This is a genomic window from Micromonospora carbonacea (assembly GCF_014205165.1).
GTDB classification, from domain to species: domain Bacteria; phylum Actinomycetota; class Actinomycetes; order Mycobacteriales; family Micromonosporaceae; genus Micromonospora; species Micromonospora carbonacea.
The window spans coordinates 1,433,683-1,547,629 of record NZ_JACHMZ010000001.1 but is presented as its reverse complement, the minus strand read 5'-3'; the positions used below and the strand labels follow the sequence as shown (position 1 = coordinate 1,547,629).

At 74.5% G+C, this 113,947-nt stretch carries 103 protein-coding genes (1 of these 103 cut by a window edge); 49 read left to right on the top strand and 54 right to left on the bottom strand.

The genetic code is table 11. The features are described 5' to 3' along the window. The first annotated feature begins 86 nt into the window (after positions 1-86). Complete coding sequence (locus HDA31_RS31990) at positions 87-497, top strand: helix-turn-helix domain-containing protein (protein ID WP_178065871.1); 411 nt, start codon at positions 87-89, stop codon at positions 495-497. Positions 498-644: 147 nt separating this feature from the next. On the opposite strand, the gene HDA31_RS07020 is transcribed toward HDA31_RS31990, so the two are convergent. Continuing rightward, entirely contained in the window at positions 645-2,198 is a 1,554-nt protein-coding gene (locus HDA31_RS07020; protein ID WP_178065872.1) for a non-reducing end alpha-L-arabinofuranosidase family hydrolase, read from the bottom strand. A gap of 394 nt (positions 2,199-2,592) precedes the next feature. On the opposite strand from HDA31_RS07020, the gene HDA31_RS07015 reads away from it, so the two are divergent. Continuing rightward, positions 2,593-3,675 (top strand): polyprenyl synthetase family protein, encoded by a 1,083-nt coding sequence (locus HDA31_RS07015; protein ID WP_074474856.1) that lies wholly within the window; start codon positions 2,593-2,595, stop codon positions 3,673-3,675. A gap of 160 nt (positions 3,676-3,835) precedes the next feature. On the opposite strand, the gene HDA31_RS07010 is transcribed toward HDA31_RS07015, so the two are convergent. Further along, positions 3,836-4,228, bottom strand: a complete 393-nt coding sequence (locus HDA31_RS07010; RefSeq protein ID WP_074474970.1) for an Rv2175c family DNA-binding protein — start codon at positions 4,226-4,228, stop codon at positions 3,836-3,838. Positions 4,229-4,405: 177 nt separating this feature from the next. Between HDA31_RS07010 and pknB the strand changes: the two genes are divergently transcribed. Continuing rightward, positions 4,406-6,391: a Stk1 family PASTA domain-containing Ser/Thr kinase gene (pknB, locus tag HDA31_RS07005; RefSeq protein WP_178065873.1), complete on the top strand. Its 1,986-nt coding sequence runs from the start codon at positions 4,406-4,408 to the stop codon at positions 6,389-6,391. After that, positions 6,388-7,257 carry a deoxyribonuclease IV gene (locus HDA31_RS07000; RefSeq protein WP_178065874.1) on the top strand — a complete coding sequence of 290 codons (870 nt, stop codon included), beginning with the start codon at positions 6,388-6,390 and terminating at the stop codon, positions 7,255-7,257. Before pknB ends, HDA31_RS07000 begins: the two co-directional genes overlap by 4 nt. Before the next feature lie 30 nt (positions 7,258-7,287). On the opposite strand, the gene HDA31_RS06995 is transcribed toward HDA31_RS07000, so the two are convergent. From HDA31_RS06995 to HDA31_RS06980, 4 genes are all read right to left on the bottom strand, one after another. Next, on the bottom strand, positions 7,288-8,322 hold the full coding sequence (locus tag HDA31_RS06995; protein ID WP_178065875.1) for a threonine aldolase family protein: 1,035 nt from the start codon (positions 8,320-8,322) through the stop codon (positions 7,288-7,290). Between the two features lie 108 nt (positions 8,323-8,430). Then, a complete protein-coding gene (locus tag HDA31_RS06990; protein ID WP_074474852.1) occupies positions 8,431-9,837 on the bottom strand; it encodes a class II 3-deoxy-7-phosphoheptulonate synthase in 1,407 nt (468 codons plus the stop codon). Positions 9,838-9,928: 91 nt separating this feature from the next. Next, the gene (locus HDA31_RS06985) at positions 9,929-10,414 is read right to left on the bottom strand and encodes a hypothetical protein (RefSeq protein WP_178065876.1); all 486 of its coding nucleotides are present in this window, start codon (positions 10,412-10,414) and stop codon (positions 9,929-9,931) included. Between the two features lie 297 nt (positions 10,415-10,711). Further along, on the bottom strand, positions 10,712-12,334 hold the full coding sequence (locus HDA31_RS06980; protein ID WP_178065877.1) for a glycosyl hydrolase family 18 protein: 1,623 nt from the start codon (positions 12,332-12,334) through the stop codon (positions 10,712-10,714). Between the two features lie 160 nt (positions 12,335-12,494). Between HDA31_RS06980 and HDA31_RS06975 the strand changes: the two genes are divergently transcribed. Further along, positions 12,495-12,983, top strand: coding sequence for a glutathione peroxidase (locus HDA31_RS06975; RefSeq protein WP_074474849.1), 489 nt, complete (start codon positions 12,495-12,497; stop codon positions 12,981-12,983). 66 nt (positions 12,984-13,049) lie between these two features. Here HDA31_RS06975 and HDA31_RS06970 read toward each other — a convergent pair whose 3' ends face one another. Continuing rightward, the gene (locus tag HDA31_RS06970) at positions 13,050-13,853 is read right to left on the bottom strand and encodes an SGNH/GDSL hydrolase family protein (protein WP_178065878.1); all 804 of its coding nucleotides are present in this window, start codon (positions 13,851-13,853) and stop codon (positions 13,050-13,052) included. A gap of 224 nt (positions 13,854-14,077) precedes the next feature. On the opposite strand from HDA31_RS06970, the gene HDA31_RS06965 reads away from it, so the two are divergent. Together HDA31_RS06965 and HDA31_RS06960 are read left to right on the top strand one after the other, a co-directional pair. Further along, positions 14,078-14,911 (top strand): exonuclease domain-containing protein, encoded by an 834-nt coding sequence (locus tag HDA31_RS06965; RefSeq protein ID WP_074474847.1) that lies wholly within the window; start codon positions 14,078-14,080, stop codon positions 14,909-14,911. 112 nt (positions 14,912-15,023) lie between these two features. Then, on the top strand, positions 15,024-15,971 hold the full coding sequence (locus HDA31_RS06960; protein WP_074474846.1) for a threonine ammonia-lyase: 948 nt from the start codon (positions 15,024-15,026) through the stop codon (positions 15,969-15,971). Between the two features lie 89 nt (positions 15,972-16,060). Here the strand turns inward: HDA31_RS06960 and HDA31_RS06955 are convergent, their stop codons facing one another. The 6 genes from HDA31_RS06955 to HDA31_RS06930 form a co-directional block, all read right to left on the bottom strand. Then, the gene (locus tag HDA31_RS06955; protein ID WP_074474845.1) at positions 16,061-16,411 is read right to left on the bottom strand and encodes a DUF2203 domain-containing protein; all 351 of its coding nucleotides are present in this window, start codon (positions 16,409-16,411) and stop codon (positions 16,061-16,063) included. Between the two features lie 213 nt (positions 16,412-16,624). After that, positions 16,625-17,563, bottom strand: coding sequence for an aminoglycoside phosphotransferase family protein (locus HDA31_RS06950; RefSeq protein WP_178065879.1), 939 nt, complete (start codon positions 17,561-17,563; stop codon positions 16,625-16,627). Between the two features lie 11 nt (positions 17,564-17,574). Continuing rightward, positions 17,575-18,393 (bottom strand): pyrroline-5-carboxylate reductase, encoded by an 819-nt coding sequence (gene proC, locus HDA31_RS06945; RefSeq protein WP_178065880.1) that lies wholly within the window; start codon positions 18,391-18,393, stop codon positions 17,575-17,577. A gap of 91 nt (positions 18,394-18,484) precedes the next feature. After that, positions 18,485-19,513, bottom strand: a complete 1,029-nt coding sequence (locus HDA31_RS06940) for a 6-phosphofructokinase (RefSeq protein ID WP_074474839.1) — start codon at positions 19,511-19,513, stop codon at positions 18,485-18,487. Positions 19,514-19,703: 190 nt separating this feature from the next. Continuing rightward, positions 19,704-20,207 carry a pyridoxamine 5'-phosphate oxidase family protein gene (locus tag HDA31_RS06935; RefSeq protein WP_178065881.1) on the bottom strand — a complete coding sequence of 168 codons (504 nt, stop codon included), beginning with the start codon at positions 20,205-20,207 and terminating at the stop codon, positions 19,704-19,706. Positions 20,208-20,269: 62 nt separating this feature from the next. After that, positions 20,270-20,767: a polyadenylate-specific 3'-exoribonuclease AS gene (locus tag HDA31_RS06930; protein WP_074474837.1), complete on the bottom strand. Its 498-nt coding sequence runs from the start codon at positions 20,765-20,767 to the stop codon at positions 20,270-20,272. Positions 20,768-21,013: 246 nt separating this feature from the next. Here HDA31_RS06930 and HDA31_RS06925 point away from each other — a divergent pair, with 246 nt between their 5' ends. Next, positions 21,014-21,706, top strand: a complete 693-nt coding sequence (locus tag HDA31_RS06925; RefSeq protein WP_184871940.1) for a Crp/Fnr family transcriptional regulator — start codon at positions 21,014-21,016, stop codon at positions 21,704-21,706. Between the two features lie 42 nt (positions 21,707-21,748). On the opposite strand, the gene HDA31_RS06920 is transcribed toward HDA31_RS06925, so the two are convergent. Next, positions 21,749-21,994: a hypothetical protein gene (locus tag HDA31_RS06920; protein ID WP_074474836.1), complete on the bottom strand. Its 246-nt coding sequence runs from the start codon at positions 21,992-21,994 to the stop codon at positions 21,749-21,751. Between the two features lie 87 nt (positions 21,995-22,081). Between HDA31_RS06920 and HDA31_RS06915 the strand changes: the two genes are divergently transcribed. The 3 genes from HDA31_RS06915 (at position 22,082) to HDA31_RS06905 (ending at position 28,728) form a co-directional block, all read left to right on the top strand. Continuing rightward, complete coding sequence (locus HDA31_RS06915) at positions 22,082-25,597, top strand: ATP-binding protein (RefSeq protein WP_311774382.1); 3,516 nt, start codon at positions 22,082-22,084, stop codon at positions 25,595-25,597. A 679-nt stretch (positions 25,598-26,276) separates the two neighbouring features. Then, positions 26,277-27,104, top strand: a complete 828-nt coding sequence (locus tag HDA31_RS06910; protein ID WP_074474834.1) for a hypothetical protein — start codon at positions 26,277-26,279, stop codon at positions 27,102-27,104. 205 nt (positions 27,105-27,309) lie between these two features. Continuing rightward, positions 27,310-28,728, top strand: a complete 1,419-nt coding sequence (locus HDA31_RS06905) for an alpha,alpha-trehalose-phosphate synthase (UDP-forming) (protein WP_074474968.1) — start codon at positions 27,310-27,312, stop codon at positions 28,726-28,728. A 69-nt stretch (positions 28,729-28,797) separates the two neighbouring features. On the opposite strand, the gene HDA31_RS06900 is transcribed toward HDA31_RS06905, so the two are convergent. The 6 genes from HDA31_RS06900 to HDA31_RS06875 all read right to left on the bottom strand — a co-directional run bounded on the left by HDA31_RS06900 (position 28,798) and on the right by HDA31_RS06875 (position 34,077). Continuing rightward, positions 28,798-29,592 carry an alpha/beta hydrolase gene (locus HDA31_RS06900; protein WP_178067688.1) on the bottom strand — a complete coding sequence of 265 codons (795 nt, stop codon included), beginning with the start codon at positions 29,590-29,592 and terminating at the stop codon, positions 28,798-28,800. 23 nt (positions 29,593-29,615) lie between these two features. After that, positions 29,616-31,019: a flavin-containing monooxygenase gene (locus tag HDA31_RS06895; RefSeq protein ID WP_178065882.1), complete on the bottom strand. Its 1,404-nt coding sequence runs from the start codon at positions 31,017-31,019 to the stop codon at positions 29,616-29,618. Positions 31,020-31,121: 102 nt separating this feature from the next. Beyond that, a complete protein-coding gene (locus HDA31_RS06890) occupies positions 31,122-31,847 on the bottom strand; it encodes an endonuclease/exonuclease/phosphatase family protein (protein WP_178065883.1) in 726 nt (241 codons plus the stop codon). A 9-nt stretch (positions 31,848-31,856) separates the two neighbouring features. Next, positions 31,857-32,813 (bottom strand): ROK family glucokinase, encoded by a 957-nt coding sequence (locus HDA31_RS06885; protein ID WP_176734855.1) that lies wholly within the window; start codon positions 32,811-32,813, stop codon positions 31,857-31,859. Between the two features lie 69 nt (positions 32,814-32,882). Beyond that, complete coding sequence (locus HDA31_RS06880; protein ID WP_178065884.1) at positions 32,883-33,578, bottom strand: hypothetical protein; 696 nt, start codon at positions 33,576-33,578, stop codon at positions 32,883-32,885. A gap of 43 nt (positions 33,579-33,621) precedes the next feature. Beyond that, a complete protein-coding gene (locus HDA31_RS06875; protein WP_074474830.1) occupies positions 33,622-34,077 on the bottom strand; it encodes an SRPBCC family protein in 456 nt (151 codons plus the stop codon). Positions 34,078-34,198: 121 nt separating this feature from the next. On the opposite strand from HDA31_RS06875, the gene HDA31_RS06870 reads away from it, so the two are divergent. The 5 genes from HDA31_RS06870 (at position 34,199) to HDA31_RS06850 (ending at position 41,209) form a co-directional block, all read left to right on the top strand. Continuing rightward, entirely contained in the window at positions 34,199-36,007 is a 1,809-nt protein-coding gene (locus HDA31_RS06870) for an AMP-dependent synthetase/ligase (protein WP_178065885.1), read from the top strand. Positions 36,008-36,081: 74 nt separating this feature from the next. Next, a complete protein-coding gene (locus HDA31_RS06865; protein ID WP_178067690.1) occupies positions 36,082-37,719 on the top strand; it encodes a sensor histidine kinase in 1,638 nt (545 codons plus the stop codon). A gap of 7 nt (positions 37,720-37,726) precedes the next feature. Next, positions 37,727-38,395, top strand: a complete 669-nt coding sequence (locus HDA31_RS06860) for a response regulator transcription factor (protein WP_007072219.1) — start codon at positions 37,727-37,729, stop codon at positions 38,393-38,395. 194 nt (positions 38,396-38,589) lie between these two features. Further along, positions 38,590-39,402, top strand: coding sequence for an SAM-dependent methyltransferase (locus HDA31_RS06855; RefSeq protein WP_178065886.1), 813 nt, complete (start codon positions 38,590-38,592; stop codon positions 39,400-39,402). A gap of 130 nt (positions 39,403-39,532) precedes the next feature. Then, positions 39,533-41,209: a putative bifunctional diguanylate cyclase/phosphodiesterase gene (locus HDA31_RS06850; protein WP_178067692.1), complete on the top strand. Its 1,677-nt coding sequence runs from the start codon at positions 39,533-39,535 to the stop codon at positions 41,207-41,209. A 10-nt stretch (positions 41,210-41,219) separates the two neighbouring features. Here the strand turns inward: HDA31_RS06850 and HDA31_RS06845 are convergent, their stop codons facing one another. The 4 genes from HDA31_RS06845 to HDA31_RS06830 all read right to left on the bottom strand — a co-directional run bounded on the left by HDA31_RS06845 (position 41,220) and on the right by HDA31_RS06830 (position 45,778). Further along, positions 41,220-42,344 (bottom strand): glycosyltransferase family 4 protein, encoded by a 1,125-nt coding sequence (locus HDA31_RS06845; protein WP_178065887.1) that lies wholly within the window; start codon positions 42,342-42,344, stop codon positions 41,220-41,222. Next, positions 42,341-43,600 carry a M48 family metallopeptidase gene (locus tag HDA31_RS06840; RefSeq protein ID WP_074474827.1) on the bottom strand — a complete coding sequence of 420 codons (1,260 nt, stop codon included), beginning with the start codon at positions 43,598-43,600 and terminating at the stop codon, positions 42,341-42,343. The genes HDA31_RS06845 and HDA31_RS06840 overlap by 4 nt, the downstream gene beginning before the upstream one ends. Before the next feature lie 186 nt (positions 43,601-43,786). Further along, positions 43,787-44,020 (bottom strand): hypothetical protein, encoded by a 234-nt coding sequence (locus HDA31_RS06835; RefSeq protein WP_074474826.1) that lies wholly within the window; start codon positions 44,018-44,020, stop codon positions 43,787-43,789. Positions 44,021-44,221: 201 nt separating this feature from the next. Next, the gene (locus HDA31_RS06830; RefSeq protein ID WP_178065888.1) at positions 44,222-45,778 is read right to left on the bottom strand and encodes an NYN domain-containing protein; all 1,557 of its coding nucleotides are present in this window, start codon (positions 45,776-45,778) and stop codon (positions 44,222-44,224) included. Between the two features lie 128 nt (positions 45,779-45,906). Between HDA31_RS06830 and HDA31_RS06825 the strand changes: the two genes are divergently transcribed. The 5 genes from HDA31_RS06825 (at position 45,907) to HDA31_RS06805 (ending at position 51,483) form a co-directional block, all read left to right on the top strand. Further along, positions 45,907-47,664 carry a DEDD exonuclease domain-containing protein gene (locus HDA31_RS06825; protein WP_178065889.1) on the top strand — a complete coding sequence of 586 codons (1,758 nt, stop codon included), beginning with the start codon at positions 45,907-45,909 and terminating at the stop codon, positions 47,662-47,664. Positions 47,665-47,791: 127 nt separating this feature from the next. After that, the gene (locus tag HDA31_RS06820; protein ID WP_178067694.1) at positions 47,792-49,579 is read left to right on the top strand and encodes a RelA/SpoT family protein; all 1,788 of its coding nucleotides are present in this window, start codon (positions 47,792-47,794) and stop codon (positions 49,577-49,579) included. Between the two features lie 53 nt (positions 49,580-49,632). After that, positions 49,633-50,166, top strand: a complete 534-nt coding sequence (locus HDA31_RS06815) for an NUDIX hydrolase (protein ID WP_178065890.1) — start codon at positions 49,633-49,635, stop codon at positions 50,164-50,166. Next, positions 50,163-51,059: a nucleotidyltransferase family protein gene (locus HDA31_RS06810; RefSeq protein WP_178065891.1), complete on the top strand. Its 897-nt coding sequence runs from the start codon at positions 50,163-50,165 to the stop codon at positions 51,057-51,059. Before HDA31_RS06815 ends, HDA31_RS06810 begins: the two co-directional genes overlap by 4 nt. A gap of 136 nt (positions 51,060-51,195) precedes the next feature. After that, entirely contained in the window at positions 51,196-51,483 is a 288-nt protein-coding gene (locus tag HDA31_RS06805; RefSeq protein WP_043967181.1) for an Lrp/AsnC family transcriptional regulator, read from the top strand. Positions 51,484-51,553: 70 nt separating this feature from the next. On the opposite strand, the gene HDA31_RS06800 is transcribed toward HDA31_RS06805, so the two are convergent. The 5 genes from HDA31_RS06800 to ctaE all read right to left on the bottom strand — a co-directional run bounded on the left by HDA31_RS06800 (position 51,554) and on the right by ctaE (position 56,701). After that, on the bottom strand, positions 51,554-52,228 hold the full coding sequence (locus HDA31_RS06800; RefSeq protein WP_178065892.1) for a DUF4142 domain-containing protein: 675 nt from the start codon (positions 52,226-52,228) through the stop codon (positions 51,554-51,556). Positions 52,229-52,414: 186 nt separating this feature from the next. After that, a complete protein-coding gene (gene qcrB / locus HDA31_RS06795; RefSeq protein WP_074474820.1) occupies positions 52,415-54,040 on the bottom strand; it encodes a cytochrome bc1 complex cytochrome b subunit in 1,626 nt (541 codons plus the stop codon). After that, positions 54,037-55,125, bottom strand: a complete 1,089-nt coding sequence (gene qcrA / locus HDA31_RS06790; RefSeq protein WP_043967176.1) for a cytochrome bc1 complex Rieske iron-sulfur subunit — start codon at positions 55,123-55,125, stop codon at positions 54,037-54,039. Before qcrA ends, qcrB begins: the two co-directional genes overlap by 4 nt. Before the next feature lie 67 nt (positions 55,126-55,192). Then, positions 55,193-56,029 (bottom strand): cytochrome bc1 complex diheme cytochrome c subunit, encoded by an 837-nt coding sequence (qcrC, locus tag HDA31_RS06785; RefSeq protein ID WP_074474819.1) that lies wholly within the window; start codon positions 56,027-56,029, stop codon positions 55,193-55,195. Positions 56,030-56,101: 72 nt separating this feature from the next. Continuing rightward, positions 56,102-56,701 (bottom strand): aa3-type cytochrome oxidase subunit III, encoded by a 600-nt coding sequence (gene ctaE / locus HDA31_RS06780; RefSeq protein WP_043967173.1) that lies wholly within the window; start codon positions 56,699-56,701, stop codon positions 56,102-56,104. A 108-nt stretch (positions 56,702-56,809) separates the two neighbouring features. Here ctaE and HDA31_RS06775 point away from each other — a divergent pair, with 108 nt between their 5' ends. The 4 genes from HDA31_RS06775 to HDA31_RS06760 all read left to right on the top strand — a co-directional run bounded on the left by HDA31_RS06775 (position 56,810) and on the right by HDA31_RS06760 (position 59,772). Continuing rightward, positions 56,810-57,778 carry a cytochrome c oxidase assembly protein gene (locus tag HDA31_RS06775; protein WP_376701364.1) on the top strand — a complete coding sequence of 323 codons (969 nt, stop codon included), beginning with the start codon at positions 56,810-56,812 and terminating at the stop codon, positions 57,776-57,778. 104 nt (positions 57,779-57,882) lie between these two features. Further along, positions 57,883-58,278 (top strand): hypothetical protein, encoded by a 396-nt coding sequence (locus HDA31_RS06770; RefSeq protein ID WP_043967169.1) that lies wholly within the window; start codon positions 57,883-57,885, stop codon positions 58,276-58,278. A 122-nt stretch (positions 58,279-58,400) separates the two neighbouring features. Continuing rightward, on the top strand, positions 58,401-59,447 hold the full coding sequence (gene trpD / locus HDA31_RS06765) for an anthranilate phosphoribosyltransferase (protein WP_074474817.1): 1,047 nt from the start codon (positions 58,401-58,403) through the stop codon (positions 59,445-59,447). A gap of 124 nt (positions 59,448-59,571) precedes the next feature. Continuing rightward, positions 59,572-59,772 (top strand): hypothetical protein, encoded by a 201-nt coding sequence (locus tag HDA31_RS06760; RefSeq protein WP_178065893.1) that lies wholly within the window; start codon positions 59,572-59,574, stop codon positions 59,770-59,772. 143 nt (positions 59,773-59,915) lie between these two features. Here HDA31_RS06760 and HDA31_RS06755 read toward each other — a convergent pair whose 3' ends face one another. Both HDA31_RS06755 and ctaC read right to left on the bottom strand, forming a co-directional pair. After that, the gene (locus tag HDA31_RS06755) at positions 59,916-60,344 is read right to left on the bottom strand and encodes a cytochrome c oxidase subunit 4 (protein ID WP_074474815.1); all 429 of its coding nucleotides are present in this window, start codon (positions 60,342-60,344) and stop codon (positions 59,916-59,918) included. A gap of 10 nt (positions 60,345-60,354) precedes the next feature. Further along, positions 60,355-61,326: an aa3-type cytochrome oxidase subunit II gene (gene ctaC / locus HDA31_RS06750; RefSeq protein WP_178065894.1), complete on the bottom strand. Its 972-nt coding sequence runs from the start codon at positions 61,324-61,326 to the stop codon at positions 60,355-60,357. Positions 61,327-61,495: 169 nt separating this feature from the next. Between ctaC and HDA31_RS06745 the strand changes: the two genes are divergently transcribed. Continuing rightward, on the top strand, positions 61,496-62,647 hold the full coding sequence (locus HDA31_RS06745) for a cysteine desulfurase family protein (protein WP_178065895.1): 1,152 nt from the start codon (positions 61,496-61,498) through the stop codon (positions 62,645-62,647). Continuing rightward, a complete protein-coding gene (locus HDA31_RS06740) occupies positions 62,644-62,889 on the top strand; it encodes a sulfurtransferase TusA family protein (RefSeq protein ID WP_178065896.1) in 246 nt (81 codons plus the stop codon). Before HDA31_RS06745 ends, HDA31_RS06740 begins: the two co-directional genes overlap by 4 nt. A 115-nt stretch (positions 62,890-63,004) precedes the next feature. Here the strand turns inward: HDA31_RS06740 and HDA31_RS06735 are convergent, their stop codons facing one another. Both HDA31_RS06735 and HDA31_RS06730 read right to left on the bottom strand, forming a co-directional pair. Further along, on the bottom strand, positions 63,005-63,226 hold the full coding sequence (locus HDA31_RS06735) for a DUF397 domain-containing protein (RefSeq protein ID WP_178065897.1): 222 nt from the start codon (positions 63,224-63,226) through the stop codon (positions 63,005-63,007). Positions 63,227-63,241: 15 nt separating this feature from the next. Beyond that, positions 63,242-64,090, bottom strand: a complete 849-nt coding sequence (locus HDA31_RS06730; RefSeq protein ID WP_178065898.1) for a helix-turn-helix domain-containing protein — start codon at positions 64,088-64,090, stop codon at positions 63,242-63,244. Positions 64,091-64,195: 105 nt separating this feature from the next. Here HDA31_RS06730 and HDA31_RS06725 point away from each other — a divergent pair, with 105 nt between their 5' ends. Continuing rightward, positions 64,196-64,540 (top strand): hypothetical protein, encoded by a 345-nt coding sequence (locus HDA31_RS06725; RefSeq protein ID WP_178065899.1) that lies wholly within the window; start codon positions 64,196-64,198, stop codon positions 64,538-64,540. A gap of 9 nt (positions 64,541-64,549) precedes the next feature. Here the strand turns inward: HDA31_RS06725 and HDA31_RS06720 are convergent, their stop codons facing one another. The 3 genes from HDA31_RS06720 to HDA31_RS06710 all read right to left on the bottom strand — a co-directional run bounded on the left by HDA31_RS06720 (position 64,550) and on the right by HDA31_RS06710 (position 67,483). Further along, a complete protein-coding gene (locus tag HDA31_RS06720; RefSeq protein WP_074474961.1) occupies positions 64,550-65,527 on the bottom strand; it encodes a carbohydrate kinase family protein in 978 nt (325 codons plus the stop codon). Positions 65,528-65,816: 289 nt separating this feature from the next. After that, entirely contained in the window at positions 65,817-66,185 is a 369-nt protein-coding gene (erpA, locus tag HDA31_RS06715) for an iron-sulfur cluster insertion protein ErpA (RefSeq protein ID WP_013735179.1), read from the bottom strand. 137 nt (positions 66,186-66,322) lie between these two features. Beyond that, positions 66,323-67,483 (bottom strand): glycerate kinase family protein, encoded by a 1,161-nt coding sequence (locus HDA31_RS06710; protein WP_178065900.1) that lies wholly within the window; start codon positions 67,481-67,483, stop codon positions 66,323-66,325. 72 nt (positions 67,484-67,555) lie between these two features. Here HDA31_RS06710 and nadA point away from each other — a divergent pair, with 72 nt between their 5' ends. The 3 genes from nadA (at position 67,556) to HDA31_RS06695 (ending at position 71,008) form a co-directional block, all read left to right on the top strand. Next, complete coding sequence (gene nadA, locus HDA31_RS06705) at positions 67,556-68,755, top strand: quinolinate synthase NadA (RefSeq protein ID WP_178065901.1); 1,200 nt, start codon at positions 67,556-67,558, stop codon at positions 68,753-68,755. Between the two features lie 212 nt (positions 68,756-68,967). Next, positions 68,968-70,323, top strand: a complete 1,356-nt coding sequence (gene murA, locus HDA31_RS06700) for a UDP-N-acetylglucosamine 1-carboxyvinyltransferase (RefSeq protein ID WP_074474807.1) — start codon at positions 68,968-68,970, stop codon at positions 70,321-70,323. 88 nt (positions 70,324-70,411) lie between these two features. Then, the gene (locus tag HDA31_RS06695) at positions 70,412-71,008 is read left to right on the top strand and encodes a DUF3043 domain-containing protein (RefSeq protein WP_178065902.1); all 597 of its coding nucleotides are present in this window, start codon (positions 70,412-70,414) and stop codon (positions 71,006-71,008) included. A gap of 13 nt (positions 71,009-71,021) precedes the next feature. On the opposite strand, the gene HDA31_RS06690 is transcribed toward HDA31_RS06695, so the two are convergent. From HDA31_RS06690 to HDA31_RS06680, 3 genes are read right to left on the bottom strand one after another with little or no spacing between them, the layout of a single operon-like run. Then, positions 71,022-72,023 (bottom strand): ABC transporter ATP-binding protein, encoded by a 1,002-nt coding sequence (locus HDA31_RS06690; protein ID WP_178065903.1) that lies wholly within the window; start codon positions 72,021-72,023, stop codon positions 71,022-71,024. After that, positions 72,020-72,826, bottom strand: coding sequence for an ABC transporter permease (locus HDA31_RS06685; protein ID WP_178065904.1), 807 nt, complete (start codon positions 72,824-72,826; stop codon positions 72,020-72,022). The genes HDA31_RS06690 and HDA31_RS06685 overlap by 4 nt, the downstream gene beginning before the upstream one ends. Beyond that, the gene (locus tag HDA31_RS06680) at positions 72,819-73,670 is read right to left on the bottom strand and encodes an ABC transporter permease (protein ID WP_178065905.1); all 852 of its coding nucleotides are present in this window, start codon (positions 73,668-73,670) and stop codon (positions 72,819-72,821) included. Before HDA31_RS06680 ends, HDA31_RS06685 begins: the two co-directional genes overlap by 8 nt. Positions 73,671-73,830: 160 nt before the next feature. Here HDA31_RS06680 and HDA31_RS32885 point away from each other — a divergent pair, with 160 nt between their 5' ends. Both HDA31_RS32885 and HDA31_RS06670 read left to right on the top strand, forming a co-directional pair. Further along, positions 73,831-78,999: a WG repeat-containing protein gene (locus HDA31_RS32885; protein ID WP_281370199.1), complete on the top strand. Its 5,169-nt coding sequence runs from the start codon at positions 73,831-73,833 to the stop codon at positions 78,997-78,999. 61 nt (positions 79,000-79,060) lie between these two features. Next, complete coding sequence (locus HDA31_RS06670; RefSeq protein ID WP_074474802.1) at positions 79,061-80,059, top strand: aldo/keto reductase family protein; 999 nt, start codon at positions 79,061-79,063, stop codon at positions 80,057-80,059. A gap of 66 nt (positions 80,060-80,125) precedes the next feature. Here the strand turns inward: HDA31_RS06670 and HDA31_RS06665 are convergent, their stop codons facing one another. After that, the gene (locus HDA31_RS06665) at positions 80,126-80,926 is read right to left on the bottom strand and encodes a site-2 protease family protein (RefSeq protein ID WP_074474801.1); all 801 of its coding nucleotides are present in this window, start codon (positions 80,924-80,926) and stop codon (positions 80,126-80,128) included. Beyond that, positions 80,926-81,126 carry a hypothetical protein gene (locus HDA31_RS06660; protein ID WP_074474959.1) on the bottom strand — a complete coding sequence of 67 codons (201 nt, stop codon included), beginning with the start codon at positions 81,124-81,126 and terminating at the stop codon, positions 80,926-80,928. Before HDA31_RS06660 ends, HDA31_RS06665 begins: the two co-directional genes overlap by 1 nt. A 230-nt stretch (positions 81,127-81,356) precedes the next feature. Between HDA31_RS06660 and HDA31_RS06655 the strand changes: the two genes are divergently transcribed. From HDA31_RS06655 to HDA31_RS06645, 3 genes are all read left to right on the top strand, one after another. Next, positions 81,357-83,447, top strand: a complete 2,091-nt coding sequence (locus HDA31_RS06655) for a bifunctional adenosylcobinamide kinase/adenosylcobinamide-phosphate guanylyltransferase (RefSeq protein WP_178065906.1) — start codon at positions 81,357-81,359, stop codon at positions 83,445-83,447. Further along, positions 83,437-84,228 (top strand): adenosylcobinamide-GDP ribazoletransferase, encoded by a 792-nt coding sequence (locus tag HDA31_RS06650; RefSeq protein WP_178065907.1) that lies wholly within the window; start codon positions 83,437-83,439, stop codon positions 84,226-84,228. The genes HDA31_RS06655 and HDA31_RS06650 overlap by 11 nt, the downstream gene beginning before the upstream one ends. A 65-nt stretch (positions 84,229-84,293) precedes the next feature. Continuing rightward, a complete protein-coding gene (locus HDA31_RS06645) occupies positions 84,294-85,580 on the top strand; it encodes a DUF2314 domain-containing protein (protein ID WP_178065908.1) in 1,287 nt (428 codons plus the stop codon). A 36-nt stretch (positions 85,581-85,616) separates the two neighbouring features. On the opposite strand, the gene gcvT is transcribed toward HDA31_RS06645, so the two are convergent. After that, a complete protein-coding gene (gene gcvT, locus HDA31_RS06640) occupies positions 85,617-86,747 on the bottom strand; it encodes a glycine cleavage system aminomethyltransferase GcvT (protein WP_178065909.1) in 1,131 nt (376 codons plus the stop codon). 164 nt (positions 86,748-86,911) lie between these two features. On the opposite strand from gcvT, the gene HDA31_RS06635 reads away from it, so the two are divergent. Next, positions 86,912-88,483: a leucyl aminopeptidase gene (locus HDA31_RS06635; RefSeq protein ID WP_178065910.1), complete on the top strand. Its 1,572-nt coding sequence runs from the start codon at positions 86,912-86,914 to the stop codon at positions 88,481-88,483. Positions 88,484-88,578: 95 nt separating this feature from the next. Here HDA31_RS06635 and HDA31_RS06630 read toward each other — a convergent pair whose 3' ends face one another. Then, positions 88,579-88,908 carry a hypothetical protein gene (locus HDA31_RS06630; RefSeq protein WP_178065911.1) on the bottom strand — a complete coding sequence of 110 codons (330 nt, stop codon included), beginning with the start codon at positions 88,906-88,908 and terminating at the stop codon, positions 88,579-88,581. Positions 88,909-89,086: 178 nt separating this feature from the next. Between HDA31_RS06630 and lpdA the strand changes: the two genes are divergently transcribed. The 4 genes from lpdA (at position 89,087) to HDA31_RS06610 (ending at position 94,895) form a co-directional block, all read left to right on the top strand. Next, entirely contained in the window at positions 89,087-90,478 is a 1,392-nt protein-coding gene (gene lpdA / locus HDA31_RS06625; protein ID WP_178065912.1) for a dihydrolipoyl dehydrogenase, read from the top strand. 72 nt (positions 90,479-90,550) lie between these two features. Next, entirely contained in the window at positions 90,551-92,368 is a 1,818-nt protein-coding gene (gene sucB, locus HDA31_RS06620; protein ID WP_178065913.1) for a 2-oxoglutarate dehydrogenase, E2 component, dihydrolipoamide succinyltransferase, read from the top strand. Positions 92,369-92,505: 137 nt separating this feature from the next. Beyond that, positions 92,506-93,831 (top strand): low temperature requirement protein A, encoded by a 1,326-nt coding sequence (locus HDA31_RS06615; protein ID WP_178065914.1) that lies wholly within the window; start codon positions 92,506-92,508, stop codon positions 93,829-93,831. A gap of 146 nt (positions 93,832-93,977) precedes the next feature. Beyond that, positions 93,978-94,895, top strand: coding sequence for an LLM class flavin-dependent oxidoreductase (locus tag HDA31_RS06610; protein ID WP_178065915.1), 918 nt, complete (start codon positions 93,978-93,980; stop codon positions 94,893-94,895). 42 nt (positions 94,896-94,937) lie between these two features. On the opposite strand, the gene HDA31_RS06605 is transcribed toward HDA31_RS06610, so the two are convergent. From HDA31_RS06605 to HDA31_RS06590, 5 genes are all read right to left on the bottom strand, one after another. Then, positions 94,938-95,300, bottom strand: a complete 363-nt coding sequence (locus HDA31_RS06605) for a VapC50 family PIN domain-containing toxin (protein ID WP_246384046.1) — start codon at positions 95,298-95,300, stop codon at positions 94,938-94,940. Beyond that, the gene (locus tag HDA31_RS31985; protein ID WP_246384049.1) at positions 95,281-95,487 is read right to left on the bottom strand and encodes a PIN domain-containing protein; all 207 of its coding nucleotides are present in this window, start codon (positions 95,485-95,487) and stop codon (positions 95,281-95,283) included. The genes HDA31_RS06605 and HDA31_RS31985 overlap by 20 nt, the downstream gene beginning before the upstream one ends. Before the next feature lie 11 nt (positions 95,488-95,498). Then, positions 95,499-95,969 carry a helix-turn-helix domain-containing protein gene (locus HDA31_RS06600; RefSeq protein WP_178065916.1) on the bottom strand — a complete coding sequence of 157 codons (471 nt, stop codon included), beginning with the start codon at positions 95,967-95,969 and terminating at the stop codon, positions 95,499-95,501. 116 nt (positions 95,970-96,085) lie between these two features. Further along, positions 96,086-96,607: a DinB family protein gene (locus HDA31_RS06595; protein ID WP_178065917.1), complete on the bottom strand. Its 522-nt coding sequence runs from the start codon at positions 96,605-96,607 to the stop codon at positions 96,086-96,088. Between the two features lie 65 nt (positions 96,608-96,672). After that, positions 96,673-97,032, bottom strand: a complete 360-nt coding sequence (locus HDA31_RS06590) for a MerR family transcriptional regulator (RefSeq protein WP_178065918.1) — start codon at positions 97,030-97,032, stop codon at positions 96,673-96,675. 53 nt (positions 97,033-97,085) lie between these two features. Between HDA31_RS06590 and HDA31_RS06585 the strand changes: the two genes are divergently transcribed. Together HDA31_RS06585 and HDA31_RS06580 are read left to right on the top strand one after the other, a co-directional pair. Beyond that, on the top strand, positions 97,086-98,099 hold the full coding sequence (locus HDA31_RS06585; RefSeq protein WP_178065919.1) for an aldo/keto reductase: 1,014 nt from the start codon (positions 97,086-97,088) through the stop codon (positions 98,097-98,099). 74 nt (positions 98,100-98,173) lie between these two features. After that, the gene (locus tag HDA31_RS06580; protein WP_178065920.1) at positions 98,174-99,073 is read left to right on the top strand and encodes a TIGR01777 family oxidoreductase; all 900 of its coding nucleotides are present in this window, start codon (positions 98,174-98,176) and stop codon (positions 99,071-99,073) included. A 60-nt stretch (positions 99,074-99,133) separates the two neighbouring features. Here the strand turns inward: HDA31_RS06580 and HDA31_RS06575 are convergent, their stop codons facing one another. Continuing rightward, a complete protein-coding gene (locus HDA31_RS06575) occupies positions 99,134-100,375 on the bottom strand; it encodes an extracellular catalytic domain type 1 short-chain-length polyhydroxyalkanoate depolymerase (protein WP_178065921.1) in 1,242 nt (413 codons plus the stop codon). Between the two features lie 198 nt (positions 100,376-100,573). On the opposite strand from HDA31_RS06575, the gene HDA31_RS06570 reads away from it, so the two are divergent. Both HDA31_RS06570 and lipB read left to right on the top strand, forming a co-directional pair. Next, positions 100,574-102,403, top strand: coding sequence for a DUF6311 domain-containing protein (locus HDA31_RS06570; RefSeq protein WP_178065922.1), 1,830 nt, complete (start codon positions 100,574-100,576; stop codon positions 102,401-102,403). 29 nt (positions 102,404-102,432) lie between these two features. After that, on the top strand, positions 102,433-103,074 hold the full coding sequence (lipB, locus tag HDA31_RS06565) for a lipoyl(octanoyl) transferase LipB (protein WP_178065923.1): 642 nt from the start codon (positions 102,433-102,435) through the stop codon (positions 103,072-103,074). A gap of 64 nt (positions 103,075-103,138) precedes the next feature. Here lipB and aspS read toward each other — a convergent pair whose 3' ends face one another. Beyond that, on the bottom strand, positions 103,139-104,425 hold the full coding sequence (gene aspS, locus HDA31_RS06560) for an aspartate--tRNA(Asn) ligase (RefSeq protein WP_178065924.1): 1,287 nt from the start codon (positions 104,423-104,425) through the stop codon (positions 103,139-103,141). A 435-nt stretch (positions 104,426-104,860) separates the two neighbouring features. Here aspS and lipA point away from each other — a divergent pair, with 435 nt between their 5' ends. The 3 genes from lipA (at position 104,861) to HDA31_RS06545 (ending at position 108,257) form a co-directional block, all read left to right on the top strand. Then, positions 104,861-105,928, top strand: a complete 1,068-nt coding sequence (gene lipA, locus HDA31_RS06555; protein WP_178065925.1) for a lipoyl synthase — start codon at positions 104,861-104,863, stop codon at positions 105,926-105,928. 97 nt (positions 105,929-106,025) lie between these two features. Beyond that, the gene (locus HDA31_RS06550) at positions 106,026-107,516 is read left to right on the top strand and encodes an NAD(P)/FAD-dependent oxidoreductase (RefSeq protein WP_178065926.1); all 1,491 of its coding nucleotides are present in this window, start codon (positions 106,026-106,028) and stop codon (positions 107,514-107,516) included. Positions 107,517-107,567: 51 nt separating this feature from the next. Then, positions 107,568-108,257, top strand: a complete 690-nt coding sequence (locus HDA31_RS06545) for a DUF4191 domain-containing protein (RefSeq protein WP_178065927.1) — start codon at positions 107,568-107,570, stop codon at positions 108,255-108,257. Positions 108,258-108,261: 4 nt separating this feature from the next. Here the strand turns inward: HDA31_RS06545 and HDA31_RS06540 are convergent, their stop codons facing one another. Beyond that, the gene (locus HDA31_RS06540; protein WP_074474779.1) at positions 108,262-108,654 is read right to left on the bottom strand and encodes an RDD family protein; all 393 of its coding nucleotides are present in this window, start codon (positions 108,652-108,654) and stop codon (positions 108,262-108,264) included. A 258-nt stretch (positions 108,655-108,912) separates the two neighbouring features. Here HDA31_RS06540 and glnA point away from each other — a divergent pair, with 258 nt between their 5' ends. Further along, a complete protein-coding gene (gene glnA, locus HDA31_RS06535; protein WP_074474778.1) occupies positions 108,913-110,337 on the top strand; it encodes a type I glutamate--ammonia ligase in 1,425 nt (474 codons plus the stop codon). Positions 110,338-110,647: 310 nt separating this feature from the next. On the opposite strand, the gene mptB (HDA31_RS06530) is transcribed toward glnA, so the two are convergent. The 3 genes in view from mptB (HDA31_RS06530) to HDA31_RS06520 are tightly spaced (at most 9 nt apart) and all read right to left on the bottom strand, a layout consistent with a single transcriptional unit that may run on beyond the window. Next, the gene (gene mptB, locus HDA31_RS06530) at positions 110,648-112,279 is read right to left on the bottom strand and encodes a polyprenol phosphomannose-dependent alpha 1,6 mannosyltransferase MptB (RefSeq protein WP_178065928.1); all 1,632 of its coding nucleotides are present in this window, start codon (positions 112,277-112,279) and stop codon (positions 110,648-110,650) included. A 9-nt stretch (positions 112,280-112,288) separates the two neighbouring features. Further along, the gene (mptB, locus tag HDA31_RS06525) at positions 112,289-113,740 is read right to left on the bottom strand and encodes a polyprenol phosphomannose-dependent alpha 1,6 mannosyltransferase MptB (protein ID WP_221486570.1); all 1,452 of its coding nucleotides are present in this window, start codon (positions 113,738-113,740) and stop codon (positions 112,289-112,291) included. Further along, positions 113,734-113,947, bottom strand: the 3' portion of a protein-coding gene (locus HDA31_RS06520; protein ID WP_246384051.1) for a hypothetical protein. The gene runs 1,388 nt beyond the window's last position; the window shows 214 of its 1,602 coding nt (coding positions 1,389-1,602); its start codon lies beyond the right edge, outside the window — the gene reads right to left on this strand; its stop codon occupies positions 113,734-113,736. The genes mptB (HDA31_RS06525) and HDA31_RS06520 overlap by 7 nt, the downstream gene beginning before the upstream one ends.

Sequence of the window (113,947 nt, the reverse complement as noted above, 5' to 3'; positions counted from 1 at the left end):
CGGGGGTCAGCACCGACCGGCGGCGCGCCGGTCCCGCCTGGTGCGCGGGTCGACGCCGCCCTCGCGCCGACCCTGCCGGAGGACCCATGACGCCCACGCTGCCCGGCCCGGAGTCGCTCGGGCCGCTGCTCGCCCGGCTCCGGCGGGCCCGGGGCCGCAGCCAACAGGCCCTCGCCGCCGAGCTGTGCGCCGCCTCGGGCGTGCCCACGCTGAGCCGGCACGAGGTGTCCCGCTGGGAGCGGCAGCTCCGGGTGCCGGGAGGCTTCTGGCTGGGCTGGCTGGCCGTGGTCCTGGCCACGCCGGTGGAGCTGCTGGCCGACGCCGCCGGGCACGCCCGGCACGCGCGCCGGGCGCTGCCGGCCGCCCTGGGACGCCCACCGGCCGGCGGCATGACGCCCCGCGCCGGCCTGCGGCCGAGGGGCCCGGAGCGGCTCCGCCCGCCCCGGCACGCCACCCGCCCCGCCCGGCGGCGCAGCCGGCCCGACCGGCCCGCCTGACGCCCTGCCGCCTCTGACTCGCCACTGACGCCACTGACGCCGAACGGCCGAGCGGCGGGCCCGGCCTACGCCGGGCCCGCCGCTCGGCCGAAAGGCGGGCCCGGTGGAAACCGTGCCCGCCTTTCGTTGTCTCACCTGGTCATGGGATCAGCGGCGGAGGGTCAGCAGGCCCGGCCGGTACGGCAGGAGGCCGTAGTCGACGCCGTCGGAGCTGGGGGAACGACCCTGGTAGAGCAGCTGCAAGTTGCACGGGTCGATCGTGTTCGTCTGATCCGCGCTGGTGCGCAGCAGTTCGCCGTGGCTGATGTCGTTGGTCCAGGTGGCGCCGCTGTTGGCCTTGCCCGCGAACGGGTTGTTGTAGGTCGTCGCGTTCGGCGTCCAGGTGCCGCTCAGGCTGGTCGCCGTGAACGAGCGGAAGTAGCGCTCCCAGGAGCTGGTCCTGGCCTCGATGATCATCAGGTACTGGTTGCGGCCCTGCACCTTGTAGACCTGCGGTGCCTCGAAGATGTTCTCCGAGGTGTCGCTCATGATGGTCGTGTAGCTGGAGCCGAAGCTGCCCGGGAAGTTCCCGATCGGCATGATCTGGCGGTAGATCTTGCCGTTGTCGCCGGCGAAGAACAGGTACATGTTCTGGTCGTCGCCGATGATCGTCTGGTCGATCACGCCGGTGCCGGAGCCGGTGATCGTCGCGGTCGACAGGGGCTGCGGGGCCGACCAGCCGTTGGCGTTGGCCGGGTCGGTCGACGTGCGGTACGAGAACGACGTCGGACCCCACTGGTGGGCGAGGACCCAGATGTTCTTCGGCGCGAAGTAGAACAGCGACGGCGCCACGGTGCTCTGGCTCATGGTGTTCTGGGGGGCCGAGCCGAGCTGGTTGAGGTTGTCGACCAGGCCGAAGTTCATCGAACCCCAGCCGCCGGTGGCGCTACTGCTGTGGGTGGTGGCGTACACCAACTGCTTGCCCTGGTAGGGGGCGATGGTGAAGTCCTTCAGTGACGCCCAGCCGGCCTTCGGCTGCGCCAGCGGGCCGGTCGACGACCACCGGTACGTCGACGGCAGGTCGCACGTGCCGCCCGGCGGGGGCGTCGTCGGCGGCGGGGTGGTGGGGTTCGTCCCACCGTCGACGCGGACGAGCTGCCACTGCTGGTTGCTGCCGTTCCAGTCGTCGTACTGCACGATGTTGCCGCCGTCGGCGGTCGACGCGCCCTGCACCTCGACGACCTTGTTGCTGTTCCGGTTGATGAACCGGACGTAGCCCCCGTCGGAGTCGGCCAGCCGGAACTGCTGGTTGGTGCCGTTCAGGTCGCTCCACTGCACGATGCTGCCGCCGTTGGCGGTGGAGAAGTTGTAGACGTCCAGCACCTTGCCGGACAGCCGCGACTTGAGCCGGTAGTAGCCGCCGCCGGAGTCCACGAACTGCCACTGCTGCTGGTTGCCGTTGTTACGCGTCCACTGGGTGATCCGCGCCCCGTCGCTCGTGGCGAGGTTGTAGACGTCAAGGGCCTTGCCGCTGTTGCGGTTGACCAACACGTACCACGCGTTCGTGTCGACCGTCGCCGCGGCGGCGGGCGACGACACCGCAGCCGCGGCGGCCACGCCGAGCACCACCGTCGACACGCCGGCGGCGACGACCCGAGACAGCCACCCGCGTCGCCGCTGCGGCGGCGGTGCGATCGATGGCGATCCACCAATGGCAGACATGATCCTCCTTCAAATGACCAGAGATGGGCAGCGCGGGGACGGCCGCGCGCGTCGATGATGTGAGCGCTAACATCACGTACGCAGGCCTGGCGCACGCCAATCCAAGACCAACGAAGCGGGCTTGCCCGGCAGCCGTGGGCGTCGTCGTCCTTGACCATCGACTGTGAGCGATAACACGCCGTTCGTCAAGTCGTAATGTTCGATACCCGAGCGAGCGTCACGCACCGTCGGCGGCGCGCCCACCCGGCGGGATCGGCTCCGGGTCGCCGACCCCGGATCGTCGGCCCCGGGGCGTCCCGTCACCCGGACGCCCCGGCTCCCCGGCACGAGCGGCCGGTGACACGCCACGCACCGCCGATGCGGCAGCCGCCGGGCGACCCGATAGCGTCGGGGCGTGAACCACGCTGCTCCCGTTTCCCCCGTCGACCGGGCCGGCCTGCGCCAGCGGATCGACACGGCCCTCGCCGGCTTCCTCGCCGGCCAGCGCACCTGGCTGACGGCCGTCGACGAGGCCCTGGTGCCGGTGGCCGAGGCGATCGAGGCGTTCGTGCTGGGCGGCGGCAAGCGGCTGCGCCCCGCGTTCGCGTACTGGGGGTTCCGGGGCGCGGGCGGCGGCGACGCCGACCAGGTGGTCACCGCCCTGGCCGCGCTGGAGTTCGTGCAGGCCAGCGCACTGATCCACGACGACCTGATGGACCGCTCGGACACCCGGCGCGGCGAGCCGGCGGTGCACCGGCGGTTCGCCGCCCGGCACCGGGGGGCCGGCTGGGGCGGCGACGCCGACGGCTTCGGCGACGCGGCGGCGATCCTCCTCGGCGACCTGTGCCTCGTCTGGTCCGACGAGCTGCTGCACTCCGCCGGGCTGGACCCGCGCGTCGTCGCCCGGGCCCGGCCCGTCTTCGACGAGATGCGCACCGAGGTCACCGTCGGGCAGTACCTCGACGTGCTGACGCAGGTCACCGGCGACACGTCGGTGGAGCGCGCGGGCAAGGTCGCCCGGTACAAGTCGGCCAAGTACACCGTCGAGCGTCCGCTGCTGCTGGGCGCGGCGCTGGCCGACGCGCCCGCCCACGTGCGGGCGGCCTACTCGGCGTACGGGCTGCCGCTGGGCGAGGCGTTCCAGCTCCGCGACGACGTGCTCGGGGTGTTCGGCGATCCGGCGCAGACCGGCAAGCCGGCCGGCGACGACCTGCGCGAGGGCAAGCGGACGTACCTCGTGGCGGCAGCCGTGGCGGCGAGCGACGACGCGGGCCGCGCCCTGCTGCTCGGCCGGCTCGGCGATCCGGAGCTGGACGCCGACGGGGTGACCCGGCTGCGCGAGCTGATCACCTCGACCGGCGCGCTGGCCCGCACCGAGGAGCGGATCGCGGCGCTGACGGAGACGGCGCTCGCCGCACTGTCGGCCGTCGACCTGGAGACGGAGGCCCGGCAGGCGCTGGTGGACCTGGCCATCGCCGCCACCCGCCGCACCGACTGACCCGCCCCGCCGGCCGACCCGCCCGGTCCGGTCCGTCAGCCGACCGACCCGGCCGGACGCCACCGGCCGACCGCCCTGGTCCGCCCCGCCGGCCGACCAAGCCGGCCCGCCGCGCGGACCGGCCGGTGTCCGGCCGGGCGGAGGTCGACCGGGAGGGCCGTCAGAAGCCGAGGGCCTGGGCGCGGCGCTTGACCTCGCGGGCGTGGTCGCCGCCGAGGGTGGCCGCCGGGGTGCCGCCGGAGAGCGTGTCGTCGGGCTCGTAGAGCCAGCGCAGCGCCGCCTCGTCGTCGTAGCCGGCGTCGGCGAGCAGGGTGAGCACGCCGGGCAGGTGCTTGAGCACGGTGCGGTTGGCCACCAGGTCGGCGGGCACCCGGCGCACGCCGTCGCGGCGCACGGCGAGCAGCTCGCGGTCCCGGATCATCTGGTGCACCTTGCTGATCGACAGGTCGAGGCGCTCGGCGACGTCCGGCAGGGCCAGCCAGTCGGCCGGGTCGGTCGGGCCGGCGAGGCCGGCGTCGGAGGCGGCCTGGCCGGAGGGTGCGGAGTCGGTCACCCGATCACCCTGCCACGCCCCCGCCCGGGAGGCGCGCGGCACCCCCCTCGGCCCGCTGGCGAGCAGGTCGGCGGGGGCACCGGGGCCGGTCCACGCGCGCGGCGTGGTGGCACCCCGGCCATCCGGCTGTAGCATCCGGTGCAACCTCCACCCTCCGGAGACATAGACTGCCTGCCGATGGACACACAGGTCGCCGACACGTTGCTGGGCTCGCTGCTCGACGGGCGCTACCGCATTCGCGGTCGCGTGGCCCGTGGCGGCATGGCGACCGTGTACACCGCCACCGACGAGCGCCTGGAGCGCACCGTCGCCGTCAAGATCATCCACCCGACCCAGGCCCCCGACGCGCGGGCCCGGATGGCCGGGTTCCTGGCGCGCTTCACCGACGAGGCGAAGACCATCGCCCGGCTGACCCACCCGAACGTGGTCGCGGTCTACGACCAGGGCACCCACGCCGGCCTGCCGTATTTGGTCATGGAGTACGTGCGGGGCCGGACCCTGCGCGACGTGCTCGCCGAGCGCCGCCGGCTCAACCCCGACGAGGCGCTGGCGATCATGGAGCAGATGCTCGCCGCGATCGCCGCCGCGCACCGCGCCGGCCTGGTCCACCGCGACGTCAAGCCGGAGAACGTGCTGGTCGCCGAGGCGCCTACCGGCGGCGTGGCGAACCTCGTCGACAGCGTCGTCAAGGTCGCCGACTTCGGGCTGGCCCGGGCCGTGGAGGCCAGCTCCGAGGAGGAGCCGGGCAACCAGCTCATGGCCACCGTGGCGTACGTCGCCCCGGAGCTGGTCACCGACGGCCGCTCCGACACCCGCACCGACGTCTACTCGGCCGGCATCGTGCTGTTCGAGATGCTCACCGGCCGGGTCCCCTACGACGGCGACCGCCCGGTGGACGTCGCCTGGCAGCACGTCGACCGGGACGTGCCCGCCCCGTCCACGCTGGTGCCCGGCCTGCCCCGGGCGCTCGACGACCTGGTCGCCCGGGCCACCCGCCGCGACCCGGGCGCGCGCCCCACCGACGCCGGCGCCCTGCTGGCCGAGGTCCAGGTGGCCCGCGACGACCTGGGCGACGCCAACACGCACACCGCCGTGCTGCGCCCGGTGGCCGACGAGACCAGCGCCATGGCGCAGCCGACCATGGCGGTCGCGGCGGTCCGACCGGCGCAACGGCCCGCCTGGGCCCGGCTGCCCGAGCCCGAACCGCAGCGCCCGCACCGGCGGCGGGCCACCCCCGAGCCCGAGGGGCCGATGGCGGGGCTCGCCGCGCTGCGTACCCGGATCATGGGCGACCCGCGCGGCCGCAAGGGCGTCCTCGCGGCCCTGGTGGTCCTCGGCCTGGTCGTCGCGGTCACCGGCTGGTGGTTCGGGATGGGCCGCTACACGGTGGCCCCGGAGCTGGTCGGCCTCACCAAGGCCGAGGCGGAGGGGCAGGCCGGCCGGGGCGGGTTCGTGCTGCGCTACGCCGAGCCCCGCTACGACGAGCAGGTCCCCCGCGACGCCGTGCTGACGCAGGAGCCGGCCTCGGCGGCCCGGATCGTCAAGGGCGGCACGATCACCCTCACCCTGTCCCGGGGCCCGGAGCGGCTGCCGGTGCCCGACGTGGTCGGCAAGGACTTCGATCTGGCCAAGGACGACCTGACCAACGCCGAACTGGTGGTGGTCAAGGGCGGCTCCCGCTACGACGACACCCTGCCCGAGGGCGTCGTGGTGGCCACCGACCCGAAGGTCGGCACCGAGGTCAAGCCCGGCGCGAAGGTCACCGTCACCCTCAGCAAGGGCAAGGCGCCGGTCTCGGTGCCCAACCTGGTCGGCAAGAACCTCGCCGAGGCCCGCACCGCCCTGGCCCAGCTCGGCCTGGTGCCGGTGGAGACCTACAAGAAGTCGGACAAGCCGCGCGACGAGATCCTCGGGCAGAGCCCCGCCAGTGGCACCGGCGTGGAGAAGGGCGCCCAGGTCAAGCTCGACATCAGCGAGGGCCCGCCGCAGGTCGTCGTGCCCCGGGTGGTCGACCTGCCCTGCCAGCAGGCCAAGCAGCAACTGGAGGGCCAGGGCCACCCGGTGACCGTGCAGTTCAACCCCAACGGCACCGTCCGGTACCAGAACCCGGGAGAGAACTCGCAGGTGCCGCCCGGCACCCCCGTCACGATCGGGTGCCTGTGAGCACGCCCGCGCCCCGCCGCCCGGTCGGCTCGCACACCCCCACCTCGGGCGGGCTGGCCAAGGCCGCCCTGCCGTACGTCGACGCCGCCGGCTCCGAGGTCGTCCAGGTCTACGTGTCCAACTCCCGGGGCTGGGCGCTGCCGGCGGGCGACCCGACCCAGGACGCGCTGTTCCGCGACGGCTGCGCCGCACGCGGGGTGCCCGTGTTCATCCACGCGTCCCTGCTGGTGAACCTGGGCTCGCCCACCCCGGCCACGGTCGAGCGCTCCGCGCAGACCCTGGCCCACGCGCTGCGCCGGGGGCGGGCGATCGGCGCTCAGGGGGTGGTCTTCCACGCCGGCAGCGCCGTCGACGCCGGCCACGCCGACGCGGCCATGCGCCAGGTGCGCGAGGCGCTGCTGCCGCTGCTCGACGAGACCACGGCCGCGGGCGGACCGCTGCTGCTGGTGGAGCCCAGCGCGGGCGGCGGCCGGTCCCTGGCCTCCCGGGTGGAGCACCTCGGCCCCTACCTCGACGCGGTCGACCGGCACCCCGGCCTGGGCGTCTGCTTCGACACCTGCCACGCCTGGGCCGCCGGGCACGACCTGGCCGCCGAGGGCGGGATGACGGCCTGCCTCGACACGCTGGTGGCCACGGTCGGGCCCGACCGGCTGCGGCTGGTGCACGCCAACGACTCGAAGGACCTGTGCGGCTCGACCCGGGACCGGCACGAGAACATCGGCAAGGGCAGCATCGGCGAGCCGGCGTTCGCCGAGCTGATGGCCCACCCCGCCACGGCGGGCCTCCCGATCGTGGTGGAGACCCCGACGGAGAAGCACGAGGGCCACGCCACCGACATCGCCACCCTGAACCGCCTACACCCCTGACCCCCGCTCCCGCCCCGGAGGCGGGCCGGGTCAGCGGCGGAGGATCGAGGTCAGGACGGTGGCGGCGCGGTCGATCGCGGCGTCGTCGGAGTCGAGGTGGGTGACCAGGCGGGCTAGGCGCGGGCCGAGCACCGAGATCAGCACCCCCTCGGCACGGGCCGCCGCGGCCAGGCCCCGCGCGTCCAGCTCGGTCTTCGTCAGGTCGAGCGGGACCAGGTTCGTGCGCACCGGCGAGGCGAGCACCCCGAACGGGGCGAGCGCCTCCGCCAGGCGGGCCGCCTTCGCGTGGTCGTCGGCGAGCCGGTCGACGTGGTGCGCGAGAGCGTACCGGCCGGCGGCGGCGAGCACCCCGGCCTGGCGCATCCCGCCGCCCATCCGCTTGCGGATCGTCCGCGCCCGCCCGATCCGCTCCGCGCTGCCCACCACCAGCGAGCCGACCGGCGCGCCGAGGCCCTTCGACAGGCAGACGGACAGGGTGTCGAACAGCGCGCCGTACTCCGCCAGGGGCACCCGGTCGGCCACGTGCGCGTGCCAGATCCGGGCCCCGTCGCAGTGCAGGGCGAGCCCGTCGGCGTCGGCGACCCGGCGCAGCTCGCGCAGCGTGGCCAGGGGGATCACCCCGCCGCCGCCCCGGTTGTGGGTCTGCTCGACGGCGATCGCCCGCGTCGGGACCGCGAAGTAGCCGTCCTGCCGGACCATCCCGGCGACCACGCCGGGGTCGAGGTCCGCGCCGGCCGCCGGCCACGTCCGCGACGAGATCCCGCCGTACGCCGCCGCCGCGCCGATCTCGTACGTCACCACGTGCGCGTCGGCGTCGCAGAGCAGCTCGTCGCCGGGCGGCACCACCAGTTGCAGGGCGATCTGGTTGGCCATCGACCCGGTCGGGGCGAACAGCGCCGCCTCGTGCCCGAACAGCGCGGCGACCTCGGCTTCGAGGGCGTTGACCGTGGGATCCTCGCCGTAGACGTCGTCGCCGACCTCGGCGGCGGCCATCGCCTCCCGCATCCCGGCGGTGGGCCGGGTCACGGTGTCCGACCGCAGGTCGACGACCTGCTGATCAGCCACGGTTCCGCCTTCGGCCGCCGACTGCGGGGCTCGCAAGCTCACTCCTCGCGTCAGCCACCGTGCCCCCTACGGCCGCCGACTGCGGGGCTCGCAAGCTCACTCCTCGCGTCAGCCACGGAGCATCTCCGCCACGAGGAACGCCAGCTCCAGCGACTGCTGGGTGTTCAGCCGGGGGTCGCAGGCCGTTTCGTAGCGGTCGGGCAGGTCCAGGTCCTCGATGCCCTGCGCGCCGCCGAGGCACTCGGTGACGTCCTCGCCGGTCAGCTCGACGTGCAGGCCGCCCGGGTGGGTCTCCAGCCCCCGGTGCACCTCGAAGTAGCCGAGCACCTCGTCGACGATGCGGTCGAAGTGCCGCGTCTTGTAGCCGTTGGAGGACTCGTGGGTGTTGCCGTGCATCGGGTCGCACTGCCAGACCACCTTGGCGCCGGCGGCGGTGACCTTCGCCACGATCGGCGGCAGGGTGTCCCGGACCTTGTGGTTGCCCATCCGGCTGATCAGCGTGAGCCGGCCGGGGACGTTCTCCGGGTTGAGCTTCTCGCAGAGCTCGATCGCCTCGTCGGGGGTGGTGGTCGGGCCGAGCTTCACGCCGATCGGGTTGGCGATGCGGGAGATGAAGTCGATGTGCGCCCCGTCGATCTGCCGGGTGCGCTCGCCGATCCACAGGAAGTGCCCGGACAGCCCGTACGCCCGGGTGCCGGAGACCCGGGTGAGCGCCCGGTCGTACTCCAGGGCCAGGGCCTCGTGGGAGCAGTAGAGGGTGACCGTGCGCAGCGCGTCGTCCTCGGTCATCCCGCAGGCCCGGATGAACGCGATGGCCCGGTCGATCTCCCGGGCGATCGCCTCGTAGCGCTCGCCGGCCGGAGAGTTCTTGACGAAGCCCTTGTTCCAGTCGTGCACCGCGTGCAGGTCGGCCAGCCCGCCCGCCAGGTACGCCCGGAGCATGTTCATGGCGGCGGCCGAGTTCGCGTACGCCCGGATCATGCGCTGCGGGTCGGCGACCCGGGCCTCCGGCGTGGCCTCCAGCGAGTTGATCAGGTCACCGCGGTAGGCCGGCAGCCCGCGGGCGTCGGTCGGCAGCGACCGGGGCTTGGTGTACTGCCCCGCGACCCGGGCGACCTTGACCACCGGCAGGGACGCGCCGTAGGTGAGCACGATCGCCATCTGGAGCAGCGTGCGGGCGTTGGCGAGCAGGTGGCTCTCGGTGTTGTCGGCGAAGGTCTCGGCGCAGTCGCCGCCCTGGAGCAGGAACGCCTTGCCCTCGCAGACCAGGGCGAGCTTGCGCCGCAACTGGTCGACCTCGTACGGCGCGACGACCGACGGCACGGTGTCGAGGACCTTGCAGACCTCGGCGACCTGGGCCTGGTCGGGCCACGGCGGGACCTGCGCGCGGGGCAGCTCCCGCCAGCGGTCGAGACCGAGGGCGGCGTCCTCGGCGGAGTCGACGGTTGGGCGGCTGGTCTGCAGGCCGGGGCTGCCCACGGCGGGATGGCTCAGCTGATGCCACTCATGGCGCATGACGGAAAGCGTACGGCGACCGCCCGGGCCCCCGACGGGCGAGGGGGACGGTTTCCGGCAGTTGGAAGATCACCGCCGACCCGGGGCGTGGTCAGGGGGTGACCGACGGCTCCGGGGTGTTCCCGCCCGGCGCCTCGCTCGCCACGCACCAGTCGGCGCCGCTGCGGGTGACGGTGAATAGCAGCGGCCGGGTGGCCTCGCGGGAGCCTGCGGTCACGGTGATCTCCGTGCTGACCTCCTGCCCGCTCGCGCCCGGACGGACGTCGGTGATCGTCGCCCCGGTCACGGTGAAGTGGTCGGCGAAGTCGCCGTTCGGGCCGGTCGCGGCGGCGTCGAAGGCCTCCTGGGAGGGGGCGCACAGCTGGCCGCGCCCGGCGGCCACGTCCTTGGCGATCATCGCGTCGAGGTACGCCTGGACCCGCTCCCGGGACTTCGCGGCGGCCTCCTCGGCGGGCGCCCGGCCGGGCTGCTGGGTCGCTCCCCCGCTCTCGCCGCAGCCGAGCAGGGCGAACGGGAGGGCCGCGAGTGTCGCGACCAGCGCCGCCCTGCCGGCCACCCTGGTGTTCGTCACGCCCATCCGTCCCTCCCCCTCGGCCCCTGCACCGGGGACGCCGCCGATGGGCGAGTCTGACACATCACCCCCGCGCCACGCCCACGCCGGGCCGCGCCCCCGCGCGCCGGGCCGCGCCGCCCGGCCGCGCCGCCGGGCCGCGCCGCCGGGCCGCGCCCCCCGCGCCCAGCCGTGCCCACCGCGCGCCGGGGCCCGCACGCGCCGGGGCCCGGAAACCGCCGCGCGTGCGGTTCCCGGGCCTCGGGGGTGTTTGCAGGGGACCCTTGCTATACAGAAGGCGTTAACAGGGGGCCCTTCCTTTCATCAGCCGAGGCCGCCGCGGATCGCGCCGATCAGCTCGCCGTTGGTGGTGTCGCCGGACAGCTCCCAGAAGAACGCGCCGCCGAGGCCCTGGTTCTTCGCGTACGTCATCTTTCCGCCGATGGTCGACGGGGTGTCGTAGCTCCACCAGTTGCTGCCGCACTTGGCGTACGCGGTGCCGCCGACGGTGCCCGTGGCCGGGCAGGTGTTCTTGAGCACCTTGTAGTCCTCGATGCCGGCCTCGTAGGTGCCCGGCGCCGCCCCGGTGGCGGAGCCGCCCGGCGCGGACTGGGTGACCCCGGTCCAGCCCCGGCCGTAGAAGCCGATGCCGAGCAGCAGCTTGTCGGCCGGGATCCCCTTGCCCTTGAGCTTCTGGATCGCGGCGTCGGAGTTGAAGCCCGCCTGCGGGATGCCGGTGTAGGAGTAGAGCGGGGAGTGCGGGGCGGTGGGGCCCTGCGCGTTGAAGGCGCCGAAGTAGTCGTACGTCATCGGCATGAGCCAGTTGAGGTTGCCGATCGCCCCGGCGTAGTCGGTGGCGTCGATCTTGCCGCCGTTGCTGCCATCGGCGGTGATGGCGGCGGTGACCAGGGCCGAGGAGCCGAACTTCGAGCGCAGCGCGGAGATCACGTTCTTGAACGCGTTCGGGCCGCTGGAGTCGCAGGTGAGGCCGCAGGCGTTCGGGTACTCCCAGTCGACGTCGATGCCGTCGAAGACGTCGGCCCAGCGCGGGTCCTCGACCAGGTTGTAGCAGCTCTCGGCGAAGGCGGCCGGGTTCTGCGCGGCCTGGGTGAAGCCGCCCGACCAGGTCCAGCCGCCGAAGGACCAGATGACCTTGAGGTGCGGGTACATCTTCTTCAGCTTGCGGAGCTGGTTGAAGCTGCCGCGCAGCGGCTGGTCCCAGGTGTCGGCGACGCCGTCGACGCTGTCGGCCGCCGTGTACGCCTTCTCGTAGTCCGCGTAGCTGTCGCCGATGGCGCAGCGCCCGCCGGTGGTGTTGCCGAAGGCGTACAGGATGTGGGTGAGCTTCGCGGCGGAGCCGCTGGTGTGGATGTTCTTGACGTGGTAGTTGCGGCCGTAGACGCCCCACTCGGCGAAGTAGCCGACGACCTTCTTGCCGCCGCCGGTGGGCGGGGTGGTGGTCGGCGGCGGCGTGGTGGGCGGCGCGGTCGTCGGGGGTGCGGTGGTGGGCGGGGCGGTCGTCGGCGGGGCGGTGGTGGGGGTGGTCCCCCCGCCGCACGGCGCGCCGTTGATGGTGCAGTTCAGCGGCGCCTTGTAGGCCCCGGTGCCGTTGTAGCCCCAGCTGAAGGTCGCCCCGGGGGCGAGCGGGCCGGCCCAGCTCTTCTTCACCGCGACCCAGTGGTTGCCGCTGCTCGTGACGTCGGCGTCCCAGGCGCTGCTGATGGTGGTCCCGGCGGGCAGGTCGAACTCGATGCGCCAGGTGCTGACGCTGGCGGCGGAACCGTTGGTGACGGTGACCCGGGTCTCGTGTCCGGTTCCCCAGTCCTGCGCCTTGGCGAACGTGGCGGTCACACTGCCGGCGCCGAACGCCGAGGTCACCGGGACCACCGCGGCGGTCACCGCGACCACGGCACCGGCCCAGAGGGCCCGGCGGAGCGATCTCTTCATGTGGCGGCTCCCCAAACAGTTAGGAAACTTTCCAAAAGGATGGTGAGACGCTACTCACGCCGTCATCAGTTCGTCAAGATGCACATGCGTCGATAGTCGGGGGAATCCGGCCGACGGCCGCCGCGACGCCGGCCGGGGATCACCTGGGTAGCCTCGCCCCATGACCGTCTTCGACACCGAGATCGACGCCCTCACCGGCGGCCCGGCCGACCTCGCCCGCTACCGGGGCAGGGCGCTGCTGGTGGTGAACGTGGCCTCCCGCTGCGGCCTCACCCCGCAGTACGCCGGCCTCCAGGCCCTGCACGCCGAGTACGCCGACCGGGGCCTGGTGGTGCTCGGCGTGCCGTGCAACCAGTTCGCCGGCCAGGAGCCCGGCACGTCCGCCGAGATCGGCGAGTTCTGCCAGGTCAACTACGGGGTCACCTTCCCGCTCACGGCGAAGGTCGACGTCAACGGCCCCGACCGGCACCCGCTCTACGCGGCGCTGGTGACCGCGGCGGACGGCGACGGGCACACCGGCGACGTGCGGTGGAACTTCGAGAAGTTCCTGGTGGCCCCGGACGGCACGGTGGCGGCCCGGTTCGCCCCGACCGTCACGCCGGACTCCCCCGAGCTGCGCGCGGCGGTCGAGAAGGTCCTGCCGGCCTGACCCGCGGACGCGGACGGGCCCGGGACGGCGGAGAGCCGTCCCGGGCCCGCGGGAACACCGGTCGGGTCAGCCGGCGGCGGAGCGGAACACCGGGTAGTAGCCGCCGGACTGGCCGGCCGCCGTCGGGTGGTACGAGATGCCGATGCTGGCGAAGTTGAGCGCGTGCAGCCACTTCTCGCCGTAGCTGCACAGCTGGTGGCCGACGAAGATGGAGCGGACGTCGGCGAACGTGAAGCCGGCCGAGGCCGCGGCGCTGCGGGTGATGTCGTCGACCAGGTTGATGCCCTCGTTGATCTTCGCCCGCGAGTTCGCGCTCAGGCCGACGCAGACGGTGCCGAGCTGGTAGAAGACCGGGTAACCGACCACCACCACCCGCGCCGACGGGGCCTTGGACCGGATTCCGCTGTAGACCTTCGCGAGCTTGCCGGACAGCTCGGCGCGCGCCTTGTCCTCGGCGGCCTGCACGGCGGCGACGCACTGGCTCTCGCCGTAGAGCACGCAGGTGGTCATGATGTTGGCGAAGCCGACGTCGTTGCCGCCGATGGTGACGCTGACCAGCGTGGTGGTCGACGACAGCACGGAGAGCTGGTTGTTGATCACGTCCGTGGTGGTCGCCCCGGAGCAGGCCACCGACTTGTACGACGCGGGCTTGACGTTGGCGTTGTAGAGCGCCGGGTACGCGTTGGTGCTGCGCTGGCAGCTTCCGCTCTCCGAGGTGTAGCTGCCGGCGCCGACGCCGGAGGCGTACGAGTCGCCGAGGGCGACGTAGCGGTCGCTGGGCGCGGCCTGGGCGGGGACGGCCAGCGTGAGCGTGGCGCCGATGGACGCCGCGAGGCTCACGGCGAGGGTAACGAGACGGGATCTCCGCACGTCGCACTCCTGGGGGTGGGAAGTGGTGGTGCGAGATTGATATCACTGGATGCGGGTCAAATGGAAGATCACCGATCCCCTAACAGGGGTGCCCGGTAGGGGTCACGCGACCGTCCACAAGAGGCGGAAATCCGCCCGTTCGTCGGCGTGTGCGGCAGGATGCCCGCCGGGCGCGTACCCGAAGATCGTCTCCTGTTCGTCGACACCCCACAGGAGACAGCTCAGTGATCAACAAGTACGCCGGGCGCTGCGCCACCTGCCACGCCCCCGTGGAGGCCGGCGCCGGCCGGCGCGCCAGCGCCAACGGGGTCTGGAACACGTACCACGACGGGTGCGTGCCGGCCCGGGTCGCGCCGCCCGTCGGACCCCACAGCGGCTGGCACGACCTGCCGGTCGTCGGCTTCGACCTGGAGGGCACGCTGCCCGATCCGACGCAGACCCGGATCGTCTCCGCGGCCCTGGTGCACAGCGACGGCACGACGCAGGAGTGGCTCGTCGACCCGGGCGTGCCGATCCCCGCCGACGCGACGGCCCGGCACCGCATCACCGACGAGAAGGTGCGCGCCGACGGCCGCCCGGCCCGCGAGGCGCTCGCGGAGCTGGGCACGGCGGTGGCCAAGCTGATCGCCGACGCCACGCCGCTGGTGGCCTTCTGCGCCCCGTACGACGTGACGGCCCTGCACACCGAGCTGGCCCGGCACGGCCTGCCGGCCATCGACTGGGACCGGGCCGTCGTCATCGACCCGTCCGTGCTGCACCAGCAGGTCGAACCCCGGTGGTACGGCCGCCGGCAGCTCGGCGACCTGTGCCGGTACTACGAGGTCACGCTCGACAACGCCCACGACGCCGCCAGCGACGCGCGGGCCGCCGCCGACCTGGCCCGCTCGATCGCCGCCCGGCACGAGCCCATCGCCCGGATGCGGCCGGACGCGCTGCACCGGGCGCAGGTCGGCTGGCACGCCGAGCAGGCCCGGGGACTCCAGCTCTCCTTCGACCGGCGGGGCATCGACAGGACGGTCAGCACCGAGTGGCCCCTGGAGACGGCCCCGCGCGGCTGACCCCGACCGGGTGCGGCGGCTGACCCGGCGAGGGGCGCGGGGCGGCCCGGCCGGGCTCCGTGGTGGGTGCGAGGGCGCGAGGCGGTGTGAGGTGGCGGCTAGGCTGCGCCGTGTGCAGTTGGTGAGCGCGGACGACATCACGGCGGCGCAGCGGCGGATCGGCGGGCGGGTCGTCCGCACCCCGCTGCTGGCCTGCACGCACATCGGCGACGAGTACGGCCTCGACCTCTGGGTCAAGGCGGAGAACCTGCAACACACCGGCAGCTTCAAGACGCGCGGGGTGCTCAACGCGCTGCTCGCGCTCACCGAACGCGCCGGTCGACCGGCCGGCCTGGCCGCCTTCTCCGCCGGTAACCACGCGATGGCCGTGGCGTACGCCGGCCAGGCGTACGCCCTGCCCACCGTGGTGTGCATGCCGCCGCACGCGGTGCCGACCAAGATCGAGGCGGTCCGCCGGTACGGCGGGGAGGTCGTGCTCACCGACGACCTGCTCGGCACCTGCGAGGCCATCGCGGCGGAACGCGGATACCACCTGCTGCCGCCGTTCGACGACCCGGACGTCATCGCCGGCCAGGCCACCATCGGCCGGGAGATCCTGGCCGACGGCCCGCCGCCGGGGCTGGTCCTGGTGCCGGTGGGCGGCGGCGGGCTGATCAGCGGGGTGGCCGCGGCGGTACGGGCGGCGGCGCCGGCGGCACGGATCGTCGGGGTGGAGCCGGCCACCGCCAACGCCGTCGGGCACGCCCTGCGCACCGGGGGCGCGGCCCCGGCGACGCCGCCCCGGTCGATGGCCGACGGGCTGGCCGCCCCCTTCGCCGGCCGGCACACCCTGGCCCACATCCAGGCCCTGGTGGACGACGTGGTGGAGGTCGCCGAGGACGCGATCTGGGGCGCGTGGTGGGAGCTGCTGGACGCCACGAAGCTCCTGGTCGAGCCGTCCGCCGCCGTCACCTACGCGGCGCTGCGCACCGGCCTGGTCAGCGCCGCGTCGTGCACCCGGGTGGTGCTGGTGCTCAGCGGCGGCAACGTCTCACCGGCGGCCCTGGCCACGCTGCGCTGAGCCACCCCGCCGCCCCTGGCCCGCGCCGCCGCAGGGGTGTGAGAAGGGTGCCCTTCTCGACCGTATGCGTTAACAGGGGGCCCTTCCTTTCACACCCGGCGGCGGCCGGCGAAGCCGCACTCGACGCGGTGGTACCAGCGCACGTCGGAGTCGCCCTCCAGCCAGCACCACAGCACCGGGCGGCCGGCCCGCTCGCCGGGGAAGTCCAGCAGCACCGGGGCGATGCTCTTGACCTGGATGTCGTGCTCATGCAACTCGTCCACGACCCCGTGCAGCCGGGCCTCCAGGCCCTTGACCTCGGCGAGGCCGCCGAGCGGACTCAGCCCGCCGTCGGCGAGGTCGGCGCGCAGCTCGGCGAGGTCGGCACGGAGCCGGATCAACTCGTCGATGCGCGGTTGCAGGGTGGCCACGAGGTGACGCGCCTGAGCGAGGGTGAACACCGCGCCAGTATGGGGCACGGGTCACGTCTCGCGCAGGGGTGTCGATGGTGGGGGGCGGTACAGCTCCTGCTCGGCGCAGCGCAGCAGCGTGTCGGCGAAGACACTGGGCACGAGGACGCAGGCGTGGATACTTGTAGATCTTGGTAGATTTCGGCCCCTCTGGGGGCCGTTCCGTACCAAGATCGCTGAGTTGCCCTTCGTCGGCGCAGGGTTTTATCGGCTTGTCCCGTCGGTGTACTCGGCGAGGATCTCGTCGAGGATCCTCCGCGAGGTCGCCGCCGCCTCGCCGTCGTCGAGCTCGTTCGCATATCCGACCAGCGTCTTCCATAGCGCCCAGCCACGCCCGCGCGCCCAGGCCGCATCGTCGACGGCCAGCCGCTCCCGGAAGGCCCGCCGGCCCTCGGCGGTCAGCAGCGTCCAGGCGACGGCCAGGTCGCAGGACGGGTCGCCGACGCCGCAGGTGCCGAAGTCGATGACCGCCGCGAGGTGCCCGTCGTCGAGCAGGAGGTTTCCCTGCGCGAGGTCGCCGTGGAACCAGCGCTCCGCACCGTCCCAGCACGCGTCCAGCGCGCATCGCCAGATCTCGCCGGCCAGGCCGACGTCGATCCGGCCGTCGAGAGCCGTGAGCGCCTGGTCGGCCTTCCCGGCGTAGGTGCGCAGGGTGCCGCCCCGATACCAGTTGTGCCGGCCCGGGCGGGGGCCGTCAGCGGTGTCGACGCCCTGTAGGGCCACGACGAACCCGGCCAGGTCGAGCGCGAACCGGACCGGGTCGCCGATGCGGTCCGCCCGCGCGGTCTCGCCGTCGAGCCAGCGGTAGACCGACCACGCGTACGGGTAGCCCTCGCCGGGCCCGCCCTGCGCCAGCGGCGTCGGGACGGGCAGCGGGAGGCGCGGGGCGAGCACGGGGAGCCACCGGTGTTCCTTGGCGACCGCCTCGGCGTACTCGGGCGCGCTCGGCAGGCGTACCGACATCGTGGTGCCGAGGTGGAAGGTCCAGTTGTCCCAGCCGCCGTGGGCGACCGGCTCGACCGGCAGGTCGGCCCAGTGCGGGAACTGGGCGGCGACGAGGCGGCGCACCTGGCCCACGTCGACGGCGATGCGCTCGGGGAGCGGGCCGAGCTCCGGAACGTCGTCAGCCCCTGCGCCCGACATCGCCTGCGACCTCACTCGGACTGGGCGGCGAGTTCCCGGGCGCGGTCGCGGGCCGCTTCGAGGGCCGCGAGCATCGCCGCGCGTACGCCGTGGTTCTCCAGCTCGCGGATCGCGGAGATGGTGGTGCCGGCGGGCGAGGTGACCGCCTCGCGCAGCTTGACCGGGTGCTCGCCGGAGTCGCGCAGCATGACCGCCGAGCCGATCGCGGTCTGCACGATCAGCTCGTGGGCGACCTGGCGGGGCAGGCCGAGCAGGATGCCGGCGTCGACCATCGCCTCGACGAGGAGGTAGAAGTAGGCCGGCCCGGAGCCGGACAGTGCGGTGACGGCGTCCTGCTGCGACTCGGGGACCCGGACGGTCGCGCCCAGCGGGGTGAACATCTCCTCGGCCAGGGCGAGGTGCTCGCCGGTGGCGTGGGCGCCTGCCGAGATGGCGCTCATCGCCTGGTCGACCAGGGCCGGGGTGTTGGTCATGACCCGCACCACGGGGGTGCCCTCGGGCAGCCGCCGGTTGAAGAAGCTGGTCGGCAGGCCGGCGCAGAGCGAGATGACCAGCTTGTCGGCGGGCACCTTCGGCCCGATCTCGTCGAGCAGGGCGGCGGCGTCCTGCGGCTTGACGGAGATGGCCAGCACGTCGGCCTCGGCGACGGCGGTCAGGTTGTCGACCACCTGCACGCCGTAGCGGGTGGCCAGCTCCTCGGCGCGGATCGGCCGCCGGGCCGTGGCCAGCAGCCGGCCCACCGGCCAGCCGGAGCGCAGCAGCCCGGAGAGCATCAGCTCGCCGATCTTGCCCGCGCCGATCACCGCTACGGTGTGGTCGCCCACCGCCATGGTCGTACCCCTTTCGTGGCCCGCCGTGCGGCGGGGCCGACCGGCGCGCGCGGCGGTTCCCCGGGGAACCGCCGCGCGCGCCGGTTTGGCGTCAGCTGCCGAAGAAGACCTCGGCCTCTTCGTAGCGCTCCAGCGGCACGGTCTTCAGCTCGGCCGTGGCGTCGGCCAGCGGCACCCGGACGATGTCCGTGCTCTGCATGGCGACCATCTTGCCCCAGTCGCCCTCGTGGGCGGCGTCGATCGCCTGGAGGCCGAGCCGGGTGGCGAGCACCCGGTCGAAGGCGGTCGGGGTGCCGCCGCGCTGGATGTGGCCCAGCACGACGGTGCGGGCCTCCTTGCCGGTCTTGGCCTCGAGCTGCTCGGCGAGCCACTGGCCGATGCCGCCGAGGCGGACGTGGCCGAACGCGTCGAGCTCCTGGTTGTGCAGGATCATCTGGCCGTCGAGCGGCTGGGCGCCCTCGGCGACGACGACGATCGGGGCGTACTGGTGCTGGAAGCGCTTCTCGACGTACCCGGCGACCTGCTCGACGTCGAACTTGCGCTCGGGCAGCAGGATGACGTTGGCGCCGCCGGCCAGGCCGGCGTGCAGGGCGATCCAGCCGGCGTGCCGGCCCATGACCTCGACGACGAGGGTGCGGTGGTGGCTCTCGGCGGTGGTGTGCAGCCGGTCGATCGCCTCCATGGCGATGTTGACGGCGGTGTCGAAGCCGAAGGTGTAGTCGGTCGCGCCGAGGTCGTTGTCGATCGTCTTGGGCACGCCGACGACGTTGACGCCCAGCTCGTGCAGCTTGGTGGCGACGCCCAGGGTGTCCTCGCCGCCGATCGCGATCAGCGCGTCCACGCCCTGCGCGGCGAGGTTCTCCTTGATCCGCTCCACGCCGTTCTCGATCTTGAACGGGTTGGTGCGGGACGAGCCGAGGATGGTGCCGCCGCGCGGCAGGATGCCCCGCACCTCGGCGATGCCGAGGGGCTTGGACAGGCCCTCCAGCGGGCCCTTCCAGCCGTCCCGGAAGCCCACGAACTCGTGACCGTAGGTGGCGACGCCCTTGCGGACCACCGCCCGAATGACCGCGTTGAGACCCGGGCAGTCGCCGCCGCCGGTGAGCACGCCGATACGCATGATCTGCTCATCCTCCTGGAGCATCAGGTGAAGCCCGATTTGCCCCAGGATATGTGTCGGATCAGACCTCGGCACCGTTGCCGGCCCGGGGCGGGCCGTCCCTGCGAACTGTAGCCGCCGCGGCAATCCGCCGGCAGCGCGCCCTGGGCAGGCAGCCGCCGCCGAGGCTCAGCGCGGACGCCGCCGAGGCTCAGAACGCCACCTCGCGGTTCTCCCCCGCCCTCGGCGGGTTCCCCGTCACCGCCGCCCGGGCGAGGCCGAGCAGGTTGACGACGGCGCCACCCGGGGAGTCCCAGTACTCGGCCGAGCCGGCGTGCACCTTGATCAGGGTCAGCCCCGGGGTGTCCAGGCCGGCGGGGAACCAGGTCTTGAGCAGGGGGTGCCACAGCCGCTCGGCGTGCCTGCGGTCGTACCCCTCCTGGGCGGTGCCGGCGATCGACACCCAGGCGTGGTTGCGCTGGTCGGCGAAGGCGACGTTGACCTCCGGGTTGACCCGGAGCTGGCGCACCTTGGCCGAGTCGGCGTACGCGAAGAACCACAGGTCGCCGTCGAACTCCGCCTCCTGGAGCCCCATGGGCCGGCTGACCAACCGGCCGTCCAGTCCGGTGGTGGTCAGCATGCAGATCCGCGCGGCGCGGACCAGCTCGGTCACCCGGCTGCGGGCGTCGACGGCGCTGGACGGCTCACTGCTCATGGCGGCACTCCCTCGATCGGCTCCTCGCCGACCCGTGCCCCGGAGCACACCCGCCAAACCTGTCAGCGGGCCGTCATCGCGCGCCAGCGGGCGAGGTTGTGCCGGGCGTCGACCAGCGCGTCGTGCCGGGCCGCGTCGGCGTTCGGCAGCGGCGGCCGGCCCCGGTCGTCCCAGAGCTGGCGCAGCTCCTTGGTGAACCGGGGGATCTCCCGGGGCAGCCCCGGCATCGAGCCCCAGAGCTGGGCCAGCACCACGTGGTCGTACGCGGCGTACCAGGCCCACAGCTCCAGTTGCTCGCCCGGCCGGCCCCGGACCGGCTCCATGAGGAAGTCGTAGAGGTCGTCGCGGATCCGCTCCCGCGACCGCCAGGCCCGGTCGGCCGGGGAGGGGAGCCGGTCCAGGACGTTGCGGCGCACCCAGGGCACGGCGCGGGAGTCGTCGAACTCCGTGGAGACGGCGTAGAACTCGCGCCCGTTCTCGTCGACGACGCCGATCGACACGAGGTCGACGGTGCGCCCGTCCTCGATGAACTCGCAGTCGTAGAAGTAGCGGTATACCATCGCCCGCCATCCTCGCCCACCGACGCCACCGTCCGCCAGCCGGGGGCGCGTATGCCGCGACCTGCCCTGCGCCGCAGCTCGGGACTGTTACGGAAGTGTCGCCGGGGGTGTACAGCGGGCGACCGGGCCGTCATGATCTGATGAGTGCCGCTACCGGACACCGAACCGGTTCGCGACCTCGCGGCGGGGGCTGACGGGTTTCACCCGGCCGCGAGTTGAGGTCCTTTACCGGGGAGGGGTTGGGCCGTGGAGATGCGCCTGCCGGAGCCGGGTGACGCGCTCACGGGTGTCGAGATGTTCGCCGGCCTGGAGCCGGAGGTGCGGCAGCGGGTGATCGCGGCGGCGGTGCCGCGCACGTACCGCAAGGGCCAGTTGCTCTTCGTCGAGAACGACCCCGGCGAGTCCCTGATCGTGCTGCGCCGGGGCGCGGTCGCCGTGTTCCGCACCGCGCCGACCGGCGAACGGGCCGTGCTGTCGGTGATCCGACCGCCGGACGTGCTGGGCGAGGTCTCGCTGCTCGACGCCTCCACCCGCTCGGCGTCGGCCGAGGCGATCGAGGACTGCGCCGCCCTCGCGCTGTCCCGGCCCGCGTTCATGGAGCTGGTGCACTCCAACCCGCGCATCCTCGACGCGGTGATGCGCTCGCTCGGCGGGCTGATCCGCCGGCTGACCGAGCAGAACGCCGACCACGTCTTCCTCGACCTGCCCGGCTGGGTGGCCAAGACGCTGGTGCGGCTGGCCGGCGAGAGCCAGGCCCCGATGATCACCATCGAGCTCAACCAGAGCCAGCTCGCCGAGATGGCCGGCGGCTCACGGCAGAGCGTCAACCAGGCGATCGGGTCCTTCGCCAGCCGGGGCTGGCTGCGCACGGAGGGCCGCCGGATCGTGGTCACCGACGTGGCGGCGCTGCGCCGCCGCGCCGGCATGAGCGACCGCTGACGCCGACCGCCCCTGGCGGGCACGGCCGGCGTCAGCGTCCGGTCACTTGCCCGGCTCGTCCGCGGGCGGCGCGCTCGGGCCGGGGCCGATCTTCGACGGGTCGGTCGGCTTGGTCGTCGTGGTCTTCGTGCTGCCCTGGTCGGGGGCGGTGCCCTGACCGTCCGGCGTGTCTACCATGCCCTGCTCCTCCAATGCGGCGAGAGTGACGGCGTCGACGTCGACCGTGTCGCCCGGGGCCCACAGGGTGCCTCGCGGGTCCGTCCACGCGGCTGACAGTCGTACGTGCACGGCACTCTCCTGGCGTTCATGTCCTGAGCGGAAGGTTAGTCTGACCCGGTCGGGCGTACGATCCGCCTGCATATCGGGTAGCCGACTCTGCCGCCTGGCGCGATACTGGGCCCACCTCGCGCTCTGGAGCCGACCATCGACCTCAAGTGTGGACACTGCTCACGCGAAGCCGGTCCGGACGACCGCTTCTGCGGTGGGTGCGGGCAGGCCCTGACCCGTGGCTGCGCCGCCTGCGGGCACGCCAACAACGTCGAGGCCAACTTCTGCACCAGCTGCGGGCAGCCGCTGCGGGACCGGCCGATGGTGGTGCAGGAGGACCGCCGGCAGGTCAGCGTCCTGTTCATCGACATCGTCGACTTCACGACGTACGCGGAGCGGGCCGACCCGGAGCAGGCCCGCAACCTCCAGCAGGCTTACTTCGCCACCGTACGGCGGCTGGTGCACCAGTACGGCGGGGTGGTCGAGAAGTTCATCGGCGACGCGGTGATGGCGCTGTTCGGGGCGCCCGTGGCCACCGACAACGACGCCCTGCGCTGCGTCCGGGCGGGGCTGGAGCTGCAACGCAACCTGGCCCGCCAGCCGGCCGGGCCGCACCCGCCGCTCGGCTTCCGGGTCGGCATCGCCACCGGCGAGGCGCTGGTCGACCTGTCCGCCGCCCGCGACGGCGGGCAGGGCTTCGTCACCGGGGACGTGGTCAACACCGCCTCCCGGTTGCAGTCGCTCGCGCCGTCGGGCGGCGTGGTCGTCGACGAGAGCACCTGGGCGGCGACCCGGCACGACATGGAGTACGCCGACCGGCCGCCGGTGACGCTGCGGGGCCGCTCCGCGGTCAGCCGGATCTGGCTGGCGGTGCGGGCGCTGCCCCAGCGGGACCTGACCACCGCCGAGCTGACCCCGATGGTCAACCGGGAACACGAGCGCGGCCTGCTGGTCAACGCCCTGCACCGCACGGTGACCGAGCGCACCTCGCAGCTCGTCACGGTGTTCGGCTCGGCGGGGGTGGGCAAGAGCCGGCTGCTGCGGGAGCTGGCCCGGCACGCCGCCAGCCTGCCCGGCCCGCCGATCACCTGGCTGGTCGGGCAGTGCCCGCCGTTCGGCGAGAACGTCACGTACGCCGCGCTCGCCGACATCGTGAAGGGCTGGGTCGGCGTGGCGAACGTCGACGACCCGGCGGCGCTCGGCGACCGGCTGCGGCAGCGGTTGGCCAGGCTGGGCGACCCGCACGCGGTGCGGCTGGCCGATCCGCTCGGCCCGCTCATCGGCCTGCCCGGCGAGCGGCTCACCCCGGGCGAGACCGAGACGTCCTGGCGGCGGTTCCTGCTCGCCCTGGCCGAGGCAGGCCCGACGGTGCTGGTGTTCGAGGACATGCACTGGGCCGACCAGGCGATGCTCGCCTTCGTCGAGCAGCTCGGCGCGGCGGCCCGGGGCGTGCCGCTGCTGGTGCTGGCGACGGCGCGGCCGGAGCTGCGGGAGCGGCACCCGGCCTGGACGGGCACGATCAGCGGGGCGATGTCGATCTCGGTGCCGCCGATGCACGACTCCGACATCGACACCCTCTACGCGCTGCTGCTCGGGCAGTCCGCGCTGCTGCCCGCGTCCCGGGGGCCGCTGATCGAGTTCGCCGACGGCAACCCGCTCTACGCCCAGGAGTACGCGCGGATGCTGCTCGACGGCGGGCTCGTCGACCCCGCCGGGCGGGCCGACCCGGCCCGTACGCCGGAGATGCCGCGCACGGTGCAGGCGGTCATCGCCAACCGGCTCGACCTGCTCGACCCGGCCGACCGGGCGGTGCTCCAGGCCGCCGCCGTCGTCGGCGTGCAGTTCTGGCCGGGGCCGGTGGCCACCGCGCTGGGTCGCCCGGTGCGGTGGGTGGAACGGGCGCTGGGCCGGTTGCAGCGCCGGGACCTGGTCTACGAGCAGCCCAGCTCGACGATGCCCGGCCAGCCCGAGTACCGCTTCCGGCACGTCCTGGTGCGCGACGTGTGCTATCAGCGGCTGCCCCGCACCGAGCGGGTGGCGCGCCACCAGAGCACCGCCGACTGGCTGGAGCAGGTCACCGACGGCCGGCAGCAGGACCTGGTCGAGGTGCTGGCCAACCACCGCTGGGCGGCGCACGAGATCGCCCGCACCGTCGGCCTGGACACCGTGCCCTACGCCCCGGCGGCGCGGGCCGCGCTGCACCGGGCGGCCCGCCGGGCGTACGAGTTGCACGCGCTGGACACCGCCGCGACGCTGATGGGGCGGGCGCTGGTCCTGCCCGGCGGGCCCGAGCCCATGCTGGAGCTGTTCGACGCCGAGCTGGCGCTGTTCCGCGACGGGGACGCGTTCCTCGTCGACGGCGGCGCGCAGCGGCTGGCCCGACTGGCCGGCGAGCTGGCCGGGGCCGGCGAGCCGACGGGGGCGGCGCGGGCCTGGACGCTGCTGGCCACCGCCGCGTGGCGGCGGGCGGACCGGGCCGAGACGCTGCGCTGCCTGGACCGGGCCATCGGCATCTACACCGACCTGCCCGACAGCGAGGAGAAGGCGAGCGCCCTGCTGGAGCTGGCCCGGGTGCACATGCTCAACGCGGAGACCGAGCCGGCGTGCGCGGCGGCCCGGACCGCGGCGAGCCTCGCCGAGCGGCTCCAGCTGCGGGAGGTCAGCGCGAGCGCCCGGATCACGCTCGCGGTGGCCCGCTACCTGTCGGGGGTGCCGGAGGCGTACGCGGAGCTGGTCGAGATCACCGAGCACTGCCGGGTGGAGCGGCTGGCCAGCCGCCGGCGGGCGGTGCACAACCTGGCCTGGGCGTTGCAGGAGGAGGGCGACCTGGCCGGCTCGGCGCGGCTGGTGGACGAGCAGCGCTCGCTGGACCTCGGCGGCGAGCACAGCCTCACCGCGAGCTTCGAGGACCAGTGGGCCCGGTCGTACTACGCCGGGGACTGGGGTGCGGCGGCGGACCTGGCGGCCGAGTCGACGCGCCGGCCGACCGGCGAGTGGGACATGCACATCGTCGCGGTGTCCGGCTGGATGCGGACGCTGCGCGGCGACCCGGAGGCCCCGGCCGACGGCGGCGACCCGGACCAGGTGGAGCGGGCGGTGGCCGCCGGGCGGCGGTCCGGCTTCCACCGGGTGCTGCGGTCCACGTTGGCCCACGCCGCGCTGTGCCGTGCCGTGCAGGGGCGCGGGGCCGAGGCGCTGCGGCTGCTCGCCGAGCTGGACGAGGACTGGCGGCGGACCCGGGAGATCCCGTTCGCCGAGTGGGTGCCGGCGATCGGCCACGTCGCCGTGGTGCTCGGCGGGGACGCGGCCCGCCGGGTGCGCCGGCTGCTGACCTCCGCGCCCCGGATGACGCCCTGGGCCCGGGCCGCCGGGCAGGCGGCGGAGGCCGCGCTGGCCGGGTCGGCCGGCGACGCCCGGGCCGCCGCCGAGCTGTTCCGCTCGGCCGCCGAGCAGTACCGGCGGATGGGCGACCTGACCGACCACGTGCTCGCCGCCGCGCTGTCGGTGCCCACCCTGCGCGAGGTGGACCCGGCGGGCGCGGCGCAGGTGCTGGCCGAGGTGCGCGGGTTCGCCGCCCGCAACCACGCCCCGGGCCTGCTCCGCCTCGCCGGAACCACCGACTAGCCCGCCACCGCCCGGCCACTGCGGACGGACCGGCCCGCCCTCGGGACCCCTGCGCCCCGGCGCGGACGGCGAGGCCGGAAGGCCGCAAAGCCACGAAGCCGCGAGGCGGCAAAGCCGGAAGGCCGCGAGGCCGCGAGGAACGACGCAGCGCTACGGCGCCTACGCAGCTGAGTCACCTACGACATCACCCATTCCACCCCCACCCCGGCTCGCCCCCTCCCCGCCGCGGTGATCGAGAGACGCGGTGATCACGGGAATCTGAGTCAGCTCAGAGATCGACTTTGACGCTTCTCTCTTGATCACCGCGGCGGGCGGTGACCGGGCGGGGGTGGGGTGGGGGAAGGTGGGGTGGTGGAGGCAGGGTGGAGTGGTGATGTCGTAGGTGACTCAGCTGCGTAGGCGCCGGCACAGGGGGTGGGCAGCCGGGTAACGGGGTGGGCAGCGGGGTGCCGGGGCGGGCGGGGGTGTCGGTGCGGGAGCCGGGCCACGAGCTTCTGTTGGCAAGCGATTAGCGAAAACCGACATTGAGGCCCCGCCCCGACCTGCGGGAGGGTCCTTACTTCGTACGGCGCGCCACAACGCACTCCCGGAAGGGGGCCCTGACGTGTCACGATTCAGGGCACGGCGTGCGGGGCGCCGGGGGCGACCGCACCGGGAGGTGCGCGAGGGAGGATGTCCGGTGTCAGCGGGTAGGGCCCGCCGGGGACGGCGGGACAACGGGCTCGACGCGAGCGAGTACGCGGTCGCCGGCGACGTGGATCCGCGCGTGGGTGAGCACCTGCTCGACGTCCTGGCCGCGGGCGGCATCGCCGCGTACCTGCAACCGTCGGCCGACCTGAACCCGGTCACCCGCACCACCACCGTCCCGGCCCGCCCCGTGGACCGGCTCTACGTCGACCGCTCCCACCTGACGACCGCACGCGACTACCTCACCCAGCTCGCCGAGGAGGCCCCCGCCGGCCCGTCCCGCGACGAGCCCGACGTCGACGCCGAGTGGGCCCGCATCGTCGCCGGCTTCCACACCGCCCCAGCCGCCGGCGCGCATCCCTGGCCAGCCGCCGAGGACATCGACGACGAGCCCGACGAGCAGCCGGCCGGCACGACCGGCCGGGTCGGCGCCGACGAGGGTGGCACCGCCACCGACGTACGCCGGCTGCCGTGGGCCGCCGACGTCTCGGGCGTCTCCGTCGGCGGGAGCCGGCAGGACGAGCCGTCCCTGCTGGACGGGCTGGACACGTTCGGCGCCGGCCTGCCCGACGACGCCGACGAGCGCTACACCCCGCCGCCGCCACCGCCGCTGCCCCGCGTCTCCAAGTACGCGGTGGCCGGCGTGCTGGCCATCGTCGCCGGGTTCGTGCTCTTCCTGGAGCCGACGCTGCTGCCGGTGGACTCGTCCGTGGTGACCCTGCTCGGCTTCACCGGCATCCTCGCCGGCTTCGTGACGCTGATCTGGCGGCTGCGGCCCGGCGACTCCGACGACGACCCCGACGACGGCGCCCGGGTCTGACCCGCCCCATACTCCGGGTAGCGGTCCGTCCCCACAGGCGGACGGCGGATGCCCGAATTGCGGGACGCGCACCGCCCTCGGCGGGAGGCGTAACAGTGGTGTAACTTACTGTCAGTAGGAATACCGCTGTACGTCACTTCCCGCACTGGCTGCCCGGTTGTTCCTTGCTCGCGGTGGTCGGTCTCTGCTGATCGGAATGCCCGAGATGCGACAGAGTTCCCTCGTGGTGGTGGCCAACCGCCTGCCCATCGACGACAGTGTGGCGCCCGACGGCGCCTGTGAATGGCGACGCAGTCCCGGCGGGCTGGTGAGCGCCCTGCATCCCCTGCTCCGGCACACGCCGGCCACCTGGGTCGGCTGGGCCGGCGGCACCGGGCCGGCGCCGAGCCTGCCCGACATCGGCAGCGTGCGGATGCGCACCGTGCCGCTGAGCAGCGAGGACTTCCGCGACCACTACGAGGGCTTCGCCAACTCGACCCTGTGGCCGCTCTATCACGACGCGGTGGAGCAGCCGGAATACCACCGCCGCTGGTGGGAGGCGTACCAGCGGGTCAACCAGCGGTTCGCCGAGGCGACCGCCGAGGCGGCCGAGCAGGGCGCGGTGGTCTGGATCCAGGACTACCACCTGCAACTGGTGCCCGGCCTGCTGCGGGAGCTGCGTCCCGACCTGCGGATCGGCTTCTTCCTGCACGTGCCGTTCCCCCCGCCGGAGCTGTTCATGCAGCTCCCCCGCCGGGCCGAGCTGCTGCGCGGCATGCTCGGCGCCGACCTGATCGGCTTCCAGCGCGCCCAGGCCGCGCACAACTTCGCCCAGCTCGTCGCCAAGGTGCTGGAGCTGCCGGCGACGGACCGGCGCGTCGGTGTCGACGACCGGGTGGTCCGCATCGGGGCGTTCCCGGTCTCGATCGACACCGCCGAGATGGCCGCCCTCGCGGGCCGCCCCGACGTGGCGGCCCGGGCCCAGCGGCTGCGCCACGACCTCGGCGACCCCGGCCACGTCATCCTCAGCGTCGACCGGATGGACTACACCAAGGGCATCGAGCAGCGCCTCAAGGCCTACAGCGAGCTGCTGGCCAGCGGGCACGTCAAGGTGCGCGACACGGTGCTGGTGCAGGTGGCGGTGCCCAGCCGGGAACGGGTCACGCAGTACCAGATCCTGCGCGACCGGGTCGAGCGCGAGGTGGGGCGGATCAACGGCGAGTTCGGCCGGGTCGGCGAGCCCGCCATCCACTACCTCACCCAGCCGTTCGACCGGGCCGAGCTGGCGGCGCTCTACCGGGTCGCCGACGTGATGGCGGTGACCCCGCTGCGCGACGGGATGAACCTGGTCGCCAAGGAGTACGTGGCGGCCCGGGTCGACGACACGGGTGCGCTGCTGCTCAGCGAGTTCGCCGGGGCGGCGGCCGAGCTGCCGCAGGCGTACCTGGTCAACCCGCACGACCTGGAGGGGCTCAAGCAGGGGCTGCTCTCGGCGCTCGAGGCCGACCCGGCCGACGTCACGCCGCGGATGCGGGCGATGCGCGAACACCTGCACCGCAACGACATCCGGGCGTGGGCCCGCTCCTACCTCAGCGCCCTCGACGACGGCGGGTCGCTGCTGACCCACCTCGCCCCCACCGGCTGACCGGGCGTTCCGCCCCGCCCGGCCGCCGCTGCTGGCGCGCCCCGGTCGACGGGTCGCGCCGGCAGCGGGTCAGGCCGGCGGGTGTTCCTTCTCCAGCCAGTCCAGGATCGCGTCGATCGGCTCCCGCCAGCGGACGTCGAGCATCAGGTCGTGCCCCATGCCGGGGAAGAGCAGCGGCGCGCCGCCGTGCAGCCGGGCGGCCCGGGTCAGCGCGGCCGGCGGGACCACCCGGTCGTCGGGGCTGCCCAGGACCAGCACGGGCGGGTCGCCCACGGCCGGCTCCGGGTCGCGGTGGGTGAGCAGCTGCCACTGGGCGCGCCGGCCGGCGCGCCCGAGGCGGGCGGCGTACCGGCGGGCGTCGGCGTCGGGCAGCTCGCGGCTGAACAGCTGCCGTCGGCTCAGCCGCAGGCCCGCGCCGACGAACGCGGGCAGGGTGCCGCCGGGGTTGCGGCGCAGCGCCGTGCCGAGCGTCGCCCAGTCGCCGAGCACCGGGGCCACCAGCACCGCCGCCCGCGCCGGATAGCGGGCCAGGGCGTGCCGCACCACCAGGGCCCCGGCGCCGTGCCCCACCAGCACCGCCTGGCGCGGCAGGCCCGCCGCCACCTGCGTCACGTCGTGGGTGTACGCCCGCAGCGTCGCCTCCGGCGCCGGCTCGCTGCCGCCGTGCCCGCGCAGGCTCAGCGCGTACGCCGGGAAGCCGCGACCGGCGACGTGGCCCAGCCAGTGCTCGGCGAACGCCCACGCGCCGTGGCCGAAGCCGGGCACGAACAGCAGCGGCGGGCGGCCCTGCTCGACCTCGGGGAGCGCGCTGAGCACCTCGCGGCGGGCCGGGCGGACGGGCCGGGCCCACTCCCGGCCGCGCATGATCCGGACCCGCTGCTGCTGGCTCACTTCTCCTCCAGCTCGTGCATGGCGCGCTGGATGGCGCGCAGGTAGTCGGCGTGGCCCACCTCGAACCAGTGCCGGCTGCTGTCCTTGACCTTCCCCGAGTAGCGCTCGCCGGCCCCGGCGGTGACCCGCTGCGCGAACGCGGCGGCCCGCTCCGGCCGGCGCACGCGCAGGGCGAGCAGCCGGGCGAACAGGACGGTCTGCCAGTGCGACAGGGTGAAGACGCCCGAGTCGGGCTGGACCAGGCCGGCGACGGCGAGGGTCGGGTGGCCGGGGACGAGCGCGTTGAGCCACAGCCGGGGCCGCCCCGACCCGTCGGCGCCGAGCACCCGGGGGTCGAGGAACTCGAAGCGCGGCAGGTAGCCGGTGGCGAAGACGACCAGCTCCGGGTCGATCTCGCGGCCGTCGGTGAGCTCGACGGCCTTGGCGTGGAACCGGGCCACGTCCGGCACGGGGGTGATCTGGCCGTGGCCGACGTGGTAGACGAGCTGGCTGTTGGCGATGGGGTGGGTCTCGTAGACCCGGTGGTCGGGCTTGGGCAGGCCGAACCGGGTCAGGTCGCCGACGGTGAGCCGCAGCGTCCAGTGGTAGAGCCACTGCCGCACGCGCAGCGGCACCCGCAGGGCGAGCAGGGTGTCGTTGACCTGGTCGGCGGGACGGCCGAGGACGTACTTGGGGGCGTACCAGTAGCCGCGGCGGGTGGAGTGCCAGCAGTGGGACGCCTGCTGGGCCGCCTCGACGGCGATGTCGCAGCCGGTGTTGCCGGCACCGACGACCAGCACCCGCTTGCCGCGCAGCTGCGCCGGGTCCTTGTACGACGAGGCGTGCATGATCTCGCCCCGGAACTCCTCCAGCCCCTCGTAGCGGGGCAGCTTCGGCGACCAGTTGTGACCGTTGGCGACGACCACGGCGGCGTACCGGGAGGTGCGCTCGGGGCCGTAGCCGCCGGTGCTGCGGGTGGTGACGTCCCAGCGGTCGCCGTCGACCGGCTCGACCCGGATGACCTCGGTGCCGAACCAGATGTGCTGGCGCAGGTCGAAGTGGTCGGCGTAGCGCTCGAAGTAGGTGAGCACCTGGCTGTGGTGCGGGTAGTCCGGCCAGTCGTCCGGCATCGGGAAGTCGGGGAACTGGGTGAACGGCCGCGACGAGATCAGGTGGGTGCTGGCGTAGACGGGGCTGCGGTCGTGCCGCCAGTTCCACGCGCCGCCGACGCCGGTCTCCCGCTCGTAGCAGTCGACGCCGAAGCCGTGCTCGCGCAGGTTCTTCACGGCGGTGAGGCCGCTGGCCCCGGCCCCGATGACGCAGACCGTCTCGCCTCGGTCGGAGACCGGTCGGGCGTCCCGGGGCGGGGCGAGCGTCGTCGCGTCCGGCTCGGGACGGCCGGGGTCGGTGGAGGGGGACACCGGATTCTCCTTTGTGCGGCACGAGTGCCGGGTCGCTGCGAAATCCTTCCGGTAACCCGACCGGTTTGTCCAGTCCTTGTGGACGGTGGGTCGCGCGCCGCGTCAGCCGGCGGCGGGCAGCAGCAGGTCGACCACGACGGGGAAGTGGTCGCTGGCCCGGCGGGCCTGCGGCGTGTCGACCACGTCGTAGTCGACGACGGTGATCCGGGGGTCGACGAAGACGGCGTCGATGCGGCGGCGCGGGTCGGCGCACGAGTAGGTGAGCCGGTCGGCGCGGTCGGCCGCGACCGCCGCGTCGGTCAGCCCCGCGCCGACGGTCGCCCAGGCCGGGCCGTCCGGGCCCTCGTTGAGGTCGGCGGCGGCGACCACGGGCAGGTCGGCGGCGGCCAGCTCCCGCTTGAACGCCGCCGCCTGCGCGGGGCGCTCGGCCGGGTCGGTGGACAGGTGCGAGCCGGCCAGCAGGAACCGGGTGCCGCCGACGCGGCATTCGGCGTACGCCGCCCCGCGCATGTGCCGGCCCGGGGTCAGCGGGTAGCGCTGGCAGCGGGTGTCGGCCACCCGCACCCGCAGGCTGGTCAGCAGCAGGTTGCCCAGCGACGGCAGGCCGCCGGCGGCGACGACCAGCCCGAACGACTCGGCCAGCGACGCGCACTTCTGCCGCCACCGGAACCGCCGGGGCGCCTCCTGCACGATCACCACGTCGGGGGCGGCCGCGCGGACCACCGCCGCCAGCGCGGCCTGGTCGTCGCGCTGGCTGTGCACGTTGTACGACACGACGCGCAGCGGCACGCCGCCCGGGGTGTCGGCCACCCGGCCCGTCTCGGTCATCCCGGCCCCCTACAGCCGGCGGGCCAGGTCGGCGGCGCCGATCACGCCGGCGGTGTTGCCCAGCTCGGCGGGGAGCACCTCGGCGACGGGGAGCCGGCTGCGCTGGGCCAACGCGTCGGTGAAGGAGCGCCGGGTCGGGCCGAGCAGCAGGTCGCCCGCCTCGACGACGCCGCCGCCGACGACGAGGACCTGCGGGTCGAGGATCTGCGCCATGTCGGCGAGGCTGGTGCCGAGCCAGCGCCCGACCTGCGCGAACGCCTCGGCGGAGACGGGGTCGCCGCCCTGGGCGGCGGCGGTCACCATCGGGCCGGTGACCGCCTCGGCCTCGCCGCCGGCCAGCTCCAGCAGGGCGACGGCCCGGTGCGGCTCCTGGCGGGCGGCCGCGCGGGCGAAGCGCACCAGGGCGCTGCCGCTGGCGTACTGCTCGATGCAGCCGAGCCGGCCGCAGCCGCACTGGTGTCCGTCGGGGACGGTGAGCATGTGGCCCAGCTCGGCGGCGATGCCGTGGGCGCCGCGCACCAGCTCGCCGCCGAGCACGATGCCGCCGCCGACGCCGGTGCCGATGGTGAACATGACCATGGAGTCGTCGGCGTGCCGGGCCGCGCCGTAGCGGAACTCGGCCCAGGCGGCGACGTTCCCGTCGTTCTCGACGATCACCGGCAGGCCGGTGGCCCGGCTGACGTACTCGCGCAGGGGCTCGTCGCGCCAGGCCAGGTTGGGCGCGAAGAGGACGGTGGAGCGGGTGGCGTCGATCCAGCCGGCCGCGCCGATGCCGACGGCGTCGATCTGCCGGCCGGCGGAGAGTTCGCTGACCACCTCGATGATGACGTCGCGGGTCTTGCCCACGTTGTCGGCGGGGGTGTCCCGTCGGGCCTGCACGAGTACGTTGCCGGTGTCGTCGACGACACCGCCGGCCACCTTCGTGCCACCGACGTCGACTCCGATGGTCAGCGTCACCGCTGCCACTCCCCTCTGCTGTGCTGCCCGGCACCGGCACGGCGGTCCGCCGTGCCGGTGGGACGGGATGTCCGGTGGTCAGGCCCCGTCGCCTGGTGCGTCCCCTCCCGCGCCACCGGGGGCCCGCGACGCGGGCACCACGGGTCGGCCGGCCGGCGGCCGGGGAGCCCCCGGCACGTCCGGCCCGGCGTCGTCGGCGGGCGGCACGGCGGCGGCCGGAACGCCCGGACCCTCCCCTCGGGTCGCGGCGGACCACACGTCCTCATCCGGCGCCGGGTGAGAATCATGCCCGGTGCGGGTGGCCTCGCGCCACACATGATCGCCCGATGCCTGGTCAGCCGCCGGTCGGGGCGACGGCGCGGCGGTGTCGGCGGCCGGTGTGCCACCGGCGGCCGGCTCGTCGGCCGACGCGAACGCGCGCAGCAGGCTGGCCACCCCGGCGGCCAGATCGCCGGCCCCCGTGGCGAGCCGCTCGGCGAATTCCGGACTCGGGTCGCGCAACGCCGCGATACCGCGGCAGAGCGGACAGATGCAGCATTCGGCCGCACCGGTGGCGAAACCGCCGTGCCCGCCGCCGGCCGGCCGGGCCGCCGTGGAGCCGCCCCCGCTGTGACCGAGGACACTGGACACGATCCCACCGAGCGGACCCCACGGCCCCGCCCCGGAGCCGCCGCCCGATCCGGCGCCCGCGGCGGCCAGCCTCGCCGCCGCGAGGACCGTGGCGACCAGCCGCTCCGCCTCTTCCCGGGCCGAGCCCGGATCCGTACCCCCCATGGTCGGCTCCTCTACCGTGCCGGGCGCGCCGCAGCCGGTCGCGTCACCGCGCCGCACCGGTGTCTTCTACCCGGCGCTTGAGCTGCTTCAACGCCGCATCCATGATCATTTTCTCGGCCTTGCGGCGAAACATGCCGAGCATGCCCACGGAAAGCTCCACCTCCAGGGTGTAGGTCACCGTGGTCGTGCCGTCGGGGTTGCCGACGAGGTCGTACGACCCGCGCTGGGAGCGCTGCATCTTCGAGGGCGCCACCAGGTGCCACTCGATCCGGGAGATGTCCTCGGCGTACTCGTAGGCCAGCACGTACTCGTCGGCCAGCACCCCGGCGTCGAGGGTGAAGCGGACCTGGCTGGCGTAGCCGTCCTCGTATTCCTCCACGACCTCGGTCCGGCGCACCGCGTCGGTCCATTCGGGGTAACGCGCGAAGTCGCAGATGACCGCCGCCACCCGCTCCGGTGACGCGCCCACGACGATCGACTGGGTGGAGGAGTCCGCCATGGGGGGAGGCTACCCGGCAACCTGCCTGGCGCACCCACCTGGTCGGGCGGGTAGGTTTCGACAGAGCCGACCCCTCCGGGGCCCCGGCCCGCCCGGCCAGTGCGAGCACGAGGGAGTGCAGGTGCGCGAGTTCTCCGTCCCGCCGATCGTCACCGTCGGCGACTCGGCCAGCCTCACCGACCCGGTCTGGGACAATGCCGAGACCGCCCCGGACGCCGTCCAGTTCGCCCGCCCCGCCGTCGCGCCCGCCACCGGCTGGGTCGAGGTGACCTGCCGGCAGTTCCGCGACGAGGTGGTCGCGGTGGCCCGGGGCCTGGTCGCCGCCGGCATCTCCCCCGGCGACCGGGTCGGCCTGATGAGCCGCACCCGCTACGAGTGGACCCTGTTCGACTACGCCATCTGGGCGGCCGGCGCGGTCACCGTGCCGATCTACGAGACGTCCAGCGCCGAGCAGGCCGCCTGGATCCTGGCCGACTCCGGCGCGGTCGCCGCCGTGGTCGAGACGACCGCCCACGCCACCCTCGTCGAGGGCGTCCGCGACCGGCTCACCGAGCTGGCCCACCTGTGGCAGATCGAGCTGGGCGCGGTCGACGAGCTGGTCGCCGCCGGGGCCGCGGTCGACCCGGTCGAGGTCGACCGGCGGCGCACGGCGGTCAAGGCCGACGACGTCGCCACCATCATCTACACCAGCGGCACCACCGGCCGCCCCAAGGGCTGCGTGCTGACCCACCGCAACATGTACGCCGACATCGCCAACGCCGTGCCGGTGCTGCCCAACCTCTTCCTGCGTCCGGGCGCGTCGACCCTGCTGTTCCTCCCCCTCGCGCACGCCTTCGCCCGGCTCATCCAGATCGGCGTGGTGCAGGCGCGGGCCACCATGGCGCACTGCGCCGACACCAGGAACCTGGTCGCCGAGCTCCAGGAGTTCCGGCCGACCTTCGTGCTGTCGGTGCCCCGGGTCTTCGAGAAGGTCTACAACGGGGCCCGGCAGAAGGCCGAGGCCGACGGCAAGGGCAAGATCTTCGACCGGGCCGAGCAGGTCGCGGTGGCCTTCAGCGAGGCGCTGGAGTCGCCGAACGGGCCGGGTGTGGCGCTGCGCGTCCAGCACGCGGTCTTCGACAAGCTGGTCTACCGCAAGCTGCGGGCGGCCCTCGGCGGCCGGTGCCGCGACGCGATCTCCGGCGGCGCGCCGCTCGGGGCCCGGCTCGGGCACTTCTTCCGGGGCATCGGGGTGACCATCTGCGAGGGGTACGGGCTGACCGAGACCTCCCCCGCCGCCGCCGCGAACCTGCCCGGCGCGACGCGGATCGGCACCGTCGGCCGGCCGCTGCCCGGCGTGACCATCCGGATCGCCGACGACGGCGAGATCCTGATCTCCGGCGACCTGATCTTCCAGGGCTACTGGCGCAACGAGGAGGCCACCGCCGAGGCGCTCAGCGCCGACGGCTGGTTCCGCACCGGCGACCTCGGCCAGCTCGACGCCGACGGCTTCCTGAGCATCACCGGCCGCAAGAAGGAGATCATCGTGACGGCCGGCGGCAAGAACGTCGCCCCGGCGGTGCTGGAGGACCAGGTCCGGGCGCACCCGCTGATCAGCCAGTGCGTCGTCGTCGGCGACCGGCAGCCGTTCATCGCCGCGCTGGTCACCATCGACGAGGAGGCGCTGCCGAAGTGGCTGGCCGCCCACGGCCGCCCCGAGGGCACCGGCGTCGACGAGCTGCGCGACGACGAGGCGCTGCGCGCCGAGGTGCAGGGCGCGGTCGACCAGGCCAACCAGTCCGTCTCCAAGGCCGAGGCGATCAAGGTGTTCCGGATCCTGCCGCGCGACTTCACCGAGGCCACCGGGGAGCTCACCCCGTCGCTGAAGGTCAAGCGGCAGGTCGTGCACAGCACGTACGCGGCGGAGATCGCCGAGATCTACCGGCGCTGACTACGATCCGTCACGTGCCCGACTCCTCGACACCCGCCCGGCCGCCGACGCAGCCGCTCGCCACCGCCGCCCGCGTGGTGATGCTCGTGCTGGTCGCCGTCCTCACCCTCTTCGCCACCCACGACGCCGGTCAGCTCTGGTGGATCGCGCTGCTCGGCGCCGCCGGGCTGCCCGCCGCGCTCGCCCCCCAGCACCGGCTGCTCGGCCCGCTCAGCCGCTTCGCCGAGGTGGTGGTGCTGGGGCTGGCCGCGAGCCAGGTCGCCGCGGTGACCACCCTCAACGGCACGATCGGCGGCCTCGGCGCGTCGGCCGTGCTGCCGTACCTCGCCGTCCCGGTGACGGTGACCGCGCTGCGCCGCCGGTTCCGCGAGGGCGCGGCGCTGCTCGCCGTCACCGCCGCCACCCTGGTGACCAGCGCCGCCCTCACCCAGGTCGACGGCGGACGGCAGCTCGGCCAGCCGGGCTACCTGGCGGTCTGCGCCCAGTGGCTGATCCTCGCCGGCCTGGGCCTCTACACCGCCGGCACCCTGCACCGGGTGATCCGGGTCCGCAGCGAGGGCAAGCCCCAGCCGTACGCGGAGGCGACCCGGCTGCTGACCCAGCTGCGCACGGTGGCCCGGCAGCTTCCGGGGGCGACCCTCGACCCGGGCGGCATCTCCGAGCACCTGCTGGAGGAGCTGCGCACCGTGGCCCGGGCCGAGCGGGCGGCGGTGCTCTCCGCCAGCGGCGGCGGCCGGCTGGTGGTGCTCGCCCAGGTGGGCGTGGACCGGGTCGACTGGGAGACCACGCTCGACGCCGACTCGGCGATCGCCGACGCCTGGGCCAGCCAGCAGCCGCAGACCGCCAGCCGCTCGCAGGCCCGCTCGCACACCGGCGGCGACGTCTCGGCGCTGATCGTGCCGCTGGTCGCCGGGGTCCGCACGGTCGGCATGCTGGTGATGGAGGCGGACGTCGCGCAGGCGTACCCGCCGCCGGTGGTGTCCCGGGTGACCGCGCTGACCCGCCCGGCGGCGCTGCGGCTGGAGGCCGCGCTCCTGTTCGACGAGGTGCGTTCGCTGGCCACCAACGAGGAGCGGCAGCGGCTGGCCCGGGAGATCCACGACGGGGTCGCCCAGGAGCTGGTCATGGTCGGGTACGGCATCGACAACGCCCTGGCGTACGTGGAGGAGGACCCGAAGGAGACGGCCGAGGCGCTGCGCACCCTGCGCGGCGAGGTGACCCGGGTCATCACCGAGCTGCGGCTGAGCCTGTTCGAGCTGCGCAGCGAGGTGGACCGGCACGGCGGCCTGGCCGCCGCCATCGCCGAGTACGCGCGCACCGTCGGGGCGTCCGGCGGGCTGCGGGTGCACCTGTCGCTGGACGAGTCCACCGCGCGGCTGCCCGCCGCGACCGAGGCCGAGCTGCTGCGCATCGCGCAGGAGGCGGTCACCAACGCCCGCAAGCACGCCGGGGCCGCAAATCTGTGGGTCACCTGCGAGGTGGACCCCCCGTACGCGCAAATTGAAGTGTCGGATGACGGTCAGGGCATCGCTGACCAGCGCACGGACGGTCACTACGGGCTTGCGATCATGGCCGAGAGAGCGGAACGTATCCGGGGCCGATTGGAGATCAGGCCGCGCCAGCCCAGTGGCACGACCGTGGCGGTGGTGCTCGGTTCGTCGCCCCGGCGCGATAGGGTGCGCGGCAAGGCGGCAGCAGCAGAAGGGGAGTAACCCGAGGATGACCACAAGCCCGACACCGGCGACCCGCACCAAGGTCCTCCTTGTCGACGATCACGATCTGATCCGCAAGGGGCTGCGGCACGCCTTCGAGCGGGACCGGCAGTTCGAGGTCGTCGGTGAGGCCGCCACGGCGGCGGAGGGGGTCCGGCAGGCCGGCGCCCTCCAGCCCGACGTGGTGATCATGGACCTTCGGCTTCCCGACGGCAGTGGCCTGGAGGCCACCCGCGCGCTCCGCAAGTCCAGCGCGTCGATGGGCATCGTCGTGCTCACCATGTACGCGGGCGACGACCAGCTCTTCGGCGCGCTGGAGGCCGGTGCGAGCGCGTTCGTGCCGAAGACGGCCCCGGCTGACGAGGTCGTGGCCGCCGCCCGGCACGCCGCCTCCTCGCCGAGCGCGTTCACGGCCGCCGACCTGGCCGAGGCGATGAAGCGGCGGCTCGCGCCGTCCGGCCCGCAGCTCTCCCCCCGCGAGGGTCAGGTGCTGCGGCTGCTCGCCGACGGGATGAGCGTGGCCGGCATCGCCAAGCAGCTCTTCGTCAGCGAGTCGACGGCCAAGACCCACATCTCGAAGCTCTACGAGAAGCTGGGCGCGGCCAACCGGGCGCAGGCGCTGATGACGGCCCTGCGGCTCGGCCTGCTCGAAGCCCCCGACGCTCCGAAGTTCTGACGCCGTCCCGCCGGCCGGCGGCCACCGGCCGGGGGGCTTGCGCGACGGCCGGCGGGTCCGGTCAACGGGACCCTCCGGCCGGGCAGACGGGGCGACGGCGGCCCTCTCTGGTCACCTGCCCCGCAGGCGGGGCAGAATACGCGGGTGACCCGCGCGGGCGGCGTGTCCCGCGTCGTTGACAAAAGGGGTAGGGCATGCAGCGGCCGGACTGGGCACCCGACACGATCGACATCGAGCGTCCCAGCGTGGCCCGCATGTACGACTACTATCTCGGCGGCTCGCACAACTTCGCCGCCGACCGGGCCGCCGCGCGGGCGATGGTCGACGCGGTGCCCGAGGCCCCGCTGATGGCCCAGGCCAACCGGGCGTTCCTGCGCCGGGCGGTGCAGTTCCTCACCGAGGCGGGCATCCGCCAGTTCCTCGACATCGGCTCCGGCATCCCGACCGTCGGCAACGTGCACGAGATCGCCCAGCGGATCGCCCCGGAGTCCCGGGTGGTCTACGTCGACGTCGACCCGGTGGCCGTGGCGCACAGCCGGGAGATCCTCAGCGGCAACGACCGGGCGGCCGTCCTCCAGGAGGACCTGCGCCACCCGGAGCGGATCCTGGCCCACCCCGAGGTCACCCGGATGCTCGACTTCTCCCAGCCGGTCGCGGTGATGATCGTGGCGGTGCTGCACTTCGTGCCCGACGAGGACCGCCCCGACGAGATCCTGCGGACCCTGCGGGCGGCGCTCGCCCCGGGCAGCTACCTGGTGATGTCCCAGGCCAGCGACGACGACCGGCGCGACACCGGCGAACGCGAGGAGGCCGAGGCGGTCTACCAGCGCACCGACAACCCGCTGGTCATCCGCAGCCGGCGGGAGCTGACCGCCCTCTTCGACGGCTTCCCGCTGGTCGACCCGGGCGTCGTCTGGGTGCCGCAGTGGCGGCCCGAGACCCCGGAGAGCGCCGAGGACGCCGAGAAGGCGGTCTTCATGGGTGGCGTCGGGCGGCTCGGTGGGTGAGCACTCCGACGGCACGTCCGGCCCGTCAGCCCCCGACGGCCACGCCTGCGGTCCGGGGGTTCCCGCCACCTGCCCGAACGTGTTCGCCCGGGCCTGGGCGAAGGCGGTCTCCGGCACCAGCTACCTGCCGATGACGCAGGCCCAGCTGGAGGCGCTGCTGCACCGGCTCACCGGGCGGCTGGCCGAGGCGCTGGTGTCCGAGCCGTTCGACGTGCGGGTCGGCCACCAGGTCGGCGCCGAGCTGGTGGCGGCGCACATCGCCTCCGCCGAGGGCCTGGGCCGGACCATCGAGGTCATCCAGCTCCGGCTGCTGCGCGACCTGGGGCTGGTCACCGAGGACGCCGAGGACCGGATGGCCCGGCTGCTGGCCACCGTGGCGACCGGCTACGCCCGCGCGCTGCGGGACCGGACGCTCGACGAGCAGGAGTCGATCCGCCGGGCCGCGATGGTGGCCCGCGCGGAGGCCGAGCGGGCCCTGCGCGACAGCGAGGCCCGGTTCCGCCACCAGGCCACCCACGACCCGCTGACCGACCTGCCCAACCGCACGCTGTTCACCGAGCGGCTGGCCGCCGCGATCGACTCCCCCGGCCGGGGCGCGGACCGGGTCGGGGTGTGCTTCCTCGACCTGGACCGCTTCAAGGTGGTCAACGACTCCCTCGGCCACCAGGTCGGCGACATGCTGCTGGTGTCGGTGGCCGACCGGCTGCGCCGCGCGCTCGGCGAGCACCTGGTCGCCCGCCTCGGCGGCGACGAGTTCGTCATCCTGGTCGAACGCACGGCGGGCACCGACGACGTGGTGAAGGTGGCCGAGACGGCGCTCGCGGCGGTCAGCGAGCCGGCCCTGGTCGACGGGCACGAGCTGACGGTGTCGGCGAGCATCGGCATCGTCGAGCGCCCCGTGGCCGGCACCACCCCGGTCGACCTGATGCGGGCCGCCGACGCCACGCTGCACTGGGCCAAGGCGGACGGCGGCGCGCGCTGGTCGCTGTTCGACGTCGAGCGCAGCCGCCGCGAGCTGGCCCGGTACGCCCTGTCCGCGGCGATACCGGCGGCCCTCGACCGGGGCGAGTTCCACCTCGACTACCAGCCGCTGACGTCCCTGCGCGACGGCCGGGTGCTCGGCGTGGAGGCGCTGGTCCGCTGGCGGCACCCCGAGCTGGGCAAGCTCTACCCGGGCACGTTCATCGAGCTGGCCGAGGAGACCGGGTTGATCGTGCCGCTGGGCAGCTGGGTGCTCGCCGAGGCGTGCCGGGAGGCGGCGACCTGGTCGTCGTTCGGCGCCGCCGCGCCGTTCGTCAGCGTCAACCTGGCGGTCCGCCAGGTGCACCGTCCCGGGCTGGTGCGGGAGGTGCGCGAGGTGCTCGACCGCACCGGCCTGCCGCCCGAGCGGCTCCAGCTGGAGGTCACCGAGAGCACCATGATGAGCGCGGTGGAGGAGCCGGTGCGCGCCCTGCGGGTGCTGGCCGACATGGGCGTGCGGATCGCCATCGACGACTTCGGCACCGGCTACTGCAACCTGACGTACCTGCGGGACCTGCCGGTGACCGAGCTGAAGGTCGCCGGGGAGTTCGTGGCGGGGCTGCGCGCCCCGGCGGACGACCCGGCGAGCCGCACCGACGAGCGGATCCTCGCCTCCCTGGTCTCGCTGGCGCGCGCGCTGAACCTGACCGTGACGGCCGAGGGGGTCGAGACCGAGGGGCAGGCCGACCGGCTGCGGGCCATCGGCTGCGACGCCGCCCAGGGCTGGCACTTCGGCAAGCCGGAGCCCGCCGCGCGGCTGCTGGAGCGCCTGTCCGCCGCCGGCTGAGGCGGCGCGGTCAGCCGGCGAGGAGGGCGGCCAGCCGGGCGGCCTGGGTCTCCCAGCGCCACTCCCGCTCCACCCACGCCCGGCCCGCCGCGCCGAGCTGCCGGGCCAGGTCCCGGTCGGCGAGCAGGGTGGCCACCCGGTCGGCGAGCTGGGCGACGTCGCGGCCGGGGACCACGTATCCCGTCTCGCCCTCGCGGACGGCGTCCGGCGCGCCGCCGGAGTCGCCGGCCACCACCGGCAGCCCGGTCGCCGACGCCTCCAGGTAGACGATGCCGAGGCCCTCGACGTCGAGGCCCCGGTTGCGGGTGCGGCAGGGCATCGCGTAGACGTCGCCGGCGGCGTAGTGGGCCGGCAGCTCCGCCGTGGGCACCGAGCCGGTGAAGACGACGTCCCGCTCGACGCCGGCCTGCCGGGCCAGCTTCTCCAGGTCGCCCCGGTAGGGGCCGCCGCCGACGACCAGCAGCGCCGCGTCGGGCACCCGGCGGCGGATCTCCGGCAGGGCCCGGATCAGCATGTCCTGGCCCTTGCGCGGCACCAGGCGGGAGACGCAGACCACGACCGGCCGGTCCGCGAGGCCGAGCCGGGCCCGCACCGGCCCGCCGTCGACCTCCGGATGGTACGTGTCGACGTCGACCCCGGGGGCCAGCCGGTGCAGCTCGGTCAGCCCGTGCAGCGCCCGCTCCAGCCGGACCCGGGTGTATTCGCCCAGGTAGGTGACCACGTCCGCGCCGCGGCCGATCCGGCGCAGCGCCGCGCGGGCCACGGGCAGCGCCGCCCACCCCACCTCGTGCCCGTGGGTCAGGGCGACCACCCGGCGGACCCCGGCGCGGCGGCGCAGCCCGGCGGCGAGCAGCCCGAGCGGGGCCGCCGCCCCGAACCAGACGGTGTCGCAGTCGTGCCGGCGGGCCAGCCGGGCGGCCCGGCGGGCGATCAGCGGGGTGGGCAGCAGCACCTTGGTGCGTTCCCGGACCACCTCGAACGGCTGGTCCGCGTCGAACTTCTCGGCCCCCCGCCAGCTGGAGGCGTAGACCACCACGGAGCCGGTGGGCTGGCGCACGGCGAGGTTGTGCACGAAGGACTGGATGCCGCCCGGGCGGGGCGGGAAGTCGTTGGTGATCAGCAGCGTGCGGCTCATCTGCCGGTCTCCCTGGCGTAGGCGCGGGCGGCGGCCATCCGCTCGACCGTGGACGGGTGCGACGCCGAGTAGAGGTATTCCCAGCGGGGCGGGTCGGGGTCGGCCAGGTTCACCCCGGCCAGGCGGCGCTGCATCGCCTCGAAGGTGGCCGGGTCGCCGGTGAGGGCCAGGGCGTGCGCGTCGGCCCGCGCCTCGACCCGGCGGGACACCAGCGCCTGGGCCGGGGCGGTCACCAGGCCCGCCACCGTGACCAGCGCCAGCAGCAGCGGGAACGCGCGCGGCTCGGCGATCGAGTCGACGCCGGCCAGGCGCAGCAGCGGGCCGGCGGAGCCGAGCAGGTAGAGCACGACCACGCCCAGCGCGGCGCCCAGCGCCCCGGTGAGCGTGCCGGTCCAGACGTCGCGGTCCTTAGCGTGCCCCAGCTCGTGCGCGACGACGCTGGTCACCTCGGCCGGGGTCGCCTCGCGCAGCAGCGTGTCGTAGACGACGACCCGGCGGGTCGGCCCGAGCCCGGAGACGTACGCGTTGACGGCGCGGGTGCGTCGGGACGCGTCGGCGACGAGCACGTCGCGCACCGGCACCCCGTCGCGGGCCGCCAGGGCCGTCAGCTCGGTGCGCAGCGGGCCCTGCTCCATCGGGGTGAACCGGTTGAACACCGGCTCCACCAGCACCGGCAGCACGAACGACAGCAGCACCACCAGCCCGGCGGCGCCGGCCGCGCCGAAGGCCCACCACCAGCGCGGGGCGAGCCGGACGACGGTGTAGAAGCCGAGCAGGGCGAGCGCGCCGATCACTGCGCTGACGGCGTACGACTTGAGCAGGTCGGCCGTCCAGCCGCCCCAGCCCTGGGTGCTCAGCCCGTAGCGGGTGAGGACCGTCTGCCGCCAGGCGGCGAACGGCAGGGTGAGCAGGTCGGCGACGAGCAGCACGGCGAGCCCGCCGAGCACGGCCTGGGCGACCCAGTGGCCGCCGAACGGGCGGGCCACCAGCTCCACCAGGCGACCGCCCAGCGGGGTCAGGCCGACCGCCAGGGCCACCAGCAGGCCCACGGCGAGGGCGGCCCAGCCGCCGGGGCGCAGCGCGCCACGGAAGGCGCGGGCCCGGGCGACCTGTTCGGCCGGGAGGTCCCGTAGGGCGGCGAGCTGGTCGGCGCGCGGGGCGGGCGGCCGGTGCCAGGGCACGAGCAGGGCGACGGCGACGAGGAGCGCGACGGTGAGCCCGGCGAGGGTGAGCACCGCCCAGCCGCGCGGCGTCACCGGGCCACCCCGCGCTCGCCTCGTGCGCGCCCCATCCGTCGCTCCTCCCGCCGTGAGCGCTCATCCTATTGCCGGCGGCGGCGGGGCCGACCGGGGTGGTCACGTCGTCATGTCGGGGACATGGCGGTATCGCCATGTCCCCGACCCCGCCATGTCGCCGACATGGCGGGCTCGACCCGGCGGGCGCTACGCGGCGCGGCGGCGGATCGGGCCGGGGCGGGGCACCCATGGCGGGGGCGTGGCCGCGTCGACGTCGGGCAGCACCTCGACGTCGAAGCCGGCGCGGGCGAGCACCTCGATGGCCCGCAGCTCGGCGGGGCCGAGGTCGGCCCCCGGGGCGTCGGCGTCGAGCAGGGCGGTCACCAGGCAGCCGCCGCAACCCGCGCCCCGCACGCGGCACCTGTCGCAGTCGATCAGCATCGTTCCTCCTGAAGCGATGCGTCGGTGGACGGGCCGGGGCGGCGTCGCCACCGCCCGACCACCGTCGGTCACGCCGACACTACGGCCGGGGTACGACAGATTCGGACAACCGGCCCGCTTCCGCCCCAGACCCGAGCAAGGAGCCCGATCGCGCGCACGGCGGTCGGGCGACGACGAGCCGGCAACGGACGGTGCCGCCGGTCAGGACCGGGCGAGGCGACGCAGCAGCGAGTCGGCCCCGAGCGGGTAGGCGCCGTGCCGGCGTACCCCGTCGGCGACCTCGCGGTCGGAGGAGACCACGACGACCGGGCGGCCGGCCGGTTCGGCGCGGACCAGCCGGCGGATCAGCTCGTCGGCGGTCTCCCCCTTGCGGGAGAAGAGCACCCGGACGCCGCGCGGCGTCGGCGGCAGGCCGTGCATCCGCTCGGCGCCGTCGAAGACCACCGTGACCTCGTCCCCGGTCTGCGCCGCGATCCCGCCCAGCCCGGTGATCAGCCGCTTGCGTTGCTGCTCCAGCGACATCTCGCCGAAGCCCCGCTTCGTCACGTTGTAGCCGTCCACCACCAGGTGCGCCTTCGGCAGCGCGAGCAGCTGGTCGAGCCGGGCGGGGTCGTCGGTGTCCCGGGCGCGGGTGGCCGCGCCGGCCGGGGCGGCGTTCGGCTGGTCGGCGAAGGCGTCGGCCACGAAGTCGGCGGGGAACCGGTCGACCGGGTCGAGCGCCAGCTCGCGGCGCAGCCCGACGGCGGCCTGCCCGATCGTCTCCAGCAGCAGCCAGAGCTTCGCGTCGTCGACGGAGCGGGCCTCCTTGGCGCTGGCGCGGGCCACCCCGGCCGCCGCCTCGGCCTCGGCCAGCCGGGCCCGGGCGCGGCGCAGCTCGGCGTCCGCCTCGGTCGCGGCGCGGGTGGCCCGGCCCCGCTCGGTGGCCAGCAGCTCGGCAGCCCGGCGCTCCCGGGCCTGCGCCTCGCGCAGCGTGCGGGCGAGCTGCCGGTTCTCCTCGCGGAGCTGGCCGAGCTCGTCGCGGACCCGGGCCAGCTCGTCGCGGAGCTTGTCGGCCTCGACCCGGGCCACGGCCCGGTCGTGCTCGGCCCGGGTGGCGCGCTGCTCGGCCTCGCGGACCAGCTCGTCGACGACGGCCCGGTCCGCCTCGGCGCGCACCGCCGCGCCGCTGACGTCGATCAACGCCCGCCAGCCCCGGGGCCGGGCGAGGTAGGCCAGGGCGGCGACCTCGACCGGGTCGGCCGCGGCCGGGGCGGTGCCGGCGACCACGGCGGCCCCGAGGTCGCCGGAGTCGGCGAGCACCCGGGCGGTGATCCGTTGCCGGAACAGCGGGTCGGCGGTGAGCTGGGCGGCGATCATCGGCGCGCCCAGCCGCGCCCGCCGGTTGGGCGCGAACTTGGCCACCCGGCGCAGCGGCACGGGCACCTCGTCGCCGGGCAGGACCGGCAGGACGGCGGCGGTGAGCGCGACGATCCGCTGCCGCACGGGCTCCGGCAGCATCGGCTCCGGCTCGGGCTCCGGTTCGGACTCCGAATCTGGCTCGGGCTCGGACTCTGCCCCGGGCTCGGACTCTGCCCCGGGCTCCGGCTCGGCCACCGGGTCCGCCGTCGTCGGCTCGGCCACCGGCCCGAACCCGGCCGCCGTCGTCGGCTCGGGCGCAGCGCTCCCCCGCGCGGCCGGGGCCTCCTCACCGGGGTGGCGCGCAGCGTCGACCGACTCCTCCTGCGGGAGGCTGTCGTCGTGCGGCTCGGTGAGGGGCATGTGGCAAGTCTCCCACCGCGACCGGGCCCACCGCCCGGTGAGTGAGCTGATCTCTCATCCTAGCCCCAGGGGTGGCCCCTGGGACTGTTGTGACACGAGTGTCGGACCGGGGGTCTACCGTGCCCGGGGTGGGCGGTGCGGAGTACGTCCAGCAGGCGCTCGCCGGGCTGGGCCAGGCGGCGGGCGGCGGCGTGGATCCGGCGCTGCCGCTCTACGCGACGACGTTCGTGGTGGTCGACCTGGAGACCACCGGCGGCGCGCCGGACGGCGGCGGCATCACCGAGATCGGCGCGGTGAAGGTGCGCGGCGGCGAGGAGCTGGGCGTGCTGGCCACCCTGGTCAACCCGGGCGTGCCGATCCCGCCGTTCATCACCGTGCTGACCGGGATCACCCAGGCCATGCTGGTCCCCGCGCCGCCGATCGAGCAGGTGCTGCCGAGCTTCCTGGAGTTCGTCGCCGACGCGGTGCTGGTCGCCCACAACGCGCCGTACGACGTCGGTTTCCTCAAGGCCGCCTGCGCCCGGCACGGCTACCGCTGGCCCAACCCCCGGGTGCTGGACACGGCGGCGCTGGCCCGGCGGGTGCTCAGCCGCGACGAGGTGCCCAACCGCAAGCTGGGCACCCTGTCGGCCTACTTCCGCACGGCCACCCGGCCCACGCACCGGGCGCTCGACGACGCCAAGGCCACCGTCGACGTGCTGCACGGCCTCATCGCGCGCCTCGGCGGGCACCGGGTCGACACCGTCGGGGAGGCGATCGAGTTCGCCCGCGCGGTCACCCCGACGCAGCGGCGCAAGCGCCACCTCGCCGACGGGCTGCCGAAGGCACCCGGCGTCTACATCTTCCGGGCCGCCGACGACCGGCCGCTCTACGTCGGCACCTCCGGCGACATCGCCACCCGGGTGCGCAGCTACTTCACGGCCGCCGAGAAGCGGGCCCGGATGTCGGAGATGCTGGCCGCCGCCGAGCGGGTGGAGGCGGTCGAGTGCGCCCACTCGCTGGAGGCCGAGGTGCGCGAGCTGCGGCTGATCGGCGCGCACGCGCCGCCGTACAACCGGCGGTCGAAGTTCCCCGAGCGGATGGTCTGGCTCAAGCTCACCGACGGGCCCTACCCCCGGCTGTCGGTGGTGCGGTCGCTGGCCGACGGCGACGAGGCCTACCTCGGCCCGTTCGGCTCCCGACGGGCGGCGGAGCTGGCCGCCGCCGGCTTCCACGACGCGCTCCCGCTGCGCCAGTGCACCCACCGGTTGTCGCTGCGCACGGTCACCCCGGCGTGCGCGCTGGCCGAGCTGGGCCGCTGCCCGGCGCCCTGCGAGCACCGGATCACCCCGGAGGAGTACGCGGCCCGCGCCGTCGACCCGTTCCGCGCGGCCACCGCCACCGACCCGGGGTCCGTGGTGCACGCCCTGCTGGCCCGGATCGGGGCGCTGGCGGCCGACCAGCGGTACGAGGAGGCGGCGGTAGTGCGGGCCCGGCTCGCGGCGGTGCTGCGGGCCACCGTCCGGATGCAACGGTTGACCGCGCTGGCCGGGATCGCCGAGCTGGCCGCCGCCCGGCCGGCCGCCCGGGGCGGCTGGGAGCTGGCCCTCGTCCGGCACGGCCGGCTGGCCGGGGCCGGGGTCTCGCCGCCGGGCGTCCACCCGCGACCGACGATCGAGCTGATCCGGGCGACCGCCGAGACGGTGCCGCCCGGCCCCGGCCCGGTGCCCCGGGCCTCCGCCGAGGAGTCCGAGCGCATCCTGTCCTGGTTGGAGCGACCCGAGACCCGGTTGGTGGAGATGTCCTCCGGCTGGGCGTCCCCGGCCGCCGGAGCGGCCCGCTTCCGTGACCTGCTCAGTAAGATCGAGAACGCCGCATCCCACCAACTCTCGACCGAACGCCCATGACCAAGTGACCGATCGGACGACCCCGACTCGCTTAGGCTGTTAAGGAAGTGCAGTACTGCCCGTTTCGTGGGCCTGCTCCCGTCGCCGTGCCCGGCGACCGAGGAGCCGGGGTGAGGAGGTGTCCCTCGTGGACGTCGACGCCGGACACGGCGCCGCCCTGGGGGGCGCGCTCCCGACCCAGCCGGGCGACCTGCCCCTGGCCCGCCGGCTGCGGTCGCTGCTGAGCTGGCCCACCGGCGAGACGGACCCGGTCACCCACCTGATCCGCACGCACCGGGGCATCCATCCGAGCACCGAGGCGTCGGTGCTGCGCCGGGCGTACACGATCGCGGAGAACATGCACCGCGGCCAGTTCCGCAAGAGCGGCGAGCCGTACATCACCCACCCGCTCGCGGTCGCCCAGATCTGCGCCGAGCTGGGCATGGACGCCACCACGCTGGTGGCCGCGCTGCTGCACGACACGGTGGAGGACACCCGCTACACCCTCCAGGCCCTCGCGGAGGACTTCGGCGGCGAGGTGGCCCACCTGGTCGACGGGGTGACCAAGTTCGACAAGGCGTTCTACGGCAAGGCCGCCGAGGCGGAGACCACCCGCAAGATGATCGTCGCGGCCGGCAAGGACGTCCGGGTCCTGATCATCAAGCTGGCCGACCGGCTGCACAACATGCGCACCCTCGGGGTGCGCTCGGCCGCGTCGCGGGAGCGGATCGCCCGCAAGACGCTGGAGGTGCTGGTCCCGCTCTGCGACCGGCTCGGCATCCAGACCCTCAAACGCGAGCTTGACGACGTGGTGCTGCTGCACCTGGAGCCCGAGGAGCACGCCCGCATCGCGCGGTTCGTGCACGACCGGCCCGGCTGGTCGGCATACCTCGACGACGTGGTCGCCAAGGCGAAGGTGGCGCTGCGCCGCAGCCGCGTCGACGCCCAGGTCTCCCCCCGCCCCCGGCACCTCTACTCGATCTGGAAGGACACCGTCGCCGGCGGGCACGGCGTCCCGTTCGACCTGCCCCGGATCGTGATCGTCGTGGACGGGCCGACGACCGACTGTTACGCCGCCCTCGGCGCGGTGCACGGCCTCTGGCGGCCCGTGCCGGGCCGGTTCAAGGACTTCATCGCCTCCCCGAAGAACAACCTCTACCGGTCCCTGCACACGAGCGTCTGCGGGCCGAAGGACCGCACCGTCGAGGTGCTGATCCGCACCGAGGAGATGCACCGCGCCGCCGAGTACGGCATCGCCGCCGACTTCCGCTTCCCGCGCCCCGCCGGGGCCGCCGGGCAGGCCGAGCAGCTCGACTGGCTGCGCCGGGTGCTCGACTGGGAGCAGGAGGCCCCCGACCCGGCGCAGTTCCTGGAGTCGCTGCGCTGCGACCTGGCCGAGGCGCAGATCCAGGTCGTCGTCGAGGGGCGGCAGGTGGTGCTGCCGGCGGGGGCCACCCCGGTCGACGTAGCCTACGAGCTGGGCCCCGACCGGGGCGACCGCTGCCTGGCGGCCCGGATCAACGGCCGGCTCGCCCCGCTCTCCTCCGAGCTGGAGGAGGGCGACGTGGTGGAGATCTTCACCGAGTCCGATGCGGAGTCCGGCTTCGAGGCGGACGTCGCCCCGCGCGGCCCCCGCCGGGAGTGGCTCGGCTTCGTCAAGTCCCCGCACGCGCAGATGCAGATCAACCGCTGGTTCGCCGAGCACACCGAGCCGGGCATCTCGATCGCCGACAAGGTCCGCCTCGGCCGGGCCACGATCGGGCTGGCGCTGCGCAAGCACGACCGAGGGCTGGCCAACGACCTGCCGCTGCTGCGGCTGTCGGAGGAGCTGGGCTACCCCGACCTGGAGACCCTGCTGGTGGCGGTCTTCGACCGGGCCCTCGAACCGGACGCGGTGGTCCGGCAGCTCATCGACCTGGTCGACCACCGCCAGTGACGCTTTCGCCCCCGGTGCCCGACCCGCCCGACGCCGGCCACTAGCCTTAGGCGATGATCCCCCGCTCCCGAGCCACCGGACGGGCCTTCGCCTACCAGGTCTTCTACCGACTGCCCGTGTCGGTGCGCCGCCGGCTGGTCCGGCTCGCCACACCGAAGTACATCGTCGGGGCGGTCACCCTGGTCCGCGACGCCGAGGCCGACGGCCCCGGCCGCCTGCTGCTGCTGCGCCAGCCCCCCGGCCACAGCTGGACACTGCCGGCGGGTCTGCTGCAACGCGGCGAGGAGCCGGTCGTCGGCGCGGCCCGCGAGCTGTTCGAGGAGTCCGGGGTCCGGCTCTCCCCCGACCGGCTGCGCCCGGCGGTGCCGAACGCCGTGGTGCACGCGAAGGGCTGGGTGGACGTCGTCTTCGAGGCGGAGGTGCCGGCGTCGACGACGAAGCTGACGGTCGACGGCGCCGAGGTCTACGAGGCCGCCTGGCATCCGCTGGACGACCTGCCGAGGCTGAGCCGCGCCACGGCGAACCTGCTCGGCCGCTACGGCATCGGGCCGCGCGCCGGCGAGGCCCCGGGCGGGCCGGCGGCGTGACCACCCCGGCGGCCGGCGGGCCCGGGGGCGCGGCGGGCCCGGCCGGCGCGCCGGAGGTCTGCGCGGTGGTGCTCGCCGCCGGCGAGGGGACCCGGCTGCGCCCGCTCACCGAACGGCTGCCGAAGGCGCTCTGCCCGGTGGGCAACGTGCCGTTGCTCGACCGGGCGTTGGCCCGGCTCGCCGGGCTCGGCCTCGTCGGCCCGGCCCGGGTGGCGGTGAACGCCTGCTACCTCGGCGAGCAGGTCGTCGCGCACGTCGGCGACCGGGCCCACCTCTCGGTCGAGCCGGGCGCCCCGCTCGGCACGGCCGGTGGGGTGGGCAACCTGCGGGACTGGATCGCCGGCCGGGGCGTGCTGGTCGGCAACGCCGACGCGTACCTCGCCGACCCGGCCGCTGGCCCGGGGCCGGACGTCGCCGCGCTGCTCGCCGGCTGGGACGGCGAGACCGTACGCCTGCTCGGCCAGCCCGCCGACGACCCGGCCGCCCCCGGCACCTTCTCGGGCCACCGCTTCACCGGCTTCTCGCTGCTGCCGTGGCGGCTGGTGCGGGGCCTCACGGCAGAGCCGGGCGACCTGGTCCGGGCGGTGTGGCGGCCGGCCGAGGCGGCCGGGGCGCTGACCGTCGTGCCCTACGCCGGCACCTTCTACGACACCGGCACGCCCGCCGACTACCTGGCGGCCAACCTGCACGCGGCGGGCGGCGGCAACCTGGTCGACCCGACCGCGACGGTCACCGGCCGCTGCCGGGAGGCCGTGGTGGGCGCGGGGGCCACGGTGCGGGGCGAGGTGACCCGCTCGGTGCTCTGGCCGGGCGCGGAGGTGGCCGCCGGGGAGCACCTGACCGGGGTGGTCCGCGTCGCCGGGGGCCTGACCGTCGCGGCGGAGCCCCGCTGAGCCCTGGCCCGCCCCGGCCGCACCGGCCCGCCTCGCGGTCCGCCCCCACCGCTGCCCGGGATCAGTTGGACGGGCCTACGATGGTCGTCGACGCCACCACCGGCGTGGCGTGCACCGCGCGACGAAGGGCAGACCAGTGATCACCGCGATCGTCCTGATCGACTGCGCCACCGACTCGATCCCCGAGGTGGCCGAGAACCTGGCGGCCCTGCCCGGGGTGAGCGAGGTCTACTCGGTGGCCGGGCACGTCGACCTGATCGCCATCGTGCGGGTGCGGGAGTTCGACCAGATCGCCCAGGTCATCGCCGGCAGCATCTCCAAGGTGCCCGGCGTGATCAACACCGAGTCGCACATCGCCTTCCGGGCCTACTCGCAGCACGACCTGGAGGAGGCGTTCGCGATCGGGCTGGCCGGCACGGACTGACCCGTAGCCACGACGGTGGTAGCCAGCCCACCGGTCGGGTGGACTGGCTACCGCCTGGGGTGTCGCAACGTCAGCTCACGCTCGGGGCCGGCGTCTCGGTGTTCTCCGGGGTCGGCGACTCGAAGGTGCCGCCCGGGGCCGGGGCCTCGCTGCTGCCGCCCGGAGCGGGCGTCGTGGTGGTCGCGCCCGGGCTGGGCGTGCCGCTGGCGCTGGTCTGCGGGACCGGGACGCCGAGGGTCTGGGCCAGGGCCACCAGCGCGTCGTAGTGCGCCTGGAGCACCGGCAGGGCGTTCTGGGCCAACTGGACCACCGACTGCTCGGTGCCCTGCGAGATCTCCGTCTGGGTGGCCTGGATGGCCTGGACGTGACCGGCCAGCTCGGCGGTCACCCACGCCTTGTCGAACTCGGCGCCGCTGAGCTTCTTCAGCTTGTTGACGACCTTCTGCTGGTCGGCGGTCGGGGCGCCCGGCAGCTTGACGTTGAGCTGCTGCGCGGTGTCCTGCACCGTCTGGTCGAGCTGGGTGTGGTCCGTCACGAACTGGGCACCCAGGTCCTTGACCTGCTGGTTCTGACCCTTCTGCTGCGCCAGGTTCCCGGATTCGATCTCCGCGAGGTTCACCTGGTGCAGCGCCTGCAGGTACTGGCTGTCCTGCGTCGACGGCTGTGCGGCCTGAGCCGCCGCCGCGGGCGCCAGCCCCGCCACCACCAGGGCGGCGAGCAGTCCGAGGCGCTTGAGACCCAACATGTTTCCCTCCCCCTTTTTCGTTGGACCGCACGGATACCCGGCTGACCCGGATTAACCCTGCGAACCCGCAGCCGCCTCGCGGGAGGCGCCGGGGTGCCGGCGACGCCCGGCAGTCGCCCGGGGGCGGAAACGGGACGTGGCGCCCGCCGAGGAACCGGCGGACGCCACGTGCGGCTTGCGGGAGGGTCAGCGGCGGGTGTCCCCGCTGGTGATCTCCTTGCGCTCCGGCCGGGGCTCGACCGGCGGGTGCCCCGGCGAGACCGGCGCCTCGGCCGGCTTCTCGATGGGGTAGAAGAAGCCCCGGATGGCGGGCCCGAGGGCACCGAGCCGGTTCATCTTCTTGGGCACCACCCAGCCGGCGTACTCCAGCTCGCCGTGGCCGTCGTGGCCACCGGCGGCCAACGGCTGGTGGACCTCCTCGAACCGGCCGTCCGGCAGCCGGCGGATGATGCCGGTCTCCACGCCGTGCGCCAGCACCTCCCGGTCGTGCTGCTGGAGGCCGAGGCAGATCCGGTAGGTCACGTAGTACGCCAGCGGCGGGATCACCAGCAGGCCGATCCGGCCCGCCCAGGTCATCGCGTTGAGGCTGATGTGGAACTTGTCCGCGATCACGTCGTTGCCGCCGGAGAGGGTCAGCACGATGTAGAACGCCACCGCCATCGCGCCGATCGCGGTCCGCTCGGGGACGTCGCGGGGGCGCTGGAGCAGGTTGTGGCTGCGGTAGTCCTTGAGCCGGCGGGCCTCCACGAACGGGTAGAGCGTGGAGAGGCCGACCAGGACGCCCGGCAGCACGACGGTGGGCCAGAACAGCGGCGGGATGACGTACCCGTCGCCGATCGGGATGTTGATCTCCCACGCGGGCATGAGGCGGGTCGAGCCGTCGAGGAACATGACGTACCAGTCGGGCTGGCTGGCGGCCGAGACCACCCACGCCTCGTACGGGCCGAAATACCAGATCGGGTTGATCTGGAACAGGCCGCCCATCAGCGCGATCACGCCGAAGACGACCATGAAGAAGCCGCCCTGCTTGAGCGCGTAGCGCGGGAACATCCGCTCGCCGACCACGTTGTCGTTGGTCCGGCCGGGGCCGGGCCACTGGGTGTGCTTCTGCTTGAAGACCAGGCCGAGGTGGGCGCTGATCAGCGCCACCAGCAGGCCCGGGATGAGCAGCACGTGGGCGATGAAGAACCGGCTGATGATGATCTCGCCGGGGAACTCCCCGCCGAAGATCGACGAGGTGACCCAGGAGCCGATCACCGGGATCGACAGCATGATGCCGGAGGCGATCCGCAGACCGGTGCCGGAGAGGCCGTCGTCCGGCAGCGAGTAGCCGGTGAAGCCGGCCAGGAAGCCGACCCAGAACAGCAGCGAGCCGATGATCCAGTTGGTCTCGCGCGGCTTGCGGAACGCGCCGGTGAAGAAGACCCGCAGCATGTGCACGACGATCGCGGCCATGAACAGCAGCGCCGACCAGTGGTGCATCTGCCGCATGATCAGGCCGCCGCGGACGTCGAACGAGATGTCCAGGCTGGAGGCGTACGCGGCCGACATCGGCGTGCCCCGCAGCGGGGCGTAGCTGCCGTTGTAGACCACCTCGGTCATCGCCGGCTCGTAGAAGAACGTCAGGAAGACGCCGGTCAGCAGCAGCACGACGAACGAGAACAGCGCGATCTCGCCGAGCAGGAACGACCAGTGGTCGGGGAAGACCTTGTTCAGCAGCTTGCGCAGCGGCGTGGAGACCCCGAAGCGGTCGTCCACCCCCACCGCGGCCTTGCCCGGAACGGAGGCCATGTCCAACTTACGACGCTTCACGGCCGCTCCCAGAAGTCAGGCCCGACGGTCTCGGTGTAATCCGACCGCGCCACGAAGAAGCCCTCGTCGTCCACCTCGATCGGCAGCTGCGGGAGCCGCCGGCTCGCGGGGCCGAAGACCGGCCGGGCGTTGTCGGTGATCAGGAACTGCGACTGGTGGCACGGGCAGAGCAGCCGGTTGGTCTGCTGCTCGTACAGGCTCGCCGGGCAGCCCGCGTGCGTGCAGATCTTGGAGAACGCGGCGTAGTTGCCCCACATGTAGTTCCCGTGGCCGACCCGCTGGTTGGCCTCGCGGGAGACCTGGGCGTCGGACTCGCGCAGGTGGATCAGCAGCGTCGGGGAGTCGGCGTGCTTGTTGCTCACCCCGTGCTCGATGCCGGGGAAGACGGTGAGCTGGCCGCCGGCGCTGATGTCCGCCGGGCGGATCGGCCGGCCGTCCTCGCGGACCAGCCGGATCTTGCGGCCGTCGGCCGGCGCGAAGCCGGTGGTGAACATCTGGTTGTTCTTGTGCGGGTTGGAGATCAGGCCGCCGACCAGCGGGGCCGCCGCGACCGCGCCGACGGGCGCGAGGCCGGCGAGCAGCGAGATGCCCAGCAGCGGGCGACGCTTCACGCCCATCTCGTCGGCGAGGTAGAGCATCGTCTCGCCGGTGATCTTGCGGCTCTCCGCCACGTTCGGGTCGTTCTCGTGCCGGTCCTGGATCGACACCTCCTTGGGCAGCAGCTTCTTGCCCCAGGTCAGGATGCCGAAGCCGATGCCCAGCAGGGCGACGCCGAGGGTGAGGCCGAGCAGCGGGGTGTAGTACTTGTCCCCGCCGGTGCCCGGCTCGTACTCCCACGGCCACCAGATGTAGACGACCAGGAAGGCGGTGGCGGCCAGGCCGGTCAGCAGGAACATCGAGGCGACCGTGCGGGTCAGCCGGCGCTCGGCCTTGCTGCCCGGGACGACCTGCTCCTCGTAGTGGACGATCTCGATGTCGTCCCGGCGCGCGCCCTCCCGGACGATGTCGAACCGGCTCAGCCGCGGGTCGTGGACGTCGAGCGGCTCCGGGCCCTGGTGGGCCTGGTGCTCGGTCTTGGTGCTCATGCCGTCACCTCGCTACGGGCGGTGCCGGACCGCGGCACCGCAGCGCTGAATCGAATGATCCGCTCGGTCACGACTTGCCCGCGATCCACAGGCTGGCGAAGACGAGCGCGACGATGCCGATCAGGAAGATCGCCAGCCCCTCGGTGGACGGCCCGTACCGGCCGAGGTTGAAGCCACCCTGGTCCTGGTCGTGCTTCAGGGTGTCCTGGATGTAGGCGATGATGTCCGCCTTCTGCTCCGGGGTGATCTGGTTGTCCCCGAACACCGGCATGTTCTGCGGGCCGCTGAGCATCGCGGCGTAGATCTGGCGGTCGCTGGCCGGGCGCAGGCTCGGCGCGTACTTGCCGGAGGAGAGCGCGCCGCCGCCGCCGCCGAAGGCGTGGCACTGCGAGCAGTTGATCCGGAACAGCTCGCCGCCGGTGGCCAGGTTGGCGCCCTCGCGCAGGTCGCCCTCGGGGACCTGCGGACCCCCGCCGAGCTCCTGGACGTACTGGCCGAGCTGGCGGACCTGCTCGTCGGTGAAGACCGGCGGCTTGCGCATGGCCTGCGCCTCCTGCCGGGCCATCGGCATCCGGCCGGAGCTCACCTGGAACTCGACGGAGGCCGAGCCGACCCCGATCAGGCTCGGGCCACGACCCTCGACACCCTGCGCGTTACGGCCGTGGCAGGTCACGCAGCTCACGTCGAACAGCGCCTTGCCCTCGGCGGCGGCGCCGGTGAGCGGCGGGTTTTCCTGCGCCTGCACGCCGGGGGCGAAGACGGTGTAGGCGCCGCCGGCCAGCGTGAGCGCGGCGATCAGGCGGACCGCGGCGCCCAGCCGGCGGCGGCCCCTGCTGCGCGCTGCGGACCGCTCGCCGCGCAACCGCGCGAGCAGACCGCGTCGGCGGTCGTTGTCAGAAGTCATGACCTGTGTCCTTAACCGGTGGGACCTTGTCTCAGAGGACGGGGCAGCGGCGCGGTTCGTGACGCGCCAAGATCACTGAAGCCAGTAGATCATGGCGTAGAGGCCGATCCACACGACGTCGACGAAGTGCCAGTAGTACGACACGACGATCGCCGACGTGGCCTGCGCCGGGGTGAACCGGCCCATGGTCGTGCGGACCATGAAGATGATGAAGGCGACCAGGCCGCCGGTCACGTGCAGGCCGTGGAAGCCGGTGGTCAGGTAGAACATCGACCCGTACCCGTCCGCGTTGATCTTCACGCCCTCGTGGACCAGGGTCACGTACTCGTTCAGCTGACCGAGCACGAAGATCAGACCCATCACGAAGGTGATCGTGAACCAGCGCCGCAGGGCGTGGACGTCACCCTTCTCGGCGGCGAACACCCCGAGCTGGCAGGTCACCGAGGACAGCACCAGGATCACCGTGAAGGTGGTCGCGTACGGGATGTTGAGGTGCTCGGTGTGCTTCGCCCACTGCTCCGGCGCCGCCGCGCGGATGGAGAAGTACATCGCGAACAGCGCCGCGAAGAACATGAGTTCGCTGGAGAGCCACACGATCGTCCCGACGCTGACCATGTTGGGCCGCGTCAGGGAGTGGATCCGGCTCTTGTCAATGGCTGGGGCCGCAGTCACGCGGTCATTATTGCCCCTGACCACGGCCGGCGATCAGCGGGGGGCCAAACCCGTGGCGTCGGTGGCCCGATCGTGGCGGTCCGGTTCGCCTGGCCTAGCCTGAAACGCGTGCAGCACGTCGCTCAGATCCTCGCCGCCACCTCGGCGGTCGCCGCGCCCGGGGCGCTCGCGGCCGGCGGGGACCCGCTGCCGCCGCCGTTCACCGTGGCCCGCGTGTTCACCGAGACCCGGCTGGACAGCTGGCTGGCCCTCGGGCTGGTGCTCGCCGCCGGGCTCTACCTCTACGGGGTCTACCGGCTGCGGCTGCGCGGGGACCGCTGGCCGGTCTCCCGCACCGTCTTCTTCCTCGGCCCCGGCCTCGGCGGCATCGCGGCGGTCACCGTCAGCGGCCTGCACGCGTACGACACCGCGCTGCTGTCGGTGCACATGGTGCAGCACATGGTGCTGTCGATGGTCTCCCCCATCTTCCTGGCCCTCGGCGCGCCGGTCACCCTGGCGCTGCGCACCCTGCCGGTCGGGCCGCGCAAGCGGCTGCTGGCGATCGTGCACAGCCGCGTCGCCCGGGTCTACACGTTCCCGCTGGTGGCGTTCGCCATCTTCGTCGTGAACCCGTTCGCGCTCTACTTCAGCGACCTCTACCGCTACACCCTCGAACACGCCTGGGCGCACGAGCTGGTGCACGCGCACTTCATCATGACCGGCTGCGTGTTCTTCTGGCCGCTGCTCGGGCTCGACCCGCTGCCGGGGCGCTGGCCGTACCCGGCGCGGGCGCTGCTGATGGTGCTGTCGGTGCCGTTCCACACCGTGCTCGGGCTCACGATCATGCAGAGCACCACGCTGTTCGGCGGCGACTGGTACCCGTCGCTCGGCCTCACCTGGTCCGACCCCGCCGCCGACCAGGTGGTCGCCGGGGGCATCCTGTGGGCCGGCGGCGAGTTCGTCAGCGTGACGATGCTCGCGGTCCTGGTGGTGCAGTGGGTGCGCCAGTCGGAGCGGGAGGCCCGCCGGCTCGACCGCGAGCTGGACCGCCAGGAGGCCCGCGAGCGCGCCGACCAGGCCGCGAAGTCCCCGGCCTGACCAGCGGATTCCGGTACGACCACCGGCCCGCCCGGGCAGGACATCGGCTGCCCGCCGGTGGCGGGTACGATGCTCGGCAGCTACGAGGTGGGAGTCAGCCAGCGATGAGCGATCGTCTTTGCACCGTCCTGCTCTACAGCGACGACCCGCAGGTCCGTGACCGGATGCGGCTGGCCGTCGGCACCCGCCCGGCCCCCGGGCTGCGCGTCGAGTTCGTCGACGCCTCCGACTACGCCGGGTGCGTGCGGCTGGTCGACGAGTACGAGATCGACCTGATGCTGCTCGACGGCGAGGCGAGCCCCGGCGGCGGCCTCGGCATCGCCCGGCAGATCAAGGACGACCGGGACGACGCTCCCCCGACCTGCCTGGTGATCGCCCGCGCCGCCGACCGCTGGCTGGCCGCGTACGCCGAGGTCGACGCCACCCTCGTGCACCCGCTCGACCCGGTGACCACCGGCGCCACCGTGGCCGAGCTGCTGCGCAGCCACGCCCCCGCCTGAGTCGCCGCCACCTGGGTCGCCCCGGCCCGCACGCCACCGGCGTCGCCGGCCCGGTCGTGCCGCCCCGCGCCCCGGGCGGCACCCGTCCCTCCGCACCCCCACGCCCGCTCGGGAGGCCCGCCATGGGCGAACGGAACTGGCCGCACCTGCTCGGCGCGCTGCTGCGCGGGGAGGAACTCACCACCGCGGACACCGCCTGGGCGATGGGCGAGATCATGTCCGGCTCGGCGGCGCCGGCCCAGATCGCCGGCTTCGCCGTCGCGCTGCGGGCCAAGGGCGAGACGCCGGCCGAGGTCGCCGGGCTGGTCGAGGCGATGCTCGGCGAGGCGGTCCCGGTCGAGCTGCCGGAGGAGCTGCGGTCGTCGGCGCTCGACGTGGTCGGCACCGGCGGTGACCTCGCCCACACCGTGAACATCTCCACCATGGCCGCCCTCGTGGTGGCCGGCGCGGGCGTCCGCGTGGTCAAGCACGGCAACCGCGCCGCCTCGTCGTCCTGCGGCACCGCCGACCTGCTGGAGTTCCTGGGCGTGCCGCTGGACCTGACCCCGGAGGGGGTGGCCCGCTGCGTGACCGAGGCCGGCATCGGCTTCTGCTTCGCCGGCCGGTTCCACCCGGGCATGCGGCACGCCGGCCCCGTCCGGCGCGAGCTGGGCGTCCCGACGTTCTTCAACTTCCTCGGCCCGCTGACCAACCCGGCCCGGCCCCGGGCCGGCGCGGTCGGCTGCTTCGACCCGCGGATGGCCCCGGTGATGGCCGCCGTCTTCGCCGCCCGAGGCGACTCGGTGCTGGTGCTGCGCGGCGAGGACGGCCTCGACGAGTTCACCACCGCCGCGCCGACCCGGGTCTGGGCAGCCCAGGGCGGCACCGTGCGGGAGGCGCTGCTGGACTCGGCGGACCTCGGGGTGCCCCGGGTGACCCTCGCCGACCTGCGGGGCGGTGACGCGGCGTACAACGCCGGGGTGGCCCGTCGGCTGCTGGCCGGCGAGGCGGGCCCGGTCCGCGACGCGGTGCTGGTCAACGCCGCCGCCGCGCTGGCCACCCAGGGGCCGCTGGGCGGCGACCTGACCGAGGCGCTGCGCGCCGGGATGGCCCGCGCCGCCGCGTCGATCGACTCCGGGGCCGCCGCGGCGGTGCTGGACCGCTGGGTCGAGGTGGCCCGCTCCGCCTGAGCCGCCGCCTCGGCCCGCTCCGCCGACGCGAGCGCCGTCCGGTCCCCCCTGGCGGGAATTGTCGGACTCCCGTGGGAAACTACAGCCGAGTGATTCTCATGCCCCGGCCAGGAGAGGAGACGCCGTGTCCGACCGCGAGCTCCACTGCGACACCTGCGAGGGCGTGCGGCCGTTCGAGGTTCCGCCGTGCGCCGACGGCCACGGCGTCGACTGCCCGGAGCTGGTCTGCACCGGCTGCGGCGCGGCGCTGCTGATCGCCACGTTCACGTTCCCGGCGACCCGGCTCGCCACCGGCACCGCCCACGCCTCCCGCCGCGCGGCCTGACCCGGCCCGACTGGCGGCATGTCGGCGACATGGCGGTAACCGGGCCCCGCTGATACCGCCATGTCGCCGACATGGAGCCGATCAGCGAGAAGCCCGCGCCCCCTCACCGGGGACGCGGGCTTCTTCCGTAAGCCGGCGGGTGCTCAGTGCTCGGCGGTGCGCCGGGTGCCGCTGTAGTACTCGAAGAGCAGGCCGCAGGCGGCGAAGACGACCGCCACCAGACCCAGGCCCAGCAGCCAGAACTGCCAGAAGACCAGGCCCAGGCCGGCGAGCGCGGCGGCCAGCGCCAGCCCGAACGGCCAGTAGCTGCCCGGGCTGAAGAAGCCGATCTCGCCCGCGCCGTCGGCGATCTCGCCGTCCGGCCGGTCCTCCGGGCGCAGGTCGATGCGGCGGGAGACGAACCAGAAGAAGCCGCCGCACATCGAGCAGAGCAGGAACGACAGCAGCAGCGCCACGGTGCCGACCCACTCGACCTGGCCGCCGGAGTCGCCGTACGTCCAGGCGCCGTAGAGGATCGTCGCGCCGAAGAGGAACCCGGCGATGATCAGGAAGATACGCCACTCGGTCTTCATGCCCGCTCCCTCAGCTTCCCGTGCCGGCCGCGACGTCGTCGGGGTTGAAGTTGGCCGTGTTGCGCCGCGTGTCGAACGGCTTGGTCGTGCTGGCGTACGGGTCCTCGCCGATGGCGGTGAGCGCCTCCTGCGTCGACTTGCCGTCGCGCTTGGCGGCAAGGAACTGGTCGTACTGCTGCGGGGAGACGACGCGCAGCTCGAAGTTCATGAAGGCGTGGTAGCTGCCGCAGAGCTCGGCGCAGCGGCCCACGTAGGCGCCCTCGGCGTCGAGGCTGGAGACCTCGAAGACGTTGCGGATGTTGCCGGGCATGACGTCCCGCTTGAACAGCATCTCCGGCACCCAGAAGGAGTGCACGACGTCCTTGCTGGTCTCCTCGAACCGGATGGACCGGCCGGTCGGCAGGACCAGGATCGGGATGACCTCGCTGGTGCCGAGCACCGACGCCACGGTGTTGGCGTCCTTGCCCTGGCCGTCGCGGTAGTTGAACTGCCAGTTCCACTTGAAGGCGACGATCTCGACGGTGACGTCCGGGTTCTTCGTCGTGCGCACCACGTCGGTCTGCACGACCGCCGTGTAGTAGAAGAGGACCGACACGATCAGGATCGGGGCGATCGTGTAGAGGAACTCCATCGGCAGGTTGTAGCGGGTCTGCACCGGCAGCTCGTTGCCCCGCTTGCGGTAGCGCACGACGCACCAGAAGATCAGGCCCCAGACGAACACGCCGACCGCGAGCGCCGCGATGCAGGACGCGATCCACAGGTCGTACATGCGGTTCGCCTCGGGCGTGATCCCGCCCTGCGGCCAGCCGAAGCCGCCGAACGTCTTGCCGACGTCGCAGCCCGTGAGCGAGACCAGCAGCGCCGCGCCGCCGAGGCCGAGCCCGGCGAGCCGACCAGCGCCACGCCGGCGGCGTCCACCGGCTCCCGGAGAAGCGCTGTGCCGTACGGCCGGGGGCCGTACCTCCGAACTCCTTGCGACCACCTGGTCCTGCCTCCCTAGCGCGCCGTGGCGGTTGGTTGTCCCCGTACCAGCGGCAAAGGCGTCACCGACGGTCGCAGATTACTCGACCATGACGGGCAGAGCCGTGTTGGGGTGGCCGTACGCCCCCTTCGGGGGGATCGTCGGCGTGCCGGCGCGATAGCGTCGGGCCGTGAGCGCATCCCCGGTCTACCTGGACGCGGCCACCGCCGCCCCGCCGCACCCGGTCGCCCGGCAGGCGCTGCTGGCCGCCCTCGACGACGGCTGGGCGGACCCGGCCCGGCTCTACGGCCAGGCCCGCCGGGCCCGCCAGCTCCTCGACGCCGCCCGGGAGGCCGCCGCGGCGACGCTCGGCGTGCGCGCCGACGAGCTGTCCTTCACCCCCAGCGGTACGGCGGCGGCGCACTCGGCGGTGCTCGGTGGCCTGGTCGGGCGGCGACGGGTGGGCGCGACGCTGGTGCACTCGGCGATCGAGCACTCGGCCGTGCTGCACGCCGCGCAGCGGCACGTGGCCGGCGGCGGCAGCGCCGTGTCGGTGCCGGTGGACCGGCTCGGCCGGCTCGACCTGGACGCGTTCGCCGCCGCGGTCCGCGCGCCGGGGGTGGCCCTCGCGGCGCTGATCGGGGCCAGCCACGAGGTCGGCACGGTGCAGCCGGTCGCTCCGGCCGCCGCCGCGTGCGCCGCCGCCGGGGTGCCGCTGTACGTCGACGCGGCGCAGCTCGTGGGCCGGGCACCGGTGCCGGCGGGCTGGTCGGTGCTGACCGCCAGCGCGCACAAGTGGGGCGGGCCGCCGGGCGTCGGGCTGCTGGTGGTGCGCAAGGGCACCCGCTGGGAGTCGCCGTGGCCGGCGGACGAGCGGGAGTCGGGGCGTACCCCCGGGGTGGTGAACCTGCCGGCGGTCGTGGCGGCGGCGGCGAGCCTGCGCGCGGCGGCGGCCGACGCGGCGGCCGAGGCGGCCCGGCTGTCGCCGCTGGTGGACCGGATCCGGGCCCGGGTGGCGGCGGAGGTGCCCGACGTCGAGGTGGTCGGCGACCCGGTGGACCGGCTGCCGCACCTGGTCACGTTCTCCTGCCTGTACGTCGACGGGGAGGCGCTGCTGCACGCGCTGGACCGGCGCGGCTTCGCGGTCTCCTCCGGCTCGTCGTGCACGTCGTCGACGCTGCGCCCGTCGCACGTGCTGGAGGCGATGGGGGTGCTGTCGCACGGCAACGTGCGGGTCTCGCTGCACCGGGAGACGACGGTCGCCGACGTGGAGCGGTTCCTCGCCGAGCTGCCGGGGATCGTCGCGGGGCTGCGCGCCGAGGCGGGGGTGGTGGGGCTGTGAGCGGGCCGCACCGGGGGGCCGGGCCGGCGGAGGTGCTGGACTGCCGGGGGCAGCGGTGCCCGCTGCCGGTGATCAGGCTGGCCCGGCGGCTGCCGGAGCTGCCGGTCGGCGCGGTGCTGCGGGTGCTCGCCGACGACCCGGCGGCGGCCGTGGACATCCCGGCGTGGTGCCGGATGCGCGGCCAGGAGTTCGTCGCCGCCCACGCCGAGGGGCCGGGCTACGACGTGCGCCGCGTCGGTTGAGCCGCGTCGGTTGAGCCGCCTCGCGGCGACGCCGGCGGGTGCGAAGCGCAGCGTCTGACCGTCTGCGGCTGACCGGCACCCGCCTCGGCGTGTCGCGCCGGTCAGCCGCAGACGATCACGAGACCGGGCGCAGCCGGGTGAGGGTGCCGGCCGTGGTTGCCGTGACGAACGCCGTCCACTGGTGGGACGGGAAGACGAGCGTCGGGCCGGACGGGTCCTTGCTGTCCCGCACCGCCATCACGCCGGGCAGCACGGCGCACTCCACGCAGTCGCCGTTGTTGGCGCTGCGGCTGCTGGTGAACCAGCGGGCGGCGACGAGGTCGGGGGTGGTGGGCATGGCGGGCCTCCAGGGCTATGACGCGCCGGCCAGCTCCCTGATCAACGCGCGCGACTCGGCGGGTGAGAGGGCGACCTGGCGCAGGTTGTCGGCCACCATGCTATAGGTCCGCACGCCGTCCGGGTCCTGCACGTACATCGCCCCGTCCAGCACCTCCGTGTAGGCGATCGGCCGCACGTTGGCGAAGTCCAGCAGGACGAACTTGCCCAGCGGCGTCGCCGCGTGCGGTCCGTCCTCGGGGCGGAGCACCTGCACGGTCACGTTCGGCAGCTCGGACATGGCAGCCAGGTGCGCGAGCTGCGCCCGCCGGGTGGCGTCGCCGTTGACCCGCAGCCGCAGCGCCGCCTCGCCGATCACCGCGTGCAGGGTGAGCGGCTCGTCGTCGGTGAGCCGCCGGGCGCGGGCCTGCCGGAAGGACACGAACCGCTCGGCGTGGTCGGGTCGGACGAAGCCGGTGCCCAGGGTCAGCGCCTGGGCGTACTCCTCGGTCTGGAGCAGGCCGGGGATGACCATGGACTCGAACACGAACGCGCCGTCGGCCAGCCCCTCCAGGCCGACGTACGTCTTGAACCAGTCCGGCATCACGGCGGCCCAGGGCACCCACCAGGTCTTCGCGTCGGAGCGGTTGGCGAGCGAGGTGAGCCGTTCGATGGCCGCCCCGTCCGCGCCGCAGGCCCGCAGCACGGTCGCGATGTCCTCGGGAAACTGCTGGTAGCGGCCGGTCTCCATGTGGCCGAGCTTCGGCTTGCCGATCCCGGTGCTGGCCGCCAGCTCGGTCAGCGTCATCGGTGCCTCGCGCCGGTACCGGTTGAGCTCGGCCCCGATCAACCAACGCAGCGCCGACGGATCCGTTCGCGTGCCCATGCATCGCCTCCATGCTCGCGTACCGACGAGAACATCATGCCGTCGCTACTTCCATCGAGCAAGGATCCACGCTATACGTATAGCAACCGACTTTTGGAGGTGGCCATGCCTGATCCGACGATCGAACCGCCCGGCACGCCCATCGCACCGCTCGGCACGCCCATCGCACCGCTCGGCACGCCCGAGGAGTTCCACCGGATGCTGGTCGAGCTGGTGAGAGAGTTCGCGCCCCACCGGTTCGCGATCTGCGAGGAGCACGGCGACCGGGTCGACGGCGAGGTCGTCGCCTGGGGCATGGCGTTCGCCGAGGGTGCCCTGCTGCGCTGCGACGATCAGAGCACGACCGGGCACTTCACGAGTGCCGAGAGCGCGCTGCGGCTGTTCGCCCGCACCGGCCGTCGGCTGCGCCTGATCTGGATCGACGCCCGGCCACCCGCCACGGTCCCGTGAGCCACCCCGCTACGGAAGGAGGTGGGGGCGGATGTCGTCGGCGGCCTGGTCGCCGTAGGACTCCGCCAGGCGCTTGACGAACACGTCGGGGCGCACCTCGTATTCCTGGGTGCCGACCGTCTCCAGCACCAGCGTGGCCAGCAGGGAGCCGACCTGGGCGGCGCGCTCCAGGCCCAGCCCCCAGGAGAGGGCGGCGAAGAAGCCGGCCCGGAAGCCGTCGCCGACACCCGTCGGGTCGACCGCCTGGGCCTCGCGCGCGATCGGCACGTGGATGGTGTCGAAGTCCCGGCCCGCGATCTCCACCCCGTTGCTGCCCAGCGTGGTCACCCGGATCTTCACCCGGTCCAGCAGCTGCGCGTCGCTCAGGCCCGCCTTGCTCTGGAGCAGCGACTTCTCGTACTCGTTGGTCATGAGGTAGTCGGCGCCGTCGATGAGCCCCACCACGTCGGAGCCGTCCATGCGGGCGAGCTGCTGCGACGGGTCGGCGACGAAGGCGTACCCCCGGTCGCGGCACTCGGCGGAGTGCCGCAGCATCGCGTCGGGGTCGTTGGCGCCCACCAGGACGAGGTCGAGCCCGCCGAGCCGCTGCGCGACCGGGGCCAGCTCGATGTTGCGCGCCTCGCTCATCGCCCCCGCGTAGAAGGAGGCGATCTGGCACATGTCCGTGTCGGTGGTGCAGACGAAGCGGGCCGTGTGCGCCACCTCGCTGACGTGCACGGACTCGCAGTCGACGCCGTGGCGCTCCAGCCACGAGCGGTAGTCGGCGAAGTCCGCGCCGACCGCGCCGAGCAGGATCGGGCGCAGGCCGAGCTGGCCCATGCCGAAGGCGATGTTGGCGGCCACCCCGCCGCGACGCAGCACCAGGTCGTCCACCAGGAAGGACAGCGAGACCTTGTCGAGCTGGTCGGCGATGAGCTGGTCGGCGAACCGGCCGGGGAAGCTCATCAGGTGGTCGGTCGCGATCGAGCCGGTCACGGCGATCTTCATGTCAACCCTCGCGGTCGGGAGCACGGCGCGGGTCAGCCTACCGGTCCGCCCGGTGTCGTGGTCGGGGGTCGGACGGGCCGCGGTCACCTTCCGCTCACCTCACCGTCACCCTGCGCGGAGCCGGGACGGATCCGCGCCGGTCACGCCCGTGGCCGGGGGACACGGACGGTAGGGCCGCGCGGAAAAAACGGACGGCGGGGCCACCCCGTCCCGGGGTGGCCCCGCCGTTGCCGGACGAGCGGGACCCAGCCGGAGGCGGCCAGGCCGACCGGCTGAGGTCAGGCGGGACTCAGCTGAACGAGTCGCCGCAGGCGCAGGAGTTGCCCGCGTTGGGGTTGTCGATCGTGAAGCCCTGGGCGTCGATCCGGTCGGCGAAGTCGATCGTGGCGCCGGCCAGGTAGGGGGCGCTCATCCGGTCGACGACGACCTCGACGCCGTCGTAGTCGGTGACGACGTCACCGTCGAGCGAACGCTCGTCGAAGAAGAGCTGGTACCGCAGGCCGGAGCAGCCGCCCGGCTGCACCGCCACCCGGAGCCGCAGGTCGTCGCGGCCCTCCTGCTCGATCAGGGCCTTGACCTTCTGCGCCGCGACGTCGGTGAGGACGACGGAAGTAGGGGCCTTGGCCTCGGTCGACTCGGTCTGCGCTGGCGTGGTCACGTGGAAATCTCCCTGCGCGGTCTGGGTCTGGACGCACTGGCCAACGTCGTCCGTCGCCCAGTGATTCCCGATGTGTTCGCAGATCCGATGGTACGCCGCCCCCGCCGGGACCACCCGGTCGACGTGACGTGGGCCGCTCAGCGGCTCCACTGGCGGGCCAGCCGCGCGCCGAGTTGGCGCAGCCCCTCCGCCGGGCGGCTCAGCGCCGCGTCGAGCCCGCCCCGCTCCTCGCCGCCGAAGTGCTCCACCAGGCTGTACGCGTCGGTGACGCCCGCCGAGGCGGCCTCGCGCCGCCCGGTGCTCACCTGCCCCGCCAGCACCACGCAGGGCACGCCCCGGTCCCGGGCGGCCCCGGCCACCCCGGCCACGACCTTGCCGCGCAGCGACTGGTGGTCGAAGGAGCCCTCCCCGGTGATCACCAGGTCGGCGGCGTCGAGCGCGGCGGGCAGGCCGATGGCCTCGGTGACCAGGCCGATGCCGGAGGCGCACCGGCCGCCGAGGGCGAGGATCGCCGCGCCGAGGCCCCCGGCCGCTCCCCCGCCGGGCAGCGCGCCGAGGCCGGGCGGGCACCCCGGCAGGTCCTTTTCGAGTACGCCCGCGAAGCGCTCCAGCGCGGCGTCGAGCAGCAGCACGTCCTCGCGGGTCGCGCCCTTCTGCGGGCCGTAGACGTTGCTGGCCCCGTGCAGCCCGAGCAGGGGGTTGTCGACGTCGGTGGCGGCGACGAGGGTGGCCCCGCGCAGCCGGGGCGCGCCGTCGAGCCCGGCGACCGCCGCCAGCGCCGCCCCGCCGTACGGCAGGGCCCGGCCGGCCCCGTCGAGCGGGGTGACACCCAGCGCGGTCAGCAACCCGGCCCCGCCGTCGTTGGTGCCGGACCCGCCCAGCCCGACCACCACCGTGCGGGCCCCGTGCTCCACGGCGGCGGCGACCAGCGCACCCAGCCCGTACGAGGTGGTGGCCTTCGGGTCGCGCTCGGCGGCGGCGAGCAGGTGCAGCCCGCACGCCTGGGCGCTCTCCAGGTAGGCCGTGCCGTCGTCGGTGACCAGGATCTCACCGTCGGTGGGGCGACCGAGCGGGTCGACGGTCGGCACCGGCACCCGACGCCCGCCGAGGGCCTCCGCGAGCACGGCCACGAACCCGGGCCCGCCGTCGGCGAGGGGACGGATGAGCAGGTCGTCGCCGTCGGCCACCTCCCGCCAGCCCTCGGCCACGGCGGCGGCGACCTCCTGGGCGGGCAGCGTTCCGGCGAACTTGTCGGGGCAGAGCAGCACGCGCATGCCGAGCAGTGTGGCAGGCCACATCGGCGCTGGGCAGTGTGGCAGCACACACCGCCACGGGCTGCCTTGTCGCCCGGCTGTGGAACCATGAGTGGCGTGACTTCGACCTGGGTGGAACCCTCCAACACCGCGACGGCCCTGCTGCTGCTCGGCCGCGGCAGCGACCCCGCCACCGAGCGTGGCGTGGAGTGTCCGGGCGACCTGCCGGCGCCCAGCGACCCCGACCTGGTGGCGCGGGCCGCGGCGGCCAAGGCGAAGCTGGGTGACAAGGTCTTCGTGCTGGGCCACCACTACCAGCGCGACGAGGTGATCCAGTTCGCCGACGTGACCGGCGACTCGTTCAAGCTGGCCCGCGAGGCGGCGGCCCGGCCGGACGCGGAATACATCGTCTTCTGCGGCGTGCACTTCATGGCCGAGAGCGCCGACATCCTCACCTCCGAGCGGCAGCGGGTGGTCCTGCCCGACCTGGCCGCCGGCTGCTCGATGGCGGACATGGCCGTGCTGACCCAGGTGGAGTCCGCCTGGGACACGCTGACCGAGCTGGGCGTCGCGGCGCAGACGGTCCCGGTGACCTACATGAACTCGTCGGCGGACATCAAGGGCTTCGTCGGCCGCAACGGCGGCGTGGTGTGCACCTCGTCGAACGCGAAGCGGGCGCTGGACTGGGCGTTCGAGCAGGGGTCGAAGGTGCTGTTCCTGCCCGACCAGCACCTCGGCCGCAACACCGCAGTGCTGGAGCTGGGGCTGTCGCTGGACGACTGCGTGCTGTACGACCCGCACAAGCCGGGCGGCGGGCTGACCCCGGAGCAGCTGCGCGACGCGAAGATGATCCTGTGGCGCGGGCACTGCTCGGTGCACGGCCGGTTCACCCTCGACAGCGTCGAGGACGTGCGGGCGCGGGTGCCGGGGGTCAACGTGCTGGTGCACCCGGAGTGCCGGCACGAGGTGGTCACCGCCGCCGACCACGTGGGCTCGACGGAATACATCATCCGGGCCATCGAGGCGGCCCCGGCCGGCTCGGCGTGGGCGGTCGGCACCGAGCTGAACCTGGTGCGCCGGCTGGCGCTGGCCCACCCGGACAAGCAGATCATGTTCCTGGACAAGGCGGTCTGCTACTGCTCCACGATGAACCGGATCGACCTGCCGCACCTGGTGTGGGCCCTGGAGGAGCTGGTGGCGGGCCGGGTGGTCAACCAGATCACCGTGGACGCCGACACCGCGCACCACGCCCGGGTGGCGCTGGACCGGATGCTCGCCCTCCCCGGCGCGGACACCCCGCCCCCGGCGACCACCTGACCACCCTGCGTGACCGATCCGGCACCTTATGGTGCCGGAAGCGCCGATTCGTGCCCTCCGGCGCACGGTGACCGTCTCCATTTTCGTCACCGAGGGCTATGCTGCCGGGGCGACGACACACGCGCCCGTTTTCATCCGGCCGCATCACGGGTAACCCCCATATCGCCCGCATCACCATCAACTACGGCAGCACCGACGCGCTGGAGGTTGCGTTGACCGACGACGTCCTGGTCGTACACGGAGGCACTCCGCTCGAAGGGCGGATCCGCGTGCGCGGCGCGAAGAACCTGGTTTCCAAGGCGATGGTCGCCGCCCTGCTGGGCGACAGCCCCAGCCGGCTGTTCGACGTGCCGCGGATCCGCGACGTCGAGGTCGTGCGGGGGCTGCTCGGCCTGCACGGCGTCAAGGTCACCGACGGCGCCGAGGACGGTGAGCTGGTCTTCGACCCGGCCAACGTCGAGAGCGCCAGCACCGACCAGATCAACGTGCACGCCGGCTCCAGTCGCATCCCGATCCTGTTCTGCGGGCCGCTGCTGCACCGGCTCGGCCACGCGTTCATCCCCGACCTGGGTGGCTGCCACATCGGGCCGCGCCCGATCGACTTCCACCTCCAGGCGCTGCGCGAGTTCGGCGCCACGGTCGACAAGACCCCGGAGGGCCTGCACCTGTCGGCCCCCAACGGGCTGCACGGCACCAAGTTCGCGCTGCCGTACCCGAGCGTGGGCGCGACCGAGCAGGTGCTGCTCACCGCCGTGATGGCCGAGGGCGTCACCGAGCTGCGCAACGCCGCCGTCGAGCCGGAGATCATCGACCTGATCTGCATCCTGCAGAAGATGGGCGCGATCATCAAGGTGCACACCGACCGGGTGATCGAGATCCAGGGCGTGCCGAAGCTGCACGGCTACACCCACCGGCCGATCCCGGACCGGATCGAGGCGGCGAGCTGGGCGGCGGCGGCGCTGGCCACCCGCGGCCACGTCGAGGTCCTCGGCGCGCAGCAGGCCGACATGATGACGTTCCTCAACATCTTCCGCTCCGTCGGCGGCGAGTACGAGGTGACCGACGCCCGGCCGCCGAAGCTGGGCGACCCGGGCCAGGAGGGCGGCATCCGGTTCTGGCACCCGGGCGGCGAGCTCAACGCCGTGGCGCTGGAGACCGACGTGCACCCGGGCTTCATGACCGACTGGCAGCAGCCCCTCGTCGTGGCGCTGACCCAGGCCCGGGGCCTGTCGATCGTCCACGAGACGGTCTACGAGCAGCGGCTCGGCTACACCGAGGCGCTCAACACGATGGGCGCGAACATCCAGGTCTACCGCGACTGCCTCGGCGGCACCCCGTGCCGGTTCGGCCGGCGCAACTTCAAGCACTCCGCCGTGATCGCCGGCCCGAGCAAGCTGCACGCCGCCGACCTGGTCATCCCGGACCTGCGCGCCGGGTTCAGCCACCTGATCGCCGCGCTCGCCGCCGAGGGCACCTCCCGGGTGTACGGCGTCGACCTGATCAACCGCGGCTACGAGGACTTCGAGGCGAAGCTGGCCGACCTGGGCGCCCACACCGAGCGCCCGTAGCCTCACCCGCAGTAATCCTGCTCACGTCCGCCCGCGCCCGGTGCACCGCGATGTGCACCGGGCGCGGGCGTTTGGCTACCCTTTCCGCGTGCCGTCGCTGTTTCGCCGCAAGTCAACCGACCTCGTCGAGGATTCCGTCACCCCGGTGACGACCGACGAGGAGACCGCGCGCGCCCGCCGGGGCTACACCCCGGCCAAGGGCCGCGAGACGCCGAAGCGGCCGGTGGCCGGGCGTCGGCCCGCCGGCCCGACCAAGCCGCTGAGCAAGGAGGAGGCCCGGGAGCGGCGGCGGCAGTTGCGCGCCGAGTCCGCCTCCGAGTTCCGCCGCGAGGGCGGCCCCCGCGACCGGGGCCCGGAGCGGCTGCTGGCCCGCAACGTGGTCGACTCCCGGCGCACGGTGGGCACCTGGTTCTTCGGCGGGGCGCTGATCGTGCTGCTCGGCTCCAACCAGGCGATGCCGCCGATCGTCCGGCTGCTGTCCAACATCCTGTGGGGCGCGCTCGCCCTCGGCGTGGTGATCGACTCGGTCCTGATCAGCCGCAAGATCAAGAAGCTGGTGCGGGAGCGCTTCCCCAAGTCCGACCAGCGCCTCGGCTCCCTCTACCTGTACGCGATCATGCGGTCGATCACCTTCCGCCGGATGCGCGCCCCGGAGCCCCGCGTCAACATCGGCGATCCGGTCTGACGCGTCCCCCTCGTTAAGAAGGGGCCCCTGCTATACCGGAAGCGTTAACAAGGGGCCCCTCCTTACCCGCGTACAGGCGGGCGACGACGTCCTCGATGTCCGGCTCGACGATCGACACGTCCCGCAGGGCGGCCCGCCCGGCCAGGGCGGCCACCACGTCGGCGACGCCCGCCGACTCCAACGCGAAGACCAGCCGGTGCCCGTCGGCCTCCACCCGCAGCAGCGGGGCGCCCGGCAGCTCCGGCGGCTGCGGCAGGGCGGTGTCCAGGTCGGCGACGACCAACCGGCGGGAGCCGTAGCGGTCGTGCAGGGCGGCGATCGAGCCGTCGTGCACCACCCGGCCGTGGTCGATCACCACGAGGCGCGGGCACAGCCGCTCGATGTCGGCCAGGTCGTGGGTGGTGAGCACGAGGGTGGTGTCGCCGGAGCGGCCGAGCTCGGCCAGGAAGCCCCGCACGGCCTGCCGGCTCACCACGTCCAGCCCGATGGTCGGCTCGTCGAGGAAGAGCACCTCCGGGCCGTGCAGCAGGGCGGCGGTCAGCTCGCCGCGCATCCGCTGGCCGAGGGAGAGCTGCCGCACCGGGATGTCGGCGAAGGCGTCCAGGTCGAGCAGGTCGCGGCAGCGGCGCAGCCGGGCGGCGTGCGCGGCGGCCGGCACCCGGTAGACGTGCCGCAGCAGGTCGAACGACTCCCGCAGCGGCAGGTCCCACCAGAGCTGGGACCGCTGGCCGAAGACCACCCCGACGCGCAGCGCCAGCCGGGTGCGCTCGGGCACCGGGCGCAGCCCGCACACGCGTACGTGCCCGGAGGTGGGGGTGAGCACGCCGGTCAGCATCTTCAGGGTGGTGGACTTGCCCGCGCCGTTCGGGCCGATGTAGCCGAGCAGCTCGCCGCGCTCCACGCGCAGGTCGACCCCGGCCACCGCCGCGACGGTGCGCTTCTCGCGGCGCAGCCGGCCGGCCTTGACCCGGACCGTGAACTCCTTGCGCAGGTCGCGCACGTCGATGACGTTCATGATCCCGTACTCCGGTAGTGGCGGACCCCGACGCGCCAGGCGGCGGCGGCGAGGGCGGCGGCGACCAGCGCGACGGCCGGCGAGACCCAGCCGACCCAGGCCGGCAGGCCGAGCGGGTCGGCCCGGCCGAGCAGCGCCAGCGCCGGCTGGTAACTGACGAAGGCGAACCCCATCCCGTACGCGAAGGCCGCGCGGAACCAGCCGTCGAAGATCGTGACGGGGTACGTCGTGAACTCCTTGCCGCCGTAGGTGACCGAGTTGGCCAGCTCCCCCGAGTCGGTCCAGTAGAACGACACGGTGGCGGTGGCCACGAAGAGCGACCCGAAGAAGACCACCCCGGCCAGCGGGGCGGCCACCGCCAGCGCCACCCGGCCCGGGGACCACTCGATGCCGGCGCGGGCGAGGGCCACCAGCAGCACGGCCAGGCCGAACACCGCCCGGGACACCTTGCGCAGCGGCAGGTCCATCAGCAGCAGCTGGGGCAGCGCGCCGAGCGGGCGCAGCAGCACCGCGTCGAACAGCCCGGTGCGCACGTACGCGGGCAGCCGCTCGACGTTGCCGACGAGCAGGTCGGCGGTGGCGAACGCGCACGCCGACAGGCCCACCATGACCAGCGTCTCGCGCAGCGTGAACCCGCCCAGCTCCCGGGTCACCCCGAAGATCACCAGGACGGTCACCACGTCGAAGACGGTGGCCCCGACGTTGCCGACCAGGTCCACCGCGAACGACGCCCGGTAGGCGGCCTGCGACCGGGCCTGCGCACCGAGCAGCGCCCCGTACGCCCGCAGCCGGTGGTCAGCCACCCTGCACCACCAGGCGGCGCTCGGCGCGGCGCTGCACCAGCCGGCACAGGGCGAGGATCGCCGCCGCCCAGCCGACCTGCACCCCGACCAGCGCGACCTGCACGCCCGTCGGATCCCGCTCGACCAGCACGTCGAGCGGGGTCTGTAGGAGGCTCGGGAACGGGGTGGCCAGCTGCAACGCCAGAAACAGCCCGTCGGGCAGGAACGGCAGCGGGAAGTAGAGCCCGGCGAGCACCCCCGAGCCGAGGGTCCACAGGATCTGCGGGCCGCGGACGTCCTGGAGCCAGTACGCGGTGGCGTTGACCAGGAACCGGCAGCCGAAGCAGAGCACCACCGCGACCGTCGCGGAGACCACGAACAGCGGCACGGTCGACCAGCGGGCCGGCAGGTGCACGTCGAAGAAGAGCGGGCCGACCAGGACCGGCGGCAGCAGCCGGGACACGCACGCCCAGCCCGCCCGGCCCAGGTCGGTGGCGAGGTAGCTGGTCACCGGGTGGACCGGGCGCAGCAGGTCGCTGGCCACGTCGCCGGTGCGGATCCGCTCGGCGAGCTCGGGCCGGCCCCACAGCAGGATCACCGCCAGCATGCCCTGCCCCGCCCAGACGAAGGTGGCGAACTGCGCCCGGTCGTACCCGGCCACGGTGCCCGCCGCGCCCGCCGCGCCGAGCAGGACGTAGCAGCGCAGGAAACCGAAGACGATGTTGGTGACGGCACCGGCAAGCGCGGCCTGGCGGTACGTGGCGTACCGGCGGAATCCGGATCGCACTATCGCACCGAATGTCCGAAACCATAGGATAACGTTTGACTCGGTGGGCGGTGCCACAGTGGCGGTGACAGAGCCCACGCCGTTACCCTCCTTCCGCAGCCACCCGCGCCGGACCGGGCGACTTTACCGGCAGGTGGGGTGCCCAGCTCGACAATTTCCAACGAGGTGACATCGCCGTGAGCGAGCGACGCGAGCCGGGCACCGGGGCTCGCCACGCGGGCGGCGACGGGACCTGCGGATGAGCGGCGACTTCATCGACCGCTGGCGCGATCCGGCCGAGCCGTCCTGGGTGTTCGAGCCGACCACCGAGTGGCAGCCGCAGTTCCCGGGGCAGCGCTACCCGGGCGACATCGGCCTGCGGCACCAGCCGCCCCCGCCCCGGGGCCGCGCCGCCGCCGTCGGCCGGGCCGAGGTGCAGCCGGTCAGCCCCGCCCCGGACGGGCACGACCCGTACCGCCGGCCCGGATCCGACGAGCACGAGCGGTACCGCCGCCCGACCACGGACCACGACCCGTACCGGCGTCCCGGCACCGAGCAGGACCCGTTCCGCCGGCCGGTGGAACGAGACGCACACCCACGGCCGACCGAGCGGGACGCCTTCCGTCGTCCGGTCACCGAGCCGGACGGCTACCGCCGGCCCGGCACCGAGCACGACCCGTACCGCCGGCCGGCGGACGACGGGCGACGCGCCGCCCCGGACGAGCGCGACCGCTACCGCCGACCCGCGCCCGAGGAACACGACCCCTACCGCCCGCGCCCCGCCGCCGACGACCACGCCCCGTACCGGCGTCCCGCGCCGGGCGACGCCACACCGCACCGCCGGCACGCACCCGACGACGCCGCACCGCACCGCCGGCACGCCGCAACCGACGAGCAGGCCCCGCACCGTCGCCGCGCCGCCGACGAGCACGCCCCGTACCGCCGGCCCCCCGCGCCGGACGAGTGGGGACCGGCGCGGCGCGGCTGGGAGGAGCGTGGGCCGGCCGAGGCGTACCCGCCGCGGCATCCCGCCCACGACCAGCCCGGCCGGCACGACCGGCGCTCCCCCGGCCGGACGCCGGACCGCGACGCGGCCGTCGGCCGGTACGACCAGCCACGCTACGACCAGCCACGGCCCGCCGACCCCGGCCGCCGGCCGGGGCCCGCCGAGGCGACCCCGGTCTCCCCCGCAGCCCGCAGCGATGCCGGATGGTTGCCCGAGCCGGACGAGCACCCGAACCGGCCCTACGGCGACCGGCCGGGGCCGGCCGCCGCCGGCTGGCCCGAACGCCGCCGGTCCACGCTGGACCGCGACGGCCGTGTCGGACCGGGCCCGGACGGGTGGCCGGGCCCCCCGGCGGCCGGCAGCGGTCAGGGCGCGGACCGGCTGGACCGCCAGCAGGGCCGGCCCGCCGACGGGCCGCGTCACCCCGCCGACCTGCCCGCACGCCCCACCGCCGACGCACCGCGCCACCCTGGCGACCGGGGCGGACCGGCGCAGTACCGGGACGCCCACCCCTACCGGGACGGGCGGGACGCCGCCGCGCACGCGGAGGAGCGCCGCGAGCCCGGTGTCCGGCCGGCCCCGCCGCGCGACGGTGCCCTGCCCTGGCCGCAGCCCGGCCAGCTCCGTCCGGACCTGGGCCGGAACCCCGCCCCCGCGAACCCGCACCAGGGCGACCCGCGCCGAGGCGAGTGGCCGGCCGCCGACGGCCGCGGCGACGAACGGCCGGTCACCGACCGGTACGGGCCCCGCCCGCCGGTCGATCGCGCCGGCTCGCCACCGAGGCAGGACAGCGCCCCCGGCCCCCGGTTCGGCCCCCCGCCGCACCGGCCCGTCGAGCCGCACCGCCCGCCGGCCGAACCACACCGCGCACCGGTGGAGCCACCCCGCCCCCCGGCCGAACCGCTGCGCCCGCCGACGGAGTCGCTGCGCCCGCCGGTGGAGCCCTGGCGTCCGGCGGCCGGACCGGCGCGGTTCCCGGTCGAGCCGCACCCGCACCGCGCACCGGTCGAGCCGATCCGCCCGCCGGTCGAGCCGCGTCGCCCGGTCGAGCCGGCCGCCGACGCGCCGCCGGCCGCACGGCCTGGCACGCCTCTCACGCCCGTCAGCGGATCGCCCGCCACCGGCACACCCGTGAGCGACGCCCCCGCCAGCGGACCGCCGGGCAGGCCGATCTCGGTGCCGCCGGTGACCAGGCCGGCCCAGGAGCCGCCGGTGGCCAGGCCGGTCTCCACGCCGCCGACCGAGCTCACGCCGGCCGCGTCGGCGGCACCGGTCTCCGCGCCGCCCGTGCCGACGCGCATCGTGCCGACGCCACCCGCGCCGTCGGCACCGGTCCCCGTGCCACCCGCCGAGCCCGTCCCCCCGGCACGGCCGGTCCCCGCGCCACCCGCCGAGCCCGTCCCCGCGCCGCCCGCCGCCCGGCTGCGGCTGGAGTTCCTGCCCGCCCCCGCGCCGGCCGAGCCCCGGACCGTGCCCGGCGGTCCACCGGCCGCCGGGGGCGACACGGTACGCCCGGACGCCCCGGCCGCGACCGCCCCGGTCGCCGCTCCGCGGTCTGCCGAGCCATCGAGCCGCCCGCGACCGGAGCAGCCCGTGCCGCCGGTGCCGTCCGTCGCTCCGGAGTCGACGGATCCGACGCCCGAACCGCCGGCCGCCGCCCCCGGGCCGCAGGCCGCCCGGGGGCCGGACGAGCCGCCGGCTGCCGTGCCGGTGGACGCGCCCGTCCCGCCCGGCCCCGGGGGCTCCGCCACGCCCGGAGCCGCAGCCAGGCCCAGGGCAGCCGCCGAGCCCGCACCCGTGGTCGAACCCGACGCCACCGCCGAGCCCGCAGACGTCACCAGGCCCGAGGACTCCACGAGGCCCGGGGACTCCGCCACGCGCGGAGCCGCCTCCGCACCCGACGCCACCAGCGGGCCCGAAGGGGCCAGCAGGCCCGGGCGCGCCACCGAGCCCGAAGATGCCACCGAGCCCAAGCCCCAGCCCGGAGCCAGCGCCGGATCCGAGGCCACCGCCCCCTCCCGGGTCACCGCAGAGCCCGAGCGCACCGCAGAGCCCGAAGGCACCGCGGGGCCCGAGCGCACCGTGCAGCCCGGGCCCGCCGTCGAGGCCCGGGCCGCCGCAGAGCCCGAGGTCACCGGGCCCGAGGCCGCTGCCGGGTCCGCCGAGCCCGGCGTCACGACCGGCCCGGACGTGGCCGGCGAACCGGTCGTCGCCGCGGTCCCGGATGCCGCCCGCCCGCCGACCGTTCCCGCCGATCCGGCCGGGGACCCCGCGCCGGAGGGGACCACCGGTCGGGACGACACCACCGGCCGGGACGAGAGCGTGATCGCCTCGATCGTCGACGTGCCGGCCGGCCGGGCACGGGCGGCCGGGGCACCGGACGACGCCACCCCCGGCGGGGCCGACCGGCCTCGGGCGGTGGACGAACGGCCGTCCCCAGGGCCGGCAGGCGCGGCGACGTCGCCCCCGCCGGAGCAGTCCGACGCGTGGTTCCGCCCGAGCAGATCGGTGTCGCCGGTCCCCGAGCCGGCCGCTCCCGCCGCCGCTGCGGACCCGGTCCCCACTCCGGTCCCGGCGCAGGTCTCGCCCCCCGCCCCGGCACCGACCCCGGCTGCGGTGCCGGCCTCGTCGACCCGGGTTCCGGCTCCGGCCGACCCGGTCCCGGCGACGCCCGAGCCGCAGCCCACCGGCGGTCCGGCCGCCGCCGACGCGCGCCCGACGACGCCGCAGGCTCCGGGCCCGGCCGACCGGGGTGTCGACCCGCGCCCGGTGAGCGCCGCGCCCGCACCGCCGCCGGTGTCCACACCGCCCGTGTCCACACCGCCGGTATCCGCGCCGCCGGTATCCACCCGGCCCGTGTCCACCCCGCCGGTGTCCGCGCCGCCGATGTCCGCCCCGCCCGTGTCCGCCGCGTCGCCCGGCGCTCAGCCGGTGCCGGAGCAGCCGCGTCCCGTCTCGGCACCGCCCGCGTATCCCGGGTCCGGCGTACCTGCCCGGCCGGTGTCCGGCGTACCTGCACAGCCGGTGTCCGGTGTGCCCGCGCAGCCCGTGTCGCCGGCCGGGTCCGTCGTCGGGGCGGAGCCACGGCCCGGCCAGGAGCGGCGGGCCGCTCCGGCCGACCCGGAGCAGACGCTCGCGGCCCTGCGGTGGCGGCTGCACCCGGAGACCCTGCGCGAGGAGGCCGACGACCCGGAGCTGCTGCGCAGCGTACGGGAGGGGCTGACCGCCAAGCTCGACGTCGCCCTGGACAACCGGTCCCGGGCCCGGCTGCTGAGCCTGCGGGCGGTGGCGTCGCGCCTGCTCGGCGACCTGGGGGACGCGGCCGACGACGCCCGGCTGGCGCTGACGTACGCCGAGGCCACCGGCGAGTTGCGGCGGACCGCGCTGGCGCGGGCGCGCCTGGCCCACGTGCTGCGCTGGCGGGGCGAGTTCGCCGAGGCCGACCGGCTCTTCGCGGAGGCCAACTCGACGGAGCTGCCCGACCGGCTGCGCGCGGCCCTGCACGAGCACGCCGGCCGCTGCTGCTACGACCAGGGCCGGCTGATCGAGGCGTGCCAGCACTTCGAGCGGGCCCTCGACCTGCAACGGTCCGCCGATCCGGAGCTGCTCGCCCGCACCCGGATCGCGCTGGACGCGGTCGCCGAACGGGCCGGGCGGGACGGCTTCGGCCCCTATCCGCGCGGGCGGTCGGAGATCCTGCGGACGCCCCGGCCGCCGGTGCCGACGTACGACGAGGACCTGGACCGGTGGGGCTACGCCGACGCCGACGGCAACCTGGTGATCGGCACCGACTACGCCGAGGTGCAGCCGTTCCGGGAGGGCGTGGCCTGGGTACGCCGGCCGGAGGGCACCCGGTGGGCGCTGATCGACGACTCGGGCGGCACGCTGATCCAGGCCAACAACGGCTACCGGTCGGTCGGTTCGTTCTCCGACGGCCTCGCCTGGGTGTCGATGGACGGCACGGGCAACTGGATGGCGGTGGATCCGTCCAACATGGTGGTGATCCCGCCCGGTTTCGACGACGTGCGGCCGTTCCGGGGCGGGGTGGCGGCGGTCCGCGTCGGCGGGGGCTGGGGGGCGGTCGACCGCACCGGCACGGTGGTGGTGCCCACCCGCTACCACGGCTTCACCACGGCCCTGTTCGACGGCCGCTACGTCGACGGCTTCACCGACGAGGGGCTGGCCGTGGTGGAGTTGAACGGCCGGCGCGGGGTGGTGGACCGCACGGGCCGGGTGCTGGTGGCCCCGGCGCACCCGGCGCTGGTGGTGCACCCGGTGGCGTACCTGGTCGGCGACGGCCTCGGCCGCTGGGGCGCGCTGGACCGGCGGGGCGCGCCGCTGATCGACCCGGTGCATCCGAGCCGCGACCGGGTGGTCGAGCAGATCGACCACCTGCTCGCCGACGCCAGCCCGCTGGTCTGACCCGAGCCGCCCCGCGCCCTGCGGGCAGGTGACCATGACGCGGGCGGGCTAGGGTCGCACCATGGACTTCCGACACCTGGGCCGTTCGGGCCTGCTGGTCAGCGAGATCTCGTACGGCAACTGGATCACCCACGGGTCGCAGGTCGAGGAGGACGCGGCGACCGCCTGCGTCCGGGCCGCGCTGGAGACGGGCATCACCACGTTCGACACCGCCGACACGTACGCCGGCACGAAGGCCGAGGAGGTGCTCGGCCGGGCGCTGAAGGGCGAGCGCCGCGAGGGGCTGGAGATCTTCACGAAGGTCTTCTGGCCGACCGGTCCCGGTCGCAACGACCGGGGCCTGTCCCGCAAGCACATCATGGAGTCGATCAACGGCTCGCTGCGCCGGTTGCAGACCGACTACGTGGACCTCTACCAGGCCCACCGGTACGACCACAGCACTCCGCTGGAGGAGACGATGGAGGCGTTCGCCGACGTCGTGCACTCCGGCAAGGCCCACTACATCGGCGTCTCGGAGTGGACGGCGGACCAGATCCGGGCCGGCCACCGGCTCGCCCGGGAGCTGCGCATCCCGCTGGTGTCCAGCCAGCCGCAATATTCGATGCTGTGGCGGGTCATCGAGGCCGAGGTGGTGCCGACCAGCGAGGAGCTGGGCATCGGGCAGATCGTCTGGTCGCCGATCGCGCAGGGCGTGCTGTCGGGCAAGTACCTCCCGGGCCAGCCGCCGCCCGCCGGTTCCCGGGCCACCGACGAGAAGTCGGGGGCGAACTTCATCGCCCGGTTGCTCACCGACGAGGTGCTGACCCGGGTGCAGCAGCTCAAGCCGTTGGCCGAGCAGGCCGGGCTGAGCATGCCGCAGCTCGCCATCGCCTGGGTGTTGCAGAACCCGAACGTCTCCTCGGCGATCGTCGGGGCGTCCCGTCCCGAGCAGGTGCACGACAACGTGAAGGCGGCCGGGGTGAAGCTCGACGCCGACCTGCTCAAGGCGATCGACGCCGTCGTCGACCCGGTCGTCGAGCGGGACCCGGGCAAGACGCAGTCCCCCGCGAAGCGGCCGTGAGGTGTCCCGGTCCGGCCGGCGCGGCGCGCCGGCCGGACCGGGCCCGCCACCGCCGTGCGGTGCGGGTCAGCCCTGCCAGAAGCGGATCAGGTCGAGGCCGGCGGCGTAGAGCCACGGGGGCAGGCCGAGCAGGTTCGCCACGGCGAAGACCGCGTCGAAGAACCAGCCGCCGAGGCGCGGGTTCCACAGCAGCGCGAACAGCAGGATGAACCCGAACGGGGCGAACAGGTCGTACATCCGTCGCCACTGCGGGTTCAGCCACGGCTGGATCATGTTGCCGCCGTCGAGGCCGGGCACCGGCAGCAGGTTGAGCACGCTGGCGGTGAGCTGGAGGAACGCCAGCAGCGCCAGGCCCGCCCAGAACTCCACCGACCCGCCGCCGCCGAAGCCGACCCGCAGCACCGCCACCAGCACCAGGGTGAACAGCACGTTGGTGGCCGGGCCGGCGAGGCTGACCAGGGTGTGCCGCAGCCGCCCCGGGATGGCGTGCCGGTCCACCCACACCGCGCCACCGGGCAGGCCGATGCCGCCGAGCAGCACCACCACCACGGGCAGCACGATCGACAGCAGCGGGTGGGTGTACTTGAACGGGTTGAGCGTCAGGTAGCCCCGGTGGGCGATGTCGCGGTCCCCGGCCCGGTAGGCGACCACCGCGTGCGCGTATTCGTGCAGGCACAGCGAGACGAGCCAGCCCGAGACGACGAAGAGGAACACGTCGAACCGGACGTTGCCGAACCGGTTCCAGGCCATGACGCCGCTGGCCGCGAAGAGCGCGACCAACGCCAGGAACACCGGGCTGGGCCGGAAGGCCGCCCGGGGCACCCCGAGCACCAGGGGCTCGCCGCCGCCCGGGCGGCCCGGTGTCATCACTCGGCCGGGGGCTGGAGGCTCATCCGGTAGTCCACCCGGTCGTCCTCGACGAGCGTGACCGTCGTGACGCCGGATGCCGCGAGCTCCCGCCAGGTCTGGCCGATCCAGGACTCGGCGTCCGCCTGGCTCCCGAACGTCTCCGCCGGCCCCTCGGCCGCCGCGCCGTCCGCGCCCTCGTACCGCCAGCTCCACGCCATGCCGCGTCTCCCCTCGCCGCTGAAGTCCCCCTGGGACGAACCCCCGCAAGCGTAGTCGGCCCCGTGCCGGACGGCCCGCCGCTCCACCCGGCGCTCCACCCGGCGACCCCGCCGGCCGGGCCGCCGGCAGTGGCGGGGCCGCCCGGGGCCCCCGCCCCGTCCGCCCGAACCGTGGTCACCGGCGCGGGCCGACCGGCGGCGCGGGCCGCGGCGGCCTTAAGGTACGGGGCATGTCCGTTGACGGGTGGAACACGGTCCTGGTGCTCGGCGGGATCCGCTCCGGCAAGTCCGAGTTCGCGGAGTCCCTGGTCGCCGAGGCGCCCACGGTCCGCTACGTGGCGACCTCGGCTGCCGGTGACCCGACCGACGCCGAGTGGGCGGCCCGCCTGGAGGCGCATCGCGCCCGGCGGCCGGGGTCGTGGACCACCGAGGAGACCGCCGACGACCCGCGCCGGCTGGCCGACGTCGTCGCGTCGGCCGGGCCGAACGAGACGCTGCTCGTCGACGACCTCGGCGGCTGGGTGACCGTGCTGCTCGACCCGGCCCACCAGCCGGCGGACGACACGGCGACCATCGCCGAGCTGGCCGACGCGGTGCGGGCCTGCCCGGCGCGGTTGGTGCTGGTCAGTCCCGAGGTGGGGCTGTCGCTGGTGCCGACCACCCCGTTGGGGCGGGCGTTCGTCGACGCGCTCGGCGCGGCCAACCGGGCGGTGGCCGACGCCTGCGACGCGGTGGTGCTGGTGGTCGCCGGCCAGGCGTGCTGGCTCAAGGCCCCCGCCGCGCCGGGCGGCGAGGCCGGGGCGGTCCCCGCCCCACAGGCGGCGGTCCCGGCTCCGGCCGCGACGACGGCCGCCCAGGCGACGGCCGCGCAGGGGGCGGCCGCCCAGGCGACGGCTACGGCGGCGGCCGGCGGTGGGCACGACGACCGCGCGGCGCTGCCGCAGGTGCTGACCCCGACCGCGGCACCGGAGCCGGCCGGCGCGCCCTGGGCCGCGCCGACGATGGCGCTGCCGGTGGTCGCCACGGGCCTGGTCATCCAGCCCGGCATGGAGCTGCCGATGCCCGACGAGTACACCGGGCCGCAGGCCGTCGAGCGGCTGGCCACCCTGGACGTGCCCGGGGCCGGGCTGGGCGTGCTGGAGCGGGTGGTCGGCTTCGCCGCGGCCACCCAGGGCACGCCGACGCCGAAGCCCTGGGACAGCGTGCGGGTGCTGCTGCTGCACGGCGACCACGCCGGTGGGGCCGCCGCCGGCGCCCCGCCCGGGGAGTCGGCCCGGCGGGCGGCGCAGGCCCGCGCCGGGCAGGGCGTGCTGGCCCGGCTGGCCGCCGAGAACGGCGCGAGCCTCCAGGTCGTCGAGACGCCGGCGTCCGAGCCCATCGAGCGCCTGCCGGCCCTGGACCACGAGCAGGTCGAGCAGGCCCTGCGGTACGGCTGGCGGCTGGCCGAGGAGGCCGCCGAGGCGGGCGTACGGCTGCTGGTGCTGGCGGCGTGCGGAGCCGGCACGGACGCCGCCGCGGCGGCGGTGCTCGCGGCGACGGCCGGCGCGGAGCCACCGGCGGTGCTCGGCCGGGTGGTGACGGCGGGCGGCGAGATCGACGACGCGGCGTGGATGCGGCGCTGTGCGGCGGTCCGGGACGCGCTGCACCGCACCCGGCGCTCGCCCCGCGACGCCAAGGACGTGCTGGCCGAGCTGGGCGGCGGGGACATCGCGGTGGCGACCGGCGTGCTGCTCGGCGCGACCGCCCGCCGGCTGCCGGTGCTGCTGGACGGCCCGGTCGGCCTGGCGGCCGGCATGGTCAGCCGGGACCTGGCCGGGCAGGCCCGGCACTGGTGCCTGCTGGCCGACCACGGCGGCCACCCGGCGGTCCGGCTCGCCGCCGACGTGCTGGGCCTCGATCCCCTGCTGGACCTGCGGCTCGACCTCGGCGAGGGGGCGAACGCGTTGACCGCGCTGCCGCTGCTGCGCTCGGTGCTGTCGCTGGCCGCCGCGCTGCCCGCGCGGCCGGGCCCGGACGACGCCGCGACCGTGGCGGACGAGGCGGCTGCCGCAGGCACGGGCGACGACGGTGCGGGCGACGACGGTGCGGGCGACGACGGTGCGGGCGACGACGGCGACGGTACGGGCGGCGCCGACGACGACGACCGTGGCACGGACGGCGACGACGGCGGCGCGGAGTTCGTCGAGCCGGAGCCGGCCGGCCCGGGCCCGGCCACCACCGCGCCCACGGGCACCACCGCGTCCACGGGGACCACCGCGTCCGCCGGGGCCGCCGAGCCGGCCGGGCCGGAGCCGGATCCGGCCGGGCGGCGTGCCGACTGACCCCCACCCGGGCGGCGGGGGGCGCGTCGGCGACGGCCTGCGGCTGGCGCTGACCACGTTCACCGTCTGGCCGGTGCGCGCCGGCCGGGTCGACCGCGCCACGGCGGGCGTCGCGATGGCGTCCGCCCCGGCGGTCGGCGCCCTGCTCGGGGCGGCGCTGGCCGGGGTGCTGCTGCTCGTCGGGGCCGTCGCTGCGCCGCTGGTCGCCGCGGCGGTGACCCTCGGGGCGGGCGCGCTGCTCACCCGGGGGCTGCACCTGGACGGGCTCGCCGACACCGTCGACGCGCTGGGGTCGTACCGGCGGGGCACCGCCGCGCTGGAGATCATGAAGAAGCCGGACGTGGGGCCGTTCGGGGTGGCCGCGCTGGTGGTCGTACTCCTGACGCAGGCCGCGGTCCTCGCGGAGCTGGCGGCCCGGTCGTGGCCGGCGGCGCTCGCGGGCGTGGTGGCGGCGACGGCGGCCGGGCGGCTCGGGGTCACCCTGGCCTGCCGGCGCGGCGTGCCGGCGGCCCGGCCCGACGGGCTGGGCGCGCTGGTCGCGGGCACCGTCGGCCCGGTTGCGGCAGGGGTCGGCGTGGCCGCCGTCGCGGCCGTCGCGGTCGCCGCCGTGCCGGGCCGCCCGTGGCAGGGGCCGGTCGCCGTGCTCGCCGCGCTCGCCGTCGCGGTGCTGCTGCTGCGCCACCTGGTACGCCGCCTCGGCGGCATCACCGGCGACGTGCTCGGCGCGACCGTGGAGGTGGTGACCACGCTGGTCTACCTGGGGCTGGCGGCGACCCGCTGATCCGGACGCGCCGGGGCGGGTAGCGTTTCGGGCGACAGGCCGGCCCGGGGCAGACAGGGGACCACATGCTCATCACCGACGACTTCCTGCCCGTCCCGGTCCCCGAGTCGCTCACCGCCACCTACCTGGTGCCGATGGTGGGCCTGCCGAAGGTCGGTGTGAAGACGGCCGTGCGGGCGCTGGCCGGTCGGCTCGCCGAGCCGGTGCACGGGCTGGCGACGCAGATGCTGGACAGCCCGCTGATGAGCGTGGACACCCGGCCGGTCGCCGAGTTCCCGGCGCTGCCGCCGGACCTGCTGACCGCGTTCGGGGCGGGCCAGGCGCAGCTCGACCGGCTCGCCGCGGCCACCCACCTGGTGGTGGTGCAGGCGGAGTACCGGCCGGGCTGGCCGCCCGCGCACGAGTGGGCGGCGCGGGCGGTCGCCGCCGCCGTCGCCGAGAGCGCGGGCGGGGACGTGGTGGACGTCTTCGGCCTTCAGTTCCTCGACCCGGCCACGGCGCTGCGGTCGCTGCCGGACGAGCAGGGGCGGATCCGGCTGGTCGACTGGGTGCTGGTGCCCTACTCCTCCGACGCCGAGGGGCTGTGGTTCACCACGAAGGGGCTGCGCCGCTTCGGGCTGCTGGAGTTGCAGACCCAGGGGGTGCCCGACCACCTCACCCGGGCCTGGGGCGCGGTGCTCACCGGGGCCGCCCGCCGGCTGCTGCGGGCCTGGACCGACGGGCTGGCCGGCGACGAGGTGCCGGCGTTCGTGCAGCTCCCGGTGCTGGCCACGGTCACCGGGCACGACATCGCGGTCGCCTACGGCAACCCGGAGCAGCACGGGGCGACCGCGCCGGTGCTGCTGCGGCTGGAGCTGGACCCGGCCACCGACCCGGACGCCGACTCGTTCCTGAGCCTGCGCCCGCCGCCGGGGCACCCGGGCCCGGACGGGCGCTACTTCGCGGCGGCCTGCGCCACGCTGTTCGACGGCATCGCGCCGGACGTGCGCTACGCCCGACCCGGCGACGCCATGAGCCAGGCGATCGCCACCGCCCGGGCCGGCCTGGACGACGTGCGGGCCCGGTTCCTGGCGGGCCGGCTGCCGGCGGAGTCGCAGCTCGTGGTCAAGTACGGCCTGCCGGGCGACGAGGGCCCCGAGTACGTCTGGGCGGGCGTGACGTCGTGGGACGCCCCGGAGCGGATCGTCGGGGCGAGCGCCAGCGACGCCGGCACCGACCCGGCGGTGCGCATCGGCGCGCCCGTGGTGGTCGAGGCGGCGGACGTCGTCGACTGGGCCGTGCTGGGCGCGACGGGCGTCGTCGAGGGCGGCTGGACCCAGGCCGTCCTCGACGCGGGCGAGGCCCCGGCCTGACGGTCACCCCGCCGCCGGCCGGGCCCCGCCCGGCGCTCAGCGCACCGAGGGGGTCACGAACGGGGGGCGGGTGAGGGTCAGGGCGGCGCGGCGGCCCCGGATGTCGACGTCCACCCGGTCGCCGTCGGCGAGGCCGGCGGCCGTGTCGAGCAGGGCCAGGGCGATGCCCTGCTTGCGCGTCGGGCTGAAGGTGCCGCTGGTGACCGTGCCGACGCAGGCGTCGCCGACGTAGAGCTTCATGCCGGGGCGCGGGATCGCCCGGTCGACGGCGACCAGGCCGCGCAGCGCACGCGCGGGACCGGCGGCCCTCTCGGCGCGCAGCGCGTCGCGGCCCCAGAACGCCGGCTTGTCCCAGCCGACGGCCCAGCCGGAGCGGGCCTGCACGGGGGTGATCTCCGGCGACAGGTCCTGCCCGTGCAGCGGGTAGCCCATCTCGGTGCGCAGGGTGTCCCGCGCGGCCAGCCCGCAGGCCCGCAGCTCGTACGCCGCGCCGGCGGCGGTCAGCGCGTCCCAGACGGCGACGGCGTGCCCGGCCGGCACCACCAGCTCGTAGCCCAGCTCGCCGGTGTAGCCGGTGCGGCAGACGGTCAGCTCGGCGTCGGCGAGGGTGGCGGTGCGGAAGCTCATGTAGTCGTGGTCGGTGGGCAGGCCCAGCGCGGCGAGCAGCTCGGCCGAGCGCGGGCCCTGCACCGCCAGGACGGCGTGTCCGGCGTGCTCGTCGTCGACGACGACGTGCTCGGGCGCGGCGGCGCGCAGCCGGCGCACCACCTCGGCGGTGTTCGCGGCGTTCGGGACGAGGAAGACGTGGTCGTCGGCGTGCAGGTAGGCGATGATGTCGTCCACCACGCCGCCGGTGGCGTCGTCGCAGCACAGGGTGTACTGCGCCTGGCCGGGGCCGATCCGGCCGAGGTCGTTGCTGAGGCAGGCGTTGACGAAGCCGGCCGCGCCGGGGCCGGTGACCCGCGCCTTGCCCAGGTGCGACACGTCGAACACGCCGACCCCGGTGCGGACCGCCGCGTGCTCCCGGAGCACCCCGCCGCCGGCGTACTCCAGGGGCATCTCCCAGCCACCGAAGGGGGCGAACTTGGCGCCGAGGGCGGTGTGCCGCTCGTGCAGCGGGGAACGGCGCAGCCGGGTCGCGGCGGCGGCGGAGGTCGCGTCGGTCATGGGTGGCAACTTACCGGGGGCTGAACGGCTGGTTAGCATCGGCGGGACCCCCGTCGGCGGTGTTCGGCGGGACAGCCCACCGTCCGGCGGGTAGGTTGCCGCCGGAGACCTTCACCGCCGGTACGCGACGACGCGGCCGGCCCGGCCCGCCCGGAGTAGCTTCAGTGACATCGCCCAGCACCACCCTCAGCCTGGTCGACACAGACCCCGCCGAGCTCGCCGTCGACGCGATCGTGATCGGCCTGCACAGCCAGACCGGTGAGCAGGACGCCGCCGGCGGCCCCGCCGGGGCGCTGCTGCTCGCCAGCGGCGCCGAGAGCATCGCCGCCGCCTTCGACGGCAAGCTCACCGAGACGCTGGCGCTGCTCGGCGCGACCGGGGCGCCGGGCGAGGTGATCAAGCTGGCCACGCTGGGCACCGTCACCGCCCCGGTGGTCGCGGCGGTCGGCCTCGGCCCCGAGCCGACGGGGGCCGCCCCCGCGCCGGAGACGCTGCGCCGGGCCGCCGGCTCGGCCGTCCGGGCCCTGGCGGGGGCGCGCCGGGTGGCGCTGAGCCTGCCGCTGCCCGACGACGCCGACGCCGCCGACGCGCTGCGCGCGGTGGCCGAGGGGGCGCTGCTCGGCGGCTACCGGTTCGCCGGGTACAAGACCCGCCCGCAGCCGGCCCGGCGGGAGCCGGTCGCCGAGGTGCTGGTCGCGGTGCCGGAGGCCGGCGACGCGGGCGCCCGCGCCGAGATCGAGCGGGCGCACGCGGTGGCGGGCGCGGTCCGGCTGACCCGCGACTGGGTCAACATGGCCCCGAACCTGCTGCGCCCGCCGGGGTTCGCCGACGCGGTGGCCGAGGCGGCCCGCGCGGCCGGGCTCGCCGTCGAGGTGCTCGACGAGGCGGCCCTGGCGGCCGGCGGCTACGGCGGCATCCTGGCCGTCGGGCAGGGCTCGGAGGCCCCGCCGCGCCTGGTCAAGCTCACCTACACGCCCGAGGGCGGGAGCAGCGGCAAGCGGGTGGCGCTGGTCGGCAAGGGCATCACCTTCGACACCGGCGGCATCTCGATCAAGCCGGCGCAGGGCATGTGGGAGATGAAGTCCGACATGGGCGGCGCGGCGGCGGTCGGCGCGGCCATGCTGGCGATCGCCGCGCTGAAGCCGGCGGTGACGGTGACGGGCTACCTGCCGATGGCCGAGAACATGCCGTCGGGCACGAGCTACCGGCCGGGCGACGTGATCACCATGTACAACGGCAAGAAGGTGGAGGTGCTCAACACCGACGCCGAGGGCCGGATGGTCCTGGGCGACGCCATGGCGCGGGCCTGCGAGGACGGCGCCGACTACCTGTTCGAGGTCTCCACCCTCACCGGCGGGCAGGTGGTCTCGCTGGGCAAGCGGATCTCGGGCGTGATGGGCACCCCGGAGCTGTGCGAGCGGGTCCGGGCGGCCGGCGACGCGGTCGGCGAGCCGGCCTGGCCGATGCCGCTGCCCGACGAGGTGCGCAAGGGCATGGAGTCCGACGTCGCCGACATCTCCCAGGTCAACGCCGGGATGGACCGGGCGGGGCACATGTTGCAGGGCGGGGTGTTCCTGCGCGAGTTCGTCACCGACGACGTGGCCTGGGCGCACCTCGACATCGCCGGCCCCAGCTACCACTCGGGTGAGGCGACCGGCTACTGGACCAAGGGCGGCACGGGGGTTCCGGTGCGTACCCTCGTGCACCTGGTGGAGGACGTCGCCGCCAACGGCTGACGCGGTCGCGCGGAAGGGTCCCCCCGCCCGGTGGGGGCCCTCCGCCGCGCGGCACAGGGCCGGAGCGGCGGCTCAGCGCAGCTCGGGGCGGCGGCTCAGTACAGCTCGGGGCGGCGCTTGCGGCGCTCGTTGTAGTCCCGCATCCGCTGCGGGTAGCCCATGAGCCGCACGTCGTAGATCGGGATGGCCAGCTTGTGGGCGAACCGGCGGGCCCCCTCGGGGCCGTCGACGCGCCGGCGGGTCCACTCCCCGTCGTCGGCGATGAGGATCACCGTGGTCTCGGTGACGGTGGTGCGGGGCTCGATGAACGCCTCGACCCCCCGCCGGGTGCGGACGAAGTTCGCAAGGTGGTCGAGATCGGCGCGGTCGGGCGCGCGGTCGGACCCCGCCGGGCGCGCCTTCTTGCGTCGTCGGAACAGCGCCACCGCCCGTCTCCCCCACATCCGCGATCGAAACCGGTGCCAAGCGTACGTGTCGGGGACGTGTCGTTGGGCACCTCACTACGCGCCCGGTACGCGGTGGTGACAAGATGACCGAGGTGGGGTCTGTCCGTGCCACCCCTGCCGTGACCCCCGATGCAGTGACGCGAACTGGGAGTTGGACGTGAGCGAGCCGAACGAAGCGACCTTCGACATCGTCATCCTCGGAGGTGGCAGCGGCGGCTACGCGACCGCCCTGCGCGCCGTCCAGCTGGGCCTGACCGTGGCGCTGGTCGAGAAGGGCAAGCTCGGCGGGACCTGCCTGCACAACGGGTGCATCCCGACGAAGGCCCTGCTGCACGCCGCCGAGATCGCCGACTCCACCCGGGAGTCGGAGCAGTTCGGCGTGAAGGCCGAGCTGGTCGGCATCGACATGGCCGGCGTCAACGCCTACAAGGACGGCGTGATCTCCCGCCTCTACAAGGGCCTCCAGGGGATGCTCAAGGGCAACAAGGCGATCACCATCGTCGAGGGCCACGGCCGGCTGGTCGCCCCGAACGCCGTCGAGGTCGACGGCAAGCGGTACACCGGCCGCAACGTCGTGCTGGCCTCCGGCTCGTACGCGAAGAGCCTGCCCGGCCTGGAGGTCGACGGCGAGCGGATCATCACCAGCGACCACGCGCTCGTCCTGGACCGGGTCCCGTCCTCGGCGATCGTGCTGGGCGGCGGCGTGATCGGCGTCGAGTTCGCCAGCGTGTGGAAGTCCTTCGGCGTGGACGTGACGATCGTCGAGGCGCTGCCCCGGCTGGTCGCCGCCGAGGACGAGGAGTCGTCGAAGGCGCTGGAGCGGGCGTTCCGCAAGCGGAAGATCAACTTCAAGGTGGGCAAGCCGTTCGAGAAGGTCGAGAAGACCGACAACGGCGTCAAGGTCACCATCGCCGGCGGCGAGACCGTCGAGGCCGAGCTGCTGCTGGTCGCCGTGGGCCGCGGCCCGAACACCGCCGACCTCGGCTACGAGGAGCAGGGCGTCCGGATGGACCGCGGGTACGTGCTGACCGACGAGCGGCTGCGCACCGGCGTGCCGAACGTCTACGCGGTCGGCGACATCGTGCCCGGCCTCCAGCTCGCCCACCGGGGCTTCCAGCAGGGCATCTTCGTCGCCGAGGAGATCGCCGGCCAGAACCCGGCCGTGATCGACGAGGCCGGCATCCCCCGGGTCACCTACTGCGACCCCGAGCTGGCGTCGGTCGGCCTCACCGAGGCGAAGGCCAAGGAGCAGTACGGCGCCGACAAGATCAAGACGTACAACTACAACCTGGGCGGCAACGGCAAGAGCCAGATCCTCAAGACCGCCGGCTTCATCAAGCTGGTCCGGGTCGAGGACGGCCCCGTCGTCGGCGTGCACATGGTCGGCGCGCGGGTCGGCGAGCTGGTCGGCGAGGCGCAGCTCATCTACAACTGGGAGGCGTACCCGGCCGAGGTGGCGCAGCTCGTGCACGCCCACCCGACCCAGAACGAGGCCCTGGGCGAGGCGCACCTCGCCCTCGCCGGCAAGCCGCTGCACGCGCACGCCTGATCGAGAACTCATTCCGCGGCGTCCGGCGGCAGACGGGCGAGATCGCACCAGGGGAAGAAGGAGTCTTAGAAGATGCCGGTATCGGTCACCATGCCTCGGCTCGGCGAGAGCGTCACCGAGGGCACCGTCACCCGCTGGCTCAAGCAGGAGGGTGACACCGTCGAGGTCGACGAGCCGCTGCTCGAGGTCTCGACGGACAAGGTCGACACGGAGATCCCGTCCCCGGCGGCGGGCGTGCTGAGCCGGATCGTGGTGGGCGAGGACGAGACCGCCGAGGTGGGCAGCGAGCTGGCCGTCATCGCCGGCGAGGGCGAGTCCGCCGGTGGTGGCGGAGCCGCGCCGCAGGAGGAGCCGGCCGAGGAGGCTGCCGAGGCCGCCGCCGAGCCGCAGGCCGAGGCGGAGCAGCCGGCCGCCGAGGAGCCGCCGGCCGCCGAGGCCGCCCCGGCCCCGGCGGGCGAGGGCACCCCGGTGAAGATGCCCGCCCTGGGCGAGAGCGTCACCGAGGGCACCGTCACCCGCTGGCTCAAGCAGGTCGGCGACACCGTCGAGGTCGACGAGCCCCTGCTGGAGGTCTCCACCGACAAGGTCGACACGGAGATCCCGTCCCCGGTCGCCGGCACGCTGCTGGAGATCAAGGTCGCCGAGGACGAGACCGCCGCCGTCGGGGCCGACCTGGCGGTCGTCGGCGCGGCCGGCGCCGCCCCGGCCCAGCCGAAGGCCGAGCCGAAGCCGGAGCCCAAGGCCGAGCCCGCGCCGGAGCCGAAGGCCGAGGCCGCCCCGGCCGCCAAGGCCGAGGAGCCGACCCCGGGTTCGTCCTACAACGAGCCGGCGGCCGAGGCCGAGACCGCCGCCAAGCCGGCCCAGGCCGAGCAGCAGGCGCAGCCGCCCGCGCCGACCGCCACCCCGGCCCGCCCGAGCGCGCCCGCCCAGGGCGGCGGCGAGGAGGCCGCCGGTTACGTGACCCCGCTGGTCCGCAAGCTCGCCGCCGAGCACGGCGTCGAGCTCGCCTCGGTCAAGGGCACCGGCGTGGGTGGCCGCATCCGCAAGCAGGACGTCCTGGAGGCCGCCGAGAAGGCCAAGGCGGCGAAGGCGGCGCCGGCACCGGCGGCGCAGCCCGCCGCCGCGGCGGCACCGGCGAAGCCGGCCGCGAAGCCGCAGCCGAGCGCGAAGCGCGGCACCACCGAGAAGCTGCCCCGGATCCGGGCGACGATCGCCAAGCGGATGCAGCAGTCGCTGCACGAGATGGCGCAGCTCACCACGGTCGTCGAGGTGGACGTCACCAAGGTCGCCAAGCTGCGGGCCCGCGCCAAGGACTCGTTCCTGGCCCGGCACGGCGTGAAGCTGTCGTTCCTGCCGTTCTTCGCCCTCGCGGCGGTCGAGGCGCTCCAGACGTTCCCGATCGTCAACGCCAGCATGGACCTCGACGCCGGGACGATCACCTACCCGGACGCCGAGAACCTCGGCATCGCGGTGGACACCGAGCGCGGCCTCATGGTGCCGGTGATCCACGGGGCGGGCGACCTCAACCTGGGCGGCCTGGCGAAGCGGATCGCCGACCTGGCCGAGCGCACCCGCACCAACAAGATCAGCCCGGACGAGATCGCCGGGGCCACGTTCACGCTGACCAACACCGGCAGCCGGGGGGCGCTGTTCGACACCCCGATCGTGCCGTCGCCGCAGTCGGCGATGCTCGGCACGGGCGCCGTGGTGAAGCGCCCCGTCGTGGTCAACGACCCGGAGCTGGGCGAGGTCGTCGCGGTCCGCTCGATGGTCTACCTGGCCATGTCGTACGACCACCGACTCATCGACGGCGCCGACGCGGCCCGCTTCCTCGTCGCGGTCAAGGAGCGGCTGGAGGGCGGCAACTTCGAGGCCGAGCTGGGCCTGTAACCACCGCTGTCCCCTCCGACGGGCGCTCCGGTCACCTCGACCGGGGCGCCCGTCGGCGTACCGGTGGATCCCGCCGGCCCGGGAGCGGCTGCGCCGAATCCGCCCGCCCACCCGGCGGACGCTGCGAGAGTGGACGGGTGCGCGGTGAGCGGCGGCGGGGCAGCCTCGGGCCCGCCGTGGCGATCGCGCCCGGCGCCCGGGTGGACCGGTTCGAGGTCTTCTTCGACCTGGTCTTCGTCTTCTCGTTCTTCGCCATCGTGCGGGCCACGGCCACCGCCATCACCGGCCACACCCTGCTGCACGGTTTCCTCGTGCTGGCGGTCCTCTGGTGGGTCTGGGTCATCCACAGCATCGTCGCCACCCGGGTCCGCCTCGGCGAGGGCTTCGTGCCGGTGGTCATGGTGGTCGGGATGGCCGCGGTGTTCGCGTTCGCCCTGGCCGTGCCGCAGACGATCGCCGCACACGGGCAGGGGCTGGCCGGCCCGCTCACGGTCGCGGTGAGCTACCTGGTCATCCGGGTCGTCCACCTGTGGGTCTACTGGCACGTCATGCGGACCCAGCCGGTGGAGAGCCGGCACCTGATGAAGCTCGCGCCGGAGCTGGTGCTCAGCACCATGCTGCTGCTCGCCGCCGCCCTCGTCCCCGCCCACCTGGCCGACCCCGGCGACGCCGCGCTGGTCCGCGACGGGCTCTGGGCCGTCGTGGTCGTCTCCCAGTACGCCACCGGGCTGCTGGCCGGCACCGGGGGCGGCGGGGTGACCTCGGCCGAGCACTGGACCGAACGGTACGACCTGATCCTGATGATCGCGCTCGGCGAGTCGGTGATCTCCGTGGGCGTCGGCACCAACCTGGCCGGTCGGCCGATCAACTGGCAGGCGATCACCGCCGCCGGCATCGGCATCGTCCTGGCCGCGACGCTGTGGTGGCTGCACTTCGACGTGGTCGGCCCGGCGGCCCGCATCGCCCTGCACGCCGCTCGGGGCCGGACCCGGGTGGGGCTGGCCCGCGACGCGTACGCCTACCTCTTCCTGCCGATGATCACGGGGCTGATCCTGTTCTCCCTCGGGGCGGAGGAGATCCTGAACCTGCTCGGCCAGCCGCACCTGCCCCTGGATGAGTCGCTGCACCGCCCGGGGATCCCGCTGCTCTACGGCGGGGTGGCCTGCTACCTGTCCGGCGACATCCTCTTCCAGCTCCGTACGCTGCGCACCCTCACCTGGGCCCGCGTCGGCACGGTCCTGCTGATCGTGGCCCTGGTGCCGGTCGCCGGCCGGATGCCGGCGCTGGCCGCGATCATCCTGCTCACCGGCGTCTGCGTCGGCCTGGTGGCGGTGGAGGTGGTGACGATGGCCGACTCCCGGTACGCGCTGCGCGAGGCGGTCTTCGCCGAGCGGACCGCCCACGAGGCGCGGGAGGCGCAGTGGCGGCAACGCTGGCACGACGGCGGCCCGGACGAGGAGTGACGGGACCGCGGAGTGACGGGCCGCGCGCCGGCCCCGGGGGGAGTGTGGGCCGGCCGGTGCGGGTTCAGCGCTCGGCGGATTCGCCGGTCGGCAGAATCGGCCCCCGGCGCGTTGCCCGCCGGTCGCCGGTGCCGGACGCTGGGGCGATGGCCACCTTCTCGCTCCAGTCCACCCCGACCGACGCGGCGGGCTGGCTCGACCTCGCCCGCCGGGCCGAGGCCGCCGGCTTCGACGCGCTGCTCGCCGCCGACCACCCCGGCTCGTGCGGCGACCCGTTCGTCGCGCTGGCCGCCGCCGCCTCGGTCACCGAGACCATCGGCCTCGGCTCGTACGTGTCGAACCTCGGCGTCCGCGAGCCGATGCTGCTCGCCACCGCCGTGGCCACCCTGGACGTCGTCTCCGGCGGGCGGGCCCGCCTCGGCGTCGGGGCCGGCCACACCCCGGCCGAGTGGCACGCGGTCGGCCGGGACCGCCCCGACGTCGCCGGCCGGGTGCGCCGCTGCGTCGCCGCCGCCGGGGCGGTGCGCGCCCTGCTCGACGGGGAGGAGGTGACCGTGGACTCCCCCGAGCTGGCCGTGCGCGCCGCCCGGCTGGAGTCGCCCCGGCCGGTCCAGGGGCGCGTGCCGCTGACCGTCGGCACGTCCAACTCGACGCTGCTGCGCTGGGCCGGCGCGCACGCCGACGTCGTGGGGCTGGCCGGCTTCGGCCGTACCCTCGACGACGGCCACCGGCACGAGGCCCGGTGGCGGGCCGACCAGATCGAGGCGCAGCTCGCCCGCGTCGCCGAGGGCGCGACGGGCCGGGCGCGGCCACCGGCGCTGGAGGCGCTGGTGCAGACGGTCGCGGTGACCGACGACGCGGAGGCCGTCGCGGCGCAGCGCGCGGCCACCGTCGGCCTGACCGGCCCGGAGCTGCTGGCCACGCCGTTCGTGCTGATCGGCACCGAGGACGAGATCGTCGCGGCGGTCGCCGGGCACGCGCGCCGCTGGGGCGTCACCCGCTTCGTGGTACGCGCCGACGCCCTCGACCCGCTCACCCCGGTCCTGCGCCGCCTCGCCCCCTGACGCTGTGCACGCCAACGCCGTGATCACGCCTGCCCGTCGACCTCAGAGGTGCCTGCGGACCTCGGCCGCGAACTGCGGCACCCCCGTGCGACCGAGCAACACGAGCAGGCCCGGCACGGTGGTCGGCTCTCTCCGGTATACGTGGGCCTGCCGATGGAGGACGTCCAGGGTCTGGGCAGGATAGAGATCCAGCTGATCAAGCAGGAAATCGTCCGGATGCACCGCCAGGACGTCGTACGGCTTGAGCGCCGGTTCCGGAAAGTCGGCGATGTTGAACGTCACGAGGACCTCGGCGTTCGCTCGGACAGCCGCTGCCAGCACATGCCGGTCCTTGGGATCGTTGGTCATTCCGTCGATGAGCGACTCGTAACCGCCGACCATGGCGTCAGGGAACGCCTCCCGCATCTGGGTCACCCCGGCGATCGACCCGTTCCTCCGGGATCCCCCGTTCGACGAGGTTGCGCCGAAGCTCCGTCAGGATTCCCTCCGACCAGAGCGGCCGGTAGGCGGCCACCTCGGCGAGCCGCAGCAGGGTGTCACACAAATGCGCCGGGTAGAGCACGCAGGTGTCGAGAAGTGCTGAGAACGCCACTCAGGCCGCCCTCATCTCGTGTTTCGCGGAGTGGACGTGAGGTCGTACAGCCCGTCTTCCTCGGCCTCAACCGTCATCCGGTCGAGCGTCTGCCGCCGTTCCTGACGGGTGCGCTCCTGATAGTCGAGGATGTCCCGCAACATGACTCGACGGTGACGTCCTCGCATCGTGTGGGGAATCTCGCCGTCGGAGAGCAGCCGAACCAGGGTCGGCCGGGAGATGTTGAGCAGATCCGCCGCCTCCTGCGTCGTCAGCATGGTGTTGTGCGGCGCGATGGAGATGGCCAGCCCTTCGGACAGGGCCGTCACGACGTCCCGGAGCACGCCGTACAACTCCTCCGGAATTTCGATCTCGGAGCCGTCGGGACCCACCAGCCGGGCCCGTGCGCGATTGCCCGCGCTCCGCAGCTCCTGCACAAATCGAGCCAGGTTGGCGGGGTCTTCGGGGGGTAGGACCGTACGCTCGCGGAGGGCGCTGCTCATACTGCGAGCGTATCGCTAATCGAAAAATCCGCAACGACATCAGGAAACCCGGCGCGATCGTCGCGGCGGCCAGCGCGGCAAGCGCGGCGAGACCCTGGACATGCCGACGCCCCAGTTCATGCGCCTGCTCGCAGCAGCCGGAGCTGCCCGATCTCGGCGACGTTCTTCATCAGCTCGGCGTTGACCCAGCCGAGCAGGTGGGCGACGGTGTGCCCGGCGTCGGCCGGCCACGGGTACGCGGCCACCCGGTCGAGGTCGGCGTCGGCGAGCCGGTCGAGGTGCCCGAGCCACTGCCGCCGCAGGTCGCGCAGCCACTCGACCGTCGCCGCGCCGGCACCCGGCCAGGCGACCTCGGTGTGCGGGGGCACGGGCCGCCCCTGGAGGTGCTCCCCCGCCGCCGACCACCACCACCCGATGTGCCAGGTGAGCCAGGCGATCGTGGGCACCGGCGTCGGCTCGGGCTCCGTCTGCGCCCAGTCCGGGACCCACCTGCCGGCCGGGCCGGGCCGCACGGTCCAGCAGTGCGCGGCCGGCTCCCAGAGGAAGTCGGCCGGCTCCAGCCGTTCGAGGTGGTATTCGAAGAGGGCCCAGGTCAGGTCGAACTGCCACCGGACCAGGTCACCACGGGATGCCGACATCCGGGGCATCCTGCCACCAGTCACCGGGGCGGTCGACCGGATAACGCGGCGCGGCCGGCGCCCACTCAGCCCAGGGTGTCGTAGTAGTCGATCTTCTCGCGCAGGTGGTCGTACTGGCGCTGGAGCAGACGCATCTGCTCCTCGACCCGGTCCGCGTGCCGCACCAACAGCGCCCGGCGCTGCCCGGTCGTGTGGTCGCCGGCGCGGGCCAGCTCGGCGTACCGGCACATCTCGGCGATCGGCATGCCCGTGTCGCGCAGGCAGCGGAACAGCGTCAGCCAGCCCAGGTCCTCGTCGGTGAACACCCGACGCCCGGCCGAGGTGCGGCCGACGCCGCTGAGCAGGCCGATCTTCTCGTAGTAACGCAGGGTGTCGAGGCTGAACCCGCTGCGGCGGGCGGCTTCCGAGGGGGCGTATCCGGTCACCGACGCACAGTAGCGCTTGACCTGGAGCGCGCTCCAGGTAGAAAACTGGGCGCATGACGACGACACGGACACTGGGCCGCAGCGGGATCGAGGTCAGCGCCATCGGCATGGGGTGCTGGGCGATCGGCGGGCCGCTCTGGGGCGACGACGGGCAGCCGTACGGGTGGGGCGAGGTCGACGACGACGAGTCGATCCGCACCGTGCACCGGGCCCTCGACCTGGGGGTGACGCTGTTCGACACGGCAAGCAACTACGGCGCCGGGCACAGCGAGCGGGTCCTCGGCCGGGCCCTCGCGGGTCGCCGGGACGAGGTGGTGATCGCCACCAAGTTCGGCAACCGCTCCGAGGAGGCGACCCGGCTGGCCACCGGCGCGGACGCCTCCCCCGGCTACGCGGTGGAGAGCCTGGAGGGGTCGCTGCGCCGGCTCGGCACCGACCACGTCGACCTCTACCAGCTGCACCTCAACGACCTGCCGGTGCCCGCCGCGCTCGACCTCGTCGACACCCTGGAGGGCCTCGTCGCCCAGGGCAAGATCCGGGCGTACGGGTGGAGCACCGACAACCCGGCCTCGGCGCGGGCGTTCGCCGAGGCGGGCGCGCACTGCGCGGCAATCCAGCACGACCAGTCGGTGCTGAAGGACAACGCGGCGATGTTCGCCGTCTGCGCCGAGCTGGACCAGGCGAGCCTCAACCGGGGGCCGCTCGCGATGGGCCTGCTCACCGGCCGCTACCAGGGCAGTCAGGCGGCGCTGGGCGGCGACGACGTGCGCGGGAAGGCCCCGGAGTGGCTGGCGTGGTTCACCGACGGCCGGCCGACGCCGCAGTGGGCGGCCCGGGTCGCCGAGGTGCGCCAGGCGCTGACGGCCGACGGCCGTACGCTCGCGCAGGGCGCGCTGGGGTGGCTGCTGGCCCGCAGCGACCGGACGCTGCCGATCCCCGGCTGCCGCACGGTGGCCCAGGCGGAGGAGAACTTCGCCACGCTCGCCCTCGGCCCGCTGCCGGCCGACGCGTTCGCGGAGGTGGAGCGTCTCCTGGCCGACCTGCGCCCGGCCGGCGTCGGGGGCTGAGTGTCAGGAGCTGAGCGGGCTCCTTCATCCCGCTCACCGCATCCAACCGCCCGCCCGTGACCGAAGATGGGGGCATGCGGATCCTCCTGGCCGGCGCGTCCGGCTTCCTGGGCACCCGGCTGGCCGACCACCTCACCGCGGACGGCCACCGGGTGACCCGCCTGGTCCGGCGGCCGGCGCGCACCGGCGACGAGCGGCAGTGGAACCCGACCGCCGCGCAGCTCGACCCGGCGGTGGTCGCCGACGCCGACGCCGTGGTCAACCTGGCCGGCGCGGGCGTCGGCGACAAGCGGTGGAACGACGCGTACAAGAGGCTGATCAGGTCCAGCCGGGTCGACTCGACCACCACGCTGGCCATCACGATCGCGGGCCTGCCCGCCGCCGACCGGCCGCCGGTGCTGCTGAACGCCTCGGCCGTCGGCTGGTACGGCAACACGGGCGACCGGGTGGTCGAGGAGGACGCCCCGGCGGGCGAGGGCTTCCTCGCCGACGTGTGCCGCGTCTGGGAGGCGGCCACCCGTCCCGCCGAGGACGCCGGGGTGCGGGTCGTCCGGCTGCGCACCGGGCTGCCGCTGCACCGCGACGGTGGGCTGCTCAAGCCGCAGCTGCTGCCGTTCAGGCTGGGCATCGCCGGGAGGCTGGGCAGCGGCCGGCAGTGGCTGCCGTGGATCTCGATGGCCGACTGGCTGCGCGCGGCGCGGTTCCTGCTGGACCGCGACGACGTGGCCGGGGCGGTCAACGTCGTCGGCCCCGCCCCGGTCACGAACGCCGAGTTCACCCGGGAGCTGGCCCGCCAGGTGCACCGCCCGGCGGTCGTGCCGATCCCGGCGCTGGCCCTGAAGGTGGCCCTGGGCGGCTTCGCCCAGGAGGCGCTCACCAGCGCCCGGGTGCTGCCCGCCGTGCTGACCCGGGCCGGCTTCGCGTACCACCACCCGGACCTGCCGAGCGCCCTGCACGCCGCCCTCAACGACTGAGAAGGAAGGGCCCCCTGTTAACGCTTTCTGCATAGCAGGGGGCCCCTGCAATCAAGCGGGTCAGCAGCCGAGCACCCAGTAGCCGGGGGCGGTCTGCTTCAGCGTGGACGTGTAGAAGACGTTGTAGAGGCCCATCCGCTGATTGCTGCCGAGGGCGTACGCGTAGCCCCCGGACTGGTAGGCGCGCCCGGCGGCGACGTGGGCGTAGTTGCTGGCCGTGACGCACGTGGGCGACGCGGTCGGGGTGGGCGAGGCGGTCGGCGAGGCCGTCGGGGTGGGGGTGGGCGACGCGGTGGCCGTCGGGGTCGGGCTGGGCGACGCGCCGCCGCCGTCGAGGCCGAAGAAGAGCGCGTCGCGGTACGTCGAGCAGATCGTGTCGAGGAAGTACGCCGCCGCGGTGCCGCACTGGTCGGCGCCGGCGCCGGGGTCGACGGGGGTGCCGTGGCCCATCCCGGCGACCCGGTAGAGGCGGACGGCGTCGTCGCCGTACACCTCGAGGCTGGTGCCGGCGGGCAGCGACGCCGTGCCGGTGGGGGTCTGCCCGACGCCGAGCACGTCGGTCCACTGGTCGCGCGACTCGACGGCGTTGGCCGGCACGACGGTGCTGTCGGCGGTGCCGTGCCAGATGGCCACCCGGGGCCGGCGGCCGGCGTAGCCGGGGTACGCGGCCCGGACCAGGTCGCCCCACGCGGCGGGGGCCTTGTCGACCCCGCTGTACTGGCAGATGCTGGTGGACGCGGGCGGGGAGCAGCGGTAGGGCACGCCGGCGACGACCGATCCGGCGGCGAACAGCTCGGGGTAGGTGGCGAGCATGACCGAGACCATCGCCCCGCCCGCCGACAGCCCGCTGATGGCGATGCGGCTGCCGTCGAGGCCGTACGTGGTCTTCGCGTACCCGACCATCTGCGCGATCGACGCCGCCTCGCCCCGGCCGCGGGCGATGTCGCCCTCGGTGAACCAGTTGAAGCAGGTCAGCGCCTGGTTGGCGGTGGACTGCTGGGGCACGATCAGGGCGAACTTCCACTGGTCGGCGTACTTCTGCCAGCCGGAGTTGGCGACGTAGCCGGCGGCGTTCTGGGTGCAGCCGTGCAGCAGGACGACGGCGGGCGCGTTCGCCGGGAGGCCGTCGGGCCGGTAGGCGTACATGGCGAGGTTTCCGGGGTTGGTGCCGAAGCCGGTGACCTGGGTGAGGGTGGCGGCCCGGGCGGGCGCGGCGACGACGGCGACCAGGGCCGCCGCGGCGAGCGCGGCCCCGGCGACCGCCCCGGCGAGCCGGGTGAGCGAGATGGTGGAGCGGCGCACGGCGACCTCCTGTCGCGGATTGTGAACTGAGTCACTTCCGAGTTGCCGCGAGGTTACGTCCGCGTTTCCTCGCGCCGACATGGTCGCCGGTCACACATTCGCCGCCGTCGACGTGTGCGCCACCCGGCGGCCCGGCGGCGGGCCCGACGCGCCCGTGTCGCCCCGGCGTGCCCGGGTCCGGTTGGTAACGTCCGCTGCGTGCCGTCCTCCCCGCCCCCGGCCGCCGGATCTCCCCCCGCCCCCGCCGTCGCCCCCGGCCGCCGCCGCGACCGGCGCGCCGACGCCCTGTTCGCGGTGGCCGCGCTGGCCCTCGCCGGTTGGGTCACCAGCGGGCTGTGGCTGGGCCCCGACCAGCGGGTGATCACCGTCAACTCCAGCGACCAGGCGCTGTTCGAGTGGCTGCTCGCCTTCGGCGCGCACGCGCTGACGCACGGCGAGAACCCGCTCTTCACGACCCTGCTCAACGTCCCCGACGGGGTGAACCTCGCGGTCAACACCTCGATCACCGTGTACGCCGCCGTGTTCGCGCCGCTGACGTACCTGATCGGGCCGCCCGCGACGTTCCTGGTGATCCTGACCCTCAACCTCGCCGCCACCGCGCTGGCCTGGTACCTGCTGCTGTCCCGGCAGCTCGTGCGCAGCCGGCTCGCGGCGGGCGTCGGCGCGCTGTTCGTGGCGTTCTCCCCGGGGATGGTGTCGCACGCCAACGCCCACCTGAACTGGACCGCCGGGTGGCTGGTGCCGCTGCTGCTGTGGCGGGTGTTCGCGCTGCGCGAGCCGGCGCGCTGGCTGCGCAACGGGGTCGTGCTCGGCGTCGCCGTGGCGGTCGCCTTCTCCATCGCCGCCGAGGGGCTGTTCTTCACCGCCCTCGCGCTCGGCGTGTTCCTGCCGGTCTGGGCGCTGCACCCCGAGCGGCGGGCGCGGGCCCGCGCGGCGCTGCCCGCCTTCGCGCGCGGGCTGGGCGTGACGGCGCTGACCGCCGGGGTGCTGCTGGCGTACCCGCTGTGGCTGCACTTCGCCGGGCCGCAGCGCTTCCACGGCACCGGCTTCGACCCGGTCATCCACGCCGAGGACATCGCCGCGTACGCGGCGTACCCGCGCCGGTCCCTCGCCGGCGAGGCGGGGCTGGGCACCTCGCTCGCGCCCAACCCGACCGAGGAGAACTCCTTCTTCGGGGTGCCGCTGCTGCTGCTCGCCGCGGTCTGCCTCGGCTGGCTGTGGCGGCGGGACCGGGCCCTGCGGGCCACCCTCGCCGCCCTCGGCGGCACCGCCGTCGTGTTCACCGTGCTGTCCTGGGGGCCCCGGGCCAAGTGGGCCGGCCGGCACACCGACACCCCGCTGCCGTTCCTCCTGCTGGACGACCTGCCGGTGGTCAACGCCGCCCTGCCGGCCCGGCTGGCCCTGATCGTGGCCCCGGTGATCGGGGTGCTGCTGGCGTACACCGTCGACCGGCTGCGGGCCGACCCGCCGCGCCGCCGGGCCGCGCGGGCCGCCTGGGGGCTCGGCCTCGTGGCGGCGCTGCTGCCGCTGCTGCCCACGCCGCTGCTGACCAGGGTCCGCGAGCCGGTGCCGGCGTTCATCACCGCCGGCACCTGGAAGGAGTACGTCTCCCCGGGCGGGACGCTCACCCCGCTGCCGCTGACCCTCGACGTGACCCCGGACGGGCAGCGCTGGCAGGCGTACGCGCTCGCCCACCGGCAGGGCGAGTTCCGCCTCCCGGCGGGGTTCTTCCTCGGCCCCGGCGGCCCGGACGGCCGGGGCCGGATCGGGCCGCCGCCGCGCACCTTCGACACGCTGATGGACCAGGCCGGCCGCACGGGGCTCGTCCCGATCGTCACCGAGGGCAGCATCCGGCTGTCCCTGGCCGACCTGCGGTACTGGGGGGTCGAGGTGGTGGTCCTCGCCGACCGGGTGGAGGGCGCGAAGTACGACCTCGACGAGGACGCGCTGCGCCGCACCGCCACCGCCCTGCTCGGCCCGCCGCAGCGCGTCGACGACGTGTGGCTGTGGCGGGTGCCACCGGCCTGACCGGCGGGTGCGGGACTAGGCTGGTGGGCGTGACCGCGACGATTCCGGGGCTGACCGCCGTCCGTGCAGGGGTGCTCGACTACCAGGCCGCGTGGGACGAGCAGCGCCGGCTGCACGAGGCGGTGGTGGCCGGCGAGCGCGGCGACACGGTGCTGCTGCTGGAGCACCCGAGCGTCTACACGGCCGGCAAGCGCACCGAGCCGTGGGACCGGCCGCTGGACGGCACCCCCGTCGTCGACGTGGACCGCGGCGGCAAGATCACCTGGCACGGCCCGGGGCAGCTGGTCGGCTACCCGATCGTGAAGCTGCCCGACCCGGTGGACGTCGTCGCGTACGTGCGCCGCACCGAGCAGCTGCTGATCGACGTCTGCGCCGAGTTCGGCCTCGCCGCCGACCGGGTCGCGGGGCGCAGCGGCGTCTGGGTGCCCGAGGACGACCGGGGCCCCGCCCGCAAGGTCGCCGCCATCGGCATCCGGGTCGCCCGCGGGGTCACCCAGCACGGCTTCTCAATCAACTGCGACTGCGACCTGGCCTACTTCGACCGGATCGTGCCCTGCGGCATCCGCGACGCCGGGGTCACCTCACTCACCGCGGAGCTGGGCCGCCCGGTCACCGTGGCCGACGTGCTGCCGGTGGTGGAGCGCCGCCTGCCCACCCTGGTCACGCTCTAGGCGTGGCGTGGCGTGGCGTGGCCTTCGGCTCAGCGCTGGACACTCGGCCGCCGGGACGGGCGCGTCAGGGGATGAGGCGGTGCAGGTCGCGGGGAAAGGCCGTGACCTCGCGGACGTTGGCCGCGCCGACCAGGCGGGCCACGAAGCGTTCCAGGCCGATCGCGAAGCCGCCGTGCGGCGGCATGCCGTGCCGGAACGCGTCGACGTACCCGGCGTACGGCTCGACCGGCTCGCCGCGCGCCGCGAGCGCCGCCAGGTAGTCGTCGTGCCGGTGCAGGCGCTGCCCGCCCGTGACCAGCTCAAGGCCGCGGAACAGCAGGTCGAACCCGTTCGAGTACGCCGGCCGCGCCGGGTCCGGGTGGGTGTAGAAGGGCCGCTTCGCCATCGGGTACCCGGTGACGAAGACGAACTCGCTGCCGTGTTCGCGGCGGGCCCACTCCCCCAGCGCCCGCTCGTGGGCGGGGGCCAGGTCCGGCTCGTCGGCCGGCGCTCCGGCGATCGCCAGGGCCTCGGTGAAGTGCACGGCGGGGATACTCGCCGGCACCTGCGGCACCGTCACGCCCAGCGTGCCCAGCGCGGCACCCGCCCGGTCCGCCACGGTCGCCAGCATCCCGGCGAGGGTGTCCCGCAGCACGGCCATCACGTCGGTGTGGTCGCCGACGAAGCCCAGCTCCGCGTCGAGGGAGGTGTACTGGGCCAGGTGCCGGGCGGTGTCGTGCGGCTCGGCCCGGAACACCGGTCCGACCTCGTACACGCGCTCGAAGACGCCGACCATGAGCTGCTTGTAGAACTGCGGCGACTGGGCGAGGTACGCGGGCCGGCCGAACCAGTCCAACGCGAAGACATTCGCCCCGCTCTCGGTGGACGAGGCGACCACCTTCGGGGTGTGGATCTCCACGAAGTCGCGGGCGTCGAGGGCGGCCCGGAACCCGGCGACCGCCGCCGCCGCAACGCGCAGCGCCGCCGACCTGCGCGGATGGCGTAGGGCGACGGGTGCATGGTCGAGCTGGGTGGGCAGGGTCGCCGCCAGCGCCGGCCGGTACAGGTCGAACGGGGGCGCGGCGGCGGGCGGGCCGAGCGGTCGTACCGTCGGGTGGGTCAGCTCGACCCCGGCGGGGGCCGCCGGGTTCGCGACCACTGTTCCGGTGACCTCGACGACGGTCTCCTCGGTGAGCCGCTCGACGGCGGCGCGGGCGACCGGGTCGGCGGCGACCACCTGGGTCAGCCCGGCGGCGTCCCGCACGATCAGGAACGCCACCGACTTGAGCAGCCGGCGGCGGTGGACCCAGCCGGCGACCCGGACGGTCGCGCCGACGTGGGCGGGGAGCTGGGTGGACAGGATGCGTTGCACGGCGGTTACCTCCTCGATCGAATCGCAACGCGATCCCCGGGAGGTGTGGGCGAGCGGGTCCTCGCGGTGCCACCACACCTTCGCCCCCGCGTGCGGGGCCTCGTTCGTCGCCTGGTGACCGGGGCCAGCCGGGCGGGTTCTACTGGGCGCGGTGTCGGAGGACAGCGCGCCGTTCTTCCCGCAGCTCGGGAGGGTCTTCGCGCGCCGTCGCCAGACCGCCTCGCAGCGTTCGGCGGCTCTCTGGACTGGCGGGGCGGCGCGCTACTCGGCTCCGTCGCAGCTCTGCGCCGCAAGCTACCGGCCCGGCGGCGCGGGGGGAAGCGGTTTTCGCCGCCGCCGGGTGGTGGTTAGGAGGGGGCCCTTCCTCTACAGGAAGCGTTAACAAGGGGCCCTTCCTTGCACGGTCACGGTGGGCGGGGTCACAGGGAACGGGAGGTGACGGGCGTCGCGTCCCGTTCATCGACGGCTGCCGTCGGGCGTACGCTCGGTTTTGTGACGATCGAGCACGCCGCGTCGACGACGCCGACGACGACCGAGCAGCCGACGACCAGCCCCGCCTCGCGTACCGCGACGGTCGCCCCCGAGGGGCGACGCCTGCTGCGCATCGAGGCGCGCAACGCCGAGACGCCGATCGAGCGCAAACCGCCGTGGATCAAGGTGAAGGCCAAGATGGGGCCGGAGTACACCCAGCTGCGCGGGCTCGTCTCGCGCGAGGGGCTGCACACGGTCTGCCAGGAGGCCGGCTGCCCCAACATCTACGAGTGCTGGGAGGACCGGGAGGCCACGTTCCTCATCGGCGGCGACCAGTGCACCCGGCGCTGTGACTTCTGCCAGATCGACACGGGCAAGCCGGCCGAGTTCGACGCCGACGAGCCGCGCCGGGTCGCCGAGTCGGTCGTGTCGATGGGCCTGCGGTACGCCACGATCACCGGCGTCGCCCGCGACGACCTGCCCGACGGCGGGGCCTGGCTGTACGCGGAGACGGTCCGCCAGATCCACGCCCTCCAGCCGGGCTGCGGGGTCGAGCTGCTGATCCCCGACTTCAACGCCGTCCCGGAGCAGCTCGCCGAGGTGTTCGGCTCCCGGCCGGAGGTGCTGGCGCACAACGTCGAGACGGTGCCGAGGATCTTCAAGCGGATCCGGCCGGCGTTCCGCTACGAGCGGTCGCTCGACGTGATCCGGCAGGCCCGCGCCGACGGGCTGGTGACCAAGAGCAACCTGATCCTCGGCATGGGCGAGGAGCGGGCCGAGGTGTCGCAGGCGCTGCGGGACCTGCACGACGCCGGCTGCGAGCTGATCACCATCACGCAGTACCTGCGCCCGTCGCCCCGGCACCACCCGGTGACCCGGTGGGTGAAGCCGGAGGAGTTCGTGGAGCTGCGCGAGGAGGCCGAGGAGATCGGCTTCGCCGGGGTGATGAGCGGGCCGCTGGTGCGCTCGTCGTACCGGGCGGGCCGGCTCTACCGGCAGGCCCTCGACGCCCGCGAGGCCGTCCGCGCCTGAGCGACGCCCCGGGCGCCCTAGATCCACCTGTTCGGATGATGTCCCAACAAACGGGGCGGCTATTGCCATCGATACGTCGATGGTGGTGAATTTAGTCATGCCCCTGCCGCACACCGTCATCATCGGCGCCGGTCCCGCCGGCCTCACCGCCGCGTACGAGCTGACTCGACGCAACGCCCCCGCGGAGGTGGTGGAGGCTGACGACGTCGTGGGCGGGATCAGCCGCACCGTCGAGCGGGACGGGTGGCGGTTCGACATCGGCGGGCACCGGTTCTTCACCAAGGTCGCCCGGGTCGAGGAGTTCTGGCACGAGGTGCTGCCCGACGGCGACTTCCTGCTGCGCCCCCGGATGAGCCGGATCCACTACCGGGGCAAGCTGTTCGACTACCCGCTGCGGGCCGGCAACGCGCTGGGCAACCTGGGCATCGTCGAGGCGGTGCGCTGCGTCGGGTCGTACGTGTGGGCGCGGCTGCGGCCACCGGCGGACCAGAGCCACTTCGAGGGCTGGGTGTCGGCCCGCTTCGGCACGCGGCTGTACCGGATGTTCTTCAAGACGTACACCGAGAAGGTCTGGGGTTTCCCGGCCACGGAGCTGCAGGCGGACTGGGCGGCCCAGCGGATCCGCAACCTCTCGCTGGCCGGCGCGGTGCGCAACGCGCTGCTGCCCCGCCGGGCCCGCGCCGACATCACCAGCCTGATCGAGGAGTTCCAGTATCCGAAGCTCGGCCCGGGGATGATGTGGGAGCGCTGCGCCGAGCTGGTCACGAAGGCCGGCGGCACGGTGACGATGGGCACGTCGGTGGCGCGGGTGCACCGGGCCGACGGCCGGGCGGTCGCGGTGACCGTGGCGGGGCCGGACGGCGAGCGCCGCATCGAGGCCGACCACGTGATCTCCAGCATGCCGCTGCCGGAGCTGGTGCGGGCCGTGGACCCGCCCGCGCCGCCGCCGGTGCTGGCCGCCGCCGACGCGCTGCGGCACCGCGACTTCCTCACCGTGGCGCTGGTCGTGCCGGCCGACGCCGGCTTCCCCGACAACTGGATCTACGTGCACACCCCGGGGGTACGGGTGGGCCGGATCCAGAACTTCGGCTCCTGGTCGCCGTTCCTGGTGCGGGACGGGTTCACCTGCCTCGGGCTGGAATACTTCGTCGACGAAGGCGACGACCTGTGGGAGTCGGCCGACGACGACCTGATCGCCCGGGGCACGGCCGAGCTGGAGGCGCTCGGGCTGGTCCGTCCCGGGGCGGTCTCGGCCGGTTACGTGGTGCGGATGCCGAAGGCGTACCCGGTGTACGACTCCGGCTACGAGCAGGCCGTCGAGATCATGCGCGACTGGCTCGCCGAGGCGCTGCCGAACGTGCACCCGGTGGGCCGCAACGGCATGCACCGCTACAACAACCAGGACCACTCGATGCTCACGGCGATGCTGACCGTGGAGAACATCCTCGACGACGCCGGCCACGACGTGTGGGAGGTCAACGTCGAGGAGGAATACCACGAGCAGGCGGACGCGTCGTCGTCCTCCGCCTCGGCCGACGGACGGCACGGCACGGGCCGGGCCGCCCCGGTGCTGCCCCGCCGCCCGTGACTGGCGGGCGCGGATCAACGGGGTGGGCGGCGACCACCTAGACTCTGCGACATGGCTAAGCCCCAGGAGAAGGTCTCGTTCGGCCAGCGGCTGAAGCAGATCGGGATGGTGTTCACGTTCACCGCCAAGCAGGACAGGTGGTTCGCTCCGCTGGCCGCCGGCGCGGTGCTGATCCCGCTCGCGCTGACCGTGGTCGCGGTGCTCCTCTGGGGTTGGCTGTGGCTGCCGCTGGGCATCCTGCTCGCCCTGCTCGCGCTGCTGATCGTGCTCAACCTGCGGTCGAACGCGGCGATGATGAACGCCGCCGAGGGGCAGCCCGGCGCGGCGGCGCAGATCATGGAGAGCATGCGCGGCGACTGGCGGGTGTCCCCGGCGGTCAGCGCGACCACGCAGATGGACATGGTGCACCTGGTGATCGGCCGTCCCGGCGTGATCCTGCTGGCCGAGGGGAACCCGCAGCGCGTCCGCGGCCTGCTGGGGCAGGAGAAGCGGCGGCTGGCCAAGGTGATCGGCTCCGCGCCGCTGCACGACTACGTGATCGGCCAGGAGGAGGGTGAGCTGCCGATCCGCAAGCTGCGGATGACGCTGATGCGGCTGCCGCGCGCCCTCAGCGGCAAGGACGTCAACGCCCTCGACAGGCGGCTCAAGGCGCTCACCGCCCGGCCGCAGATGCCCAAGGGCGCGATCCCGAAGAACATGCGCCCGCCGCGTGGCGCGTTCCGGCAGACCCGGGGCCGCTGACGCCCTACCCGCGCGGCGCGGCGACGATCACCGAACCGGTGAGGCGGTCGTGCAGGCCGCGGCGGTGCTCGTCCATGATCAGGGCCGGGACGACCAGGGCGAGCAGGAGGCCGCGCAGCAGCGCCCTGGCCAGGCCGATCCGGCCGCCGTCGGCCCAGGAGAGGCAGCGGATCCGGGTGACGTACATGCCGGGGGTCTGCGCGAACAGGCCGAGGAAGAAGCCGTACTCGACGATCAGCACCGCGACGGGGGCCCAGCCGTCGCGGACCGGGTCGGCGAAGAAGTTGGACACCAGCAGGCAGAGCACCCAGTCGATCACCAGTGCGCCGAACCGGCGGCCCAGCGTGGGCGGCGCGAACGCGGGGTCGGCGGCGGGCGGCGCGGGGGGCTGCGGCATGGTCACGACCGCCAAGGGTAGTCAAGGGCCCGAACGTGGCCGGAAGCACACCCGCCGCCCAACCAGACAAAAGGCGTTGATCTGCGGCAAACTGCCGCGCCGGGTATCGTCCGAACGGTCACCCGACGGCGACTGACCGGCGCTTATGACGCAGCGCGAGCGACGTAACACGACAGAAACACAGCAGATACGGCCGGGCAACCGCACGGCCATAGCGTCGCCACCAGCCAGCCACCCGTGGACGTGCCAGGAGGACGTGTGTTCGCCAATCCCGAGGAACTGCTGCGATACCTCAAGAACGAGGACGTGAAGTTCGTCGACGTACGTTTCTGTGACCTGCCCGGCGTGATGCAGCACTTCAACCTGCCGGTGGAGTCCTTCGACGACAGCGTCTTCAACGACGGTCTCGCCTTCGACGGATCGTCGATCCGCGGCTTCCAGGCGATCCACGAGTCGGACATGCTCCTGCTCCCGGACGTCGCGAGCGCCTTCATCGACCCCTTCCGCGCGCAGAAGACCCTCGCGCTCAACTTCTTCATCCACGACCCGTTCACCCGTGAGGCCTACTCCCGGGACCCGCGGAACGTGGCGAAGAAGGCCGAGGCGTACCTCGCCGCGAGCGGCATCGCCGACACCGCGTACTTCGGCGCCGAGGCGGAGTTCTACATCTTCGACTCGATCCGCCACGAGACCTCGGCCCACCAGTCGTTCTACTACATCGACTCGATCGAGGGCGCCTGGAACACGGGCCGCGAGGAGCCGGGCGGCAACCGCGGCTACAAGACCGCGTACAAGGGCGGGTACTTCCCGGTGCCGCCGGTCGACCACTACGCCGACCTGCGCGACGGCATGGTCCGCCGCCTGGTCGACGCCGGCTTCACCGTGGAGCGCTCGCACCACGAGGTCGGCACCGCCGGTCAGTCGGAGATCAACTACAAGTTCTCCACCCTGCTGCACTCGGCCGATCAGCTCCAGCTCTTCAAGTACCTGATCAAGAACGAGGCCTGGGCCAACGGCAAGACCGCCACGTTCATGCCGAAGCCGCTCTTCGGCGACAACGGCTCGGGCATGCACACCCACCAGAGCCTGTGGCTGAACGGCGAGCCGCTGTTCTACGACGAGACCGGCTACGCCGGCCTGTCGGACACCGCCCGCTGGTACATCGGTGGCCTGCTGCACCACGCCCCGTCGCTGCTGGCGTTCACCAACCCGACGGTCAACTCGTACCGTCGCCTGGTGCCCGGCTACGAGGCCCCGGTGAACCTGGTCTACTCGCAGCGCAACCGCTCCGCCTGCACCCGCATCCCGGTGACGGGCAGCAACGCGAAGGCCAAGCGCGTCGAGTTCCGCGTGCCGGACCCGTCGAGCAACCCGTACCTCGCCTTCTCGGCGATGATGATGGCCGGCCTCGACGGCATCAAGAGCAAGATCGAGCCGCCGGCGCCGATCGACAAGGACCTGTACGACCTGCCGCCGGAGGAGTGGGGCTCGGTCAAGCAGGTTCCGGGCTCGCTGCCCGAGGTGCTCGACGCCCTCGAGGCCGACCACGACTACCTGCTCGACGGCGGCGTCTTCACGCCGGACCTGATCTCCACCTGGGTGGAGTGGAAGCGGGCCAACGAGGTCGACCCGGTGCGCCTGCGCCCGACCCCGCACGAGTTCGCGATGTACTTCGACTGCTGAGCACTGCGGACTGCTGAGCCTCCGGGCCGGCACCTCCTGCAACACCGGCCGGGCCGGTTCCGCCGCACGCGGAGCCGGCCCGGCCGCTTCGCGTCTGCTTGCGGGACGGGCGGGGGTGGACAGGCGCGTAGGCGGGCAGAGCAGGTGGGCAGGGGCACGGCAACCGATCGCCGGGGGAACTCCAGGTGGCACAGGGGCTGAGACCGCCTAGGGAGCTGAGTCGTTTACGACATCAGCCGGCCCCGGGGCCACCCGACGTCGTGACGTCCGAGCCCGTCCGAAACCGTGATGTCGCCGATGACTCAGCTCCCTAGGGGCCGCGCAGAGCCTTGCCATCCCTGTCCCCGCCGATCTCGCCGTCGTTGCCCACGCCGCTGTCTCCGCCACCGCCACCTCCACCGCCACCGCGCCGACCGCCGGTGGCGCGGACCGCCGCCAGCACCGCCACTGCCGCCAGCAGCGCCGTCATCACGATCGCGCCCGGGGCCTTCGTGGAGCGGGCCAGGTTCGTGCCGTCGGGCAGGGTGAGGACGGCGGCCACCGCGCTGGGCAGCACGAACCACGTGTTCCGGGCCGGTCGGATCACCGAGACGGCGAGCAGCGTCAGCGGCCAGGTGGCGTACCAGGGGTGGAAGACCGGCGAGAGGACGACAGTGGCGGCGAGCGCCAGCCCCGCGCCGAGCAGGGCCACCCGGCACCGGGCCCCCGCCGGGGCAGCCGCCCCGTGGGGTACGCCGTCGCGCGCGCGCAGCGACCGCCACGCCCAGCACCACAGGGCTACCAGCATCGCCGCGAGCAGCAGCAGGCCGGCGGCCCGGGTCACCGGCACGGCGTCGGGCCGCCGCCCGGCCCACTCCCCCGCGTAGTCGACGACGAAGCCGACTGCCGTCGGCGGCGACGTCCACTGCGCGGAGTCGCCGCTGCGGGCCAGCCCCTGGACCCAGCCCAGGCCCAGCCCGGACGCCACGGAGGTCGCCAGCAGCGCCGCCAGCGCGCCGCCGGCCAGCCAGCCCCCGCCGCGCAGCAGCGCCCGCCAGGTGGGTCGGCCGGCGACGGCGGCCAGCGCCGCGAACGGCAGCGCCACCACGGCGGTCGCTTTCACGGCCACGGCCAGCCCGAGCAGCACCCCGGCCGACACCAGGACCCCGCCCGACGCCAGGCCCCCGGCCGGCGCCAGGCCCCCGGCCGGCATCAGGACCCAGGCCGGCACCGGTGCCCCGGCCGGCGCGGGTGACCTCGCCGGCCGGCGGAGCAGGACCCGCAGGCCGGCCAGCAGCAGGCCGAGGGCCACCGCGTCGTTGTGCGCCCCGGCCACCAGGTGCACCCCGACCAGGGGCGCGGCCAGCGCCAGCCAGGCGGCCCGCCGGAGCGGCACGCCCGCCGCGCGGGCCAGCCCCGGCAGGCAGTACGCGGCCAGCAGCACGCCCGCGACGGCGTACAGCCGCAGGACGGCGATGGCACCGACCAGGCTGCCGCCGACGGTCACCGCGAACGCGGCGAGCAGTACGAACAGCGGCCCGTACGGCGCGGGGGTGTCCCGCCAGATCGGGGCGACCGAGTCCAGCCACGGGCAGCCGGCCGCCGCCACCCCCAACCGGTACGGATCGCGCCCGTGCGCGTACGACCAGCCCTGGCAGGCGTACGAATAGACGTCGCGGCTGCCCAGCGGCGGCGTCGCCAGCAGCGGCAGCAGCCAGAGCCCGGCGGTCGCGTACGCCCACCGGCCCGACGGTGCGCCGTCGCGCAGCGCCCACCACGCCCCGACCATCAGCGCGGTGCCGGCCAGCCAGCAGCCCAGCACCGCCGGACCGTGCGGGCCCCGCCACACCTGGGCGGGCGTGCCGCCGGTCAGGTCGGGCAGCGCCCCGCCCAGCCAGCCGGCGACGGCGAGCAGGGCGGCACCGAGCAGTCCCGCCCAGCGGGCGACGACGGCCACCGGCACACCCTTCGCTCAGTCGGCTCCCCGGATGGCGGGGTCCGGCGCGCGGTCCGGCGCGCGGTCCGCCGCGCGATCCGCCCTCGCCGACCGTACCAACCGCACGGCCGCCCAGATCAGCAGAAGCGTCATCAGCGGGGCCCCGGGCAGCTTCGTGTACCGGGCCAGCCCGGTGCCGTCCGGCAGGATCAGGAACGCCGAGACGAGCGCCACGACGAGGTACCAGCGGGCGGGGCGGACGGTCGTCGCGGCGAGCACGGTCAGCGGCCAGATCCAGTACCAGGGGTGCACGACCGGGGACATCGCCACCATGGCGGCCAGCGCGAGGCCGGCGTGCCACAGCGGCTCCCGGGTGCGGGCCCGCCACCAGAGCCAGAGCAGCAACCCGGCGAGCACCACCACGCCGAGCGCCCGGGTCACCGGCAGCGCGTCGACGTGCGCGCCGAAGATCAGCGCGACGTACCCGGCGGCCTGCCCCACGGCGGTGGGCGGCGAGGTCCAGGCGATCGCGTCGCCGCCCTTGGACAGCCCGCCGACCCAGCCGAAGTCCAGCCCGCCGGCGAAGGTCACCCCGACCACGGTGGCGACCGCGCCGGCGACGACCCACCCGCCGTCGCGCAGCAGCGTGCGGATCCGGTACGGCCCGGACATGGCGGCCAGCGCGGCGAACGGGATCACCACCACACCGGTGATCTTGATGGACACGGCCAGCCCGAGCAGCACTCCCCCGGCCAGCAGCGGCCCGGGACGGCCCGGCCGGGCGGCCACCACGGCCAGCCCGGCGACCAGCAGGCCGACCATGATCGCGTCGTTGTGCGCCCCGGCCACCAGGTGCACGCCGATCAGCGGGCTGGCCAGCGCCAGCCACAGCGCCTTGCCGACCGGCACCCCGCAGCGGCGGGCCAGCACCGGCAGGCAGGCAGCGGTCAGCGCCAGCCCGGCCACGGCGAACAGCCGGAACAGCACGATGCTCGCGGTCAGCGACCCGGTCGCCTTCACCACCGCGCCGGCCAGCACCACGAACAGCGGTCCGTACGGGGCCGGGGTGTCCCGCCAGATGTACGAGATGGTGTCCAGCCACGGGCAGGGCAACGCCGACACGCCCTGCTCGTACGGGCTGACGCCGTTGGCGAAGCTGGCCCCCTGGCACGCGTACGCGTACACGTCGCGGCTGGCCATCGGTGGCGCGACCAGCAACGGCAGCAGCCAGAGCCCGGCGGTGACCATGGCCCAGCGCGCGGACGGCGGGCCGTCGCGCAGCGACCACCAGGCCCACGCCATGAGCGCGGTGCCGACCAGCCAGGACGCGATGATCAGCGGCCCGTGCGGGCCCTGCCAGATGCTGACCGGGGTGGGACGCAGGTCGCCGCCGGGGAACGCCCCGCCGAGGAACCCCGACAGCGACAGCAGGGCGGAGCCGGCGAGCCCCGCGTAACGGATCAGACGGTGACGGTCCACGGTCAGCATTGTCCGGACGGCCGCAGGGAACTGGTGACCCGGTACGACCCCGGCGTGGCCCCGCGCACCGTGAGGAAGCCGTCCGGGGCGGGCGCGAGGCAACCACCCGGCCCGGTCAGGGTCAGCCAGCGCGACCAACGCACCCGCACCGGCACGTCGCCGGGCGCGTCGACGGTGAACCGGACGGCCGCCCGGCCCGACCCGTCCAGTCGCCCC

Bases quoted from the DNA above. Each gene is read 5' to 3' on its own strand.
- HDA31_RS31990 (WP_178065871.1), top strand. From the start codon at position 87: ATGACGCCCACGCTGCCCGGCCCGGAGTCGCTCGGGCCGCTGCTCGCC.
- HDA31_RS07020 (WP_178065872.1), bottom strand. From the start codon at position 2,198: ATGTCTGCCATTGGTGGATCGCCATCGATCGCACCGCCGCCGCAGCGG.
- pknB (WP_178065873.1), top strand. From the start codon at position 4,406: ATGGACACACAGGTCGCCGACACGTTGCTGGGCTCGCTGCTCGACGGG.
- HDA31_RS06990 (WP_074474852.1), bottom strand. From the start codon at position 9,837: ATGCGCCATGAGTGGCATCAGCTGAGCCATCCCGCCGTGGGCAGCCCC.
- HDA31_RS06985 (WP_178065876.1), bottom strand. From the start codon at position 10,414: ATGGGCGTGACGAACACCAGGGTGGCCGGCAGGGCGGCGCTGGTCGCG.
- HDA31_RS06980 (WP_178065877.1), bottom strand. From the start codon at position 12,334: ATGAAGAGATCGCTCCGCCGGGCCCTCTGGGCCGGTGCCGTGGTCGCG.
- HDA31_RS06975 (WP_074474849.1), top strand. From the start codon at position 12,495: ATGACCGTCTTCGACACCGAGATCGACGCCCTCACCGGCGGCCCGGCC.
- HDA31_RS06950 (WP_178065879.1), bottom strand. From the start codon at position 17,563: ATGTCGGGCGCAGGGGCTGACGACGTTCCGGAGCTCGGCCCGCTCCCC.
- proC (WP_178065880.1), bottom strand. From the start codon at position 18,393: ATGGCGGTGGGCGACCACACCGTAGCGGTGATCGGCGCGGGCAAGATC.
- HDA31_RS06940 (WP_074474839.1), bottom strand. From the start codon at position 19,513: ATGCGTATCGGCGTGCTCACCGGCGGCGGCGACTGCCCGGGTCTCAAC.
- HDA31_RS06935 (WP_178065881.1), bottom strand. From the start codon at position 20,207: ATGAGCAGTGAGCCGTCCAGCGCCGTCGACGCCCGCAGCCGGGTGACC.
- HDA31_RS06930 (WP_074474837.1), bottom strand. From the start codon at position 20,767: ATGGTATACCGCTACTTCTACGACTGCGAGTTCATCGAGGACGGGCGC.
- HDA31_RS06905 (WP_074474968.1), top strand. From the start codon at position 27,310: ATGCGACAGAGTTCCCTCGTGGTGGTGGCCAACCGCCTGCCCATCGAC.
- HDA31_RS06900 (WP_178067688.1), bottom strand. From the start codon at position 29,592: ATGCGCGGCCGGGAGTGGGCCCGGCCCGTCCGCCCGGCCCGCCGCGAG.
- HDA31_RS06890 (WP_178065883.1), bottom strand. From the start codon at position 31,847: ATGACCGAGACGGGCCGGGTGGCCGACACCCCGGGCGGCGTGCCGCTG.
- HDA31_RS06880 (WP_178065884.1), bottom strand. From the start codon at position 33,578: ATGGGGGGTACGGATCCGGGCTCGGCCCGGGAAGAGGCGGAGCGGCTG.
- HDA31_RS06875 (WP_074474830.1), bottom strand. From the start codon at position 34,077: ATGGCGGACTCCTCCACCCAGTCGATCGTCGTGGGCGCGTCACCGGAG.
- HDA31_RS06860 (WP_007072219.1), top strand. From the start codon at position 37,727: ATGACCACAAGCCCGACACCGGCGACCCGCACCAAGGTCCTCCTTGTC.
- HDA31_RS06855 (WP_178065886.1), top strand. From the start codon at position 38,590: ATGCAGCGGCCGGACTGGGCACCCGACACGATCGACATCGAGCGTCCC.
- HDA31_RS06850 (WP_178067692.1), top strand. From the start codon at position 39,533: ATGACGCAGGCCCAGCTGGAGGCGCTGCTGCACCGGCTCACCGGGCGG.
- HDA31_RS06845 (WP_178065887.1), bottom strand. From the start codon at position 42,344: ATGAGCCGCACGCTGCTGATCACCAACGACTTCCCGCCCCGCCCGGGC.
- HDA31_RS06835 (WP_074474826.1), bottom strand. From the start codon at position 44,020: ATGCTGATCGACTGCGACAGGTGCCGCGTGCGGGGCGCGGGTTGCGGC.
- HDA31_RS06830 (WP_178065888.1), bottom strand. From the start codon at position 45,778: ATGCCCCTCACCGAGCCGCACGACGACAGCCTCCCGCAGGAGGAGTCG.
- HDA31_RS06815 (WP_178065890.1), top strand. From the start codon at position 49,633: ATGATCCCCCGCTCCCGAGCCACCGGACGGGCCTTCGCCTACCAGGTC.
- HDA31_RS06800 (WP_178065892.1), bottom strand. From the start codon at position 52,228: ATGTTGGGTCTCAAGCGCCTCGGACTGCTCGCCGCCCTGGTGGTGGCG.
- qcrA (WP_043967176.1), bottom strand. From the start codon at position 55,125: ATGAGCACCAAGACCGAGCACCAGGCCCACCAGGGCCCGGAGCCGCTC.
- qcrC (WP_074474819.1), bottom strand. From the start codon at position 56,029: ATGACTTCTGACAACGACCGCCGACGCGGTCTGCTCGCGCGGTTGCGC.
- HDA31_RS06770 (WP_043967169.1), top strand. From the start codon at position 57,883: ATGAGCGATCGTCTTTGCACCGTCCTGCTCTACAGCGACGACCCGCAG.
- trpD (WP_074474817.1), top strand. From the start codon at position 58,401: ATGGGCGAACGGAACTGGCCGCACCTGCTCGGCGCGCTGCTGCGCGGG.
- HDA31_RS06755 (WP_074474815.1), bottom strand. From the start codon at position 60,344: ATGAAGACCGAGTGGCGTATCTTCCTGATCATCGCCGGGTTCCTCTTC.
- HDA31_RS06735 (WP_178065897.1), bottom strand. From the start codon at position 63,226: ATGCCCACCACCCCCGACCTCGTCGCCGCCCGCTGGTTCACCAGCAGC.
- HDA31_RS06730 (WP_178065898.1), bottom strand. From the start codon at position 64,090: ATGGGCACGCGAACGGATCCGTCGGCGCTGCGTTGGTTGATCGGGGCC.
- HDA31_RS06725 (WP_178065899.1), top strand. From the start codon at position 64,196: ATGCCTGATCCGACGATCGAACCGCCCGGCACGCCCATCGCACCGCTC.
- HDA31_RS06720 (WP_074474961.1), bottom strand. From the start codon at position 65,527: ATGAAGATCGCCGTGACCGGCTCGATCGCGACCGACCACCTGATGAGC.
- HDA31_RS06710 (WP_178065900.1), bottom strand. From the start codon at position 67,483: ATGTGGCCTGCCACACTGCTCGGCATGCGCGTGCTGCTCTGCCCCGAC.
- HDA31_RS06690 (WP_178065903.1), bottom strand. From the start codon at position 72,023: ATGAACGTCATCGACGTGCGCGACCTGCGCAAGGAGTTCACGGTCCGG.
- HDA31_RS32885 (WP_281370199.1), top strand. From the start codon at position 73,831: ATGAGCGGCGACTTCATCGACCGCTGGCGCGATCCGGCCGAGCCGTCC.
- HDA31_RS06670 (WP_074474802.1), top strand. From the start codon at position 79,061: ATGGACTTCCGACACCTGGGCCGTTCGGGCCTGCTGGTCAGCGAGATC.
- HDA31_RS06665 (WP_074474801.1), bottom strand. From the start codon at position 80,926: ATGACACCGGGCCGCCCGGGCGGCGGCGAGCCCCTGGTGCTCGGGGTG.
- HDA31_RS06660 (WP_074474959.1), bottom strand. From the start codon at position 81,126: ATGGCGTGGAGCTGGCGGTACGAGGGCGCGGACGGCGCGGCGGCCGAG.
- HDA31_RS06655 (WP_178065906.1), top strand. From the start codon at position 81,357: ATGTCCGTTGACGGGTGGAACACGGTCCTGGTGCTCGGCGGGATCCGC.
- HDA31_RS06645 (WP_178065908.1), top strand. From the start codon at position 84,294: ATGCTCATCACCGACGACTTCCTGCCCGTCCCGGTCCCCGAGTCGCTC.
- gcvT (WP_178065909.1), bottom strand. From the start codon at position 86,747: ATGACCGACGCGACCTCCGCCGCCGCCGCGACCCGGCTGCGCCGTTCC.
- sucB (WP_178065913.1), top strand. From the start codon at position 90,551: ATGCCGGTATCGGTCACCATGCCTCGGCTCGGCGAGAGCGTCACCGAG.
- HDA31_RS06610 (WP_178065915.1), top strand. From the start codon at position 93,978: ATGGCCACCTTCTCGCTCCAGTCCACCCCGACCGACGCGGCGGGCTGG.
- HDA31_RS06605 (WP_246384046.1), bottom strand. From the start codon at position 95,300: ATGCGGGAGGCGTTCCCTGACGCCATGGTCGGCGGTTACGAGTCGCTC.
- HDA31_RS06600 (WP_178065916.1), bottom strand. From the start codon at position 95,969: ATGAGCAGCGCCCTCCGCGAGCGTACGGTCCTACCCCCCGAAGACCCC.
- HDA31_RS06595 (WP_178065917.1), bottom strand. From the start codon at position 96,607: ATGTCGGCATCCCGTGGTGACCTGGTCCGGTGGCAGTTCGACCTGACC.
- HDA31_RS06585 (WP_178065919.1), top strand. From the start codon at position 97,086: ATGACGACGACACGGACACTGGGCCGCAGCGGGATCGAGGTCAGCGCC.
- HDA31_RS06580 (WP_178065920.1), top strand. From the start codon at position 98,174: ATGCGGATCCTCCTGGCCGGCGCGTCCGGCTTCCTGGGCACCCGGCTG.
- HDA31_RS06550 (WP_178065926.1), top strand. From the start codon at position 106,026: ATGCCCCTGCCGCACACCGTCATCATCGGCGCCGGTCCCGCCGGCCTC.
- HDA31_RS06545 (WP_178065927.1), top strand. From the start codon at position 107,568: ATGGCTAAGCCCCAGGAGAAGGTCTCGTTCGGCCAGCGGCTGAAGCAG.
- HDA31_RS06540 (WP_074474779.1), bottom strand. From the start codon at position 108,654: ATGCCGCAGCCCCCCGCGCCGCCCGCCGCCGACCCCGCGTTCGCGCCG.
- mptB (WP_221486570.1), bottom strand. From the start codon at position 113,740: ATGCTGACCGTGGACCGTCACCGTCTGATCCGTTACGCGGGGCTCGCC.